This is a genomic window from Shewanella waksmanii (assembly GCF_043643685.1).
GTDB classification, from domain to species: Bacteria; Pseudomonadota; Gammaproteobacteria; order Enterobacterales; family Shewanellaceae; genus Shewanella; species Shewanella waksmanii_A.
Genome location: NZ_JBHZSN010000005.1, coordinates 115,343 through 217,649 on the forward strand (window position 1 = coordinate 115,343; position 102,307 = coordinate 217,649).

Sequence of the window (102,307 nt, forward strand, 5' to 3'; positions counted from 1 at the left end):
TGAAACCACGGCTAACATTCGCTGTGACATTCTTGAACCAGGCACTATGACTGGTTACAACCGTGACCCACGCTCTATCGCTAAAAAAGCCGAAGAGTACATGCGTTCAACAGGTATTGCTGACACTGTATTGATTGGTCCTGAGCCAGAGTTCTTCCTATTTGACGATGTTAAATACGGTGCAGATATGTCTGGTTGTTTCTACAAAGTCGATGCTGAAGAAGCTGCATGGAACTCAGGCACTAGCTATGAAGATGGCAACATGGGTCACCGTCCAGGCGTTAAAGGCGGTTACTTCCCAGTTGCACCAGTTGATTCTTCACAAGACATCCGTAGTGCAATGTGTCTTGTACTTGAAGAGATGGGTCAAGTTGTTGAAGCTCATCACCATGAAGTGGCGACTGCTGGTCAAAACGAAATCGCAACTCGTTTCAACACTCTAACACTTAAAGCTGATGAAGTTCAGGTGCTTAAGTATGTTATCCATAACGTTGCTCACGCTTATGGCAAGACAGCAACCTTCATGCCTAAGCCAGTTGTTGGCGATAACGGTAGCGGTATGCACGTTCACCAATCACTTGCTAAAGATGGTGTTAACTTGTTTGCTGGTGACAAATACGGCGGACTATCTGAAACTGCACTTTATTACATCGGTGGTGTGATTAAGCATGCTCGCGCAATTAACGCTTTCTCTAACCCAGCGACTAACTCATACAAGCGTCTGATTCCACACTTTGAAGCGCCTGTAATGCTTGCATACTCTGCACGTAACCGTAGTGCTTCAATCCGTATTCCAGTAGTACCAAGCGCTAAAGCACGTCGTATCGAGCTACGTTTTGGTGACCCAATGGCAAACCCATACTTAGCATTCTCAGCGATGCTAATGGCAGGCCTTGACGGTATCCAAAACAAGATCCACCCAGGTGAAGCAATGGATAAAGATCTTTATGATCTTCCAGCTGAAGAAGCAGCTGAAATTCCAACAGTTGCAACTTCACTTGAAAATGCACTTGAGTCACTAGATGCTGACCGTGAGTTCTTGACCAAAGGTGGCGTATTTAACGATGACTTCATCGACTCTTACATCAAGCTGAAGTCTGAAGACGTTGAGCGTGTTAATAACACCACTCACCCAGTTGAGTTTGACCTTTACTACAGCTTGTAATCGGTCACTTATCACTGCATTAAAGCCGCCTTTATGGCGGCTTTTTTGTTGTTAAATTTCAACAAAATAAACACTGGTGTCATATCAAATGTCATATGACATTTGCCTGTCTGTCATAAACTTGTCGGCGCTTACTTCTCCCCAAAGTGGTTAACTTGCATTCTATACCAACCTGCATAAGAAGTTGGTCTACTCAGCGCGCTTTTGGCAAGCTAATTCAAGGCGAATAACTGAAATAATGGTTGTTCCCTTGTGAAGTTATTCAACGCAGAAGTAGGCAGCCAAAAACGCGCCAGAATGGCGAGTTTTAGTGCTCCTGATGCTGTGTTAACGAGCTTAACCGTAGAACAACTATGTTCTTCACTCGTCGCAAGCCACATGGATGTGGTGAATGTCATTAATGCAGGAGCATTTAATGACCTTGCCTCAGAAGCACCCAATTCTCGCTGAGCGTCCAAATCTTTATGCAGGTTGGTATAATCCAATCAACTGGCAACATCAGGAGCAACTCATGGACAATTTAGTATCCACTCACCCTATGGACACGCAAACGGACAAAGTCACCTTATCTAACGGTTACTGGTTTTATTTTAATGATGAAGATCGCCGCTTCGCCATACACGGCTCTGGCTATTCGGGTAAAGAGACTATCTATCTAAATGATGAGTTAGTGTCATCAACTCGCAACTACCGAACAGTAAGCCGTCATGAATTTGAAATTGGCAGCGATCGCTATCGTGTCGAGTTCAATGTCACTAGCATTTTACGTGGCGAGATCAACTGCTCACTATATAAGAATGGCCGCTGCTTGCACCGCGAAACCAAAGCTTATTCTCCCGGCAGCACCAAAGATGCGCTAAAAAAATTAGGTTTATTTTTCATTGGCGGCATGGCATTTGGTGCTATCGCTGGTGTCATTGCAGCAGTAGTATTTGGGTAGTAGCGAGGCCAATATGGATATTAACGCCGCTAGCGTCAAACAATTACGCCAACAACGGGGCTGGACACAACAGCACCTTGCTGATGCCTGTAACATTAGTATTCGCACCATTCAGCGTATCGAAAAAGGCGGTTCTGCCTCCAATGATACTTTGCAGGGATTATGTGCCGTATTTGAGGTAGAGCAACAAGTATTGCGCCGAGTTCCGCACCCGGAGCAGCACCAATTAACCACGGTTTCAGTGTATCAACAGCCAGGGTTGCTCATTCTAGCCGCCGGTATTGGCGCCTTTATTGGTGCCGCCATAATGTATCTATTTCTTCGATAATCACCCCATATCGAATGGGACGTTTAAGGAGCACAGCAATATGCCTAAAACACAGTGGGTTTTAATCGTCATTATTTCGTATTTGCTCAGTGCATGTAGCAGCTTGCCACCTGACGAAACAACTCAGCCTCAGGTAACAGAAGCTGCGCAGCGTACCGCTGCAACGCAGGTGGCAGGACGCTACTACTGGGGTCACGAGGTCAGTGCTTTTAGTCCTTGCAACAGCCAGCAATCTTGGTGGGTACGCGCCACACCTGTGAGTGACACACTCAACCAACAAAGCCTGCAACTGGCTGAGCAGCGCGGTGCACCTTACCAACCTTTATATGTTGAGGTCAGCATTAATCACATCGATCGCCAAAGTCATCCGGCATACCAAGATGGATTTGCCGCCGATTATGACGGTGTGATTGAAATTATCACCGTGCACCGCAGTGATACTCACATTCCATCAACCTGTCGCGACGAATCTTGACCTGATACCACCAAGATTGACTATTTAACGCTGGTGATCACCTCGACTAAATGCGCCATATCATCGGCGGTATTGTATATGTGCGGTGAAATGCGCAAGCCTGCTTCACGCACATCAACACTGATATCTGCTTGCGTTAATGCTGTCAGTGCAGTTTGATTGTCTTGACCAAGATCGACAATTAAGGTGCCATTGCGCTGCGACTCTTTCATTGGCGACACACATAATTCACCTAATTGCTGCATCGCCAAGCTAATCAAAGCCTGATTATGCTCTCGAACCACATGGGCGCCTAAATCAGAAAAATAGCCAATACTGTGAGATGCAAATGCATAGGGGGCCACCGATGGCGTACCGCCCCAGAATCTCAAAGCGGTAGGATGATAACGAAACTGATGGATATCGAATTCGAAAGGATTGTCATGGCTAAACCATCCCACATCCATCGGCTGACACTGCTCAAGTTGTGCCTCACTCACCCATAAATAGGCAGCGCCTGGCCCACCACAGAGCCACTTAACCGATGAGCCAATGACAAAGTCAGCCTGTAAACGGGCCAAATCAATGGGAATCACGCCAACCGATTGTGCAATATCAACAACAGACAGCACCTGATGTTGACGTGCCATCGCCGCTATCGCTTCAATAGGCGCTTGCTGTCCGGTATTAGAATAGGCATGACTGATAAACACTAGATCCATGTCTGCAGTAAGGTATTGTTGCCACACTTGAATATCGGTCACATCTGCGGCCTTTGGCACAAAACAAATTTCAGCATCCGGTAAGGCTTTTTGCAGTACAAACCCCATGCTTGGAAAGTCGATTTCACTCATCAACAACTTCACACCTTTACGCTGAAGTTGTGGTAATGACATCAATAACTTGGTTAAACCACTCGACAGGTTCACTTGGGGACAAAACTGACTCGCTTGGCTGTTTAACAAACGCGCCAGATTAGCACTAAATTGCTCGATCACACCCAGCCATGCTTGCCAAGGCTCACGGCCCAAATCTTGCCACGGCGCAAGAAAACTCTGTTCAAATGCTGCTTGGCTGCTGGCTAACGGTCGTCCCACCGAGTGATTCAACAAATAGGTGGTTTTGGGTAATACAAAATCTTGTCGATGCATCAGGCACTCGCGTCAGTTAAAGTGGCAGTTAAACGGCTTATATCATCAAATCGCGTACGAATATCATCGCGCTGCTTCGCCGCACGGCGGTCGCGTAACTTTTCCAACGCATCAAGTAACACAGGTAATGGCGGGCCACTCGCTGTGACCTTTTCCATATGTTGCTGCGCCAACGCTTTTGATGGCTGGGCAATATACTTCTCAACAAGTTGATCATGGTGGGCGATCGCGGTTTCACCATGACGCTCGCAGACCGCCAGAAAGCGTCGCAAGTTTTGCTGATACCAAGCACTACTTTGCTCGCCTGTTGCTTTTAAAAATTCATCCATAATACTGGTGCGGCGCATGCAATCACGCAAAATACGTTGATCTTCCGGCATCATATACAAGAATTTATCCACCAACATTTGTGAGTAAGCAGGCTCATTGGCAAAGCATAAACCCAATTGCAGATCGATAACATTTATCCCAGCAAAGTCGCCAGCATTGGCACCACGGTAGACTTGGCTGCCGACACGATACGGTTTGTAATAAGGTCGTACGCAATAGAAGAACATATCGGTATCGAGCTGTTCAAACAAGGTTTGATTTGATGCAAGCACATCATCTAAAGCCGTTTCTGCCACTTGCAATAGATCAGCGGTAATAGGATGCGATACCCCGAGGGATTGAATTTTCAGTAACGCATCTGCGGCTCTTTTATAAGCTAAAATCCCTTTGGTATTGTAATCGACAAACAGCTTCTCATCTGCCAAATCGGTGAAACGTTTATAGACCCCGTTTACTGCACGGTTATGGGTCGTTAAGTGCGCTGTGGCAAATCGTGGGGTGACACCAATAGAGGCGCCAATATGCATTGCCAGCGCAGAAGCTTCAATCAAGGGCGATGTTCGCTCACGACAGGGCTCAGTTATCTCATGGCGACGACAAGCCGCCATATACAAACCCACATTACCAAGCAAATCAAAAGCACTGTCGAAGCCTTCATCGGTATTGCCTTCAGCTAACAGGCATTTTATTAATTCTCGCCCTTGCAGCTCTAATTGCTGCTTTTCGGTGTCACCAATACCAACCACATTAGCAGGATCATCTTGTTGTAAGTAAAGCTGCTCTAAATGCGAATTAATTTCGACAAAATCCTCTCGAATCCACTTATCGAATGCTTGTAAATCTGGGCTCACGACTTGCTCCATAGTTATGATTATTATTTGGACATACCAGCCTAACAGCATTACCGAATTGCATTTCACCAATATTCAATGAATATCATTTTATTTATGGTGGATTTCGATATAAATTAGTTAAAATTTAGTGAATATAGATAAAATCATGTCACATCGATGCGATGCAAAAGATCTCAGCATTTTAGCGATATTGCAGCAACATGGCAGAATCGCCATTGCCGAAATAGCCAATAAACTCAATATGTCTGACACCCCTTGTTTGAGACGTATTAGAAAAATGGAACAAAATGGTGTCATCAAAGGTTATGGTGCCGATGTTGACCCAAGCGCGTTAGATCTGAATGTCACCGTGTATGCATTTGTGCGTCTCAAAGAGAACTCGGCACATTTTGCTAATCAGTTTGAACAGGCGGCAACAGATCTAGAACAAATTTTAGAATGTTCGGTCATCAGTGGCGCCCACGATTACCTCATTAAAATCATCGCCAAAGATTTAGCCGACTATGAGAGCTTTGTGAAACAGCGCCTAGGTGAGCTCAAATGCATAGCCAGTATCGAATCGAGTGTAGTATTGAAACAGACCTTTAGTAAGAAGCAACTGCCAATTCGCAATTAAAAAAGCCCAAGCTAGCGACGTTAGCTTGGGCTGGCTTCAACGCTTATGAAGCGAAGTATTTACTGTGGAATAACAACTTTGTTAGCGCTTAATTACAGCTACCATTGTTGGTCCACACAGCCCACTGACCAGAGTTTTCAGCAGGATTTTCATTCTGCGTCCACCAGTTTGCCGTGTATTTAACGCCATTGTACGCAACCTGATCGCCAGTGTTATAAATGGCGCCAGCAGACCACGTTGTTAGGCCACTACACCCTTGCACACCATCAGTCACTGAAACCGTTTGCACTTGGGTATGACTCAAGCCTTGAGCATCTTCAACCGTTAAGCTCACTTGATAATCACCACTTGCACCAAAAGTGTGCACCGGATTAGTTTGGCTTGAAGCACTGCCATCACCAAACTGCCAAGCATGTTTCACCACTGCGTTGTCATCAGTAGCCTGGCTTGTGAAGCTAACAGTTAAACCAGAAGCTGCAGCACCAAAGTTAGCCACTGGAGGCTGATTAGGTGTGCCGCTACCACTACATTCACCGCGGTTTGCCCATACGTTAGAGTAAACGTCAGGGCGGGCACCTGTAGACCACCAGATTGATTCATACTTGTTGTTTTGGTATGCAACCGTATCGCCAATAGCGTAGTTTGTTGTTGCACTCCATGCCGCTAGGCCATCACAACCACCACCGCCAGTACCAATCGTCACGCTAGCCACTTTGCTATTGGTCTGATTGCCAGTATCAGTCACAGTTAATGTCACTTGATAAGTACCATTACTTGCATAAGTATGAGTTGGGTTTTGCTCATTCGAAGAGTTGCTATCACCAAAGTCCCAAGCATAAGCTGTGATTCCTTTATCATCACTTGATGCATCAGCAAAGGTCACAGTGCTACCACTGACCGTACTATTAAAGTTAGCCACTGGCTTTTGATCGACCGGATTACCACCACCACAGCTGCTCGCTGCGAGATAGTCATAGGCTGCTTTAGCTTTGACGATACCATAACCATAAGAGGTATCACGCCCACTTGCACCGCGATCCTCGGCAGTCATATTTAATGCATTACGTACCTCAGCCGGACTACAGCTCGGGAAGTGACTCCAAACCAAGGCCGCAACACCTGCAACATGGGGAGTCGCCATTGACGTACCACTGATGGACTTATAGCCGCCGTCATTCCAAGTTGAGTTAACATTCACGCCCGGTCCAGCAATCTCAACTTGAGAGTTATATTGCGAAAAAGACGCTTTGGTGCCAGAACTATCAACCGCGGCCACTGACATGACCTCATCATAAGATGCCGGATAAGACATGGTGCTGTTACCATCGTTACCCGCAGCAGCAATACTTAATACACCTTGGCTTGCGGCATTAGCAAACGCTTGGCGCTCGGCTGAAGATGACCCGCCCCCACCTAAGCTCATACTGATAACATCAGCGCCTGCATTAACACATTGGTTAATCGCAGCAACTAAGTCTGAACCATAGGCCCAATTACCACTGTCATTAAATACTTTGACAATATGTAAGCCAATCAACCCCGATGGATTAACCCCAACAACACCTTGATTATTACCGCCAATCGCCGCAATGGTACCAGCTACATGGGTACCATGGCCGTTACCATCGTTGTACCAATTACCGGTATTGTTGCTGCCATAACCATCATCACCCGTCACACCAGCGTTAGGCAGATCAACATGACCTAAGTCATAGCCGGTATCGGTAATACACACTTTGCGGTTGGCTGTTTGGCTATCAGACACGAGGTTAGCTTGCACCATGCCGATACCATAGGGTGAGCTTTCAGCCATTAAGTAACGCTTAGGATCGACCTCAATAAGCGCCACATTTGGATCATTGGCTAGGGCTTGATACTGCTCAGAATCCAGCATGACCGCCATTGAATTAATTTGAGGTAATGACAACACCACATCAGCATCGACCGAAGCTGCGGTGGTTTGCATCAAATTAACTTTGGCTTGTTTCACCGCGGCGGGTGACGATTTTGACTGCTGTAAATTTAATATACTGCGATCGGTCATCTGCACGATAAATCGTTGTGCTTCACTGCTATTGATCACAGGTTCTGACATGCTCTGGGTTTGAGCATTAACTGCGGCGGCAACCAGACTCAGGGTAAAAGCTGCTGCCAAGGGTAGTTTTTGTTTATTTATTGTTTTCATTGTGTACCTTCACATTGTGTGAAGCTCGCTGTGAAAACGCGACAACTTAACACGTCAACAGGAGCCGTGTATTTACATGTCTAACAAGCAAAGAAGTAATTAATTATTCACTTTGCCCGCATTTAATTAAGCGTGACTTACCAAGCCAGTCAAACGAATTATCAAGCTGTTAAGGTGACTTTACAGGTTTACAGCACAAGTAAAAAAGTGCGTAAATATTTAGGTACAGTTAGAGTAAAAATTCAGCAATTCACAATAACATTCAAGGAAACACTGACTTAGAATCAAGTACAGCGACAGGATACAACAGCGGATTTTTGCTGTGTAAATTTTAAACAACAAAAACCCTATAACCTAGAGCTATGACATATAGAGCAAGGATATATAGCGATTCTCTCAGTGTCATATTCATAGGGTATAAGTCGTCGCAGTATTTTAACGCCCAATAACAGTGATGACTGCACCATGATTTTTGAGTAAAAAACAGCTAATCTAGATAATATGCACCACCGCGCAACAAAGGACAGCTTATGCGTACCGCAGTGATACTGGCATTATTTATACTGACAACGTTTGCCCAAGCAACCGTTTATAAATGGGTTGATAAAGACGGTAAGGTGCATTACTCCGATGAGCCAGTGGAAAACGCCACTGCGGTCGAGTTTAAAGGTAACACGCAAAACAATGTCGCCCTACCTGCCAAACCTGTTATCGAGGGAAATGCGCAGCCCGAGCCTCAAGCGCAACCTAGCTACCGCATAAACATTAGTAGCCCAAGCGAAGAAGAAACGATTCGTGATAACAATGGCGATGTCACCATTATGGCGACGATTAGTCCCAAACTGGCGGCCGGCCACGTGTTGGTACTCGTCATGGACGACAAGGTCAAAGGTCCGCCGCAAACCAGTCCAATTTTTGCCCTAAATAATGTCGATAGAGGCGAGCATAGCTTTGAAATAAAAGTTGTCGCACAAAACGGCAAACAACTTGCATCCTCAGAGAAAAGAACCATTTATCTTCACCGGGCAACCATAAAAGCAACCCCAAGAGTTATGCCTCTTGGAGGATAATTAGAACAATTGCTTAAAATTCGGTAACTTAAGAACTTCTTAACCTTACCACGTCCCGGTGAGCATCGCTTGCAGCGTGCACCAAATTGGTGCACCATAATGGTGCAATCGCTTTCTGGGAGTGACAAATGAAATTTGATGAGCTGCTAAATCACCTAGTTACCGCGGTGATCGTCATCAATGACGAGTTAAAGCTTCGCTATGCCAATGGTGCCGCCGAACAGCTATTAGGCTTGGGCACCCATAGGCTAACCGATCATAACTTTGTCGATAGCTACCAAGTACTAGGTGTCGATGCTGAGCTATTGGCCAGTGCACTCGCCGATCATCAAGGACTCACCGTCAATACTGCACCATTAGTTACCTTAGATGGTCAGCAACACACCGTAGACATCACCTTAACGCCACTAGAGCAAGCATTGGATTTAAGCGATGAAAACTTGGCACTATTGGAGATCCGCCAGGTTGACCAGCAGCGTCGTATCCACCAGCAACTTTCCTTGGACGCGCAACAACAGGCAGCGCAATATTTAGTGCGCAACTTAGCCCACGAAATTAAAAACCCGTTAGGAGGCTTACGCGGCGCGGCGCAATTACTATCACGGGAGCTGCAAGATCCTGAGTTAAGCGAGTTTACCGACCTGATTATTGAACAAGCCGATAGGCTACGTAATTTAGTCGATAGGCTACTTGGTCCGCAAAAGCCCACTAAGCACAGCCAGCACAACATCCATGAAGTGATTCAAAAAGTGCTTAAGCTAGTCAGTCTAGCACTGCCTAGCAATATTAAGCTGATACAAGACTATGATCCGTCAATTCCTGATATGGCGATGGATCAAGATCAATTGCAGCAAGCCATACTCAACATTGTACAAAATGCAGTGCAAGCACTGGAAAACAGCGGTGGCAATATCCGCATTAAAACGCGCACTCAACACCAGGTCACCATTGGCACAGTGAGACACAAACTGGTGCTGTTATTGTCGATTATTGACGATGGTCCGGGCATTAAACCGGAGTTAATGGATACCCTGTTTTACCCAATGGTAACAGGCAGAGAGCAAGGCTCAGGCCTAGGTCTATCGATTGCCCACAACTTTGCACGACTACACGGCGGTCGTATCGACTGTCGTTCCGTGCCGGGGGCAACCACTTTCACAATTTTATTACCACTAAACGGTTAGCCCTATGACGAATAGCTTTTCACAAGGCGGGAGTGAGCAGTATGACTGAAAAAGTATGGGTACTTGATGACGATAACTCAATACGTTGGGTGGTAGAGCGCGCCTTAAAAGGTGCCAAAATCAGTTGTGCCAGTTTCGCCGCAGCCGAATCATTATGGGAAGCACTAGAGCTCACCCAGCCTAAGGTGATCATTTCCGATATTCGCATGCCCGGAACCGATGGCCTCACCTTACTGGAACGGATTCAGCTGCACTATCCTCACATCCCGGTCATTATTATGACAGCGCACTCCGATCTCGATAGTGCCGTCAGCGCCTACCAAGCAGGCGCCTTTGAATATCTGCCTAAACCCTTCGATATTGATGAAGCCATCGGATTAGTGGAGCGAGCCCTAACCCACGCCAACGAACAAGCGCCATCGAGTCAAGCTGAAGATGCGGTTAAAACACCGGAGATTATCGGTGAAGCCCCTGCAATGCAGGAAGTCTTTCGCGCTATTGGCCGGCTATCGCGCTCATCAATTAGCGTGTTGATCAACGGGCAATCTGGTACCGGTAAGGAGCTAGTCGCTGGCGCGCTACACAAACATAGCCCCCGCAAAGACAAACCGTTTATCGCCATCAATATGGCTGCTATTCCAAAAGATCTGATTGAGTCAGAGTTATTTGGTCACGAAAAAGGCGCATTTACCGGTGCTGCGGGTATTCGCCAAGGGCGGTTTGAACAAGCCAACCATGGCACGCTATTTTTAGATGAAATTGGTGACATGCCCCTAGATGTACAAACGCGTTTACTGCGAGTGTTAGCCGATGGACAGTTTTATCGCGTCGGCGGCCACTCTCCAGTGCAAGTGGATGTGCGTATTATTGCCGCTACCCACCAAAATCTAGAATCATTAGTGGCAAAAGGCGAGTTTCGCGAAGACCTATTCCACCGCCTAAACGTCATACGAGTTCATCTGCCACCGCTATCCCAGCGTCGTGAAGACATTGCCCAATTAGCGCGCCACTTTTTGGCTATTGCCGCCAAAGAGATCAGTGTTGAGCCAAAGATACTGACTCCCGAAGCCGCACAAACACTGTCGAATCTGCCTTGGCCGGGTAATGTGCGTCAATTAGAAAACACCTGCCGCTGGCTAATGGTGATGGCATCGGGGCAAGAAATTTTACCCCAAGATCTGCCTCCCGAGCTGCTTGATCAACCGAGCGAAAGCCTACATGCGACGGATGAGCATCAGGGGTCTTGGCAACAAGCGCTAACCGCGTTTATTGACCAAAGGTTAAGTCAGGGAGACAGTGATCTGCTCACCGATGTCCAACCCGCCATTGAGCGTATTTTATTAGAAACCGCGCTCAAACATACCAATGGCCATAAACAAGAAGCCGCCAAAAGGCTCGGTTGGGGACGCAATACGTTAACCCGTAAACTAAAAGAGTTAGAAATGGATGTATAATCAGCGTTTAACCTAACGACTATCAAGGACGATGACCATTAATGACCGACAAACTCACGATTGCTTTAGTTGGCTTGGGAGATATTGCCCAAAAAGCGTATCTGCCCGTGCTCGCCAACCATCCTCTGGTCGAGCCGATTTTGTGTACTCGAAATCCCCAAGTACTTGCTCAGCTACAGCGGCAATACCGTATCACTCAAGGCCATAGCAATTTAGATAGCCTACTTGCCATCAAACCCGATGCGGTAATGATTCATTCAGCCACCGCGAGTCACTTTGCCTTGGCCCAGGCATGTCTTGAAGCCAACATTGCTACGTTTGTTGATAAACCTTTGTGTGACAATGCCGAACAATGCCAGCGACTCGTGGATACCGCAAAGCAGCACAATACCTTGTTGTATGTCGGCTTTAACCGCCGCTTTGCACCGTTAATCGCCCCATTAGGCACAGCAGAGAACCAGCATGTTATCTGGCAGAAAAATCGCGTCGCCTTAGCAGCTGAACCCAGACAGTTTATCTTTGATGACTTCATTCATTTGGTAGATGGTTTACGATTTTTAGCTCAACTGTCACCACAGCAGATACCAACATCGCTGCAGGTAAATAGCCAAATGAGTCAAGGTAAATTACAGCGCATTCATGTGCAATTTACCCATCAAAATCGCCTATTTGAAGCATCGATGAATCGTCAAAGTGGCGTGACTGAGGAGCAGTTATTGGTTTATCGAAATCATGAGAAGATTCAGATTGATAACCTGATGTCTGGGCAACACTACCAGGCAGAACAATGCCGAAAACTTGGCTTTAACGACTGGACGAGTTATCTGCATAGCCGAGGTTTCGAACATATGATTGCCCATTGGCTCGACCATGCTCGCCGTCCTCAGATAGACTGGCAACAGCTGGAAGACCAACTAGCCAGCCACCTGATGTGCGAGCAGATCCTGCAACAAATCAACTGATGCTAACCAAGCCGTTAGCATCAATGGCAACTTGTTTATATTGCATGGTGTTGTTTGACCTTACCAAAATCGCCCAAAATGGCGTAAGCACAAGGAATAATGAACAACACCAGTAATGTTGAAGCAAAGATACCGAACACAATAGATACGACCAGAGGCTGGACCACCTGTGCTTGCAGGCTAGTCTCCATCAACAAAGGTAACAAACCTGCAGCGGTCGTTAGCGAGGTTAGAAATACCGCTCTAAACCTTTCACGACTGGCACTGACCACAGCCTGATGAACACTGTCTCCTTGGTCGATATGATGGCGAATATACTGCACCAGCAAGATTGAATCATTCACCACAATCCCCGCTAATGAGATAAAGCCCATAATCGATGGCATAGATAAATTATGTCCGAGCAGGAAGTGACCCCACAATACGCCAATTAAAGCTAACGGAATGGCCAGCATCACCACGGTAGGTTCTAAGTAGCTGCGGAATTGGAAACTCAAAATCGCGAACAGGCCAAATAAACCAATCATAAAACCCTTAGCCATGGAGCTACCGGTTTTCGCGGTTTCTTTCGCCGAGCCTTCAAAATCGACCCGCACATCGGGATATTGCTGCTGAATTTGTACTAGCCATTCATTGCGCACTTTGGCTAATGTCTCAGCACTGTTGGCCTTGCGATTATTCACATCAGCCATCACGGTGACGGTTCGCAAGCCATCAATACGTTGAATGCGCACATAAGAGCGTTGATTCTCCAGCAGGGCAATAGAAGACAGAGGTAACTGGTTGCCATCAGCCAGCATAATGGGGAAATTAGCCAGCGCTTGTAGATCACCAGCTTGCAGCTTGTTTAGTCGCACTTCAATTTCAATATTCTCCGGCCCCACTTGGATTTCATCAGCTATTTGACCGAAAAAAGCACTACGAAGTTGGTTAGCAATCAATTGCCCATCAACCCCATAGGATTCTGCTCCCGGTCTGAGGCTAACTTTAATCTCCTCTTTCCCCGGACGCATATCATCGAGGATGCCGTTGACGCCATCAAACTGAGCCAAATACGACTGCAGCGACACCGACACATGCTTAAGATGGTCTAGATCATCCCCTTGAAGTCGCACTTCAATATCTCGCCCTGCCGGCCCCATACTCGGCTGCTTAAATACCATCGACAGCGGTAATGCTTGTTCGCCCACCTCTTGGCGCCAAGATTCAATAAACTCCTCAATCAAGGTATTACGTGTTTCAGCTGACAGCATATCTAAGCGCACAGTGGCGACATGGGGGCCTTGCTCACCCGCATCAGCATTGAAGTTATATTGAGCTGTAATGTCTTGAATTAACACCTCATCGTCTTCAACATTGTGGCTGTAATACTCGCCAACCTTTTCCGCACTAGCAATAATATGTTCAACCACGGCTTCGGTGCGTCCCAGCGAGGTGCCCGGCGGCAAAATAATCCGTGCTTCAGCGATATCACCATCCAGCTCTGGGAACGGCACAAACTTCACCGCACCACCAGCAACTAGCGAGATAGACACCAGTAAAAAGCCCAATGTCGCCCCCACACTGACATAACGCCAGCGCACCACAAACTCAACCATCTCAACAAGTTTGCCGTTACGGAACTGCTCAAACTTAGTCAAAAACTGCTGTTTGAATTTCAATGGTTTAAAGCGTGGCGGCTTATCATTGCCATGACTAAGGGAGTGATTTAAATGGTTCGGAAGAATCAAAAATGCTTCTATCAAACTGATGGTTAATACCATAATCAGTACGATTGGAATCGCTGATAATACCGCTCCCATCTGGCCATCTAACCCCAACAGGGCGCTGAAAATTAATACCGTGGTTAAAAACGATGACACCACCCCAGGTGCAACTTTACTGACCCCTTTCACCACGGCGTCATGGGGCTCGAAACCTCTATCAATATGCGCAGCGATAGACTCTGCAATCACAATCGCATCATCCATCATAATACCGATGGCCATCAGCAAACCGACTAAGCTCATCAGGTTTATCGATACCCCAAACAAGCTCATTAGATAGAGTCCGCCTAAGAAGGCGACCGGTAACCCCGCAGAGACCCAGAAAGAGTAACGCAATGAGAAAAACAGCCACATGCTAAAGAACACCAAAATAATCCCTTGCCACCCATTGGTTAGCATCATATCGAGGCGGTCTTGCAACACCGAAGACAGATCATTGGTCATGGTCAAGCTAACACCTTCAGGTGCATGCAGGCGTTCTTGTTCAATAAACTCAGTAACTTTCTGCTTAATCCTGAGTGCATCGTCGGCTTTGTTTTTCTGGATCTTGATCATCGCCGCATTCTTACCATTGAACTGGATATGCTCTTCATCCAGCTCAAAGCGGTCAGTAATGGTGGCAATATCGCCCAAGCGCACAACGCTGCCATCATTGGCTGAAGATACGATGATTTGCGCTAACGCATCAGGCGTGACTTTACGTTCATCAAAGCGCAGTAAAATGTTTTTATCAGCAAGCTCAATATTACCCGCTGGCATCTTGACGTTCTGCCGGCCAACTTTATCGGCAACGTCAGCAACGCTTAGCCCTAAACGGCGCATATCAACTTCGTTAAGCTCAATGCGCAGCTGATGATCAGAAAAGCCTGCAATCGACACTAAGCTCACACCTGCATCAATATTCAAACGACGTTTCACATCTTCAGCATAGGCTTTTAGATGCGGCCAACTGGTATCGGCCACAATAGCCACATCCACCACAGGCTCAGCCCAATCAAGCTCTTTAACAATGGGCGGCTCAATTTGGGTCGGGAAATTCTTAATGGCGTTGATCTGGGTTTGCACATCCACCAGCATGCGCCCCATATCGGCGCCAGTGTCGAGTTTAATTCGCATCGAAGCGATGCCCTCTTGCGCATCACAGTTGACCTCTTCGATATTGGCAAGACCGTCAACGGCATCTTCCATTCGCAAACAGATACTCTCTTCTACCTCAACAGGCGAAGCGCCGGGATACACCACCGATGCCACCACATAAAGTGGCGCAAACTCAGGAAATGTTTCCCGTTTTATCGAACCCACATTTAATAGTCCCAGCAGTAGCAAAGCTAACATCAACAAATTAGCTAAGGTGGGATGGCGAGTGACATAGGCAATCACTGACCCGCCTCCTTAGTCTCTATTGATGCTGCATCAGCAACCTTAAGACCCATGCCAGCAATAGCCGGGATTAAATCATTTAGCACCAAGCGTTGACCAGCAGCGATATCGCCATCAATGGCCACCTGATCTTCATGGCGAAACAACACCTCAACTGGAATTATCTGTAGTTGATCTTGGCTATCCATCACGTAAATACTGTTGCCATGCAGCGCTTTTTCCGGCACCACATAATGTTGTTTGGCACCGCCATAGATTTTGGCAGAAACAAACATCCCCTTAGTTAATGGCGGTTTAGATAACAGGTCCAGCTGATGAAAATCTTGCGCCACTTCCAGATACACCCCAATGGTGCCTTGGGTGGGATTCACTGTTTCAGCCACTCGGGTCACTTTGGCAGGCCAGATAAACTCATGTTCGCCTGCGCCGAATTGCACTTGGGCTTGTAAATTAAATCGCTCAATAGAAGGCATATTTTGCGTTGATGAGGCGGGTAAAATACTGCTGACCAAAGTGCGCATATCGCTCAATGACAACTCGGCTTTCACTTCAGCCGTCCCCAACTGGTGTGCCACTATCATGACCGCACCATTGGCCACCACTTGATCTTGTTCAATATTGATATCTGATACGCGAGCATCAAACGGTAAACTGATTTTAGTTTGCGCCAAACGACGCTGTGCATCTTGTAATGCCGCTTCATCCACGCTGGCTTGAGCTTGAGTGACTTTCCTGTCGTCCGGCAGTAATTTCAATGAGCTTTGCAGATCTTCAACCAATTTTGTTTGCGCAAGTAAGCTCTGCTTTTGGCTCTCAAGTTCAGAGCTAGATATCAGGTTTTGTTTTTTCAACGCTTGCTTACGTTGATACTCTTGTTCAACTAACAGTGTTTTCTTCTGCTCAATCTCTAAGCTAGTTTCAAGATTCTTTTGTTGCTGATCTAGCTGGGTGAGTTTCGCTTGAGTGGCATTAAGATTGGCCTCGGCTTGGGCTAATTTAAGCTGATATTCAAGTGGGTCGATCTCTAACACTAGCGTGTCTGCAGGTAACATTCGCCCGGTTTCTAATTGCGGGTGGCGATAGATGACTTTACCAGTTACTTCAGCCACCGCCTGCCATATATGTTTCGGCTCCACTCGACCAAAACCTTGAATAATTGGCGCAACTTGCTTTTGAGTCAAGGGACTGACCTCCACTAACCTAGCCTTGTCATAACCTTGCACTAACGACGGCGAAGGCTTTAACAGATTAGCCAGTATCAGTATGAATACACCGGCTGCAATACCGGGGATCAACATACGCTTCTTGTCATTCATTCGACTCTTCCTTAATCGGCATCAAGCCTCGGTGTATTAAGTTGGTATTTTGCTGTGCGAGCTTACGTAAAAATGCCGGCGTTAGCTCGATCCCAAAACTATTGAGAATGTTATCGGGAATCAAAAATGGAAATACCATCATGGCAAAAAAGCTCAATTGAGCGCACTGGGCATCCACATCTTCACGTAGGACACCTTGGCGCTGTAATTGTTCAAACATCATCATGTTACCGAGCTGCACAATACGATTGAACGCACCGAGCACAGCTTGGTTTTCTGGATTGTTTTGATCTAACCCAGCTAAACGAAACATTAATCGTGGAAAGTGAGGGTGGTTTTCCATCACCCCATAATAGGTTTGTAAAAGTTGTGCTGGGCTATCGGGCTGCATCGCTTGTTGCGACTGGTGTAATTGTTCAATCACAGGCGTGGCTGTTTCTTGCAGCATGGCAGAAAACAGTTGCTCTTTGTTACCGAAATAGTAGCGAATCATACCCGGATCGGTATTGGCGAGCTTAGCCACATCGCGCACCGTCACTTGGGCGTAATCACGTTCGATAAACAAATTACGGGCGGCATTAATCAACTTATCACGTACGTGATTGTCGCCCCGTGGCCGTCCCACTTTGGCTTTATTCGTTGTCACTATGCCACCCAACAATAAATTCCCCACTTGAAGAATAAATTTTAGGAGAACTTGATACAAATTGGCAGGAAAATAATTCCTCGAATTTGCCAGCTATGTAGAATTTAACAGTAATGTGCCAGTTTACTCACTCGATAATTGGGTCTTGATGCACGATGACTTCTGCATCATCAAATAAACTGGCAACTCGCTGCTCCGCTGCCTCTGCAATGGCGTGGGCTTGATGCAAACTCAAACGACCATCTAACTCTAAATGAAACTGCACAAAAGTCGTTTTGCCCGACTCCCGAGTTCGCAGATCATGAAAGCCATGAATTTGTGGATCTTGCTTAATTAATTCAGCAATTTGCTGACGAACTTCACTATCGAGTTCACGATCTAACAAGCTTTGAATAGAGCGATAACCTAAATCGATTGCTTGCTGACCAATAAATAGCGCAATCAGTACCGCAAACAAACCATCGGCCCACCACCAACCATAGTAGGCAAGCACTAACGCCAACAATACCGCCGCATTGAGCAGTAAATCTGATTTGTAATGCAATGCATCGGCTTCAATAACGGTACTGGAAGTAGCTGCAACGGCTTTCTTTTGTAACATCACCAACGCCAATGTCAGCATAATAGCCACAATTGACACCACCACCCCCAACATTGGACTGTTAACCGGGGTCGGATTAATGAGGCGATCACCACCGTGAAACAACAATAGGAACGCGGTCCCCAAAATGAACGCTGATTGCGCTAACGCGGCTAATGGTTCGGCTTTACCGTGACCATAACGATGATCTTTATCAGCAGGGACAATGGCATATCGGATAGCAATGAAATTAACAATGGATGCCAGCGCATCAGCAAAAGAATCGGTTAAGGACGCCAACATACTGGCTGAACCGGAATACATCCAGGCAGCAAGTTTAATAAAGATAAGGGTGAAAGCCGTCGCAACCGCAGCGCGACTGGCGAGTTTCACCCATTTATCATATTGGGAAGCTTGAGTCATAACGTCATATCACTACATAGAAGCAGAGGGGAAGCATATCACGTTAGTTTACATCAAAATCATGACATAGGGCTGACTTTACCTATGCTTGCGCTTACCTTTTTTATCAAAGTTTTCTTTAAACTTTTCTTGCTGCTCTGGGGTCAATAGTTGGTAAACCTGATTTTGCGCTTTAAGCATAATCACACCAGCTTGTTGACGCTTAGCTTGCTTAGTCGCGATTAAGTTAGCCGCTTGGCTTTCGTCAAATCCATCAGCGGTAATTAACGCTAGCATCTCATCTTTATGGGTTTGACGCTCTTCTTTACTTGCACCAAGGGCTTTCATCTCTTCGCGAGTTTGCTTAACAATGGTTTTTACCTGTTCGCGCTGCTCATCAGTCAAATCTAAACCTCTGAACATCTTTTTCAGACCAGCGTGATGACCACCGCGCTCCATTTGATGATAACCACCTTTATGGTAACCACCATCATTGGCGTATGTTGCTGGCGCCATCATCACGGCGGAACTGGCTAATAAGGCGATTACACCTGCTTTAAGTTGACGAGTATTCATAATGTCTCTCTCTTGTCGATGAAGTTGCTACCAGTTTAGCCCGCGCAATGTAATTGTGGGTTTAGCTTTGGTAAATGACTGTAAATATGTTGCAAACATCTATGTCAGTAGCGAAACTTACGCTTATTTCTTAAGATGTTAACGCCTTTATACCGATAACATGTTAATTAACGCTAGATAACGGCTTTACACAGACTTACAAAGCTAGACTGCAATTGACGTCCAACTCGGTATACTAATCGTGATAGTTAATTTGTTAGAGGTATGGCATGAGCCACATATTATTGATTGATGATGATCTTGGTTTAGCAGAGCTATTAGCTCAGCTTTTGGAGTTAGAAGGATTTGAACTCACTTTAGCCCATGATGGTCAGCGCGGTTTAGAGCTCGCGCTAAGTCAGTCATTCGATCTGATCTTACTCGATGTCATGTTACCGCAAATGAACGGCTTTGAAGTCCTCAAGGCATTACGGGCGCAAAAACAAACGCCGGTATTGATGCTCACTGCTCGTGGTGATGAGATCGATCGGGTTGTCGGCTTGGAAATTGGCGCCGATGACTACTTACCTAAACCTTTTAATGACCGTGAATTAATCGCCAGAATGAAGGCCATCATTCGACGCACCCACAATACCCAAGAAGAAAGTGCAACATCGGTGATTGAATTTGGCGATATAAAACTGGATGCCAGCCGCCAAGAGGTCTACTGCCAAGAGCAATCGCTGATATTAACGGGTACCGAATTTGGATTATTGCTGGAAATGGTGCAACACGCCGGAGAGTTAATCAGCAAAGACCTATTGAGTGAAAAAGTCTTAGGTAAGAAGTTAATGCCATTTGACCGCAGCCTAGATATGCACCTCTCTAACTTACGAAAAAAGCTGCCCGAACGCAGCGACGGTCGTCCAAGAGTTAAAACCATTCGTGGTAAAGGCTATATTTGGTTAACCTAAGATGATCATCAGCCCGTCCCCCAATCGGATTTTTATCAAGCTACTGCTCGGTTTTTGGATCTGCAGTAGCGTAATTATTGCCGCCGTTGGCTTGTTGCCTTTATTACAGCAAAATCATGATCAAGCGCCGCTGCCACCACATTTAGAAACCCTGTTATCACGCATTGCCAACCGGATTATCGAACAGCCTGAGCTGCTTGAGCGCCCGCACTTTAAGCACTTTCGCAACATCAAAAACTTTCGCGGAAAACCGCTGCGTATTTACCTCGTCAATGAGCAAGGCCAAGTGGTTAACCGAGATCGTATGTCACGGGGAATGCGCCGCTTTATGCTGATGGCAGAAGAAGCTAATCACCCCATTAGCCATCAATTTAAAAATGAGCTCATTTTTGGCCCCTATGAGTTTCAAGTCCATGACGAGCAGTACAGTTTGTATGGCCGCATTGATGATCATCACCCAAGGCCTTGGTTCTTTTTCTTCTCTGAAAACAAGCTACTGACCCTGAGCTTAGCCATTCTTCTTTCAGGCTTGCTGTGTGGATTGCTCGCTTGGCACTTAGGTAAGCCGCTACGCTCACTAAAACAAAGCGCCGAAACATTAGCTAAGGGAGACTTACAGCACCGTGTTGACCCTAGCACCAGCAAGCGCAGCGACGAATTTGGCCAATTGGCGCAAGCCTTTAATGCCATGGCCGATGCTGTTGAAAACATGGTCAACAGTCAACAACGACTGATTAGTGATATCTCCCACGAGCTACGTACACCACTAACTCGCCTGCAATTGGCGCTGGCACTAGCCCGCAAAAAAGATCAAGGATCCACAGAAATTGAACGCATCGGTTACGAAGCTGAGCAGCTGGACCAAATGATTGGTGAACTGCTGGAATTATCTCGAGTAAAACTCAACTTCAATGACGTTAAACACCCATTAGCACTTAACGAAACCTTGACCCAAGTGCTTGATGATGCAGATTTTGAAGCCGAGCAGCAGCAAAAACAATTAGTGATTAACATTGATGATGAAATCCGCCTACCCACCTACCCAAGACCATTGGCACGCGCGGTAGAAAACTTACTGCGTAATGCCATTCGTTATGCCGACAAGCGCATCACGATTGAAGCAAAATATCTGGACGAACAGGTTGAGCTAGTGATCCTTGACGACGGTCCAGGTATTGAAAACCCGCAAGATTTACAGGCGATATTTGAACCATTTTATCGACCGCAATCTGCCCGAGAAAGAGAATCTGGTGGTTGGGGATTAGGACTGGCGATCACCAAAGCGGCGATAGATGCGCACCAAGGCAGTATCTATGCCACTAATGCCCAGCCCAACGGTTTAAAAGTGACAATCACGCTACCAGCCCACTAATAGGGCTGGTTATTCGCTGGCGATGTTGATTAAATGACGACTACTCGCTAACACCTCAACGGCTGTTTTACCTAAGGTGTAACGTCCCGCTAAAGCTTGTTCAGTATTGTATTGGTGCTGCCAGTTGGCAAAGTGAAGGTTTAGCTCTCGCAAAGACTTGATTTTATTAACCTTTAAAAAAGGTTCAAAAAACGCGTTATGGGCAAAAGTCTGGAAACGAGCAGCCAAACCATTCACCACTGGGCCGTTATAAGCACGCATCTGAATATGCTTGATATTACGCTCTGCCAGCGCCGCATTAAAAGCGGCGCCCTTCTTACCAGAAAACTCAGTACCCCTATCGGTCAAAATACTGTTAATAGGTAATTGCTGCGACTGATACCAAGGCTCGACAACGTTAGTCAGAAATTGCGCCGCAGATGCCGAGCTATTGTCATCCATCACCACCGCTATAGCGTATTGGCTATAGCCATCAACAAAAGTGTGTTGATATAGCTGGCCTAAAGGGGAAATTTCCCCTAAGTCAAAGGTATCTTGCACACAGATATCGCCCGGAAATAAACACTCAAATACAGGATCATCGGGCGTCAGTTTATGTAACTGCTCTAAATGCTGTTGCTCTAACGGTGACCAAGATTGCTCATGTTTAAGCTTAGCGTTCAATGCTAACAAACGATTCTTGCGGGTTTCTAAATTGTGTCGCACCCAGATAGTTCGCACCCCAGATGCCGACACATTGCAGCCTCTAGCAGTTAACAACTCTGCGACTTTAGCTTGACCATAGTTGGGGTAATCAAGAGCAATCTCGATCACTTGCTCTTCCACTTCCGCAGACACACGATTTTTTAATGCCGGCTTTTTACGAGATAAATTCTTTAAACCGCGTTCACCCGCAGTCGCGTATTGCTTTTTGAAGCGATAATAACTGTCACGGCTATAACCCATGATTTCGCAAGCTTTGCTAATACTGCCAAGCTCTTCAGCAAGTTGTAATAAGGCTAGTTTACTGCGGATCTCATTACTTTTAGCGCTCATAGGTTATCTCGCCCAACATTATTCAATAAAGGCTTGTTCATGGGTTACCAAAAAACTCCATTAGGGGCATAGCCCAACCACTTAAACCAAGTCTCTCCCATTAAAATACTGCTTGCCCATCCAATCATCAACATTGTGAATCCAAATTTGAAGGTATCACTCAAACTGTAATGGTCTGTGGAGTAAAGTAATAGCGCTGGCTTACTATTAAACGGTAAAACGTAAACATGTTCAATGAGTAAGGCGACAGGTAATGCCAAACTCATAATGGGAAAATCAAAACGTTGTGCAATACCAATAGCAATGGGAACAAACAGCATAGTACGCATGGTTTTTGACTGGAAAACTAATGAGCTCAACAGCATCGCCCCAGTCAAACCGATATAGAACACGCTAAATGGTGTACTTTCATCTAAGCCAAAATACTCCAAACTAAAGTTCACAGCTAAATTGGGCAAATCAGTCTGTTTAAATCCAGCACCTAACGTGTATGCGCCGGCTGAGAACAACAACAGATGCCAAGGCACATCCACTTCGTTCCAATTCACGACCCCGATACGAGGACATAACGCGACAATCGCACCAATAAAGGCAATCGCTGTGGCACTAACACCATGATATTTATCCGTCGCCCAGAAAAATAAAATGGTGACAAAAATGACCAGCGACTTAATTTCACGCCAAGACACTTTGCCCATTTTATCTAACTCTGATTGCAGGCGTTCCATGCCGCCTTCAATTTGCGGCAAGCGCTCTTCTGGTGCCAGAGGGAAAAAGATCTTGGTGGCAATGAGCCAGCCAATCACTATCATGCATAGCACAATCGGCAACGCGACTATCATCCAGTCGGCAAAAAAGAAACTACCGCCAATTGCCCCAGCAATTAAGCTGGCTGCAAGCAAGTTAGCCCCTGAGCCTGTAACAAATGCCCCGGCACACAGGTTAATTTGCAGCAAGTTTTGCAGCACTAAATTACGGCCAAAATTATTCTTGTTATCGCCACCACGTGCGCCATAAACAGCCGCAATAACCATAAATATCGGCATTAAAATCGCCGCTTTAGCGGTGGTAGCAGAAATAAACGCCGACAAGACTAAGTTGATAACCATGAAGCTATAGAAAATGGGCGTGGCACTGGTACCAAAGCGGCAAATAAACCACAGCGCAAATCGCTTGGCCGCTCCGGATGTAACCAACATTGATGCCAAAATAAACGACAGAATATTGAGCCACATAATCGGATGACCTAACTGCGCATAAGCCACTTTTTCAGGTAAGACCCCGGTTAAAACCATGGCAATGATCACCATCAGTGAGGTCAAATAGTTCGGGATAGGCTCAGTGATCCATAAGATGACCGCGGCGCAGAATATGGCCAACATTGCGGTACCTCTGGCACTAAAGATGGCAAGACCATCTTGCTCAAAGCGCTCCAATGCAGTTTTACTTAATGTCTGCGGATCAAAATTCACCAAAAAGCTGGCTGGCTCAGACAACAAAATACCCACAAACACCGCCAGCGCTATCCAAATACCCGCTTGAGCAAGCCATTGTTCAAATCGACTTTTGCTTCTAACAGGTAAGGACTCCATCCGATATTGACTCATATCAAGCGGGTCGGTTTGGGGCACATCAGTCTTAGACATTATTCTTATTCCCTGAGCGAATTAACTGTAGTTTCACTGTACCCATATCCGCCTCAAAAAAAGGCGATCAAGATCAATAAAAATCACCATAAGTTTTAAATAAAAAATATTTAAAAACACAACAAAACAAAGATAGAATAAATAAGTAATTGTTTTTATTTGAAATTTATACACACAAAAACAGAGATGGCAAATTTAATGTACGATTAGGTCCAAACTAATTTTACAAAAACTTGATCCGGATCGGTTTTTATTGCGTCATTTATCAGTACTGTAAATGGGCAATCTAAATCCACACTATGATTTGTAAGGAAACCTCAATGTCAGCATTAAAAATTGGCGAAATATCCAAACCTCGATTTGAATTCCGCACTTTTGGACAAGACTTCAGTGAATCAGCAGAGCGCATGGCGCGCTTATCCAACCCAGTTCCCGAGAAAGTTTGGCACCGTGAAAGCGATGAAATCTACATCATGTCGCGCACTAATGACCTCAACAATACAAAAATTCGTGACGGCAAAATGGATGTCAAAGCTTATGTGCAAACCGTTGACGGTTTAGAGCAATGGGATCCCAAACTAAAAGCAGAATTTCCCATAAGCCGCGCACAACTCACCGAAGAGATCTTTCCAGCCTTCATGGTTGAATTACCGGAGCTGACACAAACGGAATATAGCTTTGACGAGTTCATTGCACTGATTGATGCCCACGCCGACTTACAGGCAGTGAACATTCACAAAGAGCGCTTTGGTTACATGGTTAATGACACGATTTGCGAAGTCGCCAACGTACTCGTCAATGGCGCCAAAATTGTCAGCATTAACAGCGAATCAACTGAACTCGAAGACATCCAAAAGACCATCAAAGACGTGAAATTAGAAGGTGTTGAGAATATCAATTACCTGCAGGCAATTAAGCGTGTGATCGGCATGAAAAACTTGCCACTGGCTAACTAATAACAAGGAGCCACATTCATGGCACAAGAAATAGAACGCAAGTATTTAGTAAAGAATGACGACTTTAAGCATCAAGCAGCAAGAGCTGTGCGCATTGTTCAAGGCTACCTCAGCAGTGTGCCTGAGCGTACAGTGCGAGTGCGTATCAAAGGCGAAAAAGGTTTCTTAACGATCAAAGGTATCGGTAATGAATCAGGTGCTTCTCGTTATGAATGGGAGCAAGAAATTGCAGTAGAAGAAGCACAAGCGCTGCTGAAGATTTGTGAACCTGGCGTCATTGATAAAACCCGTTACTTGGTGGAACACCTCAATCATATCTTCGAGGTTGATGAGTTTTATCAAAGCAATCAAGGGTTAGTTGTAGCGGAAGTTGAACTCAATAGCGAAGACCAAGTCGTCAATAAGCCTTCATGGTTGGCCGAAGAGGTGACCGGTGATGCTAAATACTACAACTCAATGTTGATGAAGCAACCGTTCACCACTTGGAAATAGAACATGGCCGTGTCGCTATTTAAAGCTGACCAATACCACCTTAGCGTGCGCAGCGAGTTCGCTGCCCACGTTAAACGGGCTCAGCTAAAGGTCCATTTTATTCTTCCCGCCCACTTGGCCGAAAATAGCGACATCATCAATCCGACCCATTTCTACCAAAACTTAGCGCAAAGACAGTTGATCTGTCGCGCAACGCCGCCAAGCATTGATTCCGTCAAACACGCGTTGTTCACACTCAGGCATACAGCCCATGCTCAAGCTGCGCGAAATCAGCGTCGCTACCGATTAGCACTATCTCATTTTGTCAGTGATATGCGTCAGTTATTAAGCCTTGCCGATACGGAGCAACTGCTGATACTCCACGACGCTATCGAGCAGTGTTGGAATATTCATAATAACGATAGCCACATAACCCAATTACGCTTATATAAACTAGCTCGTCATCAACTAGTTTACGACGCCTATCAAGCACTGCTGGCACAGTTACGTCAATCACAACCAACGACCCAATGCGTGCTCGAGCCTTTGCTACAACGCACCCTAGCCGTCGCTGAGCAACATCAACTCAAACTGCATGATGACAGTGAAGAAGGCCAAGAGCGGCTACTCAACAAATTACATATCGCCCGAAAGGTCATCAACACACCTTATAAAGTCAAACGTAAAAAGTTGAAAAATGGTCAATATGCCCAGCAAATAATTTTTGGTTTTGCAGCGGCATTAGCAATGGCGTTCGCCACCGCTGTGGCATTTGCTACCCAGCAAGCGTTTGGCAATTTCTCGACACCGTTCTTTTTCTCACTGGTGCTCTCCTACATCCTCAAAGATCGTATTAAAGAGCTGGGGCGCCAGTACCTAATGCAGGTATTCTCGTCGCGCTACTTTCAACATCAATCGCGATATTACCAGGGCAACCGACAACGGGAAGTGGCCGCCGCGACAGAAAGCTTTTTCAGTCAACAACAGCAGCGGCTTCCAAAACAAATTCAAGCGCTACTCAGGCGCAGACCTGGTCAAGATTCAAACAGTAACTCGAGTCACTGGGTCTACCTAAGACGTTACAGTTTCACAACAGAAAAGCAGCAAAGAACCAATGAAAAGTTTATAGATGAACTGACAGTTAACTTAAGTAAAACTTTGCGTTCTCTGCCCAAAATCCTCAGTAATCATTACTTTCAAAACGCACAACATATTCGGCTTACCACCGTCCACAAAACCCATACAATTTACCTGCTAGTCAGCCTAGATACCGGCAGCGGCCCGCGCTACAGCCACTATCGTGTAGTGGCTAGCAGAAAAGGCATACACGGAGTTTACAGTGTAAAAATCAATAACATAGAATAAGTCCGCTTTTATAACTCAACCCAATAAACACTGATAAAAAGAAGATTTTTTTCAGTGGGGCACTTTGCTGCCCAATGATTGATAAGATGCCTATCTGCCATCATACATTCGGTAAAACTTAAGCATTTAGAACATTTCCAAAAACAAAATAAATTGTACGATTAAGTTGAAATTAATAGACATGGATCAAGTTTTTAATGCGGCGATCTGCTTACTATTAGCTCATCAGGAAACAGCAGATTTCTTACACCGCGTTAACATCTAAAATAAGATATTAAGGATAGACATTATGGTGAACAAAAATGGTTTTTCTCGGTCTCGCATTGCAGTAGCAATTTCAACATCTCTACTGTGTTTTTCATCTGCGGCCATGGCAGGTGATGCAGATAAAATTACTGAACTTGAAGAGCGTCTAAACGCTTTGGAAATTGAGCTTATTGAAGCTAAGGATGCTGCCAACGCCAATGACCGAGTCAAGTTTGAATCAGGGGATCCCTCTCCTGAACTAATGTCTAAAGATGGCCAATCAACTATGCAGTTCACTGGTCGTTTTCAACTCGATTATGTCAATGCCGACCCTTTCTATACAGGCAGCAAACTTGAGTACCAAGACGGCATTAACGAAGTGAGTTTTCGTCGCGTTCGCTTTGGTGTAGAAGGCTACTTCTCCAATGTCTGGAAATACTCACTAGAATTTGATTTTGACGGCGTTTCAGAAGTTGAAGTTAAAGATGCCAACGTCAATTACCGTGGCTTTGATAATAGTGAAATCAAAGTAGGTTTCCAAAAATTCGGTTTCGGTCTTGAAGCGACGGGCAGTTCTGCTCATTTGGCTTTCTTAGAGCGAGCCAGCACCGATACTTTCTCGCCTGACCGCGCTGTAGGGGCGTCCTGGTTATATTACGGTGACGGATATAATTTTAGCGCTGGCTATGGTGTTACCGCTCTGGTCAATGATGACGATCTCAATGAAAAACAAGATGTGTTTAATGCCCGCTTTACCATGGCGCCTATCAATAATAGCGACCACTTACTGCATTTAGGTGCCAGCGCGCTTTACACCAAAAACAACAGCAACATGGAAGAAACCCGTTATCGTGCTCGACCAAACACAAAGGCTACAGGCCGCATCATTGATACTGGTAAATTCAATACTAAATCCACCCAACATTATGGACTTGAAGCCGCTTATCAGCATCGCAACTTGTTAATTCAAGCCGAATACATGCTAGCTAAAACCGATGATTTATACATCAAAGGCGACAACATGGGCAGTGCCACAATCAACAGTGGTTATGCGCAAGCAGTTTATACCTTAACCGGCGAAAGCTGGCGCTATGGCAGTAAAAAAGGCACCTTCAAAACCGTTAAGCCCGAGAATGCACTGTCTAAAGGTGGCTGGGGTGCTTGGGAGATCGCGGCACGTGTCGACTACGCTGACTTTAACGATACCGACGCCAATATCTATGGCGGCAAGAAGACTGATTACGTAGTCGGTGTCAATTGGTATATCGAAAACAACTTAAAAGCCCAGTTTAACTATGTACACACTCAAGCTGATTACGAACAAGGGTTTGAACACCACAGTAATCCTGACCTGATCCTGTATGAACAAGACGGTAATATCTTCCAAGCCCGCTTACAGTACGCATTCTAAAGGAGCCACGCAGATGAGAAACAACCTACTTTTAATTGGACTGGTTAACCTATGCTTAGGCGCTAATGCTTATGCCCTGTCGCCAGAACAGTTCACCTCTTTGGAGTATCATGTCAATACGGGGGTGGGTAAAACCTTGCCCTATGGGGCAAACAAGCTGACTCCAGACTTTAAAGAGGCATTTGATTTTATTAAATTTGATGATGATATCTCCATCAAATTGGTCACCTATATTGATACGCCGAACCGTGCTTTTAAAGCCAAAGATATTAATATCCGTGTTCGTGAACATGTGACCAAACCCCGTAAAAGTAAAATCACCATCAAACTACGTGCTGATCACCCTGAAGGCTTTGGTGATATCAGCCGCTATCGTAAAGCCGAGATCGACTACACCAATGGTAAAGCAGCCTACAGTGTCAGCTATGATGTGCCTTACTCTCCTGCCGACATCAATGTCAAAGATGTCGACTATGAACAAGTATTTAAAATCTTGAAAAAGAACAAGGCGATTTGGTCGATTATTGGTGACACTTATGAAGCCAACAAAAACGATTTAGCGCAAACCATCGTGATGCGAACCCATGGCTGGGAAGGCAGCATGAATGACCGCCGCTATGATGATATCGAAGTTGATTTTCAACTTTGGACGCCATACTACCGTCAACCGCGTATCACATTCACCGAATTTTCTTTCAAAGGCAGCGCTGGCAGTCAGGAACGACTCGAGCAAGCCTATGAATACCTATTCGAACAAGTGAATGCCGTCAATTTGGGACAGGGCCACCAAGGTTCAAAAACCAATGCGACCTTTGAAATGAGTAACGCATTTAAGTAGTACTGCGCGACCATCGCAGGCTCGCTATTCCCTGCTCCCGATAGCGAGCCTGCCACCAGCACACCTCCCTCTCAACATCACCACAAGGAGATGCCAATGTTTGGCTTTTCTCGGCTCACTACGCTTCTTTCTCAGTCTCAATCAACGGAAACCAAGGTTTACCTGTTTTTCGATCAAGTCACCTTAGCGCACCATAAGTCCGTTGAAATGTGGCAAAGCTACCTAAATTATGGGCCGCAAAGCGAAGCATTTATCACTGCACTAACCGAGTTACAAGATATCGAGCATCAGGCTGATCTTTTAAAACGTGAAATCGAACAAACCCTGTATCGTAAAACCCTTATTCCTGATTTACGCTCGGATGTAGCTTCACTGATCGATCTCACTGACAGGTTGATTAATCGTCAAGAAACCATTGGCCTGCACCTTAAAATTGAGCAACCAGCCATCCCAAAGTCCGTCGGCGAAGAGCTGTTAATCCTACTCAATACCGTTGGTGAAACCATAGATCATACCCTGCTATGCGCTAAGAGCTTTTTTACCGATCTACAGCGGGTACAGGAATACCACACTAAAGTCATCGCCTTTGAGAGCCAAGCAGATAAGCAATGCACTCGCACCAAAGTGATGCTGTTTGATACCGATATCCCCTTAGTCAATAAAATTCAGCTACGCTATTTCTGCGACCGCATAGATCAGGTCGCCAACCTTGCCGAAGATATCAGCGACCGCATCGCCATCTTTACCCTCAAACGCGTGCAATAAGAGGGCGGTAATATGGATATTGCTATCTGGATCTTTCTCTCAAGTGGCTTATTTCTAGGCTGGTCGCTGGGCGCCAATGATGCGGCGAATGTCTTTGGTACCGCAGTGGGATCGAAAATGGTCAAGTTCTCCACCGCCGCCCTTATCTGTTCGGTGATGGTGATTCTTGGCGCGGTCATTAGTGGTGCAGGCGCATCTCACACCTTAGGGGCACTGGGCAAAGTTTCTGCCATCGGTGGTGCTTTTACTGTCGCACTATCAGCTGCTACCACCGTATATTTCATGACTAAATCTGGGCTGCCGGTGTCAACAGGGCAAGCCATTGTCGGGGCGATCATCGGCTGGAATCTGTTTAGCGGCATGCCAACAGATTCAGAAGTTCTCACCAAAATCCTCAGCACTTGGGTACTGTGTCCAATACTGGCAGCGATAACAGCGGTACTGCTTTTCAAACTCGTCAGCGCCACCATCGCCCGCTTAAGGCCAGGCCTATTCCAACTGGATAAATGGACACGTATCGGACTAATTATTGCGGGTGCTTTTGGATCATACAGCCTAGGTGCCAACAATATCGCCAACGTCATGGGAGTATTTGTCTTATCAACTCCCATTGATCCCATGGATCTATTTGGCTTAACCCTGACTCCCGCCATGCAGCTATTTTTCATCGGCGCGGTGGCGATCAGTATTGGGGTATTCACTTACTCTAAAAAAGTGATGATGACCGTTGGTGACAATCTCATTGCCATGACCCCGGTTACCGCGTGGGTAGTGGTCATGGCTCACTCCATTGTGTTGTTTATCTTCTCATCACAATCATTATCCAATGCATTTGTCAGCATTGGATTACCGGCTATTCCTTTAGTGCCAGTCTCCAGCTCTCAAGCTGTGATTGGTGCGGTGGTGGGCATTGCTCTGTTGAAAAAGCTGCCGGTGCAATGGCGAGTGCTAGGACGTATTTTAATTGGCTGGGTCATTACCCCAATCATGTCAGCTATTGCCTGTTTTATTGGCCTTTTCATTATTCAGAACCTGTTTAAACAAGTGGTGATTTAACTGCTAACTTCTGCTCGACTCAAGATGAGAGGTGGACAATGAAATTACGTTATCGATTTAATGCACTGTTGATTCCATTAGTCACGTTAGCGCTGGTTTGTATCGCTTATGTGTGCATCCACCTCAGTCTGAATATGATGCAGCGTTCCAGCACCATTGCCATGCAAACAACCGCAAATTTAGTGCGCAATAATATTGGTCAATGGGTCAGTAACCATCAACACACTTTAACGGCATTAACCGCGAGCCCCCTCACCCGTTTAGCCATCGACAATCCGCAGTGGCAGCCGACACTATCAGAACACTTGCAAGCTATCGCAACACAAGTTGGTGCCAGAAACATCGCATTACTCAATCAGCAGCAAATCGCCATTGCAGCCAGTAACCCAAATAGGATCGGTAAAAACTATCAACAAATGCCCTATGTCATCGCGGCAAAAGAGAGTAATAAACTGATTATATCCGAGCCTGTACATAGCCGTGTCGACGGTAAGTTGTTAGTGACGTTTGCCCAGCAGGTGACCAACAACAATGTGTTGTTCATGAGTCTGCCGCTGGATAATTTTTACCAGGATTATGTTGATATCACTCAAGTGCAGCCCCACAGTAGCGCCTTTGTTATCTCAGCTAACTGTCAACTGTTGGCCCATAAACAGCCAAGCACGGCAAGCAAAACCTTAGCCCTCAGCTCGCTTTGTCATCAGCAAAATCAGCCTGTACATTTCCAGCAAGCTGGCGCTGATTACCAAGGTTGGCAGGTTAAAGATGCGCTCAGTGGCTGGTCAATTGTCACCGGTGTTGATACCCAAGTATTGGCTGAAAATGAACGTAAGCTGATTATGGTGAGCTCATTGGTCGCCCTTGCCGCTATTGTGGTCGTTGCGCTACTTATCATCAAACTGGTGAATATCATCACCCGCGGTTTAAGTACCGTAGCAAGTGCAGTTGCGCACTTAGCTGAAGGCGATATCCACTTAAGCCAAGTCAATCAACAGGCTTGGCAACAGCAGCAACAACGACAAGATGAATTGGGGCATATTGCCCATGCTGTCGCCCACCTTGTCACTGTGCAACAACAGCAAATTGCCACCGCAGAAAAGATTGCCCATGGCGATCTATCCTGCCAGGTGCACCTTGCTGGGCAGCGTGATGCTTTAGGCTTAGCCCTGCAAAAAATGCTGAATAACTTGGCCCATTTAGTCCGCTCAGTGAAGCATTGTACTCAAGCCATTTCTGCCAACAGCGAAGAGCTTAATCAAGGCAGTGTTCATCTTGCCGCTGGCGCTAATGAACAGTTGAGTTTTGTCACCACCATGAGCTCAGCATTACATGAAATCGACAGCCAGACTCAAATCACCGCTAGCTCAGCAAGCGACATCAGTAATCAAGGCCAAACAACCTTAAATCAAGCAACTGAAAGCCATCAGCAGATGCAACAACTCGCCCAAGCATTAGTACAGATACAAACTTCGGGCAGCGAAATTGCGCATATCATGGGTGAAATAACCAATATTGCCGATCAAACCAATCTCATCGCCCTTAATGCCGCCATTGAAGCCGCGCGCGCGGGCGAGCATGGTCGCGGTTTTGCGGTTGTGGCCGATGAGGTCAGGCAACTGGCTAACCGCACCGCCAGCGCAGCATCAAAAACCACAGCGCTGGTCAACACTTCCATTGAGCTAATGACTCAAGCTAATACCAATCGGCATAAAGATGTGATCGTTCAGCGAGAGTTTAGCGCTTTTGAGACAAGGCAACGAATGAAGGACATAGTTACTCTACGTTCAAGTTCGTTTACACAGTATCAGAAGTGCTAAAACTCGCCCTTTGGGCGCTTTTTTGGCTGCCTACTTCTTCGTTGAATAACTTCCCAATAGAACCACTATTACTTAAGTTATTCGTCTCGAACTAGTTTGCCAAAAATAGCTCTGAGTAGATCACTTTCTTATGCCGATTGATATAACCAAATTGCCACCCAAACAGAGGCCGCATTTGATGGCATAGTGACGCAAATGGACAGCTCGACTCACCACCTAGCGGCAATTGCATCTGGATGTAATGAACAAGCACAGGCCACCAATGAACTGACCCACAATTTGGCGCAGATTGAAGAGGTGAGCGATCAGGTCGTCGCGATTTCTCAGCAACTTGCTCAGGGGGCGCAGTCACTGAGTCAGTTGACCAACGAGCTGAGTCGCGATTGTGATAAATTCACCCTCGCAGAAGATGAGTTATCTACAACAGAAAAGAGGTCGCGATAAATCGGTTAACTTATCGCTGTTAATGCAGGTTATTTACAGTCACTTAGGCTGCCTGATCGCCGCTTAACTGCTGCAACCACAACTTAAAATAGGCTTTGGTCGGTATACGTCTATCGGAGTGACCTAACAAGTGAGTAATCGCGTAGCAGTACTGATGATACAGCTGCGGATCATCAGCCGCTTTGTTGTCATCATCACAATTGATAATCGCGCCGCGTAGATAGTGAGACACCAGTTCATGGCGGTCAAAGCCTTCGACTAAACCAATTTCAGCAATGGTCTCTGTCAGCCACAATTTGTACTCAGCATAATAACTATTGAATTGATCTTGATAGTACTCGCCGGCGGCATTGAGAATATCCTCATTGGGCATTACCCGCTCAATGACAAATTTATTGTTCGCCAATACATCGTATAGACGCCAGCAGTGATGAAATAAGAAACGATGATATGGGTCGGGATATAACTGTTGATCGAGCTTTGCTTGGGCAAGGCAAGACTTTAAATCATCAACAGCAACGGCAACGATCAAGTCGGCCTCACTGGGAAAATGATTGTATATCGTACCTTTGGATATTTGACTGGCTTTGACTAAATGTGAGCGACACAAGTCAAACGACTTATGCCCTTCAAGGCAGCGCTGAGCGACCTCAACCAAATATTGACCCCGTTGTTCCCAGTTACTCATATCGACCCCGTCACACTTTGCCAAATGTTATAAACATGTAGTTCACAGTCTTAGCATAGCAAGGTTTTTAACTACCCCATATTGAGTAATACTGATACCACTATCAATAAACTCAATAGCACTATGTTAAAGATCGAACTGCTGGAAAGTTTCATTGCTGTAGCCGAGTGTGGCAACTTATCTAAGGCTGCAGAACAAGTGTGTCGAACCCAATCAGCGTTGAGTTTACAGATCAAGAAATTAGAAGAATCTGTTGGCCAAACCCTGATGGTTAGGGATAACAAAGGCATAACATTAACAGACTCGGGCACCACCTTGCTCAACTACGCCTATAAGATGATGCAGTTGAGTACCCAAGCCCTTGATGAAATTAAAGATTGCCAAAATCGTGAAGTGATTCGCTTGGGTGTACCGACCGATTACATTAAGCGCTATCTCAGTAGTTGCTTGCTCGAATTTATTCGTGAATTCACCTGTATCGAATTAGTGATAGATACCGACGTGAGCGGCAATTTGTACAAACGTCTGCAACAAGGGGAGTTTGATCTCATTGTCGCCACCCATTGGCAGCCACCTGCCCACGGCGAAATGCTGTTTGAGCGCAAATTCCATTGGGTCTCAGCTAAAAATGGTGCCGCGCACACGCGCGATGTCATCCCTATGGCGTTATACCCAGAAAACTGTCCGATTCGTGCTCAGGTTTTTGCCAACCATCAAATCTCGATGCGACCAATTAACGTACTGCTATCAACACCTTCGCCACAAGCGCTGTGTATGGCAGTAGAGAATGACCTTGTAGTCGCGCCCATTGCTGAGTTTCGTATTACTGAACAGATGCAGATACTCGATCCCATGGAGCATGGACTGCCGATCCTGCCGACATTTAATGAGTCACTGTACCTCAATCCCGATACGCAAACAGATGCGACCTTGCAGCTAATCTCATTGATTAAAGCCAACGTGCTGGAATTAGCAGAAGTACCAGAAATAGCGGCGTAGATTGCAGAACACAATAAACAATGCCAACCGAAAGCGGTTGGCATTGTTGTTTTTAGCGGGCTGTGTTTAAAAGTAATATTGCATATTAATGTTGAAACGATAGTTCCAGTCATCATTAGCTTGGGTAAGCCCTAAATTATTGCCACCTAGCCATAACACATTTTTAGCGCTATACAGGTCAACATAAACAAAGAACTGGCCATAACTTATCGACACACCAGTGGTGTTCAGCACGGAATCATCAAACTCATCAACATCGGGTTGGACCATGCTAAAGTCATTGTACAAGGTATAACTCCCCCAACTGGTAGCAATCGTTTTAGACAAGTTGGCGGTATAAATATTGCCCTTACTCGCCACTTCATAAAAGCCACCCAACATACCCATACCTATTTTATTAGGGTCTATCTGACCATCCTCATACTGGTCAAAATCATAGGCAAGATATTGAGCCTGCAAGCCCCAGCCGGCGTAATTCATATCAAGATGCACCGCATAATTGAGCAGATCACCGTTCTCACCGAATTCGTCATTGTAGAGTTGACCATATTCAACTGAGGCGCCAACGATAGTGGTGAGCTCACCGCTACTTAACGTATAACTCTGGCGACCGGCAAGCATATTGGTTTGCTCATTATTATAGGTGGTATCACCTACGGTGCCTTTGGCTACTGTGCCGGCAAAATCTCGATGATCATTACCGCCATATACCGCATTTTTAATAAAAGCGAGCTCAGTGGTCGATGCGCCTTTTTCATAGGCCATCCCCACACCGAGTCCATAATCATCCTCAAACCCTAAATAGTAATTTAAGCTATACCACCAGTTGTGAGAGGCATAATTCTTATTACCAAAAGGTTTACTAATCGCACCAATATTGAAGGTTAACTCATCGTCATAATTCCAAAACGCATAGCCATATTTTAAATGGTCATAGCCATCATAGAATCGATATTCGGCAGCAACGCCGAAGTCATCCCAACTATGACTCACTTTAATTGCCAACAAATTAAAATCTAAGTCACCGCCTTTATCTTTTGACGATTCTGAGTAATCTTTATAACTGTAGTTAGCTCTTAATGAGCCACCAATCACCGTATCATCAGCATAAACCAACGCACTGTTTAACCCGAGCGTCACGGCTATAGCTGACATAGCCAATTTGTATTTATTCATCACAACCTCAATTATTTTTATATAAATGCAGCCCATAGCGGGCCGCAAAAACCCTTATTTATCCGGTCTCTGTCTATCAATTTTGATCTAATAAGTTGAGCGCCATCCATGGCTTGGTTGTCAGTGGGAGGCCTGACAACCGTTGAGCATTTACCACTTCAACTTGGTGAGGTCACATTGGATCATTTCACCACGTTTTGCTGGCGTACCAGGGTTGGCCGCAGATTCGCACAACAGCGTGGTGCCGTAGTCATTGCGAGTATCATGGGCATTACTGCGCGCCCAAACCGATACGATGGCGCGCTCTTCGGGCTTAGCTTCGCAGCTACCGTCTATCTCAAAGCCATGGATTGTATTTTGGTGGAAGTACAATAAAGAATCTTGATCAGCACTGCCCGATAACCACATGGTTTGCGAGTTATGCTGACCTTCATCAAACTGTACTCTGCGCATGGTGTCAGTCTCTTTGACTGTTTTAACAAGCGGGGAATCTTCACGAATCGCCATAGTCTGGAATTGATTAGCACAAGCAGGCTCACGCATGTTGTAATACATCTCAGAAATAGCATGGTTATGGAATGGATATAGCGTGTTGACCGACTGCACTGTCATGCCGACTTCAGCACCGACTTTCTCGCCATTGATGGTATCAATGCGCAATAACCCCCAGTGACCAAAAATTTCTGCGTAAGCGTAACCGCCACGGATATTATTGAAGTTTTTATCATTGCGTTTACTTTCTTCTGCATACATAGGGAACCAACCTGCCGCTGCCCACAAATTAGGTAAAGATTTGGCACTGATATCATAGGGGAAAACTGCTGGCATTTTCACTTCATCACCGGTCACCATTTTGTAGAAATTTTTACTAAATGATTGGCCTAACTCTTTCACTTCTTTATTGGTGACTTTTTTGTCAAAAAACTCCTCAAAAGTCATTCGCTTAAAGTGTTGCGCTACGGGTGAGTTTTTGGTTAGATCCCCACCTGGATTATAAATCCAATCCACATCCTCTCTGGCACCGAAGCAACGCTTTGCTTGCTCTGGATTATTCAAAACTTGATGGATATTCTTCACCATCAGTTTCATGTCGCGGCGATCCATCACACACATTTTTTGACCACCATTAGTGGTATCAAATAAAGCGGTATCTGAATTTAAGCAATCCCCAGCACTATCATTCGTTAATGCGGTGGCGTAGGCTTGTAAATAACTTAAGGTTTCTTTCCAAAGAATATCGATATACTTTTGATCTTTTTTACTGTAACTAGGCGTTTCTCCTAAACAAACAAACTCAGCATTATTAATATCGTTTACATCAAGATAGTCTGGTATATCTGCAGCCATTGCACTGCTCGATAACAAAATAGAACCCAACATTATTTTCAGTTTCATACATCACCCGTTAAATTAATTAAAACCCTAATGACAGAGCGAATAATAAACATGGAACCAATTCCAAAAAACAACGCAAATCAACATAAAACCAACAGCATGTTGCCAATATCACAATAACCAACAAAAAAACCGAACAAAAAAGCCAACAAAATAACACCCTAAATAATCAAAAAATAAAGAAGACATGCATTCTTTAGAGAACAAAAATAAAGCGAAATTTAATAAAAGACAGGGTTTTAATAAAAAATATAATTAAAGATAAGATTGCTGGTTAACAATGTCAGGCACGCCGTCCATGGCTTAACAATGAATGGGAGCTTTCATTGTTGTGTGCCTGATATATTCCTTTATAAATCCAACCGAGATTACAAGGTGTACTTAAAAGAGAACATGACTCTATTTAACTCTGCAGAGTCATTATTTTGCTTCGTATTTTCTGCGTACATATACTCCATGCCAAGCGTGATAGGCTTGATTGGAGAATATAAAAGGTTGATGTAACCTGAGTAGGACTCTTTGTTGACTAAGCCACCGGTTAAACTCTCGTTGTTATCTGCTTTAAAACCCGAAAATGTTAGGCTGGAGCGCCACTTGTCACTCCACCAGTGCCGATACGATACAAATCCACCAAATGAATCAATGGTTTCAATATCGCCTTCACCATTAATGACCCCTGCGTTAGCATAATTTAATGCCATATAGCGACCTAAGCCCGAGCCCGCGGTTGCTGAAAATTTCAAGTCGTCATCACCAACAGGTATCATTCCGGTCATGCTAACCCCGTAGGCCATCTCTTGGGCATCATAGTCAGCATTATCGATATTAAGCTGGCGAATCAGACCCGCCACAGTATATTTAGCGCCACCTTCTGTATTGATGTTATATCGGGCGATAAAATCAGGCACCATACCACTACCACTAGTAATACGGCCTGCGCCAGCATCTATATTATCCGTTAAAGTTGTTTCTGGGTTTTCTATCGCAAATTGGAATCCGCCATTGGTATAACGAACTTGGGTTTGACGTACAAATGGCGTCCCTTCTGCTGCACCTACAAAATCTAAGTTTTCAGGCAATGCTGCCGGATTTTGGAACGTGGTCCATGTCTGACCAACCAGCCAATTATCAAAACTCACTAAGGCATGACGGATCCGCGGAGAGTAACTATTGGATACCCGTTCATTTCCATCTGCATGGGTCATGAAATCTAACTCAATAAATCCTTTTAACTGATGGCCATTAATGTCACTTATCGAACTAAAATTAAACCTCGACTCTCGCGCTTGAAAATCAACAACTTGATTACCGTTATCGGCATTACCATATATTGTTCCTGGTACGTAGAACTGCCTTGATATATGTCCAGATTCTGGTGCGCCATTACTATAATCGCTAAACATGACATCTGTTTTTACATATCCACCGAATTTAAAACTCGTATCGCCAGCATTAGCATTCGCGCTAATAATAGCTAAAACTGACAAAGCCAAAATATTTTTATTCATCATCAATCACCCTATTTTGTTTTTATTAATGCAACTTAGCATTCATAAAAATAATACATTTGGAAACAATTCCAAAAACAAACAAAACTCACGATTAACAATTTAAAATCAAAATGATCACAATAGTTTTAACAAGATCAAAAAAAGCCCCTTAATAAAATCAAGGGGCTCACCAAGCTAAAACAAGTGAAATATTATTTATGCAGGGATTATTAAAACAAAACCACTTATCCTTATAGTATTTTAGCCGCAAAGGTTAAATCGATATTTACTAGAGATGAAACGAAGATGGTTGTGGCTCATTTAATCAATGAGCCACAAGATTAATAAAGATTACTCTTTATGCTTGTCAAATTTAAACGTATGGCAATTACTGCACATAGGCTTTTTAGACTCGTGCTCACTATGACATTCTTGGCAAGGTAACTCTTTACCATAGTGCAAGTTATTGTGCGGATTTTGCCACTTGTCTTCTTCACTACGCGCAGTTTGTTTCGCTAGCTCATCAACATCATGGCATTGTAAACACGCCTGGTCTGACGGGAACTGTTTAATACCATTGTCATGACATGCTTTACAGTCTTTGCCAATCACCTCTTTATGGTGATCACGTATTTCAACAGCTTGGGCTGACACACTCACTAAGCCGGTTAGGACCAGTGCGAGTACAATATTCAGTGTTTTCATTATTGATTCCTCTTAAAGTTGGTCCAATTAAGCTTTCATGATTGAGCGTGCAGCAGTCATACCCATTACCATACACTCAGGAATGGAACAGCTACCTAAACGACTCACCCCGTGGATACCGCCACAGACTTCACCTGCCGCATATAAGCCGCCAATCGGTTTGCCAGTGAAGCTATCTTTAACTTCAGCCTTAGTATTGATCTGTACACCACCTTGGCAGTAATGCACTTTAGGCCATAGACGAACCACAGTGAATGGTGCCTCAATGTATTTGCCCGCAGCTTTGGTCATGTTTTTACCAAATTGCTCATCAACACCGCTTTTCACATAACGGTTGTATTCTTCAATCTGAGCTTTTAATGGTTTAAGCGGTACATCAAAGTGCTTGGCAAGCTCTTCTACACTGTCAAACTTCCAACCTACGTTGTACTTGATCACTTTCTTGGTATTAGGATGCTTTTTCGAATCTTTATAGCTAGTGATCAAAATCGGTGGCAATGCATTACCTTTCTCGTCGCGACATGCTAGCTCAGCATCTGCACGAGTTTTACGGTCTGCAATTTCATCCATAAAGCGTTTACCGGTTAAACGGTGAATCGCCATTGAATGAGGGAAGTTATAAATCGAATAATTTGATACGTAACCAAATCCACCTTCATCTGGTGATGCCCATGGCCCAGACTGAATGTGAGCCAAATGCACAGGAACGGCGCCAAGACGGAACATCTCGTACATGCCCTCACCTGTTGCACCAGGTGCGTTAGTACAACCCACTTCTGAAGTTAAGGTTGGATCTTGCGCCATACGTAAATCAACATTTTGCGCGAAACCACCGGTAGCCATGATCACGCCGCGTTTGGCTTTGATATTAAGTACTTCACCGGGTTGGTCTTCACCGAAGTGATAGTTTTGACGCATTTTCACGCCAACAACTTCACCTTTATCGCCAACCAAGAAACCTTCAAATTTAGAACGATTATGGGTATTCACACCGAGTTTACGGCACATCTTAAGCAAAGGTTGGGTAATACCGGCACCGCAACTTACTGTTGTTTGATAAGTACGTGCAACAGAGTGACCACCTAACTGCTGTAGGTATGGGTGGTATTCACTACCCGCTTCAAATGTCATCTCAAGTGCTTCTACAGCATGCTCTGCAACATGGCGAAGTAGTGCTTCATCAGCAATACCACGACCGGCAGCTACTTGGTCGGCAACCATGCGATCGACGCTATCTTTAACGCCTTCTTTCTTTTGCATCGGTGTGCCAGGTGCTGCAAATAAGCCACCATTAATCGCGGAGTTACCACCAAAATAAGACATTTTCTCGAAAATATGCACGTCTTTCGCGCCTTTTCGAGTGGCTTCGATTGCGGCTGCTAATCCCGCAAAACCAGAACCAATAATCAGGACTTCAACTTCTTTGTCCCATTTTACACCGTCAGCTTTCTCTGAAACTGCCATTGCTGGTGCGGCCATAGCAACACCTGCTGCAGCTCCCATACCTTTAATGAAATTACGGCGTCCAAGCAGATCTACATTGCTCATCTGTCATCACCCTTGTTGTTTTAATTGACAGCTTCATCATAGAACTGGAATGGGTTCCAAAATGGGAATAGCGACACAATTGCTCCGCTACAGTTCGGAGCAATTGTTAGAAATTTGTTCGCGGTTATAATTTCGTCAGAAATGGTCAATGGCTAACAATTTGGAAGCTATTCCAAATTGATATCTGCGCCAATAAGCTTAACAATAGCCAGTATTGGCGACGGCGCGGAAAATCGATATGGAATTGGAAGAAATTTACCGGAAAGACATTAGTCTTTTGATTGCATTACAAATTCTAGTTGAAGAGCGCAGTGTCACTCAAGCGGCGAAACGATTACATTTAAGCCAATCAGCCACCAGCAGAATACTCAGCCGTCTACGAATTATGCTAAACGACCCTTTATTTTCTCGCGTCGGTCAACAACTCGTACCAACCCAGTTTGCTTTGGATTGTTATCAACAATTGCAACATCCGCTGAGCGAGCTAATTGAGGTACTGACGCCCCAAGCATTTGTACCAGAGAATTGCCGACAAACCTTCACGATTGCCGCTACTGATTTTGCCATTCAAGCGTTGCTGCCCTTCGCGCTACCCGACATTTACCGTCAAGCGCCCCATATCAGCATTGAGATTGTGCCAGTACAACATCAATCACTGCTCTCTCAGCTCAGTGTGCAAGGCGTTGATGTGGCAATTTGTCGTGCTATCGGTTCAACCGAGCATTTATACAGTCAAGGATTGGGTCAGGTAGGTGTAAGTTGTTTAGTGGCCCCGAGCCACCCATTAGCGGAAAAAACATTACAATTAGCGGATTACTTGCACTATCCCCATATCACCACAGCGATCAGTGACGGCGTTAAAGCAATGCTCGACAGTGCCATTGATCATCACCCACCAAGAAAAGAGTTGTTACGAACACCCTACTTAGATGGGGCACTAAGCCTACTCGCGCTGCAACCGGCCATCATCACTTTGCCTGAAGGCATGGCGCAACTGGCCGCCGAGCAACATCAACTTATTATCAAGCCGCTGCCTTTTGCCATCGCGCCACTGAATTACAGCTTATTTTGGCACTCTCGCGGACAATTAGACAAAGGTAAGCAATGGTTAAGGCAATCACTGATAAGTGCAATTGCCCACCTATTAGATAATAAAACTGAAGTTAAAGCTTAACTAAAACCCGCCCTGTCACTGCACCTTTAACGATCTTTTGCGCAAACTTTGGCACCTGAGCGAGCGAGATAGTATTGCTCGCTTGGCTATAGTAACTGTCTGGTAATAACTCAACGACTTGCTGCCATGCAGCTTGACGCTTTGCAAATGGACAAGCAACAGAGTCGACGCCGAGCAGGTTGACGCCACGTAAGATGAACGGCATGACTGTAGTCGGCAAACCAAATCCTCCTGCCAAGCCACAAATTGCTGCTGCGCCGCCGTATTTCATTTGCGCTAATGCGGTCGCTAATACCTTGTCACCCACAGTATCAACTACACCCGCCCAACGCTGTTTCTCAAGCGGACGAGCCTCAATGGCGAGTTCACTGCGATCAATCACATCACTGGCGCCCAGCTGCTTTAACCAAGCACCATTTTCCGCCACTCGGCCAGAACTCGCTACCACCTGATAACCTAATTTAGCTAATAGCGTCACCGCCACGCTGCCCACGCCACCACTGGCGCCAGTGACCAATATCTCACCATCTTCGGGCTTAATACCCGCTTGTTGCAATGCCTGCACACATAGCATCGCCGTCAAACCTGCGGTACCAATCGCCATCGCCTTCTCTGCAGTGCAGTTTTTTGGCATCGGCACAAGCCAATCGGCCTTCACGCGTGCCTGTTGTGCCATACCGCCCCAATGGTTTTCGCCCACCCCCCAACCGGTCAGAATGACTTCATCACCTGCTTGGTAACGTGGATCAGACGACGATTTTACGACCCCAGCAAAGTCAATGCCTGGAACCATAGGAAAGTTGCGGATAATCTTGCCCAAACCAGTGACGGCTAGACCATCTTTATAGTTTAATGATGAGTAACTGACTTCAACTAACACGTCCCCTTCCGGCAATTGCTCGGTACTGAGTTGGCCTACATGAGCTAAGGTTCGTTTGTCTTCTTGGGTCAAAATCAATGCATCAAACATCATTCGCTCCTATGGAAAGTTAGTCTATGTAGCTTAGTGTAAATCTTGTAATGACTGAAGTGCATTATTTGCATAGTAGACATGTACAGACAACATAGATCTACAGAGCTTATCTCAAAAAAACACTACTCGTGCGCTCTGGTATCTCCACAGCAATCGTGAAACCAAGCCGCTTGTACACAGACAGATGTGTTATTGAGTGACATCAGTCAACTGGTGTTGTTGTCCCCAGTATCGAGCAAACTGTTCTAGTGTCATGCCCGCATTATTAGTCAATTTACTATCGCAGCTTTGACCATATAGTAGGCGGGTTATTCTTAACTCAGCTTTGATCACTGCTCCCATAATTGCAGTGTTACCGCGCTTATCTTGGATACACGCGTCAGCATCATAATCAAGCAACAGTTTTACGGCATCATATTGACCAGCATAGGCCGCAGTCATTAATGCTGTATAGCTCTGATGGTTCACTTGATTGACCGGAAAACCAGCCTCCAAATATTGGCTCAACACCTCTGTGTCCCCCACTCTAGCAGCTGCAATAAAGTAATCCGTCAATTCAGTTGCGGTTAAAGCAAGTTTAGCCTCCTCATTGGCGCTGGAAGGTAGCACGATGAAGTACAGTAGAAAGGGAAAGAAGAATCGCTTTTTCATAACACCGTAAGCCTGTTTGTAATAATTGCCCACGACACGTACTCTAAAGGGCAGAAAGAGTTGAATTACCTGTCGTGGGACTTATCTTAAAAGGAAGTAGCCCTAATTAGTTAAAGTGACTTAGATATCTTTTGTACTTTACTTAAATCGCCTGCAACAGCACGAGTCAATCGCTCACCATATTGCTTATCAGCTAAGTAAAAGTAGCTCAACATCTTATGCTTCACTTTACTATCTTTCACTTTAGATAGATCGCCAGACAGATTACTAATCAGATCTTGCTGATCTTGTTTGCTTAGCCCGCGGTAAAATATACCCGCTTGTGAAAAATTATCCTGTTTGTCGATAGCACCTTGTTGCACAGTACCTGCCAAAGCGGTGTTAACAGCCCTGTATTGGTTGTCATCGGCCAAATCAAGCTGACGGCTCGCCTGATAGTTAACCTCTGAACTAGCAACAGACATGTTTGCTGCGCCTTCTTGATTATGATTACGCACCTCAACAGTAGCCCTGTTGATAGGCAGCTGTGAATGATTTGCGCCAAGTCGATACAGCTGTGTATCTGCATAAGAGAAGATTCGACCTTGTAACAATCTATCTTCTGATGGCTCAATTCCCGGAATCAAGTTTGAAGGTGCGAAAGCTGCTTGTTCTGTTTCTTGGAAAAAATTATCTGGTAGACGATTCAATGTCATCGTGCCGACTTTAGTTTCTGGCACATCTAGCCACATCTTGGTTGCATCAAGCGGATGATATTCAAAGCTGTCAAGCTGATCAGGGCTAAGTACTTTTACGTATAAGTCCCATTTTGGGAAGTTGCCAGCACCGATTTCCCTATAAAGATCTTCTGTCATGTGATTGAAGTTATTGCCTTGAATTTCCACAACTTGATCTGGCGTTAAGCCTTTGACGCCTTGTTGGCTTTTCCAGTTAAACTTTACATATTGGACCTGATTATGTTCATTGACCCATTTGTAGGCATGTACGCCCCAGCCATCCATCTCTCTGTAGCTTGCTGGCGTACCAAGATTACTATAAACCTGCGTTAACATGTGCGTTGCACTGGGTTCATGACTGAAGAAGTCGAAGAAGCGGTTAGGATCTTGCAAATTAGTCACAGGGGAAGGCTTTAAAGAATGCACCATATCAGGAAACTTCATTGCGTCTCGAATAAAGAAAACTGGCAGATTGTTACCTACTAAATCCCAATTACCCTCTTCAGTATAAAATTTCGTTGCGAAACCACGAGGATCTCTTAGTGTTTCCGGTGAACCTTTAGAGTGAATTACGGAAGAGAAGCGAACGAAAACAGGGGTCACCTTGCCTTTTTCGCTAAAAGGAGCCGAACGAGTTAATTCACTATAGTCACCATTGGCAACAAACTCACCATGCGCACCCGCACCACGAGGATGTACCACGCGCTCTGGGATTCGCTCTCTTGCAAATCGCTGCAACTTTTGAATCAAATGTACGTCTTGTAATAACACACTACCTTCACTACCCGCAGTTAAGGAATTCTGATTGTCGCCGACTGGAGCGCCGTTATCACGAGTTAATATTGTTGCCTGAGTGCTGCTAGTAAATGCTAAAGATAGAACCAAAAAACTTTTTGAAATATGCACAATGTTTCCTCTAAATGCATGATTTAACTCTTTCTGCTTAAAGAGAGTATAGCCACCCCCTTTCAAACCAATAAAGCGAACAAAACAGATAACCTTAAATGTAAAAATAGATTAAGAAGGTTATTGCTTAGTCAGTTTTCTTGAAACAAAAAGGAGCGAGAGATTTATCGTAATAATCGATGGCACGTGATTGGAGTGAACTAGGCTCGATAGCAACCACATCTGCAGGTATACTGGCGCAATAACTAACAATGGATTTAAATTGGCATGTTTCATATTGCTCTCTACGAACCAGAAATCGCACCCAACACGGGGAATATTATTCGCCTTTGTGCAAACAATGGCTGCCAATTACATTTGATTGAACCTCTGGGGTTTGATTTAGAAGAAAAAAAGCTCCGCCGAGCAGGACTAGACTATAGCGATCTAACGCGAGTGACTCGCCACAAAGACTACCAAACCTTTCTTGCCGCCATGCAAGGTAGACGTATTATGGCTTGCACCACCAAAGGCAGTCGTCCACATTCAGAACTTCAGTTTGCCAAAGATGATGTGCTGTTGTTTGGTCCCGAAACTCGTGGGCTACCTAACGATATTATCCAATCGCTGCCGTTAGACCAACGTCTGCGTATCCCTATGGCGCAAAGCAGTCGCTCACTGAATTTGTCAAACGCCGTAGCAATTATTAGTTACGAAGCTTGGCGTCAAATAGATTATCTTGGTGCGCTATAATTCTGAATACAGTGACACGCTGGCAGCTTGAATAACAAGTTATTTAGGCTGCGCCATTTTGGTCATGTCAATGCCACGGAATAGCTGGTACTGATCGCTATCATCATCAAGGTACATAACACTTTGGCGCCATAACCACCCATGCTGATGTTTATCAAAGCGTAATTGAATTAAAGCGGGGCGAGATAAACGCTGCCCCTCACCTAACAGGGTATAATTGCCATTGTGCTGATACAGGCTAAAGCGCTGTTGTTTGTCTTCATCGATACCAGAATAAAACGTCAGTAACACTTCATCGCCCTGCTGGCGAAACCACCATGACTGCGACAGTTTCGCCATACCTGAGGATGTGACAAACAACATTAACTGTTGCCTATCAGCACTGCATAAACCTTGAATATGGGTTTCGCTAACATCACCATCAGGTTGCGCTGCATCTCCTTGCCATTGACCTGCTAACGCCAGACAAAGCTCGGCTAATTCAGTGCGCTGACTGGCGGCGCTGACGCTCGAAAACCAAATGACGCAGCATACCAATAATCCAATCTGTAACTTAGCCATATTTCGCAACCCCACTCCCTGTTATTGCTAGTTAATCATTCAAGCGCTATGCAGTGCAACTGATGTTTTCATGACAAAAAAAGCGCCCATGGTGGGCGCTTTTTGGCATTTTTATTCAATTAAGCATTTAGTGGCCAAAGCCGACATCTTTAATATCAACTTGCTTCACTTGCCCGTATTGCTTAGCAATGTCACCGATTTTCACTGCATTGCCTATCAACACATACTGCAAATTATCTTGTGGGAAATAGTCGGCGATTAGACGTTGGCTTTCGGCAATCGTCAGGCCATCGACCTGCGCTTGGAAGTTGTTGATAAATTGATCATCAAAACCGTACAGGTACATATCGGCTAATAAGCCCGCCAGTTGCGCACTGGTTTCAAACTTAGGTGGGAACTGCCCTTTTACATAAGCTTTGGCGGATGCCAGTGTTTGCTCATCAACCCCTTGCTCCCATAATCTAGCATAGGTTTTCAACGCTAAATCCATCGCTTCTTTGGTGGTTTCGCTTTTGGTAAACGTGCTGATTTGGAATACGCCAGCTTGAGAATAAGCACGGAATCCAGAACGGGCACCATAAGTTAAACCGGCGTTAACCCTAAGTTCGTCGTTAAGCCAAGATGTAAAACGTCCACCTAAGATAGTATTGATCACCTGCAGACCCACATAATCAGGATTGCTGCGCGCAATACCTTTGCCGCCAATCATAAAGGTCGTTTCAATGGCATCCCCTTTATTGACCAACAACACTTGGCTGGCTGCCAGCTTAGGTAACCCGCGATCAAGCGCCGCATCTTGTAATTGTTCGGTATTTTCCCACTCACCAAACAAGCCCTGTAGCTTGGTTTTCATTGCGGCAACATCAAAATCACCGACAATCGATATCGCACTGTTACTCGGCTGATAGTAGCTCTGATGGAACGCACGCAATTGCGAAATTGTTAACGATTGCAACGCATCACTGTTACCCGACACGGCATTACCATAAAGGTGGTCAGCAAAAATCAGCTTATCAAAATAACGAGATATGACTCGACGAGGGCTCTCTTTAGCTTGTGATAATCCGGCAATTTGTCGCTGGCGCAACTTCTCAAACTCATCCGCAGAGAAGTCAGGTTTGACCATCACGTCACGCACCAAAGGCAACATCACATTGAGATCTTTCGCCATAAAGTCACTGACAATATAGCTACCTTCTTTGCCTGCATCGGCATTAATTGAAGCACCTAGAAAGTCGACCGTCTGTTCAATATCGGTTTTACTTTTGCCATTGGCGCCCAGTAACAGTGCCTGCGCCGTCATCGCTGCTACACCTGAGGTAGTATCTTTCACGGCACCGGCACGAACCACAGCATTGACGGTGATCAGCGGTACCTCGCGCTGTGGCATCAAATACACCGTGAGGCCGTTTTGCAGCTGATAAGTTTCATAGTCGGGCACCACAAAACTGCCAGTATCTACGACGGCAGAAGGTTGTGTCGTAGCACACCCTGCGAGGGTGATTGCGGCACCTAAGGTAAATGCTTTAGCCAGCTTAGTGAACGGTGCAGAGGTTAAATTTGCAAATATCATTGATCTGTCTCCTCTGTTGCCGCTAACACACCAACGGTACGATTTGAACGACGTAGGTAGGTTTGAGCGACGCGCTGTACATCTGCAACGGTCACTTTGTTATATTGCTCAGGCGCATTAAACAGTTGTGCATAGCTACCAAAATACAATTCATAGGTCCCTAAGGTATTGGCTTTACCATTAATGGTTTCCATGGCGCGGTAAAAGTCCATCAACTTGATGTTCTTGACTTTGTCTAGCTCATGCTGAGTCACGCCTTCTGCGGCAATTCGGTTAATTTCTGCAATTAAGCCTTTTTCTAATTCAACTGCGGTGATCCCAGGATTGGCCACACCTAAGATGTAGAACAAGTTAGGATCGAAGCTCATTGGCATGTATGTTTCTACATTCAGTGCCACCTGCTTTTCAACTAAGTTTTGATATAAGCGAGAGCTGTTACCTTCACTCAAAATTGAGGCTAAAAGATCTAACGCATAATAGTCTGCATTTGAGGTAGCTGGAACGTGATAAGCAAGCATCACATTAGGCGTGCTTACTGATGCCTTTTGCACAAACACACGACGCTCACCTTTTTGCAGTGGTTCAACCGTTTTCACTTCTCTAGGCGGAGCTTGCGCCGGAATAGGGGCAAAATATTGATTAGCGAGTTTTTTTACTTCTGCTAGTTTCACATCTCCGGCAATCACCACCACGGCATTATTCGGAGCATAATAAGTTTTGTGATACTGCACTAAGTCTTCAAGGGTCCATGCTTCGATATCAGACTCATGACCAATAACCGACCAGCTATAAGGGTGCGCGCGAAAAGCCACGCCTTTGACTTCTTCTTGCAAGGTGCGCCAATTAGAATTTTCTAGCCCTGTCGTGCGCTCAGAAGCCACAACACCACGCTCACTCTCCACCATATCAGGATCGATATCGAGATCAGCAATCCGGTCTGCTTCTAAATCGAAAATAGTCTCTAGCGCATTCGCTGGGAACCAATTTGTGTAAACCGTGAGGTTTTCAGTGGTATATGCATTGTTTGCTCCACCAGCGGCTTCCATGGTGCGGTCAAACATTTTTGGGCCATATTTTTTGGCACCGTTGAACATCATATGCTCAAAAAAATGTGAGATTCCGGTAATGCCAGGCACTTCGTTGCGTGAGCCGACTTTCCAGAATAAATACATGTTGGCATTAGGAATTGAAGCATCTTCAATCACCATAATTTTCATACCATTATCGAGCGTAAAGCTCTTAATATCTTCAACTTGTGTGGCCTTGGTTGCCAGCGATACCAACAGCATCGCCAATGACAAGCAGACCGCCATCATTCTACACTTCATGTGTCGCCCCTTTTGGATGAGCAAATTATTTAATTCAAAATCACCGATGCAATCCCGCACCGATAAAAACTTCACTATCAAAAGCTAATTAGCTAAGAAGATCAAGCAAGTGACAGCGTTTACCCCCGAGTTATTTGTAACTTAATACGTTTATTCGCTAGTATTAGAACCTATCGGCACAAGAAAGCGATCGACTCAGAGCTATTTTTGGCAAACGAGTTCGAGACAAATAACTTAAGGGATAGTGGTTCTATTGGGAAGTTATTCAACGAAGAAGTAGGCAGCCAAAAAAAGCGCCCAAAGGGCGAGTTTTAGCACGTCTGATACTGTGTAAACGAACTTGAACATAGAGTAACGCAGGAGCAGTTACCGAGGAGCATTTAATGACCTTGTCTCACAAGCGCTAAACTCTCGCTGAGCGATCACATCTTTATGCCGATTGGTATTAGTGTCCGCCTCATCAGCCGATGGGCGCTCAAATGTGCGCTACCTCATTGACACATTAAGGAGAATCGTCAGTGGCTAACCCCAGTGATAAAGATCTTGCTCATTTAGACAACATTAGCTGCAACACCGAAGTCAATTTGCAGGTGTTAACGCCAACTCAAGCTATTCGTTTGAAAACTCGCCTTATTGGTGTCGACAGTGGCAAAGCGGTGATCCTCGCCTTGGGCAAAGATAGACAGTGGCAACTGGCTTCTGAGTTTGTCACCCATGGTCAAGGCGTGGTGGTGCGCATCATTAACGCAGAAGATCCTGAAGCAAATATAGTGGCATTTCGCAGTAAAATCTTAAAGTTGCTCAATGCTGCGGGTCAATGGTTGATTATCGAATACCCCAAACAACTACAAAGTGTTGCCTTAAGGCAACACTCGCGGATCCCTATCCACGTTGAAGCAGCGATTTATTCAATCAATAGCAATCTTGATGTCACTGGCGATAACATCAGTGTCAAACCGATTTCCCGCGGCCATTTAGATGACATCTCCATTAAGGGGGGCGCCTATTTAGGTGAAACGATTGCCGAAGCATCTGCCGACGATGAGTTCCAACTTCAAGTCAATATTGAACACTCGATGGAGACTTTATACATCCCCATTCAAATCAAAAATATCCAACCTATTGAACAAGCCGGATTATGCCAATATGGTTTTTGCATGTCCGAGTCTGGGGAAGACATTGAACAGTTTGTACAAAAGGTGATCCTTAGCCATTTGATGCAGTAGCTTTCACCACTTGCTCTAAGTGGATTTGAATAACAGCACCACATCTTTATCTGCAAACTCCAATCGCCAGCCAAGGTGATTGGCCAACCAGATAAAGGTCTTATCGCTGTAAAAGCGAATATGGGTCAAATCATTTTTATAGTGCCACTTAGCAAAAGCAGCTTCATGTTGGGCACGCTTGGTCATCACCACCAGTACCGAAGAGTCCGCCATTAACGAGTCTAGTTGCGCTACAAGCTGTTTGGCATCGGCGACATGCTCAATCACTTCTGTCATGGTGATAAAATCATAGCGCTGCTGTAAAAGCTGTGGATCGTTAAAGTAGTACAAGTCGTAGTCACTCATACTCATGCCCTGCTCTTTTGCCATCACACTGATTGTCGGCCCAGGCCCACAACCAAAATCTAATCCGCGCATCGATGAATCAATATAGCGCTGTAGAGGTTGCCAAGCGCGACCTAAAAAGCGTCGATAACCGCTGTCATTAGCATCATTTTGATGTTGATCGTAAATGGCTTTTTCTTGCTCAGATGTCAGCAAGTATTTATCGGCGACACTGATTAAATCGCATTGTTGACAGCGCACATATTGACGAAACTTATCTTGATGAAAGTCATCCAGTTGCTGGCTGTCACATAGGGGACAATACTTCAAAAAAACTCCAAAAATCGGCAGCAAAGGCCTAAATTTATCATGACTTAGTTTGGTTTAGGGATTTTACGATCTTTTGCGGCTGCTTCTTTGGCTTCGCGTAAGTATCGCTGTTCTCGACTTTCACGCTGATTGAACTGTGCATTGGCTTTTGCCTTTTGCTCAGCCTCCCAATCACCAGATGCTTGCCGCTGCAATACTTGCTTTTCACGCTGCTGGGTTTGCTGTGAAGCCTCCTTCGCTTTTAGTAGCTGTTGCTGCTCAGTTTTAGCGGCGATATCTTGACTTGTGGGCTTTTTTTCACTGTTGGCCATAGCGGGAGGTAGCGCACTGGCAAAGACAATGCCTGCGATAAACCGAAAAAAATTGTGACTATTCATCCACCACTCCTTTGGCTAAAAATAAAGATTCATCACTGACGGAATTTGACGCCGCAGCTTGCCAAAATGCCACAAAATCATCCGCACTCAAAGGCTTAGAAAACAGGTATCCTTGTTGCAAACGTACCCCTTTTTGCAATAGCGCCTGCGATTGCTCTGCTGTTTCAACCCCTTCAGCAATCACCTGTAAATTTAGCATATTAGCAAGCTGAATATTGGCATCTAACACTTGGGTTTTCTGCGGAGAATATAGCAAAGTATCGACAAATAACTTGTCTATTTTCATCACATCAATGCTCAGCTCCTGTAAATAGGATGAGCCACCATAACCCGTTCCGGCATCATCAAGCTCGACACAAACTCCTAATGATTGCATCAGCTTGAGGTGTTTATTGGCGCTGGCCAAATCATGCATTGGCAAACGCTCAGTAATTTCCACCGCCAACTGCATCGTCGGAAAACCATCAGCAGCCAGACGCGACAATTCATCTGAAAAATCCGGCAATTCAACATGTTTGGGGACCAGATTGATACTGCACCGAAACGATCGAGACTGGGCCAAAATCGGGGCTAAATCTTGAGGAATTGAGCGCAATATTTGCAAGGTCACTTCGTTAATTAAGTCACTTTCTTCCAAGGTTTGAATAAAATACCCTGGCGGCTCAATACTGCCATCAGGCTTTCGCCATCGCAATAGTGCTTCTGCAGCAACAACTTGACCAGTTTTAGCATCAACAATCGGCTGATAATGAGCAATAAAATCCCCCTGCTCTGCAGCCTTTTGTAACTGATAACTCAATGAGTTACGTAAAGTGTGAAACATCGACAGCAAGTAATACAGCATCAATGTCACCACAGCAGAAATCGGAAAAGTGAATAATAGACTCTGTTTGAATGTGGCAATTAACGCCGACTGACTGATGTTGATTGATGTATAAATGGGATAAATTTCGCTGGCGGCTTGCATCCGAAATGCCACCCTGTCTAATTTTGCTCCCAGGGTCATAATTTCAATATCGTTATTTAGCTTGAGCACAATCTGTAACTGCTTAAGCTCGCGTTTGTGAGCATAAAAAGCGGTATCCCCCAACGCCACCCTTACGGCATTAACCCGATCCTCACCGACAAGACCGATAAATAGGTCGCGACGCTTTTGTCCTTGCCATTGATGACCAATCACCGCCAACGGTTTTTTCTGCTTGTCACCGTCTAGAAAAAGAAATCGAGCAGGATTTCGGTCGCTATCTTCAATGATTAAGCTGCCCACCACCGAACAATAAGTCCATGGCGGCGCGTCCACATCCCTGATTAAAAATAATCCAGACCCCAAATGGTTGAAGATAAACCCTTCTAGGGCTTCACGCCCCTCGGCGTCGCACTGATTAAAATTGAGTCGATTAAGCTCTTCCAAGCTACGCTCGGCAATCATCAGTTTATTATCAACAAAATTAAGCAACTTATTGGCATCATCTAGCGCATCATCTTTCAGTGTCCACGCGCTGTAAAAATAACCGCAACTTAGCGCGAGCATCACCATGACAACACCTAGTAACAGCCTCAAGGTACGGCGCCTGGCCGACGACGACATCATAACCAACTACATCCTTGATAAAAAACAGTAAAGTTAACCATCTTGTATAAATCATCCTGACACGAGAACAAAAAGCTATTGCGGTTAATTTTAGCGACGATTCAACGGCAATGTGCTAAATAATTAGTAATTTATGCTTAACATACACGAAATTTAACCAACTCGTTTGAGTAATCGCGCAATAAAGGTTACTTTTAGACCAATAACAACAAGTTTCAATCCGTCATCGCGTATTAATAGGGATACAACCCCAGCTGTTGCAGGATGGTGATAAGGGAGTTTCACGCATGGACCTATGGTCTGACACGTTAAGCCAGCTGAGTTCCGCCCATAGCGAAACTCAACAGCAGCTCAGCCTGTGGCGCTCTACAGCGACCATTCCAATGCTTGCCGTCATCAAGGGATTTCACTTCATCCACGCCACCGAGCAAACGCTGGCATTTTTTGAAAGCCAAGCAGAAAACTTCATCAATGCAACACCTTACGATTACTCGCCCAGAATTCAGTCCTCGGGTCGCAATAGTGTTGAGTTCGCTCAGCAAGTGATGCAAGAAGCCGCAATGGGTGAGATCAAATCCTTTAACTGGCTACATATGAGCCAACAAGGTACTGAACTCCCAACCAAAGTGACTCTGTACCCTGCCAAGCTCAATGCACAAACAGTACTCATTGCCGAATTTACGCCAATGAATCGCCGCAGCCAGAAGCGGAAAGTTAGCAAAAATGGCTTTGAGAGTTTACCTAAACAACTCCTGTCAATTGCCCTTGAAGACAGTGCTGAAGCGGTTTATATCACAAATATCAACCATACTATTATTGCGGTAAACAAAGCCATGTGCCGCATTTGTGGTTACAGTGCCGATCAATTATTAGGGCGTCGCCGCGACTTTATTGATAGTTGCCCCTCGGATGACTTGGCAGAGAGAGAATACCTTAACTTGCTTGAAGAGCGCGGCAGCTGGCAAGGCGAGCTTGAAATGCAGCGCTCAGATAAAAGTCGCTTTCCCGCATGGAAGAGTTGCCGCAAAATTCACACAGATAAAACCAGCTACTTTATCACCTTATTCAGTGACATTAGCTCCAAAAAGAAGCTGGAAGACCGCCTGACCGAACAAGCACTATTTGATACGCTCACCGGGTTGCCAAACCGTCACCACCTCAAACAGATCCTAGACCAAGCACTAGCTGAGAGTAAGCAGTATCCAGAGCAAATTGGCGCGTTGATGTTTATGGATCTCAATGGTTTTAAGAACATCAACGACTGCTTTGGTCACGCTACTGGTGATAAAGTTCTGCAGCTAGTATCCGCAAGATTAGAAGCCTGTTGCCTTGAAAATGCGGATATAGCACGTCTGGGCGGTGATGAGTTTACGGTTGTATTACAAGGCTGCAGTGATAAACAACAAGTTGAAGATGCTTCACGGCAAATCATGCAGATGTTCGATGCCCCATTTGAGATTGACGGGCAAAAATTCTATTTAGGTACTAGTGTCGGTATTGCGCTGTTTCCTGAACACAGCGATCAAGCATCACAACTACTGAGCTTTGCCGATACGGCCATGTATTGCGCCAAGAAAAACCCCAACCATCTGCTATTTTACAGTGCCAACATGCACGAAGATGCGGAGAAAAAACTCAAGTTGCTCAGTGAACTTAGACACGCCCACAGCTTGAATCAGTTCCAGTTGGCTTACCAAGTCATTGTTAATTTAGAGTGCAATAGTGTTATTGGCGCAGAAGCACTTTTGCGCTGGCAAAAAACCAATGGTGACATCGTTCCTGCCGTCGATTTTGTGCCGCTACTAGAAGAAGCAGGATTACTGATTAGTTTAGGTCAATGGGTGCTAAACCAGGCTTGTGGTCAAATTGCACAGTGGCGTGCTAGCCATGATACCGACCTTAAAGCCTGCGTAAATATATCGCCAACCCAATTGGCCCACCCAGACTTTATTGAACATGTCACAACAGCATTGGCTACCAGCCAGCTTCCCGCTGATGGTTTGGTGTTAGAAATCACTGAATCTGCGTTGTTAAGACAACCAGAGCTGATTAAAGCCACACTGTTGAAACTCAAGCAGTTAGGCATTGAAATCGCCATTGATGACTTTGGTGCAGGGCTATCATCCTTGAGCAAGCTTGGGTCGCTGCCCATTGATAGTTTAAAAATTGATGCCGGATTTGCCCAACGCTTAAGTGAGCCACAAGGTAAAGAGCTTTGTCAGGCAATGATCCAGCTTGCCCAAGCATTGGACATTAGTTTTGTAGTGGAAGGTGTAGAAACTCGCCAACAAAAAGAATTGTTAGCTCGGATGGGGAAAGGCTTTGCCCAAGGGTATTTCTTCGGACACCCCAGTGCTGCCGAGCAGTTTACTAACGATAATTTTGACGATTAGCGTCGATAAAATTAACGGGAAGCTGTGCCACCTAGGTTTCCCTTAAGAGCGTTGCCTCCCTGCATGGACAACGCGATGACACAACCCCCAATCCCCCATTGGGCGACCGCAGCATTAAACCTGAATTGAAACAAAAATATCGTGATCTAGTCGCAGATTTATTCAGTAAGCCCTGATATACATCACAAAAAGGCAGTAAATCCAAAAAGCTATCTTGATCAGATTGATAGGTTGTAAAACTTAGTCGTTCAGCGAGATGTTAGGTAACGTTGACGCACGTCTGCAGGCATTGCAGCTAAACGGCCATTCACCATGGCGGCAAGTACATCGGTCAGCGGTGTAACATCTACTGCTTGATCTAGCTGTTTCAATGTCATTGCTGCCGCCTCTAAGGTCGATAAACTATCACTGCGACTGGCTTTGCGAATGGTATAGTTCGAAGCTGACTCCAAATCAAAATGTAAGGCGGGGAACTGGCTTAACCACGGGTTAAGTTGCAATAGTTTGTAGGCTTTGCGCCAGGTTCCATCCAGCAAAATAAACACCGCATTGTTGGGCACAGCAACTTGGCCAAACTCTTGGCTATCTTCACTAGGGTAAATCAAATAAACCGACTTACCACACTGGTCCAAATAATCTTGCAGTTCAGCAAAATCAGTACTTGTTTCGCCCACAAACACTTTTAGATTACTCAGCACCAGCTGCATCAGGCGCACACTGTTTTTAGCATGACCCACTTCACTAGGGTGCTGCATCACAATCAACTCTTGCTGATTTGTCAGTGGTCTTATGACATGGCAAATACAGGTATTTAGCGGAAACGAGCAGCCGTCACAACAGGTTCTAGACATGAGATCCCAACGATTCAAAATAGTGTTGATACAGTTTGATTCAATTAATTCTTATATGTATCAGCCTGTTAAATGATAGCTTAATGCACAAGTTGAAGATTAAGTTAGCTAGCTTTCAGCGCTTCGCTAACATAACGCAGTCACTGTTTAGTAACAGAATCAACATTTAACGGGTTGCTAAACAGTTCAACAATAACAAGGATGTCATATGCATAAATTTGCTAAACACTTCGCCATTGCTACCGCCATGCTAGCAGCCCCCTCTGTGGCGTTTGCCGGAACAGGCCAATTCAATCATCAAGCTGACCTGAGTTATATCAACAATGATAACATAGACAGCTATCTGACAGGCAGTGAACTGTGGCAAGTCAATTATCGCTACTACCTTGATGATGTCGATGTGGCCAATAGTCCCTATGCACTCAACGGCTTTTTGGCCCAAAGCACTCAAATAGGCGCATTTTATACTGCTCAACAAGACTCGTTACCAGGCGGCGCAAAAGCCGATAGCGATTTTTATGGCATCGATGCCGCTTATGTGTTCTATAGTGGCTGGTTTATTGGTGGGCAATATCTACAGTCAAAGCCTGCTCAAGTTAGGGATACTTACTCGCAAGACAGTGATGAATACGGTGTGTCACTCGGCTATTATCTCAATGATGCAGCATCATTGACGCTATTCTATAGTAACCAGTCACAGGGGGATTCATATAAGACGTTAGATAACTTAATTAGCAGCGAAGAAATGACCATTGATAGTTTTGGGGTTGAGTACCAACACTATATCCGCTTCGAGACTACCTCAGGTATTTACTTCAATCTTGTTGGCGAAAAACAAGACATAGAAAAGACTTTATTGGGTCATCAGCAGTCCCGCCCAACAACAACCCGCTATCAGGCTGATTTATATACGGTTTCTGCATCAGTAGATTGGTACATTAATAACTCGTGGTCATTGGGCGCAAACTACAAGTGGTTAGAGCGCAGCTACGAGTCAAGTTCTGACCGCAACAATGGCTATTATGAAAGTGGCCGCATTAATACTGACCAATATAGCCTCAACACCGCCTACTGGTGGCAATTTTCTGATCACCTAGCAGCTCAATTTCATGCAGAACAGTTTTTTGGTGACAGGTTTGATGGCACATTAGACGGCTTTTCCGCCGGCGCCAGCCTCATCGGTAGATTCTAATACAGCAAAAAGACGCGACTGTGGTTAGCAGTCGCGTCGAAGGTTAACACTAAGATGATAGGGTAAGAGATCACTTAGTGATATTGCTAGCAGCAACTTTAGTCACTGCCGCGCAATTTAATGATGATGTTGCTCTTGATGCCAATGATCTAACTTGGGCATCGCCATCATCGCCAATAACACAAGGGTAAGCAGACCCATCACCAATGCTACCGCATAGGGAGCAGGTAACGCCGTTTGCTGTACCAAGCCCGCTAACAGTGACGCACCACTCATCTGAATAAAGCCTAATGTGGCAGTTGCCGTCCCGGCTCGCTCACCAAATGCTGACAGTGCCATGCTAGTAGCTGGCCCGAGTAATAATGCAAAACCGATACACAGCAGCATCATAGGTAACATAAAGGCAAAAGCTGCAGCTAAGCCCTGTTGCGGCCCCACAAGTTGCACCACCACTTGTAATAGCGCCGATATCAACATTGCAACCAATGCCACAATGACAGTTGGTCGATTACCAAGACGTGTGATCACCATAGGTGCGACAAAACAGGCAACAATATTGACCACGGCATTAAGCCCAAAAAGGCCACTGAATGTCAGTTCAGAGACCCCAAGGCGATCAATCAACCACACCGGAGAATATGAAACATACGTTAATATCGCTGCCATACCTGCCATACAAGCAAAGGCATAAAATAGAAAGTGCGGCTCTTGTAACACAGGTTGATAACGTGCCCAACGGTATAACGGCCCACTGGTAATGGTGTTTTCAGGGCGAGTCTCAGGTAAACGATAACCGATTAGAATCATGATGATTACTGCATACAACATCATAAACACAAAGGTTGAACGCCAACCAAACTGCAACGCCAGCAAGCCGCCCAATGTCGGAGCCAATGCCGGAATGACACAAATAACCCCATTGAGATAACTGTAGTAACGCGCCCCTTCTTTCGGGGTAAAGCAATCTCGCACCGCACTAAATACCACAATCGAGGTGGAACAAGCGGCGAGCCCTTGCAGCACCCTAGCAATTTGCAACCAGTGGAACTCCATGGCAACCGCAGCCAAAATACTGCTGGCGATATAAAGCAACACCCCAGCCAAGGCAATTGGTCGACGTCCAAAACGGTCAGCTAAGGGGCCAATCAGGATTTGACCAACCCCCATGGCAAACAAAAACAACACTAAGGTCGATTGCACCTCACTGGCTGATACCGAAAACTCAGCAGCCATGGTTGGCATAGAAGGCAGATAAATGTCTATCGCCAGTGGGCTTAGTACCACCATAGACATCAATATAGGTAACAAATTTCGACGCATGATCTTCTCAATATAGGGCTTGTTAGCGACTCACTTATCCAAGCATAGTGTGTTGTTTCATTGAGCGGAGATTTTAACCAAACAATGTTATGAACAGAAATGGTATAATTTCAGAATTGAATTTCCATATAGGAATATCTCTATGAACCTAGATAATCTGGCGAGAATCGATCTTAACCTATTGGTGATTTTGCAAGTTTTACTAGAAGAACACAGCGTAACCCGCGCAGCTAACCGCTTGCACCTTAGCCAGTCTGCACTGAGTAAAAGTTTGCATCGATTACGAGAAACTTTAGATGATCCCTTGTTCATCCGTACGGCCCATGGACTTAAGCCGACTGCTCACGCAATGCAAATAAGCCAGCAATTACCAGATATGCTGCAACGCTTACATCAGCTGACTCAGCCTCCCAAATTTATCCCAGCAAACAGTACCCGACAGTTTTCATTTGCCATGGTTGAAAGCGCCTATGAAACCTTGATGCCCTATTTTATTGGCCCGCTATTAAGCAATGCGCCAAACTTGCGCCTAGACACCTACTTCTGGCTTGAACAATCCATGCCGGCATTGCAGCAAGGGCAAATCGATTTCGGTATCGCTGGCCGAGATCTTCACCCGCAATCCGATTTTCGGGTTGAACAACTGCCCGATGGCATTGCCCATCAGACCCTGTTTACCGACCACCAGGTTTGCTTAGTCCGCCAGGGACATCCGATATTAACCGCCATAGAACAAGGGCAATGGAATCTATCGGTTTATTTAGAAATGAGTCACGTACAAGTGCGTTGTGAGGGTAATGAATGGTGGGCGCTAGATTATCATTTAGCAACCTTAGGGCATCGACGCCGCTTAAGTACCACGGTGCCAGATTTTTACGGCGCTGCGAGCATTTGCGCCCATAGCGACTTAATCTTTACCTTACCCTCCAGTTTTGCGCAGCATGCCAGCAAACTTTACCCTTTAGTTGAGTTACCGTTACCCATTGAGTTTTTGCCGCTGGCCTATGTGCTGTTATGGCATGAACGTAATAATGATGAACCAGGACATAAATGGATACGACAAACCATTTGCCAAAAGGTAGCAGAAGCATTTCGCGACAGTCACCCTTAATCACAAAATGGACTGATTCAGCTTAGGTTAATCTGTTGCCTGCTATCATTGCCATCGCAACAATGAAAAACTCAGTTACATTTATCAGCCAAGATTAAATGGAATTAACGTGAAATTAGCTTGTTAAATAGGCAGACTGACTGGGAGTAACCAAGGAGTACCCAATGATTTATAGCCAATTCAACCAAAGCCCATTGCAACGATTTTCCGGTGGCAGAGGCTGGTTAGCATTTGTAATCGGCTTAGCAGTAATGACATTAGTGCTTATCGCACTGCCGTTTGTGTTATTAATCGGCGCGATCAGCTTTCTCACATTAAGTCTGTTTGGCCGCGTGTTTTTAAAACGCCAATTAGCCAAATTCAACCGTCAGTCGTTTAGTCAACAACAGGCGGATGTTGAACCAATGCAACAAACACATCGCTTTGGGCAACGTGAATCCCAATTTAGTCCACGTCCTCACCAAGGCCGTACTTTTGAGCATGATCCTAACGGCTAATGCCTGCAATAATTTGCGACGCACTCAGAGGCCCGCTCAATAGGGCCTCAAATGCTTGCCAACGACCCACACCCTGCTTTTGCTGCTCGATCACCCATTTCTCAACACTTTGCTCACCAAAATTATAGTTGATGACATAAGCTCGATTGGCCTGATAAAACCTCACTCGTTGTGCGGCTCGAGAGTCAGAATACAACCCATATCGCACCAGTAATGTTTCTGCGGTCGCAACGTCAATATAGCCATCAGTTAGCTTTTGACAGACATAGTTTTCTAAATAGGCTAGCTGTTTATAAACGGCCATGACTTTATGATAATGCTTAATATCAGCGCTGATACCGGCAATCGGTAACAACACATGGTGTTCGAATTGCAGCCGCTGCTCAGCGGTCATGATCATTGCTAGGGCGTAGTTGGCGCTGCCCTCAGAAAGAAATGAGATAGGACTAAACAGCGGATAAATCGCATATTCAATCCATCCCTTTTGCTTAACTAGCGATTGCTCCTGGAGCAGATTAAATACGTGGTGACCGGGGTAGCCTTCATGGCTAGCGAGCTCCAAAGCCCGTTCTAGGTAAAGTGGTTGATCTTGGTTTAACTGAATCACACTCTTGTATTGACCCTGATACCAATTGTAAGCAGTCCAAATTTGATCCGTGACATATTCAATTTTGAAGCTTTCTGTCTCCGGCAGGCTGATATGCTGACGTGTCAGCTTGCGTGCTTGCTCTACACACGCATTGAACAGTTCAGGTACTGCCTGGCTAGGAACAATAAATTGAGCACGATAAGCTTCAAAACGTTGCCGTAAATCACCACTACCTGGCACTAACTTATCTAACTTGGCCAAGGTCACTGCAAAATCACTTAACTGGCACTCAGGCGCTAACGCATCATATAACCCCGCCGATTCTTGGCGAAAGCTCACTTGCTTGCCCTGTAATTGTTCGATGTAAAACATCACCGAATCTAACTGTATTTGCAGAAAAGACAGGCGTTGAGTTTGCAAACGAGATAACGGTTGCTGCGACAATACAGCCAGTTGCACCCCAATGGTTTTGCCAGTTTGCAATAAAAGAGATAGCGGCAGTTTGCGTTGTTGGCTGCGCCAATTGGCGGGGCCGTAATAGGCATCGACATAGTCGCTTTGGTGACAGCCCACCGCTAAAACAAGCTTAACATAGGCCTCTGCCTGCTGATCAAGCACGCTGTTTTGACTGTCTCCCTCTTGGGATGGAGCACTGACAATCGCACTGTTCTGACCCGAATCACCCACGCAAACACCTTTGATAGTTAACAATGATGGCTCAATCTACTACCAATGGATATTGTATGCAATAAAATGAAGTTAAACGAAGAAAATGCTCATGTTGGGATTTATACCAATCTGTATAAAGATTTGATCGCTCAGCGAGAATTGGGGGCTTCTGAGGCAAGGCGACGAGTGAAGAGCATAGTTGTTCTACGGTTAAGCTCGTTAACACAGCATCAGAAGCACTAAAACTCGCCATTGTGGCGCGTTTTTGGCTGCCTACTTCTGCGTTGAATCACTTCACAAGCGAACAACCATTGTTTCAGTACTCACTTTGAATTAGCCGACCTTGAATTAGATTGCCAAAAGCGCGCTGAGTAGATCAACTTCTTATACAGGTTGGTATGGCTCCTCAGATAACAGCTCTTGCGCTCTTACCAAGGCTTGGCGCTCGTCCGCATCCTCAGTAACCGCCAACACATTAAACACTTGTTGCTGCAAGGATTGCCATAGCGGGGCGATCACCTGTTGCTCTTTATCATTGGCTCGACTGCGTGCCATATTCAATAGCGCCGCGGAACCAACCACATCAATACGTCCTAAAATGCCATCAGCCAAAGCGATACTCAGCTCAATCATCGCCGGGACACTGTGGCCATAGCGCACCACTTCCCTGAGGTACTTCTCCGCTTGCGATAAGTCACTACCAAACGCATTGTCATCATTGAGCATATGCTGCGCCCGCGTCAGCATTGCATCTAATTGACCTTGCTCTGCGGCCTCTGCCATCCACTGTTCGCTGGCAATGGAGTCTTGCTGGCAGCCTTCACCACGAGCCAGCATCAGTGCTAGGTGGTATTGAGCGTGAGGAAACCCAGCTTGCGCGGCCTTTGAGATAAAGTGATAGGCTTGCGGCATATTACCTTGCTGATAATACAGCACACCTAAGTTTGCCATCGCCTCAGACTGCTCTTTCGCCGCTGCCGCTTGTAAGTAGTGCAACGCATCAGCGCTATTAGCTTGAATGGTTTCGCCACCGACAAGATAAAAATACCCTAATAGCGCCATAGCATTAGCAACCCCAGCCTTAGCAGCTTGAGCAATAGCTTGCTCACCAGCAGCGACATCGGCATCGCCACTATAACCATGGATCAGGCCAACACCGTGTTCATGCATAGCATCATTGTGACTTGCTGCAGCCAGACCAAACCAATAAGCGGCCTTGGCAAATGACCCATCACTTTTAATGACAACAGACTGTTCTTCTAGCCTGTTTTGCTCCAACGCTTGCTCTTGCTCACGTTGCATCAAAGCTCGCGTTTTTAGTGACATGCCCAACAAGTATTGCGCTTCTACATCATCTTCCATTACCGCGCGATAGCATAGATCTCGCCCAGCGAATGAATCAAAAGGCTCAAAGTGATATTCAGGTGCTGGCTGCGTTTTGCATGTGGGGTATAAACTCTCAACCAGCCCCAACAGCCGCTCGATTGAGCGTTCACCCAATGATTGCAGCTGCTCTGCGGTTAAATGATACTTTTCAGGGTGGGCACCACGATTACCGTCACTGCGCAGTCGATGTAAAGCTCGGGTGACCCGAACATCAATAACCCGCTGTTGATTGAGCCGCTCAATACGGTCATACAAGTTAGGGCTATCAAAAATAATCTGCTTACTGGCCGCCAGTAGATCCGTTAATTTGTGTGTAAAGCTTCTAATATGCAACAGGGCGTGGGTTGGGACATCCCGAACATAACTTTTAGCAACCCCATAGTCTTCGCCTAATTCAGCTGAAAACTGGGTAACAAACTCAATATCCGTTAACACGTTCATCGCTCCAATCAATCAGTGACAACCCACAGACGCCGCTATTATTTATACTTGCTCATCCACCGATGGACGCGACACCATGTACAAACGGAATAGTGCCACATTGACAAATAAACCAACGAAAGCAAAACCAACTTCAACAATCAACTGCACCGGAAAACCTGCACCTTGGGCAATTTGAGAGAAAGTACCACCAACCAGTGAAAGCGGAATGTACAGCATTAAAATCATCAAGGTTTTGAAGGCGATAGGACCGCTAAACTTAAAGCTCCCCTTAATGGCCTCAAGTGGCGTAAGCCGCTCTACCACCACCATAAAGTTGACAAAAGCAAGCCGAGCAAACACATAGATACTCATGGTTAATCCGATAAGCCATAATGGCCCAAAAGCGGCAAACAGCATCACTGGAGCGAGGATTGCAAGGCCAGAGAAAACCCCAGCTAATAGCAAACCAGGTACGAAGTTGAGGCTAGTTTTCAATATAAGCCCAGTGCTTGGATCATGACCTTGGGAGCGCAACTCTAAAAACAAAGTCAATGCTGCAATCAACAATGAAAACACCAATAGCAATGCCATCATGGCAGCCATATGGGGGGCGCCAAATTGTGGGTTCTCCAAATCGGCACTGGCCATTTCCATACCAATCCATAGCTGAATCGCCACTTGAACAAACAAAATGGGCACAGTAAGAATCGCTAACTGGCTAATATGATTGCGAAAGAAATTAAACGCTTCGCTTAATATCGCTGACAAAGACATGGGGCTTTCCAATAAATAATTAAAACAATGTAGTAAGTCGCACAGGATACCGAAAATTGAGGTTTTTTGCACAACTTGATGTCATAAAATAACTGCAAACTGTGTGACAATATACGCTAGAATGGTTCTCTAAATTAGAGATTGTAACCATAGGATGGCAAACAATGAGACTTTCTGCTGTATTTTTACTAATCATGAGTGCAACCTGGCTCACCTTTCCCGCTCAAGCTAGTTGGTTTGACGATCTAACCAAGAAAGAAGCAACCAGCAAAACAGAGACAACCGCAAGCCAGTCAAGTGGATTAGTCGATAGTGTCATGTCCCAACTTGGTCTCAATCAAAATCAAGCAGAAGGCGGGTTAGGCAGTCTTTTAGCACTGGCGCAATCCACCTTAGGTAACGAGCAATTTAGCCCTATTGCCAACGCAATTCCTGGTATCGACACATTATTGTCAGCCGCACCTGAAGTAGACAACACATCTGGTATGTCAGGCCTGTTAGCCAAGGCGGGAGATTTAGGCAGTTCATTACAGGGTGGCGCTCAGGTATACGACGCCTTTGAGCAACTTGGTATCTCTAAAGAGCTTGCTGCGCCAATGGTCGACATCCTTAAAGGTTACGTAGACACTCACGCAGGTGCTGGCACCACAGACCTACTCATGCAGGGATTAGGTGCACTGCTTTAAGCTAGACAAGAAAAGGCGATACGCTAACATTAAATTGAGTTCATCATAATCGATTATGCTGAACTCTTTTTTATACTGAAACTCTAATAACCAATGTGATCCACGATTTAGGTGCATCTTTATGCTGGCAAAACTGAAACAATTTCTCACTTCTCATACCGAAGCGGTCACGCCTGAAGAGCAAGAGCGACAATTGCAACTAGCAGCGGTGAGTTTACTGCTAGAAGTGGTTTATGCCGACGAAACCCTAAGTGACAACGAAGCTGAGTTATTACCACAGCTGCTAACCTCCTCAATGCAACTCTCTATTGAGCAGGCCAATGAGTTAATCAGTGAGGCTAAGCTTGTTCAAGGCAATGCCACTTCACTGTATGAGTTCACCCAAGAAATCAATCAACAATGCAGCGTTGAGCAAAAGCAAAAGTTGATTCTGGCGATGTGGCAACTAGCCTACGCTGACGGTCAACTTTGCCAATATGAAGACCAAATTGTGCGTCGCACAGCTGAGCTACTATACCTCAAGCACAGCGAACTGATTCAGATGCGTAACATCGCAATAGAGTCGCAGCGAACCAGCGAAAGCTAAACTTTACATCACTGCGTGCATCTACGATGCTGGCGAATAGACTTTGCCGTCAAGATTGTTGCCACAACGATGGTTAGCAACAGTGCATACAGCATATTACTTCCCAGTGCGGCCATTAACACAACGCAAAAACCAATACCCATGATAACCAGCGGCATATAGCGACGTCGTAATAGCTTGATGGCCGCTAACATTGCCGCCAAATAAATAATAACAAACACACCGTTGGTCCAAGCAATCAGGTGCTCTAACTCTTGACCAGTAACATGAGTTAGTATGATAACCACCGCCATCACCGCTAACACGGTCGTTAGCGCACGCACAGGCACTTGATGTCGATTAAGTTGGTCAAAGTATTGAGGTAAAACACCTTCTCGACTAAAGCTCCACACTAATCGTGCGACACTGGCGGTATAGACATTCACTGTTGCCAAGCCGCCTGCAATACCAAGTACACCAATCACTTGAGCACCATAGCCACCTAAAAGCTGGTCAAATGCTGCGACCATGGCTAACCCTTCAGTTTGCGGAGCAAACAACAGTAATAGCGTACAGGCTAAGTACACTAGCCCTACAAGCCCTGTGCCTAACATCATTGCTGGAATCATATCCGCTCTGGGATTTTTAAAATCATTTGCCAAATGGGTCATCGCTTCAACCCCAAGAAAACTCCAAAACGCAATCCCCGCCGCAGCCATAATTAGGCCAAAATCAAAGTCCGCCTCTACAGTTAATTCCAGCTGAGACAGATTTGCTCCGCCACTACCGAACATCGCAACAACAACGGCAACGATAGCTAAGGTCAATGCAAACTGCAGTTTGGCCGAAACCTGAATGCCTCGTAGGTTCAACAACAAAAGTAAGCTCAGTAATAACAACTCAGTCAGCAATTGGTACCAACCTGACAAGCTCACCAGCTCATTGACAAACTGAAATGTCATCAAGATTGCTGCTGGTGCGCCTAAAGGCACCACAAGTAGGAAGATCAATCCTATTGTGCGGCCAGCCACCTTACCAAAAGCTTGCTCCACAAAGTAAGCTGGCCCAGCTGCATGGGGAAATACGCCTGCTAAGCGTGCAAATACTAACGTAACAGGCAATATAGCAATGGTTAATCCAAGCCAAGCCCATAGCGCCCCGACTCCGGCGGTTGCTATGGTCATTTGCGGCAGAATAAATACCCCGGTGCCCAACAAAGTGGTGGCCATCAAACCGGCACCTTGCCAACGGCCAATGTTTCCTTGGATCTGTGTCATAATCAATAATAGTGTGGTTTTCAATAGCGTTAGTATAGACTTAGCTGTACAGACATACTGTTGGAGTTAACCAACAATAACCAATATAAAACCGACAATATGACGGTTATATCAATAAAAACCATCAATTTGCTGGTTTATGGATAAGGATTCGCCATTGGACAAGTTTGACAAAGCCATTATTGCCCAGCTAAGACAAAACGCACGCCATAGTATTTCCCATATTGCCGAAGCAGTAAGCTTGTCTCGCAGTGCCGTGTCTGAACGGATCAAAAAACTGGAACACAATGGCATTATTCGCGGCTATCAAGTATTACTCAGTGAATCACAAAAAGAGGGAGTCTCCGCTTATTTTGAAATCCAACACCGCTGCCCGCGATGTGCAGATGTCGTGCATGTGTTTCAAACCATACCTGAAATCATCACTTGCCGCGGGATCACCGGAGATATGGATCTATTAGTTTATGTTCAGGCCAGTTCCATGAAGCGACTGCATGAAATTCGTGAATACATTGATGCACAAACCGATATCATCAAAATCAAGACCCATGTGGTCATGAGCGAATGGATTGACAACCAAGGTAGCTAAATCAACTAACCACTACTTGCCGATTTGAGCCCCGATGAAACCGGCTAATTTATCGGTAAACGCTTCGGGAAAATAGGCTTCATCCTTGCAGCGATATACCATAGAGTAGCTGGGTTTATTCACGATAGAATGCAGCAATTGATATTGTTCATCGTCCATTTTTTGCACCCGCAAACCTTGCATTAACCCGACAAACTCGGCCGCACATTGGGTGCCGATGAAGGAGACACACAAACTTTGGCGAAGCTTACCGATTAGGCCTGCCAAACTGTGAGTTTTATGCACTGTGCGTAGCGGTATATTTTGCGCTTCGCAATAGGCTTCAAAAGGATCGAGTTTGTCATTAAAACCCGCAACAGCAGTAATAATAAACGGGTACTCAGCGATATTAGTCAGCATAATATCGGTTTGCCAAAGCGGATGGTTTTCTTGAGCAACAATATAGACACTCTCCCCTTGTCCGATTGGCTTACAATTGATTTCACTGCTGTGCTTCTGCAGACCGGCTCTGATACTGACATTTTCCTGCTGTATTATCGCAAGGGAGATATTACCTTGGAGTAGATCTTCACAAGCAATGTTTCTCAGTGGCTTTATTGTCACTGTGGTATCGGTTTCTATTTCAGGAAACTCTAAATCTATATACTCAGGTAATCCCACCGATAAGGTTGACGGTACCGCAATGACACATTCGTTCTTAATATTATCAACATCATCTAATAAGCTTATCTTTCGGTAAGTTTCAACAATTTCACAAATGTATGGATATATTTCAACTGACTTTTTAGTTGGTAAAAAACCGTCTTTTTTTCTAATAAATAAAGAGTCCCGATAATAATCTCTCATCACGGTTAAACAGCGTGTCACTTTAGAGTTGGAAACTTGGTACTTTTTAGACGCTGAGCCACAACAACCGGTCTCATAGACGGTTTTAAAAATAAGCAAGGTTTCAAGGTCAACATTCAACATAGTTTTCGCCAATTAATTATAGGTTATTTTCAGGAAACGAAATATCAAATTCCAGCTAATAAAAATATTGCACGACACAACAAATACCACATAAGAATCTTAAACAAACAAGAAGTTACGTTAAAATACAGTCATAGAGTTAAACGAAGCAAAGGAAGTATTGGCAGCCAATAAAATCAATATTTTATTTAAGGTGGTACGCATGAGAAAACTATCTGCATTTTTACTCATTTTTGTTTTTAGTTCAGCATATGCATTAGACAGTTGTAACGAATGCCATGATGAAAAATGGCAACAAACACCTGCCCATATTTGGATTGATACTGAACACCATATTGATGCTATCACCTGCATGGACTGCCACCGTTGGCGAGAAGGTAACGATTTACCACCTGTTCTCCCTAGTAAGGCAACCCTAGAGAAAGACTGTGGTTTATGCCATCACAACCCAGACGATCTGGCAGAAAAGATGAATATGCAACAATACGAACAACTACAAGATTAATGCTTTCCCTGCAAAAGGTCCGCGCTACTCATCAGGCGCGGGCCTTTATATCAAGCAATTCATCGAATAACACATAAACAGCATCGCCTCATCGATTAACACAACAAGCCAACAATATACTGCTGTCACTTCGTATATACATGAGATGATATATAAATAGACTAAAAGGAATATGACAATCAATTGCTGTAAAGCGTCAAGCGTGACAGCGATCAAACTAAAAAGCTAAAAAATTATAAATAATCATATAGAGTTAAATACAGCTCAAAAACTAACTTATAAAGAAGTATAAAAACAATGATCAATTATAAAGTTAGACCCGCAATATCAACAAAAATCATATTAGAGTATTGCCAGCAAGCCAACTTTTCGATGCCTGAAGAGTTTAATCGCATAGGCTTACTCAATGATGAAGACTTGATTAGTATGAATATGGTAACTCAAGCCTTAGAAACTATTGAAAAGAACAGTGATAACGATATATTCTACTTTGATATTGTTGAGCTAATAGAGACTCGGTGGGTTAACTTCTTTAAAAGTCAGTTGCGAGACAATAATAGCCACTGCGGTCAACTAGCCAATTTTCATGCTATATACCCAGGAAAAATCGCCAGTGTTGATTGGCAACTCATCGACAGGCCGACCAGTCTCACGATGACAGCCAGCCGAACTCATAAGCAAGCCTGCACCAAATTTGACGACCTCATCCTGTTTAACTTCGTTTCCAAACTGATTTCTCTCTCCCCCGATGACCAGCAATGCAATATCAGTATCGCATTACCCTTTGAGCGCAATTTCTACGGCAAATATGTTGATATGTTCAGCAATGTCACCTTTGAAGCTGGAGCAATGGCGATCACCATAGAAAAGAGTCAACAGGAGATTAAAGAACAGGTAAATTATTGCTCGACACCTAGCCAAATAGCGCTTCATGCTAAAGTGATCGCCGCAGCCAATATGGTCGCTATCGATCAACTGGACTTGAACTCATTGGCATTCGTACTCAATACCTCGGTACGTACCTTACAGCGAACCTTAAAGTCCCATGGCTTATCCGCAAGTCACCTCATCAGAGAGGTGAAGTTTAATCGGGCTCGCAACTTACTGATTCAAAATCAATGTAATATCAAAAAGACCTCGTTAGAATGCGGCTTTAAAGATCAAGCCAGGCTAACCAAGTTATTTAGCAGTTTTGCTGGGGTCACGCCGTCACAGTACTCAGAGCAATTGCGCGCCAATCAAATGATTGACACAAAAACAGGGATAGTCAGTCGGCTATAGGCCAACTGACTGTTTAATTAGTGCAATACTGAAGGGGTTTCAACGCTGACTTGCGCTAAAGGCTTGAGCTCTTCCAAAGCTAATTGGGCAAAACACTTGAAAAATACGGTATTCGCCAGTTGATTGATATCGGCTAACACTTTATGTCCCCACGGGCTAAAGTGCTCATCTAACATCTGCTGAACCAAGGCTGACTTCTCCATCGATTCAAGCTCACTGGTAAACACCGCTGAGATTGCCGCAAAGAACAAGCCAAAATGATCTGTCGGCTCATTGGAATCAGGCTTAATATCAATTTGATGCTGACGACAAAATTGCTCCCAGGCGATAGTCGTCCTGCCAAACAACAGTTTTTCTTCATCGGTATATACCGATCCCCACGGATAAACTAACTTCTTTCCCGGCCCAATAAACAGCCGATGAAAGTCTTGCTTAATGGTGTCTATACCTTCTGTTTGGCAACTTTGTTTAAGTTGATGAATTAAGCCTCGACTGGCTTCAGAATTAATAGGCCACTGATCGATATTTTCCGCAATCAGTTGCAAACTTACCTCGGTTGGGACTTGGTAAAAAACATTAGCAAGCCAGTTAAATTTTGCAGCTACAATTGAATTATTTTCACTACTCATCATGTAAACCTTGCACCAGCAAGGAGAGCACATTCTCCTTGCTGGCCCATCGCTGATTAAACTTCGTCAGGGTTTTGAACTCGACCATCAATACTGCCTGAAGGGCGAGTGATTTCACTAGTACCAATAATCAGGTTTGGCGCTGTAATACTCGATGCTGGCAAGGGGGCAATACTGGCTTGTTCGCCATATTTGCTGCGCAGTTCATCGATAGGTCCAAAATCAAGCGCACGCTGAGTACAGCCAGCGACACACAAAGGCTGTTTGCCTTCTTTTACTCGCTCAAAGCAACCATCACATTTGACCATGACCTTCCGAACATGGTCTAACTGTGGCGCATCATAAGGACAAGCTCTTGCACAACTTTCACAACCAATACATAAGTCCGTTGCCACATGGACAAAGCCATCTTCACGACGTTTATGCATAGCGCCTGTTGGGCAAGCTTTCACGCATACTGGTTCACTACAATGGTTACAGCTCACTGACATATAGTAGGTAAACACGTCACAGGTTACGGTGCCATTTGCTCCTTCAATAAACTGACCGCCGCCATACTCATATACACGACGTGGTTTAACCCCCATCTCCGCATCAAACTTATCTTTACAAGCAATATGACAAGCTTTGCAGCCATTACATTTACGGGTATCAAAAAAGAAGCCGTATTGTGTTACATCAGACATATTTTAGCTCCTATGCTTTATAGATTTTGACGCGGTTAGTGTGTTGAGGGTTAGCCTTGGCAATTGGGCTAGGACGATAGGCAGTTAAGGTGTTCACACAACCACCAATATCTATGCCATTTTGTGGATTAAACCACGCACCTTGAGGCAATGAAGCAACGCCCGGCATCACTCGCTGCGTAACACGTGCTTGTACCTTCACTCGACCTCGTAGTGACTCAACAATAACCCAGTCGCCATCACTGAAATCTGTTACATCAGCAGGGTTAACCCACACGGCATCGTGAACGGCTTCACGCAGCCACTGCACACTATGGAATGATGAGTGAGTTCGACCTTTGGTATGATGACCAATTAACAGCAACGGCATATCAGCGATTTCAGGCGAGGTGTCTTCATAACCTTCCCAGGTGACAATATAAGCGGGAATAGGCGGAATATGCAGACCAACAACATAATCAGGTTTTTGCCAATTCTTGTTCATAAAATCGACAGCGTGAGAGAACATTTCGATTCTACCCGATGCAGTATTGAGCTCTCCGCCTGTATTAACATAGTCATACAAAGCACAGTCTTTAACACTGGATTCGGTAAACTTCTTAACGATCCCCTTAGCTTGGAACTCTTCGAGCGTGGGTGGCAAAATAGGATCTTGAGGTGCCACTGACGTCTCGTAGTAGTGCTTCAAGGTTTCTTGATAACTACGACCTTCAGTAAATTCCGCTCTCGTCCCCATCGCCTCTGCAATATCGGCACAGACATCAAACGAGCTGCGACATTCACCTAATGGCTCAATGGCCTTGGTCATCGGTGTGATCACCGACATCGCTCCAGCAGAGTAGGACTGGTTAGCAACATCATCACTTTCTAGCCAAGTACTATCTGGCAGTAGGTAATCAGCAAACTTAGCCGATGGTGTCATGTGGTTTTCACTCACCACAATCAATTCACAAAGATCTTCACGCTCTAGAATTTTCGCGGTACCAAAGCAGTCGGAGTGCTGGTTAAGCAATGTATTACCTGCAAAGTTAATGATCGCCTTTAGGTTGGCTCCTAACTTGCCGTCACCGTTCTCGTCCAACTCATCTGCAGGTAGCTGCACGCCATCTTTAAACACCGTCATGTTTTCACCATCTAAGATGGCATCAGGCCATGAGAATACCGAAATTTTCGCTTTCTCTGTGTTGCTTGGTACGTTAGGTAGCCCTGAAGAATACAGCGCCTTAGCAGAATTAGGCATATGCCCTGTACTCGTGCCACGTTTACCCAATGCGCCAACCAACATACAAAGCGCGGCAATTGCCCATACGCTGTGCTCGCCATTCGCTTGGCGGTTAATACCATAGCCACCGACAACATACGGTGCATTAGCTGCAGCAAGCTGCTCGGCAATACTGCGAATATTCGCTGCAGGCACGCCACAAATACGCTCAGCCCACTCTGGAGTTTTTGGCTGCGAGTCTAACTCTCCTAAACCGAGAATATAGGCTTCGTAACTACGCTCATAAGGTAACGCCTCTAATCCTTTTTCTGGAATTGCAGCTTCTGCTCTAAAGCCGTAGCACTTAGTTGTGAGGAACTGCTCATCAATCAAGTTGGCTTCAATAAGGTGGTAAGCAATACCAGCACATAGCGCAGCATCAGTGCCTGGACGGCAAGGATGATACTCCATGTTTTGACCCGCTAGTGTATCGTTATAGCGGCAATCAATATTGATCGTTTTGACGTTATTCTTCTCACGGAAGTAAGCGTATTCATAGCCCTCACCCGAACCGCTTTGGCGTATTTCTAATGGGTTATAACCGAAGAATAAAAACAGGTCGCTGTGCATCATCTCTAGTACGGTTGAGCGTGCACCGCTGCCATAAACTAGCGGGAACATGCGGGCAACTTGCGCCGAGCTGTAGCTGCCGTAGTACCCCAAGGCACCACCCATAGTACCGAGCAAACGTCGCCAGGAGGATGCGCCATTCAAGTCATAATAAGCCCCTGATTGATACATGTAATAAACCGAGCGCGAACCGTAACTGTCATAAATCCCTTTTAACTTAGCCCCAATTTCAGAGGTCGCTTGTTGCCATGAGATCCGCTCAAATCGGCCCTCACCACGCTTACCAATACGTTTCATTGGGTACATCAAACGATCTGGGTTATAAACACGTTTGCGGTTCGAGCGGCCCCTAGCACACGGGCGGATCTGATGATTTCCAAAACTATCATCACCTGTATCTTCGCTCTCAATGCGAGTGATCTTGCCATCAAAGGTATACACCTTTAATGGGCAGTTAGAGCCACAATTGGCTAGACAAGCAGACCATGACTGCACTTCATCCGTCACTGGTGGCTCAGGTGGATTCACATTGGCATCATCCGAGCTCGTCTTACAACCCGTTACTGTTGCCGCACAACCCAGTGCTGCACTCGCTTTCAAAAAACTTCTACGTTCCATACCTCTATCCTCGTAGTTCACTGCTTGCGATTAACGCAATTTGTAGCTAAACGACAACATCACTTGGTGTGCGTTATAGTCATGATTGATGTCACCCAAGGTCACTAAACCTGGAATACTATTGATGTCCGTTACCGCTGCATCTGTGTCGTAGTAACGCTCGTAGCGATAACTCAACTTCAATGCCATCTGCTCATTCAGCGCATAGTCCGCATACACACTCGCACTGTGGTTATAGCTGTAATAATCGCCATAAGGACGTGTGCCCTCTGTCGTCACATAGGTGTCACTCACCGAGTTGCTAAACAGGTAATCCAGCCCCAAGGTCAGCTTGTCTTGCATCAAACCGCCATAGCTCAAACCCGCACCTATGTTGGTAAACTCATCTTCAATGTCGCCATACCAATCCGCCGTGCCAAATGACTGACTGCCCGCCTGAGCTGAGTTAATCCACTGCTGACCGGCAAAACCATAAGCGTTCACATGCTTGCTCAACTGCAAACTCACACTCACGTCATAGCCGTAGTCTTCCGACTCAGTTAAACCGATTTGTGTCTCGTCATAGTCATCCTTGGCATAACGGGTGTTGATATCTAAGCTCATCCAATGCACTGGACTGTGGTTAACACTCAACTCCACCGCATTGCGTTTGCGGTCAGCTAAGTAGTACTTGCGCATCAAGGCGTTTTGCTCTGATGAAGTCAGTGCATCTGCTTCATACTCAGAGCCGCCGCGATTAGCATGCTCCGCCTTTAAGTTGATGTTGAAGTTGTCAAACGCACGCACGTTAAACTTCATCCACAAGCTGTCATCATGCGTCTCTTCACGCTCACTGAAGCTACGCTCCACCTCTTTGCGGTCATAACCTGCTTGGATACGGTAGCCACTGGCGATGCGGTAACTGGCGTTCACCTTGTAGGTGTTGCGCTCATAATCCCGTGGGGTGTTTTGTCTAAAGGCCCCTGTGACACTGTTGAAGTTGTACTGGGCAAACTCCGCCACTGAGCTCTTGTTGTCGCGCTTGCTGTAATCCACGCTACCGCCAATGCGTAAACGGTTGGTCAGCATCGACGTCACCGCTAAGCGGCCATCTAAGGTGTCCACTTGTCCATCCCAGCTTTGCAGCGGGTTGCCGCTCATCTGGATAAGGTCATCGTCTTGTATCATCCGCCCGGTCACTAAGCGGCCGCTCATCACCGTGCGGTTTAGCTGGTATTGACCCGACAGTGACACTTGGTGAGCTTGGTTGTCTGGGCTGGCAGCGTACACATCGTTAAGATGCGGTAAGCTCAAGTGGTTGATGTTGTTCTCGTAAAAGCTGCCCATGTAGCTCAGCTCGGTTATCCAGTTGTCACCGTTCAGCGCTAAGCCTGCATCCCACTGACGGGTCGTTGCATCCACCGGTAAACCAAAGTTCACTGGGCTTGGCGTCACAATGCTGCTCGACTGATGGCCAGTTTTGTCTTCTTGGCTAAAGCTCACTGACGCGCGATAAAAGTCGCGGCCATAGTCAAAACCTAGGCCTATCTTTTCCCGCTCAAGGGCTAAATCAAACTGATTCACACTCACGCTCGGCGTCAACATGCCGTTGTTGTGCCACAGCTGACTTTGCACATCACCCGCTTGGTAGGTCTTTAAGTTGCTGTAATCAAACGCCAACTCATACAACCCCGCTTTACCAGCACTTAAGCTTAAAAAGCCGTTGTCCATCCCTAATTGATGCGCTTGCAGTTGACCGCGATAACCTGATTCATCTTGGTAACGCACATCACCGCTCACCGCGCCAATGGCGCCATCTTCTGCGGTGCCTAACGCATTACCGGCATGGATATCGCTGATATTGTTGTAGCCCGCCGACACACTGACACGGCCTTGGTAACCGTTATTGTCACCACAGCGTTTACACTCATACTTGCTCTGGTTCACCGATGAGGTATTAGCATTACCCACACCGAAGTCGGCACCCATCGCTGAGCCTGACACCGCCATTATCGACAGCGTGATAACATTCATTTTGAATAACTTCATCTTGCTCTCCGTTAGCGTTGCAGCAAGCTGCCTGAAGGATGGTTAGAGCCATGAATTTGGCCGTGACAGTTCAAACAGCTCTTACCGCCACCGAATGCATCCATACCTGGCTCTGGCACCACGCGACTCGCATGGCCATCATTGGCATGACATTGTTGGCAAAGCTGAGGGGCGCGATGTTTCAATAAATCATCGTTCACACTGCCGTGCGGGTTATGACAGGTCACACAGTCTTCCGTTACCGGCGCGTGCTCCCAAAGAAATGGACCGCGTTTTTCTGCATGGCAGCTGTAACAGGTATCGTTAACCGTCGGTTTTGTCAGCGCACTTTCACTCATCGAGCCGTGGGGAGCATGACAGTCAACACAGGTCATCTGGTCCCACTTCAGTGGGTGCGATGAGCGCTTGTTCATGTCCGCTTTTTCTTTGCTGTGGCAGCTAGTACAGGTGTCATTCACTGTCAGCTTGTCCATCACCGGATCTTTAGCGCTATGCACTTGGTGACAGTCACTGCAAGCCACTTCTTCAAGGTTGTGGGTCGAGCTGTGCCAACTCATTTGCTGGGCATCGTTATGACAGCCTTGGCAAACACTGTTTTGGGCGCTGGCCGACAGCTTGCTGTCAGGGCCAAAGCTAATCATCGGCTCCTTGCCGCCTTTGTTGTGATTGCCCTGTGGGCCATGACACGCTTCGCATTGCAGACCGGCCATCGGTGACTGGCTGCTGTTACCTTGACCGTGAACACCATCGAAAATGGCCATCACTTTTTCACTGCGGCGGTGGCACATTAAGCAAGAGTCTGCGCCTTTAGGTGAGTACTCACCTGCGGCGAACTTCTCTACTAAGGTCGCTTCTAACTGGTCACTACTGAGGTCGTCCCACGGCGTCGCGTGAGCGGAGCTCAGCAGTCCGAGACTGAGGAGGGTGCTTAATACGGCTATATAACGTCGATACCATTTCATAAATACACCTTAAAATATACTTAGGTTGCATGTTTATTTAACTTGTTGGCCAGACAAATTAATATTACGACGCTTAATTTAATTTTTTTAAACTATCGTTTTCCAAAACGCGACAACATTGATCGCCTTCCAATTATTTTTAGAATTTAAATTTTGATACATTTATAATTTTGTGACCTGAATTAATGAACAGTTAATAATTGCGATGTAGAAATACCACAAGATTATAAGTGGTATCTATAATGCTTAATTATTTAGTAAGACCAGCTATTACAACAAAAACTATATTAGAAGAGTGTCAAAATAATCATTTTGTCATGCCTGATGAGTTCAGCCATATATTGCAGTTGGATGATTTCAGTTTTACCAATCTCAACTTACCTATTCGCGTATTCGATACAATCGAGAAAAACAGCACAAATCGCCACTTTTACGCCGATATGGAACCCCATGTTCTGCAACGTTGGATGCAGACCTTCAGGCGACTCAACCCAAAGGCAAGCTCTACGGCTGAGCAGTTATTCTACTTTTATCGTCACATTGCATTGGAAGTGGGTAATCTCAATTGGCGGATTGATGAAGATGATCAAGCAGTCTATCTAATCGCTAAAAGAGCGAAACTAGCACGACATTCAATATATGAAGACTTAATGCTAAAGAGTTTTTTAGAAGCATTATTAATGCAAGATAGCATTGAGAATAAAACTCAGTTTGAATTTCATATGCCATATGAATTAAATCAATATCAAAAATACACCTGCATTAATAATCTAGCGCAGTACAAAATTGAAAATTTAATTGTTATCGCCAAAAAAGCCAAACACGAAATAAACCAGCAGCTAGTACCGGCGCTATCAAACTCAATGGTCAGTATTAAAGATCAAATTGTGGCTGCAGCAAATGCAATATCGCCACAACAACTCAATGTAAATAACTTAGCTTTTATGCTGGGGATCTCCCCAAGAACGTTGCAACGCAAAATAAAACCCCATGACTTGTCGCTAAAAACGATTATTCAACAAGTGAAGTTTCAACATGCCAAACACCATTTGATCAATAACCACGGCAATATTAAACGTACCGCTTGCGACTGCGGCTTTATTGATCCTAGTCGGCTAACCAAGCTGTTCTTGAGCCAGTGTGAATTGACACCAAGCCAATATGTAGAAAAACAGCGAGCCAGTACCACAAAAAACGCCAAGCGCGCGATACCTGCCGATGTTATTTAAGGTGAGAAGTCAGGCTGAAAAGGCGGATTAAGAATGAGTTAGGACAATTATCCACGACCCATATTGCGCTGCGAACGGCGCTGAGTGTTACGTTGATGTTCAAGTTGAGACATGGCCGACAGCACTCGCGACCCCATGTCGACTAATGCATTATCATATTGGTCTGCATGCTGAGTGATGTGATTAGCAAAATGCACGGTAATTGACATAATGAGTTGTTCTGCCTGTGAAAGCGCTTGCTGATCAACTTCTTTGACAAACAGCAACAAAAAGCTTTGAAACAGACCTTGAAAAACCAATGGCAGCGTTAACTCATACTGCTGATCTTTCGATAATGGCGGTAATTCGATCATCGCGGCAATCAGGTTACACACTGTAGTACTAGAAGTGGCTCCCACAAACAAATGGCTCAACGGCTCTTCCTGCTTAATAAAAAGATGCAGTTGGTGGGCATACTCAGCCTTTTGCCATTGTCCAGCGACCGATCGAATTACACTCATAACCTTACCTGAATAACCGCATTGGCATAGGTACAACCTGAAGATGGCTCGCCAACTGAGCTTCAAAGTCCTTAGCCAGCATAGCAATCGCCTTGTAAAAATCAGATTGTGCGTGCTCAATAGCTAAGGTTAAACAACGACCAGACCAAGGCAGTAAATGTTGTTGCAACAAGATCACCAAAGGCTCAAGTATCGCTTTATCTTCTGGATTTTCGGCAAGCTGACCGAGTAACTGATCAATCACCGCATAAATTAACGCGATATGATCCAACGGCTGATTATATTCAAGGTTAAAGCTAATCTGATGTTCTTTATAAAACGCCATCAGTGCCACCGTTGAATCATCATTTAGTAGTTGCTGCTCACAAAGATAAACCGAGCCCCATGGCATTGCTGTAGGCTCACCTGGACCAAAAAACAATTGTCCATAATCGAGCTTTAGATCATTTAACTGCTCAACAGACCACTGATTAATAAAGTCAGCGAGTAACTGCCGGCCCTGCTGATTGATTGGCGAGTTACCAAGCTGCGGCCAAGTTTGTGCAAGCCCATCATCAACAAATGCCTGAATAGACGCTTCACTAGGATAGCTCAGTAAAGTGTTATGCAGTACGCGAGCGATGGCCTGCAACGCAAGCAGTTGGTCTGATTTTTCGTTGTTTGTCATAGGTAATTTCTCACAAAATGGCGCCCAATAAGGGCGCCGTATTAGCTTAAACTTCTTTGAAGTTTAAGATTTCACCATTACCACCTGAAACTGGCTGGCCGTGCTTATTAGCCTTGATAATCAGGTTTGGTGAAGTGATGCTTTCTGATGGTAGCGGCGCAATGTGACCATCGCCATTACCATATTTAGCGGTCAAGTTATCCATGGTGTCAAAGTCCAGCGCGCGAAGTGGGCATGAACCTACACAGATAGGTTGTTTACCCTCGGCAACACGATCGGCACAACCATCACACTTGGTCATCACTTTACGTTGTTGGTCCAGCTGTGGTGCATCGTAAGGACATGCACGCGCACAACTTTCACAACCAATACACTGCTCAGCAAACACCTGCACTAAGCCATCTTCACGACGTTTGTGCATAGCGCCTGTCGGACATGCTTTGACACACACTGGCTCATTACAGTGGTTACAGCCTAATGACATATAGTAAGAGTACACATTTTGCTCGAAACTACCGTCAGCATTAGTTGACCAGCTACCGCCGCCATACTCGTAAACGCGGCGCCAATTCACACCTGCGGGCAGATCTTTTCTATCTTTACACGATACATGACACGCTTTACAACCAGTACACTTGGTGGTGTCTACATAAAAACCATATTGGGTTGGTTCAGTCATCTTTCATTACTCCATCAAGCTTTTGCAATCTGTACACGGTTTGTGTGTTGTGGGTTACCTTTCGCCACAGGGCTAGGTTGGTAACGGGTTAAGGTGTTGATACAGCCACCAATATCCACAACATGACCTGAAGGTCCGACACGACCATTTGGATCGGGTTGATACCAAGCCCCTTGTCCAAGACCTGCTACACCTGGAAGAATACGAGGAGTAATACGTACCGGTACTTCAATGGTTCCGCGCTTGCTCCAAACGTGAACTTTATCGCCCTGTGCTAGACCACGAGCGTAGGCATCTTGTGGGTTCATCCACACTGCATCTTCTACCGCTTCACGTAGCCAAGGTACATTGTGGTAGCTTGAGTGAGTACGGCCTTTAGTGTGAAAGCCCATCAATTGCAATGGATAGTCTTCAAGTGACTCTTCATCATCAAAACCTTCCCAAGTTTGCTGATACTTAGGTAGTGCCGTGATGTAATCACCTTTCACTTCATCATTAAATTCCCACTCAGCCGCTTTTTGAGCAAAACTTAGCGAGTAGATTTCCACTTTACCTGAAGGCGTACCAAGTGCTTTGCCTTCATTAATAAAGCTGTCTAGCGCGATACGCTTAGAGCCATTAAATGAACGGAACACACCAATTTTTTGTGCTTCTTCATAGGTACTTGGTAGTGGTGGAATCGCATCAGCGCTGGTAGATTGGCCACGCGTGCCTTCATATAACTGATCTAACCAAGCGGCTTCGTCCTTACCTTCTGAGTACTCGCCATATACGCCCATTTTCTTGGCGATTTCGCCGCACATGTCGTACATAGACTTACATTCCCACATCGGATCAACCGCCGCTTTCATGGCAACGAGATAACCCATCAAACCTGTGGCATAACTGTTGTCAATCAGATCGTTCGATTCCAACCAGCTGGTATCTGGCAACAAGATATCGGCATAACGTGCAGAAGGAGTCATCCAGCAATCAGCAACAACAATCAACTCACACTTAGTATCATCTTCTAAGATCTTATGCGTGCCATTTGAGTCTGAGTGTTGGTTAATCAGCGAGTTAGAGTTAATTGCAAAAATCGCCTTCACATCATGGCCAAGTGGCGTATCTAAATCTTCCATACCACGCACACCGTCTTTACGTGCTGTCATTTCATGACCACGCTCGATAGCGTCAGAGAAAGTAAAGAATGAAATCGACTCTTTAACCGGGTTAGATAGGCCTGACATTGAAGACTTTCTCATGCCGCCTTGAACCGGAATTGCACCGTTGTTTACACCTGCTTGACCAACTTTACCGGTCAAGAAAGGCAGCATGTAACATGCACGCATCGCTTGTTCGCCGTTTGCATGACGGTTTACGCCTGCACCGGTAATGATATAAGGCGCACGGGCGTTCATGATCTTACGGGCGATGTTTTTGATATTGCTTTCTGAAATACCACAAATGGTCGCAGCCCACTTTGGTGTTTTTGGCTCGCTAAACTTGCCAACACCTAAGATGTAATCATGGTAGTTCTCTTCCACATCAATATGCTTAGCATATTCCAACTTAGTGGCATCACCAGAGGCTTCAAACTCTTCTTTAGTTTTCACTAGTGACTCGCGATCATAACCAACGCAATACTTGTCTAGGAAAGACTTAGAGTTTTGAGCAACCCAGCCAGAGCTAATCATTTCATAAGCAATAGCTTCAGCAAACACTGCATCTGTGCCTGGACGGATTGCATGCCAGCTGTCTTCTTTACCCGCCATAGAATCGGTATAACGAGGGTCAACCATGATAAGCTCAATGCTTGGATTCTTTTGAATCGCTTGCAAGAAGTCATAACCTTCACCCGAACCACTTTGACGCATTTCACTTGGGTTATAGCCGATGCCTAAAAACAGGTCACTGTCTTCAACGCACACCATTGAGCTACCATTGGTAGAACCGCCGGCCCATGTTGCCGCAGCCGCTTCTGTTTGCTGCGCCCAAGAGTAGTTACCATAAATATTTAGGAAACCACCATTAAGGTTTAAAAGACGGTTAAAGCAGCTTGAGCTTGCGAAGCCATAATATGCGCCTGAACCATACAGTTTTAAAATAGAGCGGTTACCAAATTCATTGGTGATACGCGATAATTCGCTCGCGATTGTTGAAGCCGCTTCATCCCAACTGATAGGTACAAACTTACCTTCACCACGCTTACCGATACGCTTCATTGGCGTTTTTAAACGATCTGGTGCATAAGTACGCTGCTTTAACGAACGACCACGAGCACAAGCACGAATTTGATGGTTGTAACCATACTCATCGGTGGTTTCATTATCTGCTTCAACGCGGGTGATCACACCATCGCGGCTAAAGACTTTAATTGGACAGTTTGAACCACAGTTAACCAAACAAGCAGACCATGACTGCACTTCATCCGTCACTGGTGGCTCAGGTGGATTCACATTGGCATCATCCGAGCTCGTCTTACAACCCGTTACTGTTGCCGCACAACCCAGTGCTGCACTCGCTTTCAAAAAACTTCTACGTTCCATACCTCTATCCTCGTAGTTCACTGCTTGCGATTAACGCAATTTGTAGCTAAACGACAACATCACTTGGTGTGCGTTATAGTCATGATTGATGTCACCCAAGGTCACTAAACCTGGAATACTATTGATGTCCGTTACCGCTGCATCTGTGTCGTAGTAACGCTCGTAGCGATAACTCAACTTCAATGCCATCTGCTCATTCAGCGCATAGTCCGCATACACACTCGCACTGTGGTTATAGCTGTAATAATCGCCATAAGGACGTGTGCCCTCTGTCGTCACATAGGTGTCACTCACCGAGTTGCTAAACAGGTAATCCAGCCCCAAGGTCAGCTTGTCTTGCATCAAACCGCCATAGCTCAAACCCGCACCTATGTTGGTAAACTCATCTTCAATGTCGCCATACCAATCCGCCGTGCCAAATGACTGACTGCCCGCCTGAGCTGAGTTAATCCACTGCTGACCGGCAAAACCATAAGCGTTCACATGCTTGCTCAACTGCAAACTCACACTCACGTCATAGCCGTAGTCTTCCGACTCAGTTAAACCGATTTGTGTCTCGTCATAGTCATCCTTGGCATAACGGGTGTTGATATCTAAGCTCATCCAATGCACTGGACTGTGGTTAACACTCAACTCCACCGCATTGCGTTTGCGGTCAGCTAAGTAGTACTTGCGCATCAAGGCGTTTTGCTCTGATGAAGTCAGTGCATCTGCTTCATACTCAGAGCCGCCGCGATTAGCATGCTCCGCCTTTAAGTTGATGTTGAAGTTGTCAAACGCACGCACGTTAAACTTCATCCACAAGCTGTCATCATGCGTCTCTTCACGCTCACTGAAGCTACGCTCCACCTCTTTGCGGTCATAACCTGCTTGGATACGGTAGCCACTGGCGATGCGGTAACTGGCGTTCACCTTGTAGGTGTTGCGCTCATAATCCCGTGGGGTGTTTTGTCTAAAGGCCCCTGTGACACTGTTGAAGTTGTACTGGGCAAACTCCGCCACTGAGCTCTTGTTGTCGCGCTTGCTGTAATCCACGCTACCGCCAATGCGTAAACGGTTGGTCAGCATCGACGTCACCGCTAAGCGGCCATCTAAGGTGTCCACTTGTCCATCCCAGCTTTGCAGCGGGTTGCCGCTCATCTGGATAAGGTCATCGTCTTGTATCATCCGCCCGGTCACTAAGCGGCCGCTCATCACCGTGCGGTTTAGCTGGTATTGACCCGACAGTGACACTTGGTGAGCTTGGTTGTCTGGGCTGGCAGCGTACACATCGTTAAGATGCGGTAAGCTCAAGTGGTTGATGTTGTTCTCGTAAAAGCTGCCCATGTAGCTCAGCTCGGTTATCCAGTTGTCACCGTTCAGCGCTAAGCCTGCATCCCACTGACGGGTCGTTGCATCCACCGGTAAACCAAAGTTCACTGGGCTTGGCGTCACAATGCTGCTCGACTGATGGCCAGTTTTGTCTTCTTGGCTAAAGCTCACTGACGCGCGATAAAAGTCGCGGCCATAGTCAAAACCTAGGCCTATCTTTTCCCGCTCAAGGGCTAAATCAAACTGATTCACACTCACGCTCGGCGTCAACATGCCGTTGTTGTGCCACAGCTGACTTTGCACATCACCCGCTTGGTAGGTCTTTAAGTTGCTGTAATCAAACGCCAACTCATACAACCCCGCTTTACCAGCACTTAAGCTTAAAAAGCCGTTGTCCATCCCTAATTGATGCGCTTGCAGTTGACCGCGATAACCTGATTCATCTTGGTAACGCACATCACCGCTCACCGCGCCAATGGCGCCATCTTCTGCGGTGCCTAACGCATTACCGGCATGGATATCGCTGATATTGTTGTAGCCCGCCGACACACTGACACGGCCTTGGTAACCGTTATTGTCACCACAGCGTTTACACTCATACTTGCTCTGGTTCACCGATGAGGTATTAGCATTACCCACACCGAAGTCGGCACCCATCGCTGAGCCTGACACCGCCATTATCGACAGCGTGATAACATTCATTTTGAATAACTTCATCTTGCTCTCCGTTAGCGTTGCAGCAAGCTGCCTGAAGGATGGTTAGAGCCATGAATTTGGCCGTGACAGTTCAAACAGCTCTTACCGCCACCGAATGCATCCATACCTGGCTCTGGCACCACGCGACTCGCATGGCCATCATTGGCATGACATTGTTGGCAAAGCTGAGGGGCGCGATGTTTCAATAAATCATCGTTCACACTGCCGTGCGGGTTATGACAGGTCACACAGTCTTCCGTTACCGGCGCGTGCTCCCAAAGAAATGGACCGCGTTTTTCTGCATGGCAGCTGTAACAGGTATCGTTAACCGTCGGTTTTGTCAGCGCACTTTCACTCATCGAGCCGTGGGGAGCATGACAGTCAACACAGGTCATCTGGTCCCACTTCAGTGGGTGCGATGAGCGCTTGTTCATGTCCGCTTTTTCTTTGCTGTGGCAGCTAGTACAGGTGTCATTCACTGTCAGCTTGTCCATCACCGGATCTTTAGCGCTATGCACTTGGTGACAGTCACTGCAAGCCACTTCTTCAAGGTTGTGGGTCGAGCTGTGCCAACTCATTTGCTGGGCATCGTTATGACAGCCTTGGCAAACACTGTTTTGGGCGCTGGCCGACAGCTTGCTGTCAGGGCCAAAGCTAATCATCGGCTCCTTGCCGCCTTTGTTGTGATTGCCCTGTGGGCCATGACACGCTTCGCATTGCAGACCGGCCATCGGTGACTGGCTGCTGTTACCTTGACCGTGAACACCATCGAAAATGGCCATCACTTTTTCACTGCGGCGGTGGCACATTAAGCAAGAGTCTGCGCCTTTAGGTGAGTACTCACCTGCGGCGAACTTCTCTACTAAGGTCGCTTCTAACTGGTCACTACTGAGGTCGTCCCACGGCGTCGCGTGAGCGGAGCTCAGCAGTCCGAGACTGAGGAGGGTGCTTAATACGGCTATATAACGTCGATACCATTTCATAAATACACCTTAAAATGTATATAGGTTGCATGTTTATTTGTAGGAGTAACTCGCTTTAATAAAATGATATAGAAATCACTATTTATGACCGCATAATTCAATTGCCGGAAAGCGCCATCAGTGATTCAGATCAACAATTAAATGCGCAACAATTAACATTGAAAAACCAGAATTACTCGACGGCAATATTAATGCATTTAATTTGTATAAATGGATTTGTTAAATGGTGATTTAGGCAAAATGCTTCAATGAACAAAATTCCTAAGTAAAGGTGATAAACAGCACATATGAACTGATAATGATTAGCATTAGCAGCTAAAACCACTAAAAATGCAAGTATATGATATTAAATTAAATAGCCATATATTAAGGTATTTTTAAGCTTTTATCGGTTAAATTTGATATATACAATTGTTAAAAAAAGCGTTATTTGATCGTTTATGAATATAAGATCTAGCTCAAAATTATTTTAAATAGTTCACGGCTTTACTTGTTTAATTAACATACATTATAAATTTCAACATTAGTCAAACATAATTGAACCGTTCAAATTAAAAACAGGTAAAAATAATACACTTTTATTTTTATATGCTTTTATACCCCCTCGAAAGTAAATACCCCATTAATTAAATTGAACGCCTAAACAATCATGCAACTAAAATAATAATTAAAAATAACTTATTAATCGCTTAGCGAGGATTTTAAAGGTTAGCCATCACCACTGGCAGTGTAAAATCAGTATCAAACATACTCCTCAAGGCAAAATCGCGTTAAACTAATCAAGTTAATAAGTTAGGTAAATACTATGCAAACCAATAAGACCGCTGAGCTCAACCTCTTATGGGGAACATTAATACTTGAAGAACTGGCTAGGTTAGGTGCCAAACATGTTTGTCTTGCGCCTGGCTCGCGATCGACCCCCCTCACCCTAGCGGCAGCGAAGCAAACAAAGCTTAAGCAGCACTTACATTTTGATGAGCGTGGTCTTGGCTTCCTCGCCCTTGGTCTGGCTAAGTCTAGCCAAGCGCCGGTAGCAATTATCACCACCTCAGGTACAGCGGTCGCCAATCTGTACCCTGCCATTATTGAAGCTTGGCTAACCCAAGTACCACTGATTGTGTTATCTGGAGATAGGCCACCAGAGCTGATTGACTGCGGTGCGAATCAAGCCATCATGCAACCTAACATTTTCGCCAATTATGCCAAGTCAATTAATCTACCGACTGCCGATCTGAGTATCGCACCTGAAGTCCTACTAACCAGCATAGACAACGCCCTAGCCAGCACTAAAGGCCCGGTTCACATCAACTGTATGTACAGAGAACCTTTGTATCCTAGTCGAATGAGTAATGATTTTACCGACTACCTTGCTAGCTTAGGCAATTGGCAGCATGGCCATACACCTTATACTCAATATGTGAATCCTGCTCCACAAGCCAGCCCAGCCAATGATATGTTGGCGCGCTTTGTCCATGGAAAAGGGATCATTGTCGCCGGTACCTTGCCACCTGAAGCTGACCCAATGCTATTGGTAGCGTTATCGCAGAAGCTTGGCTGGCCCATTGTAGCTGATGCCCAGTCGCAACTTCGCCAGCACCCTGGGGTGATCGGCCATATTGACCAACTACTCCATCAACCAAAAGCGTCGGCACTGTTACGCCAAGCAGAAAAAGTGTTGGTTTTTGGAGGCCGCTTATTATCAAAACGCTTAATGAGCTTTATCGATGAACAAAAGTGGAAAGAATATTGGCAAGTTTTACCCACCCATCACCGGTTAGATCCACAGCATAATACTAAGCAAATTTGGCTAGCTGAACTGTCGCATTTTTGCCAGCTTACCTGGCCGCGCTCGTCATCAGCCCATTGGGCGTTGGCATTAACGCAATACAATCAGGCGCTCGAGGATTTATTCCAACAACAGATCGATCAAGGCGAGTTTGGTGAGGCGGCCGTAGTGCGCCACATTAGTCAGCATAGTCAACAACTGTTTATTGGCAACAGCTTGCCAGTACGCCTATACGATATGTTTGCCCCAATTACGCCAGAGTGTCCCAAGATTTACACCAATCGTGGTGCCAGTGGCATTGATGGCTTACTCGCCACCGCATGTGGTATTGCTGGCGATCAGGAGCAAGCGACCACCTTGATTATCGGTGACATCTCGCAGCTACATGATCTCAACTCATTAGCCTTGAGCAAACAAAGGCAGTGCCCCTTCATTGTGGTGATTTTAAATAATGATGGCGGCAATATTTTTAATCTTCTGCCAGTGCCAGATGAGAAATTGCGCAGCGACTATTACCGCCTTTCCCATGGCTTAGAGTTCGGTTACGCCGCTGCGATGTTTGGCTTACCCTACAACCGAATTGAAGATATCGATACCTTTAAAGCCGTCTACCGCGAGGCGAGTTGCTACAATGGCACCTCAGTCATCGAAGTTTGCGTAAGCCAACATCAAGCCAGTGAGCAAATTGCTCGACTAGCAACTTGGATTAAACAGCACTAATGGGCCAGTTTAGTTGCCACGGCGACCCTCAAAATCCGCCACTCGTCTTACTGCACGGCTTTTTAGGCAGTCAGCAAGATTGGTCGACGGTGATTGAGACAATCAGTCAGCAGTTTTACTGCGTTAGCATTGACCTGCCGGGCCATGGGGCTCAAGCACATCAAGGCATTAATAGTTTTGATGATGTGGTTGCTGTGATTTTGCAACAGTTACAAGCCATCGGCATAGCACGCTTTCATCTACTGGGCTATTCCTTAGGTGGCCGTATCGCCTTGCATATTGCTAAGCAGGTTCCTGATCGAATCCTGAGCTTGCATTTAGAGTCATGTCATCCTGGTTTAACCTGTGAACAAGACAAACGCGATAGAAAGCAGGCTGATGGTAAATGGGCGCAAAAACTGGCACAACTATCAATGGTGGATTTCTTAGCCCTTTGGTACCAACAGCCAGTATTTGCAGAACTTAACCCAGCCCAGCGACAAGCATTAATCCAGCGACGCAGTCATAATCAACCTGACGCCTTAGCTGAGATTTATAACGCCACCTCACTGGCAAAACAACAAGACTTAGCTCTGGTGCCTAATCTATTACCGCACCGATGCCATTTTTATGTGGGCGATCAAGACTCTAAATTCCTTGCAATCGGCCAACAGTGGCAACAACAAACCCAACTATCCTTACATGTTATCAGGGACGCGGGTCACAATGTGCACTTGGCTCAGCCCACGCTTTTTTGCCAGTCTTTGTTGACCCAGCTACTCAAGGAGTTCAAATGAGCCAGCTCTCGCTGAAGTTATCTCGTTACCGTATAGCGCTATCAGCTCACTTGCCAGTCGCCTCCCAACGTATTGATCACCGCCAAGGGCTGGTTCTTAGTGCTAGTATTGATCAGCAGAACCACTATGTTGAAATCGCGCCGTTATCCGGCGTCGACATTGAAGGCAAACCATTGCATGGTTTTAGCCAAGAAACCTTAAATGAAGTGGAAGTCGAGTTAGCTAAATTATTACCTGAGCTAGCCAGTCAAGGGATTGCTGGACTGCAAGCAGCGGCAAAGTCCAGTCGCTTTCCATCGCTAGCCTACGGGTTAAGTATGTTGGCCGCTAAACTAAGCGGTCAACTTCCCGAGGCACGCCTGACGCCCAATAAGATTCCTTTGTTATACCAAAACAGCAATGAGTCACTCACCGATTTGCAAAACAAAGTTCGCGCGTTAGGCTCGGATATCACCCGCGTCAAAGTGAAAGTGGCACAAGCCGAGCTAAGCCAAGAGATCGCCATGATCCACGGCATTTTAGCCATAAGGCCTGATTTAAAACTTCGGCTTGATGCCAATCAAGGGCTATCGGTAGGTGATGCCATCGACATGCTCGCTTGTTTGCCTCACGAGGCGATTGAATATATCGAAGAGCCATGCGCCACAGTTGCAGATTGTGTTGCGGTCTATCAGGCAGTCGATATCCCATTTGCTTTAGATGAAACTTTGAACCATGCAGACTATCAATTTGAACCACTGCCAGGGTTAGCTGCGGTGGTGATTAAGCCTATGTTGCTTGGTGATATTTCACCGCTGCAGCAATGGACATCAATAGCCCAAGAGCATGGGGTTGCGGTGATCTTAAGCTCAAGTTTAGAGTCAAGTTTAGGGATCGAGATGATTAAAGACCTTGCGCAGCAACTCAGTCCTGACCAGCCACCTAGTATCGATACTTTAGCACCATTTAGCCAAGATATTATTGTATCGACAGGGGGAAAACCTTGCTTGAGCTTTGAGCAACTGACATCGGTCGCCGTAGCGGGTGATATGCAATGACGCAGGCGCTTTCTCCGCTGCACCATAGCGCACAAGCGTGGCCACAACAAACCGCAGCCTATGTTTGGCAAGCAAGCAGCTCGGCCTATCAGGCCATCAGCTATGCCCAATTAAGCCAGCAAGTTAGTCAAGTTAAACAGCAATTAATGGCGCAAGGCGTAACAGCTAATAGCCGCCTATTGGTGATTGACGATAACTCGCTAACACAAGTCATCCTCTACTGGGCCTGCGTTGATATAGGCACCCTGTTTTGCCCTATCTCCGCTAAGTTTCCGCCAGCGCAAATCAGCGCTTTGTCAGATCGGTATGACTTTGACTACTGCTGGACCAGTTCGCACTATCTATCATTAGCACCGCAAAATACCACCGCTGTCGATATTGATATTGACAGTTCAGCACCGGTTCATGCTTCTCCCCCTGTAGCATTTGACTGGCAGCGTGCCTGTAATGTGATTTTAACCTCAGGTTCTAGCGGCTCCCCCAAAGGGGCGGTGCACTGTCTTAATAATCATATTGCTAGCGCCCGAGGATCTGCGGAGCTTATCGATATTGTAGCCAGAGATGCTTGGTTATTATCTTTACCGCTCTTCCATATCGGCGGTCTTGCGATTGTTAATCGCTGCGCATTAGCGGGCGCAGCCATAGTGCTACCAGCCGGTGAACTTTCTCTAGTTGAACAACTTGATGCCGCGCCTATCACTCACCTATCACTGGTCGCAACCCAGCTAATTGGCTTACTCAAAGATAAGCCTGAGCGGGTGCAGCAACTTAAAGCCTTACTGCTTGGTGGTGGCGCAATCAATAGTGAACTCACCGCGCAACTGTCTCGTTTAGGCTGTCGCGCATATACTAGCTATGGTATGACTGAGATGAGCTCGCAAATCACCACCGGCGATGCCTCACAACAAGGCAGCGGTAAGCTACTCAATTATCGTCAATTAACTCTGGTTAACCACAAGATATATGTCAAAGGCGATACCCTGTTTAAAGGCTATCTTTACCCGAGCGATGAGCGCAGCTCGCACGCGCATCCATGGCATTGCCCTGTTGATAAAGACGGTTGGTTTGACACCCAAGATAGGGGTGAGTGGCTGGATGATGGTCAATTAAACATATTAGGCCGCAGTGACAATATGTTCATCTGTGGTGGTGAGAACATTCAACCAGAAGAGATTGAGCAAGCATTGTGCTGCCACCCCGATATCGATGAAGCCATTGTGTTTGCTATCGCTGATGACAAGTTTGGCAACTTACCGGCGGCGATTATTAAAGGTAGCATCAATCAACATGCCACGTTGCAGTCGTATTTAGATGAATTTTTGTCCCATAACCTTGCGCGCTTTAAACGTCCACGGCAGTATTTCCCTTGGCCACATGTTGCGCAAACAAGCTTAAAAGTCTCGCGCAAGGCGATAATTGCCGCAGCTAAACAGCAAGTGAGTTGCTAAATCTAGGGTGTTAATACAAAGGGGGTTAATACAAAAAAACCTGCCAGCGGCAGGTTTTCATCATTTAGCAGTTAATTGGTCAACTAGTTAGCCAAGTTAGGCTTCCATTCGCCCTTTAAGCTTGTTCATGGCATTTTTTTCAAGCTGCCTGATGCGCTCTGCTGACACTTGATAGGTTTCAGCGAGTTCTTGCAAGGTGGTCTTTTCATCATTTAACCAACGTGCTTGCAAAATGTGCTGACTACGCTCATCTAAGGTTTTAATTGCAGATAATAGTCGTGCTTGGTTGTTGGCTTCTAGGTTGTCGTTTTCAACCTGAGCGGCAAGATCTGAAGAGTGATCCTCCAAGTAATGCATAGGAGCATAATCTTGGTCATCATCATTGTCACTGGCTAAATCAAAAGCCGGATCTTGTGCTGCCATACGCGATTCCATCTCAGTCACATCTGACTTAGATACGCCTAGGCTATCAGCCACCATACCCACTTCTTCATCGCTAAACCAACCAAGACGCTTTTTAGCTTTACGAAGATTAAAGAACAACTTACGTTGTGCTTTAGTGGTCGCAACTTTAACAATACGCCAATTTTTAAGGACGTATTCATGAATTTCGGCTTTAATCCAATGCACAGCAAAAGACACCAAACGTACGCCCACATCTGGGTCAAAACGTTTAACGGCCTTCATCAAGCCGATGTTGCCTTCTTGGATTAAGTCGGCCTGAGGCAGACCGTAACCTGAGTAACCTTTTGCCACATGAACCACAAAACGAAGATGCGACATAATCAACTGCTTTGCAGCCTGCAGGTCACCGGTTTCTTGCAAGCGTTTTGCAAGCTCATACTCCTGTTCCGCTTCCAACATCGTAATGTTGTGAGCAGAATGGATGTACGCCTCTAAGCTGCTTGAGCTTTGGGGTACCATCAGTGCCATTGATTGCGTTTGACTTGTCATTAACGCTCCTAGTTTCATTTTACAACGGGTTAAACTTTAACTTTTTCACATGAAGTACAGATGACACTTCCTGTGGCAGCTCTAGAACGGGTGTTTCAATAGAGCCAAGTTGATGAACTATCGGTGATCTGACAAGGGATGTCAACCGTCTAAATGCTGCAAATTAAATTTTGCGCAATTTAATAGACATTGCAAATGAAAAATAGTTCATCTAAAGCGCCAAAAGCCCTATGAAGGCTCGATGGCTCTAAGGTGTTGACGTACAGAAAGGTATGAGCCTAACCAACCTAAAAACGACGCTAAAGCAACCAGTTGCCCCAGTTCTGTCACGGTCAGTGACTGCATTTCTAACTGGCTACCATATAAACCCAGCAATTCTGCCAGCGCACCGTCTAAATACCAAACAAGTAAATTAATTATCATCCAAGCCAACACGCCACCTATCACGCCATACCAAATACCGGTGTACAAGAAAGGCCGTTGAATAAAGGACTCGGTGGCACCCACTAACTTCATCACTTCAATTTCGGTACGACGGTTCATGATGGCAAGTCGAATCGTGTTACCAATCACTAATACCACAGCTAATACCAACAGCGCAGCAATCGCCAGCACAGTGCGTTCGAGCAGCTTGACTACTGCCTGCAGGCGTTCAAGCCACTCAATATCGAGGCGACCAAAGCTGACTTCGGCCTCTTGCTCCAACTTACGTAATAACTGCCTAGCACCCGCTGGACTGGAAAACTTTAAACTCGGGGTTACGGTGACAACGGCAGGAAGTGGATTGTCATCAAGGTAGGCCAATGCCTCACCAAACCCTGACAAGGTCTGAAACTCTTCCAGCGCTTGGTCACGATTAATATAGCTAACCGCACTGACTTCTGGATAACTCTCTATGCGGGTGATTAAACTCTGAATGGTGCGCTCGCTGCGGCCTTCATTGATAAACAGCGATATTTCAGCGGCGCTATTCCATGATTGAGTGACGGTTTCGGCATTTTTCACCAACACCTGTAATGCCGCTGGCAAACTTAAGCTCACCCCCAGCACTGCCATGGTCATCAAGGATGATAACGGATTACGCCAAAGCTCTCCCATACTTGCCATCGCATGTTGAATATGGCGAATAAAGAACATCACAATGCGCCCAGAAAGCGGCAATTTACTACGATTTAATTGAGGCTGCTGTGCCATGTTGTTCACCTCATTGAGTCGACAAGTTAGCCGAAGTCGCTAACTCATCACCGCCCAGTACACGCCCTTGTTTTAAGGTTAAGGTGCGATATTTCATTCGCGCAATTAAGCCTAAATCATGGGTAGCAATTAACACTGTCGTACCCGCATCATTAAAGGTTTCAAACAGGCGCAAAATATCCATAGAGAGTTTTGGATCTAAGTTACCTGTTGGCTCATCAGCCAATAACAACGGTGGTTTGTTAACAATCGCTCTGGCAATACCCACCCGCTGCTGCTCACCACCAGATAACATAATCGGATTGTGGCGCTCTTTACCATAGAGGCCAACCATATCCAGTGATGCTAATACCCGCTTCTTAATTTCGTGATGAGAAAAACCTTCTATAACTAAAGGTAAGGCGACGTTATCGAACACACTACGATCCATCAGCAGGTGATGGTTTTGAAATATCATCCCGATATCTCGACGAAGGAAAGGCACATCGCTACGTTTAATTTTAGCGATATCGTGACCATTGATTGCCACGCGCCCCGCGTTAGCACGTTCAATGACGGTAATCAATTTGAGCAAGGTACTTTTACCAGCACCTGAGTGTCCGGTTAAAAACGCCATCTCACCACGCTGAATATGAAAGCTCACGTCTGAAAGCGCTTTTTGCCCGCCCGGATAGACTTTGCTAACTTGCTCAAATCGAATCATGATTACCCAATATTTTTGATGTTGTTTTAATGTCGCTCCTGCAACTTAACGTGAACGACTTAGCATTGCAAAAACAACCTAACCCATTGTCCAACTAAGCTGATTTATCTTCTTCAGCCTGACTAAACAATGCATCAACAAAATCTTTAGCGTTAAAGGTGCGTAAATCATCAATCTGTTCACCGACACCAATATGACGGATCGGAATACCAAACTTATCCGCAATCGCAAAGATAACCCCGCCTTTAGCGGTACCATCAAGTTTACTGATGGTGATCCCGGTGACACCTACCGCCTCTTTAAACAGCTGGGCCTGGCTAATCGCGTTTTGGCCCGTGCTCGCATCTAAAGTCAGCATCACTTCATGGGGAGCAGTTTCATCTTGCTTTTTCATCACTCGCACGACTTTTTTCAGCTCATCCATTAAATGACCTTTATTTTGCAGTCGACCAGCAGTATCAGCAATCAGTACATCGATGTTACGTGCTCGCGCCGCTTGCAGGGCGTCAAATAAGACTGACGCACTATCGGCACCGGTATGCTGAGCAACCACAGGAATATCGTTACGCTGCCCCCAAACTTGCAGCTGCTCTACCGCTGCGGCTCGGAAAGTATCGCCTGCCGCTAGCATGACTGATTTACCTTTGGCTTGGTATTGCTTCGCCAACTTACCAATAGTCGTCGTTTTACCCACACCATTAACACCGACCATCAAGATAACAAATGGGCCATCTGCATTTTCAGGCACCAACGGCACATCGACAGGTGCTAGGGTTTTATGCATTTCTTCGCGCATTAAATCATACAAGGCCTCGCCATCTTTAAGCTGTTTGCGGCTAGCCTGTTCGGTCAAACTATCAATCAATCGCGTGGTAGTTTCGACACCAACATCGGCAATCAATAATTGCTCTTCGAGCTCTTCAAACAGCTCGTCATCGATTTTTTTACCTTTAAATAAGCCGACAAAACCACTACCGATATTTTCACTAGTGCGCTTTAACCCACGCTTTAATCGAGCGAAAAATCCTTCTTTAGTCGGCTTAGCTTGTGGTTCTGGCTGGGCTTCTTCAATAGCCTGCTGTTCTTGCTCAGCGGCAATGCGCTCTGCTTCTAATCGTTCAGCCTCGGCGCGCTCAGCTTCAATACGGGCCTGCTCTGCTTGTTCTGCTGCAATACGCTCCGCTTCTAATCGCTCAGTCTCTGCACGCTCGGCTTCAACACGAGCCAGCTCTGCTTGCTCCGCAGCAATACGCTCCGCTTCTAATCGCTCAGCCTCCAAACGCTGTGCTTCTAATCTCGCAGCTTCTGCACGCTCAGCTTCAATACGGGCCTGCTCAGCTTGCTCTGCGGCAATACGCTCGGCTGCTAATCGCTCCGCCTCTGCACGCTCTGCTTCAATACGGGCTTGCTCAGCTTGCTCTGCGGCAATACGCTCGACTTCTAATCGCTCAGCCTCGGCACGTTCCGCTTCAACACGGGCCTGCTCGGCTTGTTGCTCTTCAACATTTACTGGTGTGCTGACCTCTGCGTCAACTTTGCTGACTTCCTCTTTCGACTTGTCTTTACGAAACCAGGAAAAAAAACCTTTCTTTGCCATGTGTAGTACCAGTACTCAACTAACTGATTTAAAAAATGCGCCCCACAAATACTCGGTGGGTACTAAATATGCAGGGCATTATACCCAATCATCACAAAAATTAACCTGCCACTTGCGGTAAAATGCCACAAAAATGCTCGTCAAAACGCAATAAACCACAGCGACTCACCATTTCGCTATGCTTTAAGGTAAAATGGCGGCCAATATTTGGCGAGACAGTCTAGCACTTTCTCACTCTAGGCAACATCTATGTAATGGTGGCAAAGATAAATGGCAAAAAACCGATCTGCTAGCGGGCAAGTACGTATCATTTCAGGCCAATGGCGCTCACGCCGCTTACCTATTCATGATCTTGAAGGGTTACGTCCAACCACAGATCGTGTCCGAGAAACGCTATTTAATTGGCTGGCAGGAGACATTGCTGGCGCGCACGTATTAGATTGTTTTGGAGGCAGTGGCGCATTATTTTTTGAATCACTATCACGCTATGCCCAATTTGCCCATGTTATCGAACTTCAGAAAAGTGCTGCGCAGCAACTGCAACAAAATCTACAAACATTAAAATGTGAGCCACAACGCGCCCAAGTCACTCATGGAGACACGTTGCAAATTCTGGCTCAACAGCCGCAGCAACAGTTCGATATTGTTTATATTGATCCGCCATTTCGTAAAGGGCTTGCAACGCAAGCCATTACCCTACTGGACCAACATCACTGGCTAAAAGACAACGCACAAATCTATGTGGAAACAGAAAGCGACATGCCGTCGTTAGCCGTACCTGCAAATTGGATGTTGCTCAAAGAAAAACAAGCAGGACAAGTCACTTATCGGTTATATCAATATCAACCGTAGCATCAGCAATAACTTGAGAGAATTGACATGAAATTTGTTATTTTAGTCGGCAAAGCATTAACTTTGGGCGCATGGTTGTTAATGTTCTTCAACCTAGTACAGCCGTTTGAAGGTGATATCGCCATCATCCTCTATATTCTGTTGGCCGTCACTGTGTTGATGCACCTGTTTCAAGTGGCCATTTTTCATACCTTGTTTAAACGTTATTTATCGCTTAAAGCCAGCGACTATCTTCAGGTCTTCGCTTTTGGTGCGTTTAGCTTATTAACTTATCGCCAGAAAGTGCTAGATCAAGATCCATCACAACAAGGTTAAACCGCCACCAGCTTGGTCATAAATACACTGTTAGGATCAAGCTGGTAATCCGCAAACGGACCACATTCCTCAAAACCGAAGCTCTGGTATAACTTTCTAGCTGGAATAAAAAAGTCCATGCTGCCAGTTTCTAAACTCAAACGTTGATAGCCTCGACTCTTAGCCTGACGAAGCAAGTGTTTAAGCAAGGTTGCCGCCACTTTCTGTTGACGAAATGCCGTAGCGGTTCGCATCGACTTTATCTCACCGTGCTCTGGCGTCAGTTGCTTTACCGCGGCGCACCCTGCCAATTGGTCACCCTGCCACAAGGTCCAAAAAGTCACTGAAGATTGCTTCAGTTCAGTCAAATCGAGCGCATGAACACTTTCTGCAGGCGAAGTCGAATGCATATCTTGTAAATGCTCTTCCAATAAAGCAATCACTTGCGGGTGGGTTAAATCTCCCACGGAAATGCGCATCACAATTAATCCCTCATCTAGTAATTAAACGATCCAGTCTGCGATATAACCTAATACCAATCGGCATAAAGATGTGATCGCTCAGCGAGAGTTTAGCACTTTGGGCGCTTTTTTGACTGCCTACTTCTTCATTGAATAACTTCCCCAATAGCACCACTATTACTTAAGTTATTCGTCTCGAACTAGTTGGCCAAAAATAGCTCTGAGTAGATCACTTTCTCATGCCGATTGGGATAATTTGTTTATCCACTTTTGTCGACGATTCAGCAGATTTTGGCCACAAAAAAGCCCCAATCAATGTTGGGGCTTTTAAAAGTCTTCGCTTTACGGCTATCTGTTCAGGCGATTAGCCTTTTGGATAAACGTGAGCAACACCTTTGTGGCAATCTACACAAGTCTTGCGCTCTGCAGGATCTTTCTTGAAGTTGCGCTCGTGCATTCTCTTAGCCATTTTCTTCATTGACTCAGGCTGATTCTCGTAGATACGAGTGTGACAGTGAGTACAGTTAGCAGAATCATTGCCTTTGAAGTATTTCAACGCTAGATCAGCTTGCTCTTTACGGTTTTCATCTAACCACTCTTGAGTGTTGAAACCGTCAATAGTTAGGTAACCATATAGATCTTTCGATACGATGATTTTCTTAACTAGGTACTTAACTGGGTTGTGAGGTAAGTGACAGTCTTGACATTGAACAGTCACACCAGCGCGTCCACCACCGTGAGCAGATGCCAATACCTCATCCTTCAAAGAATGATTGCTATGGCACGACATACAGAACTCATCTGTACTGGTTGCGTGTAAAGTTTGTTGTGTAGCGAAATAGCCCACAACACCAACAACAATACCAACCACTAATAGGGCTAGTACTGAGTATTTCGCGCTCGGTTTAAATAGTGCACGCCAGTTCATCACTCTTCTCCAAAACTATGATTATTTTATATTCTTACAGCACTTCATCTCTATGTTTAGATTATAAACCCATTAATCATATTTAATCTGGGTTTAAAGGCGCAAAATGAGAGCTAGCTCTAACTCTATTTACCAAAAGCTAGAGATTGACACTTCCCTGCATCTATATGCGCTATTGCTAAAGCTAATGCATAGACCCATTTTCCGCAAGGTTTTAGCCTTAAACAGATGAATTATTTAGATTTTCATGTTTTTTGATTTATATAAATCCCTAATTAGCTAGGAAAAACAACAAAAACAATGAAGAAATTTCCGATCTTTGTGAAACTAATTTCGAATCGTGGCGGTCTACTTTATCAACACATTCACCTTCAGACCTGATGGCAGATAATGAAACGGCTAATGATGCAGGGACTCTTAATTATCGCTTTGGTTGGACAAGCTTTGTTCACACCAGCGATGGCTATGCCCAGCTATCTTCATGCCGCCTCTCACGCCAACCTTGATAGTGAAATTGCTCAGTCTGATATCGAAGTCTGGCAACCCACAGATACATTGACGAGCCACTCTAGCACCAACGATAGTCACTGTAATAGTGGCGCCAGTCATACAAATGCTCCTGCTATCGATTGCGATGCGCTATGTGAAATGCTTAATAGTGGCGATTGCTTAGCCCATTGCGCAAGTGCCCACGGCATATTGCTTCAGGCGCAGGTGAGTTTGCTGCCGGTCGCGGCTGAAAAACCGCAAATTCAATATGTTTGGTTTATCGAAACCGCCTATTTACCGCCAATTAATCGACCTCCAATCGCGCTGTAGCGCTACCTCATCCTGATCTAACGGGACAGTGCCCCAAATGCTTAACACAAACTCAGGTGCCAACACTGATATGTATCGCTGCGCCTGAAAACTACAGACATTTTTGGAGTCAATTATGAATACCTTACTTAACACTGTTTTTGCTGCTGCACTGCTTTTGGCTACTCAAGTTAATGCAACCACATTAGCTTTTCCTGACACCATTAAGGTTACTGGCGTCAACGGCCAACACACTAGCTACAATCAAGTGGTAGATCTTCAACAAGGTCAGCAACTTATTGAAATACAGTATCATGATATTTTTGCGGCCAATGCCGATGATTCAGGCGCATGGGTTAAGTCCGACCCACTTTATTTGTTAGTCAAATTTGCTGACGAAGCTGACTACCAACTAGAGCTTCCGCAAATCTACAGCGAAGATGACGCCTACGATTTCCTTAAACAACCTATGTTGACACTGCGCAGTAGTGAAGGCCAAGCTGAGCAAGTGACACTGATGACCCATCATCAGCTTATGTCAAAGCTACTATTTGCACGCCAATAGCAGCTAGGTGGTTCGCCTCTATCAGGGGAAAGTTGCATTACTTGTGTTGAATATTGTGAAATTCATCAATGCAGTTTCCCTTAACCATGATAGACTTACCGTGTCTCATACAATGGAATTTTCATGTTGAACGTCGTCCGTCGCCAAACATTAGTTATCTTTACCCTGCTAGCCATGCTAGGTCAGGTATTGCTGTCTAATGGTTTTGCTATGGTACCAATGGCGCAAGCTGAAGAAAGCCACAGTATGATGCAAATGACAAATGGAGCAAGTTGTCACACTGTCACCTCAATGGAAACAGCCAGCCACTGCTGTGATGCTGAGCTATCTGCAACTCCGCTTCCCGAGGATAATCAGCACTGCTGTAACGGTAATGGAACTTGCCAGGCAGACTGTAACCACTGCTTGGTGATCTCAGTGACAGGCACTCTGTTTGACGTTAAAACATGGTCAGGTTTTAACGGTTCGCAACACGCCATGGCCACTCAAATGCCTCATTTCCACTCTATCTCGTTAGCAAGAGATCTGCGCCCTCCAATCGCTTAGGCTGTGTAAGCTTATCATCGATATACGCGCAAATTTTTAATTAACAACAGTTTATATCTATCACGATTGATCTTAGTTAGTTTTATATCAGGTCACAGCCTGTTATCTCATGCTACTGGTGCAATGAACTCTGCCTAGTACCAACAAACAACTGATATTAATTGGGATTTTTTATATTAGCCTTTACCTATTATGCTACCCACACTATTGGGAGCACAGTAAAAGGCCATCATCATGATGGAGTGAATAAATGAAAACCTTAGTCAGTTTAGTATTATCTGCATTTTTAGCCTTTGCTATGGCACCTCAGGCCTTGGCGCATCAACATGGACATGGTGAGCATAAAGCTCAAGACTATGCCTGCCCTATGCACCCTGAAGTACAAGGTGTAAAAGGTGATTCATGCCCTAAGTGCGGCATGGACCTAGAAAAAGTCGCAGCGGATACCAAACAAAAAAACTGCCCACACGCAAAAGCCGCTGAGCACAAAAACTGCCCACACGCTAACAATGGTGAGCATAAGAATTGCCCGCATGCAAAAGCAACTGAGCATAAGTGCGACAACTGCCCAAAAGACAAACATCACCACGCACAGGCAAAGTATGATTGCCCGATGCACCCTGAGGTGACAGGTAAAAAAGGCGATACCTGCCCTAAGTGCGGTATGAACCTAGAACCAGTAAAAACGGCGAATGCTCACCAGCATAAGCATCACTAAGCAATAGGTGGAGTTGAGGCATTATGAGTTCAAATCAAACAAAAAATCAGGCGCTAGCTTACCTATTTAGCACGGTGCTACTAATAACCCCTCAAGTGGGGTTGACGCAATCCCATGATCACCACGGTCATCAGCACACTCAATCTGAGGTACAAGGTCAGCACTATTACTGCCCGATGCACCCAGAGGAGACAAGTGACCAGCCAGGACGCTGCCCTAAATGTAACATGTTTCTCGTGACAGGCGAGAAAGAAGGTAGCAGCGACGAGCAGGCCAGTGAGCACAAATACTACTGCCCGATGCACCCGG

95 protein-coding genes (1 of these 95 only partly in view) are annotated in these 102,307 nt (G+C 45.5%); 46 read left to right on the forward strand and 49 right to left on the reverse strand.

The window, feature by feature from the left end; translation table 11 throughout:
- The 5 genes from glnA to ACHUFW_RS09295 form a co-directional block, all read left to right on the forward strand.
- On the forward strand, nt 1–1,165 hold the 3' portion of the coding sequence (gene glnA, locus ACHUFW_RS09275; RefSeq protein WP_394202441.1) for a glutamate--ammonia ligase. Its footprint begins 245 nt before the window's first position; the window shows 1,165 of its 1,410 coding nt (coding positions 246–1,410); the start codon falls outside the window, past its left edge; it ends in the stop codon at nt 1,163–1,165.
- A 252-nt stretch (nt 1,166–1,417) separates the two neighbouring features.
- The gene (locus tag ACHUFW_RS09280) at nt 1,418–1,615 is read left to right on the forward strand and encodes a hypothetical protein (RefSeq protein ID WP_394202443.1); all 198 of its coding nucleotides are present in this window, start codon (nt 1,418–1,420) and stop codon (nt 1,613–1,615) included.
- Nucleotides 1,581–2,105, forward strand: a complete 525-nt coding sequence (locus ACHUFW_RS09285) for a hypothetical protein (RefSeq protein ID WP_394202444.1) — start codon at nt 1,581–1,583, stop codon at nt 2,103–2,105. Before ACHUFW_RS09280 ends, ACHUFW_RS09285 begins: the two co-directional genes overlap by 35 nt.
- A gap of 13 nt (nt 2,106–2,118) precedes the next feature.
- A complete protein-coding gene (locus tag ACHUFW_RS09290) occupies nt 2,119–2,433 on the forward strand; it encodes a helix-turn-helix domain-containing protein (protein ID WP_394202446.1) in 315 nt (104 codons plus the stop codon).
- Nucleotides 2,434–2,473: 40 nt separating this feature from the next.
- The gene (locus ACHUFW_RS09295) at nt 2,474–2,908 is read left to right on the forward strand and encodes a hypothetical protein (protein ID WP_394202447.1); all 435 of its coding nucleotides are present in this window, start codon (nt 2,474–2,476) and stop codon (nt 2,906–2,908) included.
- Between the two features lie 20 nt (nt 2,909–2,928).
- On the opposite strand, the gene ACHUFW_RS09300 is transcribed toward ACHUFW_RS09295, so the two are convergent.
- Nucleotides 2,929–4,038, reverse strand: a complete 1,110-nt coding sequence (locus ACHUFW_RS09300) for an aminotransferase class V-fold PLP-dependent enzyme (RefSeq protein ID WP_394202448.1) — start codon at nt 4,036–4,038, stop codon at nt 2,929–2,931.
- On the reverse strand, nt 4,038–5,231 hold the full coding sequence (locus ACHUFW_RS09305) for a PrnB family protein (RefSeq protein ID WP_394202450.1): 1,194 nt from the start codon (nt 5,229–5,231) through the stop codon (nt 4,038–4,040). The genes ACHUFW_RS09300 and ACHUFW_RS09305 overlap by 1 nt, the downstream gene beginning before the upstream one ends.
- A 136-nt stretch (nt 5,232–5,367) precedes the next feature.
- Between ACHUFW_RS09305 and ACHUFW_RS09310 the strand changes: the two genes are divergently transcribed.
- Nucleotides 5,368–5,838 (forward strand): Lrp/AsnC family transcriptional regulator, encoded by a 471-nt coding sequence (locus ACHUFW_RS09310; protein WP_394202452.1) that lies wholly within the window; start codon nt 5,368–5,370, stop codon nt 5,836–5,838.
- A gap of 88 nt (nt 5,839–5,926) precedes the next feature.
- On the opposite strand, the gene ACHUFW_RS09315 is transcribed toward ACHUFW_RS09310, so the two are convergent.
- A complete protein-coding gene (locus ACHUFW_RS09315) occupies nt 5,927–8,023 on the reverse strand; it encodes a S8 family serine peptidase (protein WP_394202454.1) in 2,097 nt (698 codons plus the stop codon).
- A gap of 530 nt (nt 8,024–8,553) precedes the next feature.
- Between ACHUFW_RS09315 and ACHUFW_RS09320 the strand changes: the two genes are divergently transcribed.
- The 4 genes from ACHUFW_RS09320 (at nt 8,554) to ACHUFW_RS09335 (ending at nt 12,693) form a co-directional block, all read left to right on the forward strand.
- Nucleotides 8,554–9,093, forward strand: a complete 540-nt coding sequence (locus ACHUFW_RS09320) for a DUF4124 domain-containing protein (protein WP_394202456.1) — start codon at nt 8,554–8,556, stop codon at nt 9,091–9,093.
- Nucleotides 9,094–9,221: 128 nt separating this feature from the next.
- Nucleotides 9,222–10,277: a nitrogen regulation protein NR(II) gene (gene glnL / locus ACHUFW_RS09325; RefSeq protein WP_394202458.1), complete on the forward strand. Its 1,056-nt coding sequence runs from the start codon at nt 9,222–9,224 to the stop codon at nt 10,275–10,277.
- Nucleotides 10,278–10,318: 41 nt separating this feature from the next.
- Nucleotides 10,319–11,731: a nitrogen regulation protein NR(I) gene (gene glnG, locus ACHUFW_RS09330; RefSeq protein ID WP_394202460.1), complete on the forward strand. Its 1,413-nt coding sequence runs from the start codon at nt 10,319–10,321 to the stop codon at nt 11,729–11,731.
- A 41-nt stretch (nt 11,732–11,772) separates the two neighbouring features.
- Nucleotides 11,773–12,693 carry a Gfo/Idh/MocA family protein gene (locus ACHUFW_RS09335; RefSeq protein WP_394202462.1) on the forward strand — a complete coding sequence of 307 codons (921 nt, stop codon included), beginning with the start codon at nt 11,773–11,775 and terminating at the stop codon, nt 12,691–12,693.
- A gap of 35 nt (nt 12,694–12,728) precedes the next feature.
- Here ACHUFW_RS09335 and ACHUFW_RS09340 read toward each other — a convergent pair whose 3' ends face one another.
- From ACHUFW_RS09340 to ACHUFW_RS09360, 5 genes are all read right to left on the reverse strand, one after another.
- Nucleotides 12,729–15,839 (reverse strand): efflux RND transporter permease subunit, encoded by a 3,111-nt coding sequence (locus tag ACHUFW_RS09340; RefSeq protein ID WP_394202464.1) that lies wholly within the window; start codon nt 15,837–15,839, stop codon nt 12,729–12,731.
- Complete coding sequence (locus ACHUFW_RS09345) at nt 15,836–17,155, reverse strand: efflux RND transporter periplasmic adaptor subunit (RefSeq protein ID WP_394202466.1); 1,320 nt, start codon at nt 17,153–17,155, stop codon at nt 15,836–15,838. Before ACHUFW_RS09345 ends, ACHUFW_RS09340 begins: the two co-directional genes overlap by 4 nt.
- Complete coding sequence (locus ACHUFW_RS09350) at nt 17,148–17,801, reverse strand: TetR/AcrR family transcriptional regulator (protein WP_394202468.1); 654 nt, start codon at nt 17,799–17,801, stop codon at nt 17,148–17,150. Before ACHUFW_RS09350 ends, ACHUFW_RS09345 begins: the two co-directional genes overlap by 8 nt.
- Before the next feature lie 127 nt (nt 17,802–17,928).
- Complete coding sequence (gene fieF, locus ACHUFW_RS09355) at nt 17,929–18,804, reverse strand: cation efflux pump FieF (RefSeq protein WP_394202470.1); 876 nt, start codon at nt 18,802–18,804, stop codon at nt 17,929–17,931.
- A 78-nt stretch (nt 18,805–18,882) separates the two neighbouring features.
- Nucleotides 18,883–19,359 (reverse strand): Spy/CpxP family protein refolding chaperone, encoded by a 477-nt coding sequence (locus ACHUFW_RS09360; protein WP_394202472.1) that lies wholly within the window; start codon nt 19,357–19,359, stop codon nt 18,883–18,885.
- 269 nt (nt 19,360–19,628) lie between these two features.
- On the opposite strand from ACHUFW_RS09360, the gene ACHUFW_RS09365 reads away from it, so the two are divergent.
- A complete protein-coding gene (locus tag ACHUFW_RS09365) occupies nt 19,629–20,312 on the forward strand; it encodes a response regulator (RefSeq protein ID WP_394202474.1) in 684 nt (227 codons plus the stop codon).
- Nucleotide 20,313: 1 nt separating this feature from the next.
- Entirely contained in the window at nt 20,314–21,684 is a 1,371-nt protein-coding gene (locus ACHUFW_RS09370; RefSeq protein WP_394202476.1) for an ATP-binding protein, read from the forward strand.
- 9 nt (nt 21,685–21,693) lie between these two features.
- Here ACHUFW_RS09370 and ACHUFW_RS09375 read toward each other — a convergent pair whose 3' ends face one another.
- Together ACHUFW_RS09375 and ACHUFW_RS09380 are read right to left on the reverse strand one after the other, a co-directional pair.
- Nucleotides 21,694–22,719, reverse strand: a complete 1,026-nt coding sequence (locus tag ACHUFW_RS09375; protein ID WP_394202478.1) for a helix-turn-helix domain-containing protein — start codon at nt 22,717–22,719, stop codon at nt 21,694–21,696.
- A 44-nt stretch (nt 22,720–22,763) separates the two neighbouring features.
- Nucleotides 22,764–24,365: an SLC13 family permease gene (locus tag ACHUFW_RS09380; RefSeq protein WP_394202480.1), complete on the reverse strand. Its 1,602-nt coding sequence runs from the start codon at nt 24,363–24,365 to the stop codon at nt 22,764–22,766.
- 320 nt (nt 24,366–24,685) lie between these two features.
- On the opposite strand from ACHUFW_RS09380, the gene ACHUFW_RS09385 reads away from it, so the two are divergent.
- The 9 genes from ACHUFW_RS09385 (at nt 24,686) to ACHUFW_RS09425 (ending at nt 33,734) form a co-directional block, all read left to right on the forward strand.
- A complete protein-coding gene (locus tag ACHUFW_RS09385) occupies nt 24,686–25,321 on the forward strand; it encodes a hypothetical protein (protein WP_394202482.1) in 636 nt (211 codons plus the stop codon).
- An 18-nt stretch (nt 25,322–25,339) separates the two neighbouring features.
- On the forward strand, nt 25,340–25,813 hold the full coding sequence (locus tag ACHUFW_RS09390; RefSeq protein ID WP_394202484.1) for a CYTH domain-containing protein: 474 nt from the start codon (nt 25,340–25,342) through the stop codon (nt 25,811–25,813).
- A 3-nt stretch (nt 25,814–25,816) separates the two neighbouring features.
- Nucleotides 25,817–27,157 carry a hypothetical protein gene (locus ACHUFW_RS09395; RefSeq protein WP_394202486.1) on the forward strand — a complete coding sequence of 447 codons (1,341 nt, stop codon included), beginning with the start codon at nt 25,817–25,819 and terminating at the stop codon, nt 27,155–27,157.
- 289 nt (nt 27,158–27,446) lie between these two features.
- Nucleotides 27,447–28,814, forward strand: coding sequence for an OprO/OprP family phosphate-selective porin (locus ACHUFW_RS09400; RefSeq protein WP_394202488.1), 1,368 nt, complete (start codon nt 27,447–27,449; stop codon nt 28,812–28,814).
- Between the two features lie 13 nt (nt 28,815–28,827).
- Nucleotides 28,828–29,652, forward strand: coding sequence for a hypothetical protein (locus ACHUFW_RS09405; RefSeq protein WP_394202490.1), 825 nt, complete (start codon nt 28,828–28,830; stop codon nt 29,650–29,652).
- A gap of 96 nt (nt 29,653–29,748) precedes the next feature.
- Nucleotides 29,749–30,417 (forward strand): DUF47 domain-containing protein, encoded by a 669-nt coding sequence (locus tag ACHUFW_RS09410; RefSeq protein WP_394202491.1) that lies wholly within the window; start codon nt 29,749–29,751, stop codon nt 30,415–30,417.
- Nucleotides 30,418–30,429: 12 nt separating this feature from the next.
- On the forward strand, nt 30,430–31,473 hold the full coding sequence (locus ACHUFW_RS09415; RefSeq protein ID WP_394202493.1) for an inorganic phosphate transporter: 1,044 nt from the start codon (nt 30,430–30,432) through the stop codon (nt 31,471–31,473).
- 38 nt (nt 31,474–31,511) lie between these two features.
- On the forward strand, nt 31,512–33,290 hold the full coding sequence (locus tag ACHUFW_RS09420; protein WP_394202495.1) for a methyl-accepting chemotaxis protein: 1,779 nt from the start codon (nt 31,512–31,514) through the stop codon (nt 33,288–33,290).
- A 195-nt stretch (nt 33,291–33,485) separates the two neighbouring features.
- Nucleotides 33,486–33,734, forward strand: a complete 249-nt coding sequence (locus tag ACHUFW_RS09425) for a hypothetical protein (protein ID WP_394202497.1) — start codon at nt 33,486–33,488, stop codon at nt 33,732–33,734.
- Between the two features lie 43 nt (nt 33,735–33,777).
- Here ACHUFW_RS09425 and ACHUFW_RS09430 read toward each other — a convergent pair whose 3' ends face one another.
- Nucleotides 33,778–34,422: a TetR/AcrR family transcriptional regulator gene (locus tag ACHUFW_RS09430; RefSeq protein WP_394202498.1), complete on the reverse strand. Its 645-nt coding sequence runs from the start codon at nt 34,420–34,422 to the stop codon at nt 33,778–33,780.
- Between the two features lie 123 nt (nt 34,423–34,545).
- On the opposite strand from ACHUFW_RS09430, the gene ACHUFW_RS09435 reads away from it, so the two are divergent.
- Nucleotides 34,546–35,421 (forward strand): LysR family transcriptional regulator, encoded by an 876-nt coding sequence (locus ACHUFW_RS09435; RefSeq protein ID WP_394202500.1) that lies wholly within the window; start codon nt 34,546–34,548, stop codon nt 35,419–35,421.
- Nucleotides 35,422–35,487: 66 nt separating this feature from the next.
- On the opposite strand, the gene ACHUFW_RS09440 is transcribed toward ACHUFW_RS09435, so the two are convergent.
- The 5 genes from ACHUFW_RS09440 to ardA form a co-directional block, all read right to left on the reverse strand.
- Nucleotides 35,488–36,597, reverse strand: a complete 1,110-nt coding sequence (locus tag ACHUFW_RS09440; RefSeq protein ID WP_394202501.1) for a hypothetical protein — start codon at nt 36,595–36,597, stop codon at nt 35,488–35,490.
- A gap of 150 nt (nt 36,598–36,747) precedes the next feature.
- On the reverse strand, nt 36,748–37,992 hold the full coding sequence (gene dddY, locus ACHUFW_RS09445) for a dimethylsulfoniopropionate lyase DddY (RefSeq protein ID WP_394202503.1): 1,245 nt from the start codon (nt 37,990–37,992) through the stop codon (nt 36,748–36,750).
- A 368-nt stretch (nt 37,993–38,360) separates the two neighbouring features.
- A complete protein-coding gene (locus ACHUFW_RS09450; protein ID WP_394202504.1) occupies nt 38,361–39,503 on the reverse strand; it encodes a DcaP family trimeric outer membrane transporter in 1,143 nt (380 codons plus the stop codon).
- A gap of 330 nt (nt 39,504–39,833) precedes the next feature.
- Nucleotides 39,834–40,187: an acrylate reductase cytochrome subunit ArdB gene (gene ardB / locus ACHUFW_RS09455; RefSeq protein ID WP_394202506.1), complete on the reverse strand. Its 354-nt coding sequence runs from the start codon at nt 40,185–40,187 to the stop codon at nt 39,834–39,836.
- Nucleotides 40,188–40,214: 27 nt separating this feature from the next.
- The gene (gene ardA, locus ACHUFW_RS09460) at nt 40,215–41,735 is read right to left on the reverse strand and encodes an acrylate reductase flavoprotein subunit ArdA (RefSeq protein ID WP_394202510.1); all 1,521 of its coding nucleotides are present in this window, start codon (nt 41,733–41,735) and stop codon (nt 40,215–40,217) included.
- A 238-nt stretch (nt 41,736–41,973) separates the two neighbouring features.
- On the opposite strand from ardA, the gene ACHUFW_RS09465 reads away from it, so the two are divergent.
- The gene (locus ACHUFW_RS09465) at nt 41,974–42,909 is read left to right on the forward strand and encodes a LysR family transcriptional regulator (RefSeq protein WP_394202511.1); all 936 of its coding nucleotides are present in this window, start codon (nt 41,974–41,976) and stop codon (nt 42,907–42,909) included.
- On the opposite strand, the gene acuI is transcribed toward ACHUFW_RS09465, so the two are convergent.
- The 3 genes from acuI to katE1 all read right to left on the reverse strand — a co-directional run bounded on the left by acuI (nt 42,899) and on the right by katE1 (nt 46,155).
- Nucleotides 42,899–43,879 carry an acrylyl-CoA reductase (NADPH) gene (gene acuI, locus ACHUFW_RS09470; RefSeq protein ID WP_394202887.1) on the reverse strand — a complete coding sequence of 327 codons (981 nt, stop codon included), beginning with the start codon at nt 43,877–43,879 and terminating at the stop codon, nt 42,899–42,901. The two genes, ACHUFW_RS09465 and acuI, sit on opposite strands and share 11 nt — an antisense overlap.
- 192 nt (nt 43,880–44,071) lie before the next feature.
- Nucleotides 44,072–44,533 (reverse strand): ankyrin repeat domain-containing protein, encoded by a 462-nt coding sequence (locus tag ACHUFW_RS09475; RefSeq protein ID WP_394202513.1) that lies wholly within the window; start codon nt 44,531–44,533, stop codon nt 44,072–44,074.
- Nucleotides 44,534–44,643: 110 nt separating this feature from the next.
- The gene (katE1, locus tag ACHUFW_RS09480; protein ID WP_394202514.1) at nt 44,644–46,155 is read right to left on the reverse strand and encodes a catalase KatE1; all 1,512 of its coding nucleotides are present in this window, start codon (nt 46,153–46,155) and stop codon (nt 44,644–44,646) included.
- A gap of 267 nt (nt 46,156–46,422) precedes the next feature.
- Here katE1 and trmL point away from each other — a divergent pair, with 267 nt between their 5' ends.
- Entirely contained in the window at nt 46,423–46,887 is a 465-nt protein-coding gene (gene trmL, locus ACHUFW_RS09485) for a tRNA (uridine(34)/cytosine(34)/5-carboxymethylaminomethyluridine(34)-2'-O)-methyltransferase TrmL (protein WP_394202516.1), read from the forward strand.
- A 39-nt stretch (nt 46,888–46,926) separates the two neighbouring features.
- On the opposite strand, the gene ACHUFW_RS09490 is transcribed toward trmL, so the two are convergent.
- The 3 genes from ACHUFW_RS09490 to ACHUFW_RS09500 form a co-directional block, all read right to left on the reverse strand.
- On the reverse strand, nt 46,927–47,448 hold the full coding sequence (locus ACHUFW_RS09490; protein ID WP_394202517.1) for a hypothetical protein: 522 nt from the start codon (nt 47,446–47,448) through the stop codon (nt 46,927–46,929).
- A 127-nt stretch (nt 47,449–47,575) separates the two neighbouring features.
- Nucleotides 47,576–49,021, reverse strand: a complete 1,446-nt coding sequence (locus ACHUFW_RS09495; protein ID WP_394202518.1) for a M16 family metallopeptidase — start codon at nt 49,019–49,021, stop codon at nt 47,576–47,578.
- On the reverse strand, nt 49,018–50,337 hold the full coding sequence (locus ACHUFW_RS09500) for a M16 family metallopeptidase (RefSeq protein WP_394202888.1): 1,320 nt from the start codon (nt 50,335–50,337) through the stop codon (nt 49,018–49,020). The genes ACHUFW_RS09495 and ACHUFW_RS09500 overlap by 4 nt, the downstream gene beginning before the upstream one ends.
- A gap of 530 nt (nt 50,338–50,867) precedes the next feature.
- Between ACHUFW_RS09500 and ACHUFW_RS09505 the strand changes: the two genes are divergently transcribed.
- Nucleotides 50,868–51,575 (forward strand): flagellar brake domain-containing protein, encoded by a 708-nt coding sequence (locus ACHUFW_RS09505; RefSeq protein WP_394202519.1) that lies wholly within the window; start codon nt 50,868–50,870, stop codon nt 51,573–51,575.
- Between the two features lie 15 nt (nt 51,576–51,590).
- Here the strand turns inward: ACHUFW_RS09505 and ACHUFW_RS09510 are convergent, their stop codons facing one another.
- From ACHUFW_RS09510 to ACHUFW_RS09520, 3 genes are read right to left on the reverse strand one after another with little or no spacing between them, the layout of a single operon-like run.
- Entirely contained in the window at nt 51,591–52,229 is a 639-nt protein-coding gene (locus ACHUFW_RS09510) for a class I SAM-dependent methyltransferase (RefSeq protein ID WP_394202520.1), read from the reverse strand.
- Between the two features lie 44 nt (nt 52,230–52,273).
- Nucleotides 52,274–52,606 (reverse strand): hypothetical protein, encoded by a 333-nt coding sequence (locus tag ACHUFW_RS09515; protein WP_394202522.1) that lies wholly within the window; start codon nt 52,604–52,606, stop codon nt 52,274–52,276.
- The gene (locus ACHUFW_RS09520; RefSeq protein WP_394202524.1) at nt 52,599–54,197 is read right to left on the reverse strand and encodes an EAL domain-containing protein; all 1,599 of its coding nucleotides are present in this window, start codon (nt 54,195–54,197) and stop codon (nt 52,599–52,601) included. Before ACHUFW_RS09520 ends, ACHUFW_RS09515 begins: the two co-directional genes overlap by 8 nt.
- Before the next feature lie 287 nt (nt 54,198–54,484).
- Here ACHUFW_RS09520 and ACHUFW_RS09525 point away from each other — a divergent pair, with 287 nt between their 5' ends.
- A complete protein-coding gene (locus tag ACHUFW_RS09525) occupies nt 54,485–56,590 on the forward strand; it encodes an EAL domain-containing protein (protein ID WP_394202525.1) in 2,106 nt (701 codons plus the stop codon).
- A 248-nt stretch (nt 56,591–56,838) separates the two neighbouring features.
- Here ACHUFW_RS09525 and ACHUFW_RS09530 read toward each other — a convergent pair whose 3' ends face one another.
- On the reverse strand, nt 56,839–57,441 hold the full coding sequence (locus tag ACHUFW_RS09530; protein WP_394202526.1) for a tRNA-uridine aminocarboxypropyltransferase: 603 nt from the start codon (nt 57,439–57,441) through the stop codon (nt 56,839–56,841).
- Between the two features lie 208 nt (nt 57,442–57,649).
- Between ACHUFW_RS09530 and ACHUFW_RS09535 the strand changes: the two genes are divergently transcribed.
- Nucleotides 57,650–58,633, forward strand: coding sequence for a hypothetical protein (locus tag ACHUFW_RS09535; RefSeq protein ID WP_394202528.1), 984 nt, complete (start codon nt 57,650–57,652; stop codon nt 58,631–58,633).
- A gap of 117 nt (nt 58,634–58,750) precedes the next feature.
- Here the strand turns inward: ACHUFW_RS09535 and ACHUFW_RS09540 are convergent, their stop codons facing one another.
- Nucleotides 58,751–59,953: a multidrug effflux MFS transporter gene (locus ACHUFW_RS09540; RefSeq protein WP_394202530.1), complete on the reverse strand. Its 1,203-nt coding sequence runs from the start codon at nt 59,951–59,953 to the stop codon at nt 58,751–58,753.
- A 142-nt stretch (nt 59,954–60,095) separates the two neighbouring features.
- Between ACHUFW_RS09540 and ACHUFW_RS09545 the strand changes: the two genes are divergently transcribed.
- Together ACHUFW_RS09545 and ACHUFW_RS09550 are read left to right on the forward strand one after the other, a co-directional pair.
- A complete protein-coding gene (locus tag ACHUFW_RS09545) occupies nt 60,096–61,064 on the forward strand; it encodes a LysR substrate-binding domain-containing protein (protein WP_394202532.1) in 969 nt (322 codons plus the stop codon).
- 164 nt (nt 61,065–61,228) lie between these two features.
- The gene (locus ACHUFW_RS09550) at nt 61,229–61,561 is read left to right on the forward strand and encodes a hypothetical protein (protein ID WP_394202533.1); all 333 of its coding nucleotides are present in this window, start codon (nt 61,229–61,231) and stop codon (nt 61,559–61,561) included.
- On the opposite strand, the gene ACHUFW_RS09555 is transcribed toward ACHUFW_RS09550, so the two are convergent.
- The 3 genes from ACHUFW_RS09555 to ACHUFW_RS09565 all read right to left on the reverse strand — a co-directional run bounded on the left by ACHUFW_RS09555 (nt 61,551) and on the right by ACHUFW_RS09565 (nt 65,402).
- The gene (locus ACHUFW_RS09555) at nt 61,551–62,837 is read right to left on the reverse strand and encodes a hypothetical protein (protein ID WP_394202534.1); all 1,287 of its coding nucleotides are present in this window, start codon (nt 62,835–62,837) and stop codon (nt 61,551–61,553) included. The genes ACHUFW_RS09550 and ACHUFW_RS09555 overlap by 11 nt on opposite strands.
- A gap of 366 nt (nt 62,838–63,203) precedes the next feature.
- Nucleotides 63,204–64,655: a DUF4145 domain-containing protein gene (locus ACHUFW_RS09560; protein WP_394202890.1), complete on the reverse strand. Its 1,452-nt coding sequence runs from the start codon at nt 64,653–64,655 to the stop codon at nt 63,204–63,206.
- Between the two features lie 33 nt (nt 64,656–64,688).
- Nucleotides 64,689–65,402, reverse strand: a complete 714-nt coding sequence (locus ACHUFW_RS09565) for a hypothetical protein (protein WP_394202536.1) — start codon at nt 65,400–65,402, stop codon at nt 64,689–64,691.
- A gap of 164 nt (nt 65,403–65,566) precedes the next feature.
- On the opposite strand from ACHUFW_RS09565, the gene ACHUFW_RS09570 reads away from it, so the two are divergent.
- Both ACHUFW_RS09570 and ACHUFW_RS09575 read left to right on the forward strand, forming a co-directional pair.
- Nucleotides 65,567–66,088 carry a DUF2780 domain-containing protein gene (locus ACHUFW_RS09570; protein WP_394202537.1) on the forward strand — a complete coding sequence of 174 codons (522 nt, stop codon included), beginning with the start codon at nt 65,567–65,569 and terminating at the stop codon, nt 66,086–66,088.
- A gap of 121 nt (nt 66,089–66,209) precedes the next feature.
- Nucleotides 66,210–66,674 (forward strand): tellurite resistance TerB family protein, encoded by a 465-nt coding sequence (locus ACHUFW_RS09575; protein ID WP_394202538.1) that lies wholly within the window; start codon nt 66,210–66,212, stop codon nt 66,672–66,674.
- A gap of 8 nt (nt 66,675–66,682) precedes the next feature.
- Here the strand turns inward: ACHUFW_RS09575 and yjeH are convergent, their stop codons facing one another.
- Nucleotides 66,683–67,930 (reverse strand): L-methionine/branched-chain amino acid transporter, encoded by a 1,248-nt coding sequence (gene yjeH / locus ACHUFW_RS09580; protein WP_394202539.1) that lies wholly within the window; start codon nt 67,928–67,930, stop codon nt 66,683–66,685.
- Between the two features lie 157 nt (nt 67,931–68,087).
- Here yjeH and ACHUFW_RS09585 point away from each other — a divergent pair, with 157 nt between their 5' ends.
- The gene (locus ACHUFW_RS09585; RefSeq protein ID WP_394202540.1) at nt 68,088–68,519 is read left to right on the forward strand and encodes an Lrp/AsnC family transcriptional regulator; all 432 of its coding nucleotides are present in this window, start codon (nt 68,088–68,090) and stop codon (nt 68,517–68,519) included.
- 12 nt (nt 68,520–68,531) lie between these two features.
- Here ACHUFW_RS09585 and ACHUFW_RS09590 read toward each other — a convergent pair whose 3' ends face one another.
- The gene (locus ACHUFW_RS09590) at nt 68,532–69,488 is read right to left on the reverse strand and encodes a LysR substrate-binding domain-containing protein (RefSeq protein WP_394202542.1); all 957 of its coding nucleotides are present in this window, start codon (nt 69,486–69,488) and stop codon (nt 68,532–68,534) included.
- Between the two features lie 202 nt (nt 69,489–69,690).
- Between ACHUFW_RS09590 and ACHUFW_RS09595 the strand changes: the two genes are divergently transcribed.
- Both ACHUFW_RS09595 and ACHUFW_RS09600 read left to right on the forward strand, forming a co-directional pair.
- Nucleotides 69,691–69,993, forward strand: coding sequence for a hypothetical protein (locus tag ACHUFW_RS09595; RefSeq protein WP_394202544.1), 303 nt, complete (start codon nt 69,691–69,693; stop codon nt 69,991–69,993).
- Nucleotides 69,994–70,290: 297 nt separating this feature from the next.
- A complete protein-coding gene (locus tag ACHUFW_RS09600) occupies nt 70,291–71,274 on the forward strand; it encodes a helix-turn-helix domain-containing protein (RefSeq protein ID WP_394202546.1) in 984 nt (327 codons plus the stop codon).
- 17 nt (nt 71,275–71,291) lie between these two features.
- Here the strand turns inward: ACHUFW_RS09600 and ACHUFW_RS09605 are convergent, their stop codons facing one another.
- From ACHUFW_RS09605 to ACHUFW_RS09625, 5 genes are read right to left on the reverse strand one after another with little or no spacing between them, the layout of a single operon-like run.
- Nucleotides 71,292–71,906: a TorD/DmsD family molecular chaperone gene (locus ACHUFW_RS09605; RefSeq protein WP_394202548.1), complete on the reverse strand. Its 615-nt coding sequence runs from the start codon at nt 71,904–71,906 to the stop codon at nt 71,292–71,294.
- A 53-nt stretch (nt 71,907–71,959) separates the two neighbouring features.
- Nucleotides 71,960–72,589 (reverse strand): DMSO/selenate family reductase complex B subunit, encoded by a 630-nt coding sequence (locus ACHUFW_RS09610; RefSeq protein WP_394202549.1) that lies wholly within the window; start codon nt 72,587–72,589, stop codon nt 71,960–71,962.
- A 10-nt stretch (nt 72,590–72,599) separates the two neighbouring features.
- Nucleotides 72,600–75,038, reverse strand: coding sequence for a DMSO/selenate family reductase complex A subunit (locus ACHUFW_RS09615; RefSeq protein ID WP_394202551.1), 2,439 nt, complete (start codon nt 75,036–75,038; stop codon nt 72,600–72,602).
- A 30-nt stretch (nt 75,039–75,068) separates the two neighbouring features.
- Nucleotides 75,069–77,066 (reverse strand): MtrB/PioB family decaheme-associated outer membrane protein, encoded by a 1,998-nt coding sequence (locus ACHUFW_RS09620; protein WP_394202552.1) that lies wholly within the window; start codon nt 77,064–77,066, stop codon nt 75,069–75,071.
- 11 nt (nt 77,067–77,077) lie between these two features.
- Entirely contained in the window at nt 77,078–78,028 is a 951-nt protein-coding gene (locus ACHUFW_RS09625; RefSeq protein WP_394202554.1) for a DmsE family decaheme c-type cytochrome, read from the reverse strand.
- 317 nt (nt 78,029–78,345) lie between these two features.
- Between ACHUFW_RS09625 and ACHUFW_RS09630 the strand changes: the two genes are divergently transcribed.
- Entirely contained in the window at nt 78,346–79,257 is a 912-nt protein-coding gene (locus tag ACHUFW_RS09630; RefSeq protein WP_394202556.1) for a helix-turn-helix domain-containing protein, read from the forward strand.
- 47 nt (nt 79,258–79,304) lie between these two features.
- Here the strand turns inward: ACHUFW_RS09630 and ACHUFW_RS09635 are convergent, their stop codons facing one another.
- The 6 genes from ACHUFW_RS09635 to ACHUFW_RS09660 are packed head-to-tail and all read right to left on the reverse strand — an operon-like array spanning nt 79,305 to nt 86,621.
- A complete protein-coding gene (locus tag ACHUFW_RS09635) occupies nt 79,305–79,757 on the reverse strand; it encodes a hypothetical protein (RefSeq protein ID WP_394202558.1) in 453 nt (150 codons plus the stop codon).
- A gap of 4 nt (nt 79,758–79,761) precedes the next feature.
- Entirely contained in the window at nt 79,762–80,424 is a 663-nt protein-coding gene (locus ACHUFW_RS09640; protein ID WP_394202560.1) for a TorD/DmsD family molecular chaperone, read from the reverse strand.
- Nucleotides 80,425–80,470: 46 nt separating this feature from the next.
- Entirely contained in the window at nt 80,471–81,103 is a 633-nt protein-coding gene (locus ACHUFW_RS09645; protein ID WP_394202561.1) for a DMSO/selenate family reductase complex B subunit, read from the reverse strand.
- A 14-nt stretch (nt 81,104–81,117) separates the two neighbouring features.
- Nucleotides 81,118–83,631, reverse strand: a complete 2,514-nt coding sequence (locus ACHUFW_RS09650) for a DMSO/selenate family reductase complex A subunit (RefSeq protein ID WP_394202563.1) — start codon at nt 83,629–83,631, stop codon at nt 81,118–81,120.
- 30 nt (nt 83,632–83,661) lie between these two features.
- Nucleotides 83,662–85,659, reverse strand: coding sequence for an MtrB/PioB family decaheme-associated outer membrane protein (locus ACHUFW_RS09655; RefSeq protein WP_394202552.1), 1,998 nt, complete (start codon nt 85,657–85,659; stop codon nt 83,662–83,664).
- Between the two features lie 11 nt (nt 85,660–85,670).
- Nucleotides 85,671–86,621, reverse strand: coding sequence for a DmsE family decaheme c-type cytochrome (locus tag ACHUFW_RS09660; protein WP_394202554.1), 951 nt, complete (start codon nt 86,619–86,621; stop codon nt 85,671–85,673).
- Between the two features lie 805 nt (nt 86,622–87,426).
- Here ACHUFW_RS09660 and menD point away from each other — a divergent pair.
- The 4 genes from menD to menE are packed head-to-tail and all read left to right on the forward strand — an operon-like array spanning nt 87,427 to nt 92,388.
- A complete protein-coding gene (gene menD, locus ACHUFW_RS09665) occupies nt 87,427–89,127 on the forward strand; it encodes a 2-succinyl-5-enolpyruvyl-6-hydroxy-3-cyclohexene-1-carboxylic-acid synthase (RefSeq protein WP_394202565.1) in 1,701 nt (566 codons plus the stop codon).
- Nucleotides 89,127–89,903 (forward strand): 2-succinyl-6-hydroxy-2,4-cyclohexadiene-1-carboxylate synthase, encoded by a 777-nt coding sequence (menH, locus tag ACHUFW_RS09670; RefSeq protein ID WP_394202566.1) that lies wholly within the window; start codon nt 89,127–89,129, stop codon nt 89,901–89,903. Before menD ends, menH begins: the two co-directional genes overlap by 1 nt.
- On the forward strand, nt 89,900–90,940 hold the full coding sequence (menC, locus tag ACHUFW_RS09675) for an o-succinylbenzoate synthase (RefSeq protein ID WP_394202568.1): 1,041 nt from the start codon (nt 89,900–89,902) through the stop codon (nt 90,938–90,940). The genes menH and menC overlap by 4 nt, the downstream gene beginning before the upstream one ends.
- The gene (gene menE, locus ACHUFW_RS09680) at nt 90,937–92,388 is read left to right on the forward strand and encodes an o-succinylbenzoate--CoA ligase (RefSeq protein WP_394202570.1); all 1,452 of its coding nucleotides are present in this window, start codon (nt 90,937–90,939) and stop codon (nt 92,386–92,388) included. Before menC ends, menE begins: the two co-directional genes overlap by 4 nt.
- A gap of 96 nt (nt 92,389–92,484) precedes the next feature.
- Here menE and rpoH read toward each other — a convergent pair whose 3' ends face one another.
- From rpoH to ftsY, 4 genes are all read right to left on the reverse strand, one after another.
- Nucleotides 92,485–93,342, reverse strand: coding sequence for an RNA polymerase sigma factor RpoH (rpoH, locus tag ACHUFW_RS09685; RefSeq protein WP_394202572.1), 858 nt, complete (start codon nt 93,340–93,342; stop codon nt 92,485–92,487).
- A gap of 228 nt (nt 93,343–93,570) precedes the next feature.
- Nucleotides 93,571–94,536: a permease-like cell division protein FtsX gene (gene ftsX, locus ACHUFW_RS09690; protein ID WP_394202573.1), complete on the reverse strand. Its 966-nt coding sequence runs from the start codon at nt 94,534–94,536 to the stop codon at nt 93,571–93,573.
- A gap of 10 nt (nt 94,537–94,546) precedes the next feature.
- The gene (gene ftsE, locus ACHUFW_RS09695; protein WP_394202575.1) at nt 94,547–95,239 is read right to left on the reverse strand and encodes a cell division ATP-binding protein FtsE; all 693 of its coding nucleotides are present in this window, start codon (nt 95,237–95,239) and stop codon (nt 94,547–94,549) included.
- A gap of 94 nt (nt 95,240–95,333) precedes the next feature.
- Entirely contained in the window at nt 95,334–96,836 is a 1,503-nt protein-coding gene (ftsY, locus tag ACHUFW_RS09700; RefSeq protein WP_394202577.1) for a signal recognition particle-docking protein FtsY, read from the reverse strand.
- A gap of 270 nt (nt 96,837–97,106) precedes the next feature.
- Here ftsY and rsmD point away from each other — a divergent pair, with 270 nt between their 5' ends.
- Both rsmD and ACHUFW_RS09710 read left to right on the forward strand, forming a co-directional pair.
- The gene (gene rsmD, locus ACHUFW_RS09705; RefSeq protein ID WP_394202578.1) at nt 97,107–97,688 is read left to right on the forward strand and encodes a 16S rRNA (guanine(966)-N(2))-methyltransferase RsmD; all 582 of its coding nucleotides are present in this window, start codon (nt 97,107–97,109) and stop codon (nt 97,686–97,688) included.
- 27 nt (nt 97,689–97,715) lie between these two features.
- Nucleotides 97,716–98,003, forward strand: a complete 288-nt coding sequence (locus tag ACHUFW_RS09710; RefSeq protein WP_394202580.1) for a DUF1145 domain-containing protein — start codon at nt 97,716–97,718, stop codon at nt 98,001–98,003.
- Here the strand turns inward: ACHUFW_RS09710 and ACHUFW_RS09715 are convergent.
- A complete protein-coding gene (locus tag ACHUFW_RS09715; protein ID WP_394202891.1) occupies nt 98,000–98,461 on the reverse strand; it encodes a GNAT family N-acetyltransferase in 462 nt (153 codons plus the stop codon). The two genes, ACHUFW_RS09710 and ACHUFW_RS09715, sit on opposite strands and share 4 nt — an antisense overlap.
- A gap of 346 nt (nt 98,462–98,807) precedes the next feature.
- Nucleotides 98,808–99,371 carry a NapC/NirT family cytochrome c gene (locus ACHUFW_RS09720; RefSeq protein ID WP_394202582.1) on the reverse strand — a complete coding sequence of 188 codons (564 nt, stop codon included), beginning with the start codon at nt 99,369–99,371 and terminating at the stop codon, nt 98,808–98,810.
- Nucleotides 99,372–99,761: 390 nt separating this feature from the next.
- Here ACHUFW_RS09720 and ACHUFW_RS09725 point away from each other — a divergent pair, with 390 nt between their 5' ends.
- From ACHUFW_RS09725 to ACHUFW_RS09745, 5 genes are all read left to right on the forward strand, one after another.
- Nucleotides 99,762–100,190: a hypothetical protein gene (locus tag ACHUFW_RS09725; protein WP_394202584.1), complete on the forward strand. Its 429-nt coding sequence runs from the start codon at nt 99,762–99,764 to the stop codon at nt 100,188–100,190.
- 115 nt (nt 100,191–100,305) lie between these two features.
- The gene (locus ACHUFW_RS09730; protein WP_394202586.1) at nt 100,306–100,734 is read left to right on the forward strand and encodes a DUF2057 family protein; all 429 of its coding nucleotides are present in this window, start codon (nt 100,306–100,308) and stop codon (nt 100,732–100,734) included.
- Between the two features lie 123 nt (nt 100,735–100,857).
- Nucleotides 100,858–101,280, forward strand: coding sequence for a hypothetical protein (locus ACHUFW_RS09735; RefSeq protein ID WP_394202588.1), 423 nt, complete (start codon nt 100,858–100,860; stop codon nt 101,278–101,280).
- A gap of 250 nt (nt 101,281–101,530) precedes the next feature.
- Nucleotides 101,531–101,998 carry a heavy metal-binding domain-containing protein gene (locus tag ACHUFW_RS09740; RefSeq protein ID WP_394202590.1) on the forward strand — a complete coding sequence of 156 codons (468 nt, stop codon included), beginning with the start codon at nt 101,531–101,533 and terminating at the stop codon, nt 101,996–101,998.
- A gap of 23 nt (nt 101,999–102,021) precedes the next feature.
- The coding region (locus ACHUFW_RS09745; RefSeq protein WP_394202592.1) for a heavy metal-binding domain-containing protein at nt 102,022–102,307 on the forward strand (286 nt) is incomplete at its 3' end.

Excerpts from the sequence above, each read along its gene's own strand:
- ACHUFW_RS09420 (WP_394202495.1), top strand. The coding sequence starts at position 31,512 with ATGAAATTACGTTATCGATTTAATGCACTGTTGATTCCATTAGTCACG.
- ACHUFW_RS09640 (WP_394202560.1), bottom strand. The coding sequence starts at position 80,424 with ATGACAAACAACGAAAAATCAGACCAACTGCTTGCGTTGCAGGCCATC.
- menE (WP_394202570.1), top strand. The coding sequence starts at position 90,937 with ATGACGCAGGCGCTTTCTCCGCTGCACCATAGCGCACAAGCGTGGCCA.
- ACHUFW_RS09565 (WP_394202536.1), bottom strand. The coding sequence starts at position 65,402 with ATGTCTTTGTCAGCGATATTAAGCGAAGCGTTTAATTTCTTTCGCAAT.
- ACHUFW_RS09650 (WP_394202563.1), bottom strand. The coding sequence starts at position 83,631 with ATGGAACGTAGAAGTTTTTTGAAAGCGAGTGCAGCACTGGGTTGTGCG.
- ACHUFW_RS09295 (WP_394202447.1), top strand. The coding sequence starts at position 2,474 with ATGCCTAAAACACAGTGGGTTTTAATCGTCATTATTTCGTATTTGCTC.
- ACHUFW_RS09500 (WP_394202888.1), bottom strand. The coding sequence starts at position 50,337 with ATGATGGCGGTCTGCTTGTCATTGGCGATGCTGTTGGTATCGCTGGCA.
- ardB (WP_394202506.1), bottom strand. The coding sequence starts at position 40,187 with ATGAAAACACTGAATATTGTACTCGCACTGGTCCTAACCGGCTTAGTG.
- ACHUFW_RS09285 (WP_394202444.1), top strand. The coding sequence starts at position 1,581 with ATGACCTTGCCTCAGAAGCACCCAATTCTCGCTGAGCGTCCAAATCTT.
- ACHUFW_RS09660 (WP_394202554.1), bottom strand. The coding sequence starts at position 86,621 with ATGAAATGGTATCGACGTTATATAGCCGTATTAAGCACCCTCCTCAGT.
- yjeH (WP_394202539.1), bottom strand. The coding sequence starts at position 67,930 with ATGACACAGATCCAAGGAAACATTGGCCGTTGGCAAGGTGCCGGTTTG.
- ACHUFW_RS09465 (WP_394202511.1), top strand. The coding sequence starts at position 41,974 with ATGGAATTGGAAGAAATTTACCGGAAAGACATTAGTCTTTTGATTGCA.
- ACHUFW_RS09530 (WP_394202526.1), bottom strand. The coding sequence starts at position 57,441 with ATGTCTAGAACCTGTTGTGACGGCTGCTCGTTTCCGCTAAATACCTGT.
- ACHUFW_RS09725 (WP_394202584.1), top strand. The coding sequence starts at position 99,762 with ATGAAACGGCTAATGATGCAGGGACTCTTAATTATCGCTTTGGTTGGA.
- glnL (WP_394202458.1), top strand. The coding sequence starts at position 9,222 with ATGAAATTTGATGAGCTGCTAAATCACCTAGTTACCGCGGTGATCGTC.
- rpoH (WP_394202572.1), bottom strand. The coding sequence starts at position 93,342 with ATGACAAGTCAAACGCAATCAATGGCACTGATGGTACCCCAAAGCTCA.
- ACHUFW_RS09315 (WP_394202454.1), bottom strand. The coding sequence starts at position 8,023 with ATGAAAACAATAAATAAACAAAAACTACCCTTGGCAGCAGCTTTTACC.
- ACHUFW_RS09305 (WP_394202450.1), bottom strand. The coding sequence starts at position 5,231 with ATGGAGCAAGTCGTGAGCCCAGATTTACAAGCATTCGATAAGTGGATT.
- trmL (WP_394202516.1), top strand. The coding sequence starts at position 46,423 with ATGTTTCATATTGCTCTCTACGAACCAGAAATCGCACCCAACACGGGG.
- ACHUFW_RS09320 (WP_394202456.1), top strand. The coding sequence starts at position 8,554 with ATGCGTACCGCAGTGATACTGGCATTATTTATACTGACAACGTTTGCC.
- ACHUFW_RS09620 (WP_394202552.1), bottom strand. The coding sequence starts at position 77,066 with ATGAAGTTATTCAAAATGAATGTTATCACGCTGTCGATAATGGCGGTG.
- acuI (WP_394202887.1), bottom strand. The coding sequence starts at position 43,879 with ATGTTTGATGCATTGATTTTGACCCAAGAAGACAAACGAACCTTAGCT.
- ACHUFW_RS09720 (WP_394202582.1), bottom strand. The coding sequence starts at position 99,371 with ATGAACTGGCGTGCACTATTTAAACCGAGCGCGAAATACTCAGTACTA.
- ftsY (WP_394202577.1), bottom strand. The coding sequence starts at position 96,836 with ATGGCAAAGAAAGGTTTTTTTTCCTGGTTTCGTAAAGACAAGTCGAAA.
- ACHUFW_RS09570 (WP_394202537.1), top strand. The coding sequence starts at position 65,567 with ATGAGACTTTCTGCTGTATTTTTACTAATCATGAGTGCAACCTGGCTC.
- ACHUFW_RS09605 (WP_394202548.1), bottom strand. The coding sequence starts at position 71,906 with ATGATGAGTAGTGAAAATAATTCAATTGTAGCTGCAAAATTTAACTGG.
- ACHUFW_RS09495 (WP_394202518.1), bottom strand. The coding sequence starts at position 49,021 with ATGATATTTGCAAATTTAACCTCTGCACCGTTCACTAAGCTGGCTAAA.
- ACHUFW_RS09540 (WP_394202530.1), bottom strand. The coding sequence starts at position 59,953 with ATGCGTCGAAATTTGTTACCTATATTGATGTCTATGGTGGTACTAAGC.
- ACHUFW_RS09575 (WP_394202538.1), top strand. The coding sequence starts at position 66,210 with ATGCTGGCAAAACTGAAACAATTTCTCACTTCTCATACCGAAGCGGTC.
- ACHUFW_RS09515 (WP_394202522.1), bottom strand. The coding sequence starts at position 52,606 with ATGAATAGTCACAATTTTTTTCGGTTTATCGCAGGCATTGTCTTTGCC.
- ACHUFW_RS09590 (WP_394202542.1), bottom strand. The coding sequence starts at position 69,488 with ATGTTGAATGTTGACCTTGAAACCTTGCTTATTTTTAAAACCGTCTAT.
- ACHUFW_RS09735 (WP_394202588.1), top strand. The coding sequence starts at position 100,858 with ATGTTGAACGTCGTCCGTCGCCAAACATTAGTTATCTTTACCCTGCTA.
- ACHUFW_RS09405 (WP_394202490.1), top strand. The coding sequence starts at position 28,828 with ATGAGAAACAACCTACTTTTAATTGGACTGGTTAACCTATGCTTAGGC.
- ACHUFW_RS09430 (WP_394202498.1), bottom strand. The coding sequence starts at position 34,422 with ATGAGTAACTGGGAACAACGGGGTCAATATTTGGTTGAGGTCGCTCAG.
- ftsX (WP_394202573.1), bottom strand. The coding sequence starts at position 94,536 with ATGGCACAGCAGCCTCAATTAAATCGTAGTAAATTGCCGCTTTCTGGG.
- ACHUFW_RS09715 (WP_394202891.1), bottom strand. The coding sequence starts at position 98,461 with ATGCGCATTTCCGTGGGAGATTTAACCCACCCGCAAGTGATTGCTTTA.
- ACHUFW_RS09550 (WP_394202533.1), top strand. The coding sequence starts at position 61,229 with ATGATTTATAGCCAATTCAACCAAAGCCCATTGCAACGATTTTCCGGT.
- ftsE (WP_394202575.1), bottom strand. The coding sequence starts at position 95,239 with ATGATTCGATTTGAGCAAGTTAGCAAAGTCTATCCGGGCGGGCAAAAA.
- ACHUFW_RS09625 (WP_394202554.1), bottom strand. The coding sequence starts at position 78,028 with ATGAAATGGTATCGACGTTATATAGCCGTATTAAGCACCCTCCTCAGT.
- ACHUFW_RS09520 (WP_394202524.1), bottom strand. The coding sequence starts at position 54,197 with ATGATGTCGTCGTCGGCCAGGCGCCGTACCTTGAGGCTGTTACTAGGT.
- ACHUFW_RS09525 (WP_394202525.1), top strand. The coding sequence starts at position 54,485 with ATGGACCTATGGTCTGACACGTTAAGCCAGCTGAGTTCCGCCCATAGC.
- ACHUFW_RS09410 (WP_394202491.1), top strand. The coding sequence starts at position 29,749 with ATGTTTGGCTTTTCTCGGCTCACTACGCTTCTTTCTCAGTCTCAATCA.
- ACHUFW_RS09535 (WP_394202528.1), top strand. The coding sequence starts at position 57,650 with ATGCATAAATTTGCTAAACACTTCGCCATTGCTACCGCCATGCTAGCA.
- ACHUFW_RS09630 (WP_394202556.1), top strand. The coding sequence starts at position 78,346 with ATGCCTGATGAGTTCAGCCATATATTGCAGTTGGATGATTTCAGTTTT.
- menH (WP_394202566.1), top strand. The coding sequence starts at position 89,127 with ATGGGCCAGTTTAGTTGCCACGGCGACCCTCAAAATCCGCCACTCGTC.
- ACHUFW_RS09635 (WP_394202558.1), bottom strand. The coding sequence starts at position 79,757 with ATGAGTGTAATTCGATCGGTCGCTGGACAATGGCAAAAGGCTGAGTAT.
- ACHUFW_RS09385 (WP_394202482.1), top strand. The coding sequence starts at position 24,686 with ATGTCAGCATTAAAAATTGGCGAAATATCCAAACCTCGATTTGAATTC.
- ACHUFW_RS09475 (WP_394202513.1), bottom strand. The coding sequence starts at position 44,533 with ATGAAAAAGCGATTCTTCTTTCCCTTTCTACTGTACTTCATCGTGCTA.
- ACHUFW_RS09375 (WP_394202478.1), bottom strand. The coding sequence starts at position 22,719 with ATGAGCGCTAAAAGTAATGAGATCCGCAGTAAACTAGCCTTATTACAA.
- fieF (WP_394202470.1), bottom strand. The coding sequence starts at position 18,804 with ATGACTCAAGCTTCCCAATATGATAAATGGGTGAAACTCGCCAGTCGC.
- ACHUFW_RS09450 (WP_394202504.1), bottom strand. The coding sequence starts at position 39,503 with ATGATGAATAAAAATATTTTGGCTTTGTCAGTTTTAGCTATTATTAGC.
- ACHUFW_RS09400 (WP_394202488.1), top strand. The coding sequence starts at position 27,447 with ATGGTGAACAAAAATGGTTTTTCTCGGTCTCGCATTGCAGTAGCAATT.
- ACHUFW_RS09730 (WP_394202586.1), top strand. The coding sequence starts at position 100,306 with ATGAATACCTTACTTAACACTGTTTTTGCTGCTGCACTGCTTTTGGCT.
- ACHUFW_RS09335 (WP_394202462.1), top strand. The coding sequence starts at position 11,773 with ATGACCGACAAACTCACGATTGCTTTAGTTGGCTTGGGAGATATTGCC.
- ACHUFW_RS09415 (WP_394202493.1), top strand. The coding sequence starts at position 30,430 with ATGGATATTGCTATCTGGATCTTTCTCTCAAGTGGCTTATTTCTAGGC.
- glnG (WP_394202460.1), top strand. The coding sequence starts at position 10,319 with ATGACTGAAAAAGTATGGGTACTTGATGACGATAACTCAATACGTTGG.
- ACHUFW_RS09370 (WP_394202476.1), top strand. The coding sequence starts at position 20,314 with ATGATCATCAGCCCGTCCCCCAATCGGATTTTTATCAAGCTACTGCTC.
- ACHUFW_RS09600 (WP_394202546.1), top strand. The coding sequence starts at position 70,291 with ATGATCAATTATAAAGTTAGACCCGCAATATCAACAAAAATCATATTA.
- ACHUFW_RS09345 (WP_394202466.1), bottom strand. The coding sequence starts at position 17,155 with ATGAATGACAAGAAGCGTATGTTGATCCCCGGTATTGCAGCCGGTGTA.
- ACHUFW_RS09490 (WP_394202517.1), bottom strand. The coding sequence starts at position 47,448 with ATGGCTAAGTTACAGATTGGATTATTGGTATGCTGCGTCATTTGGTTT.
- menC (WP_394202568.1), top strand. The coding sequence starts at position 89,900 with ATGAGCCAGCTCTCGCTGAAGTTATCTCGTTACCGTATAGCGCTATCA.
- ACHUFW_RS09740 (WP_394202590.1), top strand. The coding sequence starts at position 101,531 with ATGAAAACCTTAGTCAGTTTAGTATTATCTGCATTTTTAGCCTTTGCT.
- ACHUFW_RS09425 (WP_394202497.1), top strand. The coding sequence starts at position 33,486 with ATGGACAGCTCGACTCACCACCTAGCGGCAATTGCATCTGGATGTAAT.
- ACHUFW_RS09545 (WP_394202532.1), top strand. The coding sequence starts at position 60,096 with ATGAACCTAGATAATCTGGCGAGAATCGATCTTAACCTATTGGTGATT.
- dddY (WP_394202503.1), bottom strand. The coding sequence starts at position 37,992 with ATGAAACTGAAAATAATGTTGGGTTCTATTTTGTTATCGAGCAGTGCA.
- ACHUFW_RS09390 (WP_394202484.1), top strand. The coding sequence starts at position 25,340 with ATGGCACAAGAAATAGAACGCAAGTATTTAGTAAAGAATGACGACTTT.
- ACHUFW_RS09645 (WP_394202561.1), bottom strand. The coding sequence starts at position 81,103 with ATGACTGAACCAACCCAATATGGTTTTTATGTAGACACCACCAAGTGT.
- ACHUFW_RS09395 (WP_394202486.1), top strand. The coding sequence starts at position 25,817 with ATGGCCGTGTCGCTATTTAAAGCTGACCAATACCACCTTAGCGTGCGC.
- ardA (WP_394202510.1), bottom strand. The coding sequence starts at position 41,735 with ATGAGCAATGTAGATCTGCTTGGACGCCGTAATTTCATTAAAGGTATG.
- ACHUFW_RS09435 (WP_394202500.1), top strand. The coding sequence starts at position 34,546 with ATGTTAAAGATCGAACTGCTGGAAAGTTTCATTGCTGTAGCCGAGTGT.
- ACHUFW_RS09595 (WP_394202544.1), top strand. The coding sequence starts at position 69,691 with ATGAGAAAACTATCTGCATTTTTACTCATTTTTGTTTTTAGTTCAGCA.
- ACHUFW_RS09615 (WP_394202551.1), bottom strand. The coding sequence starts at position 75,038 with ATGGAACGTAGAAGTTTTTTGAAAGCGAGTGCAGCACTGGGTTGTGCG.
- ACHUFW_RS09365 (WP_394202474.1), top strand. The coding sequence starts at position 19,629 with ATGAGCCACATATTATTGATTGATGATGATCTTGGTTTAGCAGAGCTA.
- menD (WP_394202565.1), top strand. The coding sequence starts at position 87,427 with ATGCAAACCAATAAGACCGCTGAGCTCAACCTCTTATGGGGAACATTA.
- ACHUFW_RS09360 (WP_394202472.1), bottom strand. The coding sequence starts at position 19,359 with ATGAATACTCGTCAACTTAAAGCAGGTGTAATCGCCTTATTAGCCAGT.
- ACHUFW_RS09610 (WP_394202549.1), bottom strand. The coding sequence starts at position 72,589 with ATGTCTGATGTAACACAATACGGCTTCTTTTTTGATACCCGTAAATGT.
- ACHUFW_RS09380 (WP_394202480.1), bottom strand. The coding sequence starts at position 24,365 with ATGTCTAAGACTGATGTGCCCCAAACCGACCCGCTTGATATGAGTCAA.
- ACHUFW_RS09440 (WP_394202501.1), bottom strand. The coding sequence starts at position 36,597 with ATGAATAAATACAAATTGGCTATGTCAGCTATAGCCGTGACGCTCGGG.
- ACHUFW_RS09290 (WP_394202446.1), top strand. The coding sequence starts at position 2,119 with ATGGATATTAACGCCGCTAGCGTCAAACAATTACGCCAACAACGGGGC.
- ACHUFW_RS09655 (WP_394202552.1), bottom strand. The coding sequence starts at position 85,659 with ATGAAGTTATTCAAAATGAATGTTATCACGCTGTCGATAATGGCGGTG.
- ACHUFW_RS09710 (WP_394202580.1), top strand. The coding sequence starts at position 97,716 with ATGAAATTTGTTATTTTAGTCGGCAAAGCATTAACTTTGGGCGCATGG.
- ACHUFW_RS09310 (WP_394202452.1), top strand. The coding sequence starts at position 5,368 with ATGTCACATCGATGCGATGCAAAAGATCTCAGCATTTTAGCGATATTG.
- rsmD (WP_394202578.1), top strand. The coding sequence starts at position 97,107 with ATGGCAAAAAACCGATCTGCTAGCGGGCAAGTACGTATCATTTCAGGC.
- ACHUFW_RS09300 (WP_394202448.1), bottom strand. The coding sequence starts at position 4,038 with ATGCATCGACAAGATTTTGTATTACCCAAAACCACCTATTTGTTGAAT.